Source organism: Pseudarthrobacter sp. 10T415, assembly GCF_056394175.1.
In genome coordinates this window covers 166,904-281,525 of the sequence record NZ_JBFTHJ010000001.1, presented here as the reverse complement: position 1 = coordinate 281,525, position 114,622 = coordinate 166,904, and the positions used below count along the sequence as shown (strand labels likewise).

Below are 114,622 nucleotides of genomic sequence, written 5' to 3'. Positions count from 1 at the left end.
AGCGAAAGGACGAACGGGAATGCTTCCGATACTCCGGCGAACGGCATGCAGCCCACGGTCCGGCCACGGCTGACTGCCAGCCCGGAACGGATTGGGACGCCTTCCGCCACCATCCGGCAGGCGATGCCCAGCTGGTCCAAGGCGGCGAGGGCCGGCGGATGGATGCCAATGGCCCGGGAATGATGGTTCCTCGCGATCCTCCGCTCCAGGACGCGGACGGAAACGCCTTGCCGAAGGAGGACGGCGGCGAGGTACAGGCCCACCGGTCCGCCCCCGACGATGACCACATCAGCGTTCATGGCCGTCCTTGCGCAGTGCCAGTACCTGGTGGAAGGCTGCCCCGGGTTCCACGGTCCAGCCCGGGGGAGTGAGTGCGGACAGCTCCGCTGCCGTGTAGCTGCGCCGGATCGAGGTCAGCCCGTCCTCCCGGATGAAAGAGTTCTGGAGCGGGAGCGTGGCGACGCCGAAAAGGGCGAAAGCCAAGGGGCTGCGGCGCAGGTCGTTGTGCAGGGCCTTCTTCCGGGCAAGCACATCCGAGTGGGCCAGCAGGTCGCTAAATTCTTCCGTTCCGAGGTGGTGCAGGACATGGTTGGAAATAACGACGTCGAATGCGGCACCTCCGCTGACCAGCTCGGCACTGTGCGCCTGCCGGAAGTCCACGCCACGGGTCGGCGGCCGGTTGAGGGCGAAGGCAGCCGCCCGCGGATCGGGGTCGGCGCCGGTGATCCGGACAGCGAGCCCGTCCTTGGCTGCCCAGCGGGCAAGCATGACGGCGAGATCACCGCCGCCGGAGCCGATGTCAAGGATGCTGGCCGGTCCTGCTGACAGGACAGGACGCAGTTCGTTGACGTACAGCTGCCTCCATCCGGACACGATCCTGTTGACCAGGCCGAACTGGCGGTAGGTGTTCTCCAGCTTCCGCGCATCACAGTCCGGCAGGTCCATTTGTTCCAGCTCGCCTGTCGCACGCTCGGGCCAGATGCGCACCGGGTCAGGCCACCGGGATTTCCTGCAGCAGCTGATCCTGCCCCGCCTCTGCGGTGTTTTCCGCCCCCGGCGCCTGCCGCAGCTTGGTCAGGAGCGCTGTTTCCACCGTCAGGCCGGGGCCGAACGCCATCGAACAGATCCGTTCGTCTCCCGGCTGGCTGTCCTGTTCGAGGATGTGCCGGAGGACAAACAGCACCGTGGCGCTGCTCATGTTCCCGTAGTTGCGCAGGACTTCACGGGCGGGGACCAGCTGCTCGTCGGTGAGGCCCAACCGGGTCTGGACCTTGTCAAGGATGCTGCGGCCGCCCGGGTGGATGGCCCAGTGCCTGATGCCGGTGTAGGGGAGTGCTTCGAGGTGGGGCTCGCGGGCCAGCAGCGGCTGCAGGGCGCCCACGATGTGATCGTCGATGATGTGCGGGACGTAGTTGCCCAGCACCATTTCGAAGCCGTGGTCGCCGATGTTCCAGGCCATGGAGTCCTCGCCAACCGGCGTCAGCACCGTTTCGAAGTGGTCGAGCTGCAGCAGGGCGGTTTCTTCCGCCGCCGGGTTGGCCGTGACGATGGCGGCCGCGGCTCCGTCGGCAAACAGCGCCGATCCCATGATGGTGTCCGGGTCATTGGACGTCCGGACGTGCAGGGAGCACAGTTCAGCACAGACCACGAGGACGACGGCGTTTGGGTCGGCTTCGCAGAACAGTTTGGCCGCGCGGAGGGCCGGGAAGGCCGCGTAACAGCCCATGAAGCCGAGGTGGTAGCGCTGCACCGACGGGTCGAGGCCCAGCTCACGGACGATCTTGTAGTCAGGCCCGGGGTTGAAAAAGCCGGTGCAGGAGACAGTCACCAGGTGAGTTATGTCAAGTAAATCGAGATCCGGGCAGGCTTTGACTGCGGCAGCGGACGCCTGCACAAACAACTTGGTGGCTTCCCGGGCGAAGATGTCGTTGCGGACCTTCGTGCTGGGATTCAGGAGAAGCCCCGAGTCCGGGTCATAGAACTGTGGATCTTCAGAGCGGAATGCGTTGGTGAGCTCGTCAACGGCCGTGAACCTGGTCTCAATGGCAGCGGAATCGAAACAAGTGCTCACCAGCCGTGAACCGAGCCTGCTGAGTCCCGGTTGCGCTGCGAAAACGTCACGCGCCTCCGCCTGGATCAGCTTTGTTGCCGGAACTGCAGTTTCAAGTGAACGCACGTAGACCGTCATTGACCCATTCTTAACGAGCCCATCCGCAAAGACAATGGCTCAGCGGTCTGACCTGCGGAATCGCCGCTCCTGCCCCTCTCCAAGCAGGTTAGTGAAACGCCGATAATCTACATTATGTAAAGTAACTGTAATCTGCCGCGCTGGAAGGGGCGGTCACCCGCTCCCCTTGCCCTGTGTGCGAGGCCTTTAGGCAGGCCCATCAGGCGGCGGCCTGTGGAAGCACCAGGAGGTATCCGGCGGGCAGCTGCGAACTCCATCGCCGGGGTTCCCTGACAACGAACTGGGTGGCGAGTTCCTCAGGCGTCAGCAGGCTGTTGGGTGCCGGTGAGGACCCCCATTGTTGGCTGCCGTAAGGATAGAGCGGGTCCAGGACATTGACTCCGGTAACACGGAAGTCCTGGAATTTCGCAGGATCGCCCATCGACTCAAAACCGCTCATCACCCATGCATGCCGGCCGCTCCACATCACCAGGCCCACCGGCCGGCCCGTTTCGGCGATCGCACGCGCCGCCGCCTGCAGGGCGGCCCCGTAGTCGGCGATGCTGACCACGCTGTAGGGACCCATCCCGGAAGCGGTGAGCACCTGCGCCCAGCCGTATGGGTTGGCACCGTTGAAAGAATCGGATGACTGTGCGCGGGCCAGTTCCCACAACTCCCCCTGCTGCGCACTGTCCGACCATGTTCCCCCACCTGTGTCGTCGATCAGGTTGTGGGCCATCTGGATGCTCGCCGCAACGCACCAGTCGAAGGTGTACTGCGGAACGAAGTCACCGTCCCGGTACAGATTGATGGCATAGGGTCCGGGCTCCGGCGGCGGAGTGACAGCAGGAAGGGGCGCCGGCGCTGTGGTGGAAGCACTGGGCTGTGAGGCATGCTCAGCAGTCCCGGCCGCCGGTTGTACGGTCGCCGTGGGCGAAGCGCCGCCGGCAGCTGCATCAGTGCCATTGACCGGTGTGCATGCCACAAGCAGGCTGGCCAAGGCTGCCAGCCATACGGTGTGAAGGGGGCGCGCGCCGTTCATGACCGTTCCAGTCTAGCGCCGGACGCCTATGCCAGCCCCGACCACCGCCCCCAGGCCGAGTCCAAGCGCGAAGCCCAGGAAAGGGCTGTCAAAGAATGCCAGCCCGATGGCGATGCCCAATGCAGCGCCGAGCAGGCAGCAAATCCAGAGCGGCTTGTTCACGGTTCCTCCAACGCAGTCAATCGTCCAGCGGGCAGGCGTAGAACAGAATCTACTTCATCCAGCCAAACCTCCCCGATGCCGCCTTCGGACAGGTAGCCCGCGGCCGGCAAGTCGGGTACTGCCTACGGATGCCAAACGGCTTCCGGTGCGAATATCGTCGTTCCCCTAAGGCGCCCTCAATCCGGACCAGCCTGCCGGCAGAGCCTGGTGGCGGCGTCTCCAAAAGCCGCCTGCGCCTATGAAAATGGTGCCGGTGCAATTCCTTAGCGCCAGGACGTCCGATGCCGCAGTCCCCGTATCTCGAAGACCAGAACACACCACCGTTTGTACTCCCCCAGTCCCCCGGCCGCCGGACGCGGAGTGCACTGCGGGAAGAAGCGCTGACGCACGCGCCGGGAAGGCCTGTGCTGATGCTCCGGCCGGCGCCGGTGAAAGTGCGCGCCGCGTTTGGCTCTGCCATCGCCTACACAGTCACGCACATCCTGGTTGAACAGGACGGCAACGGCCCGTACTCCGTCCGGTGGGAACCTGGCTGGCTGGTGCACCGCCTCTGAGACTGCTTCCGCGGCAGTTGCCGATGCGGGCAGCTTCGCGGCGGACAGATAGGCTCGAAACCATGAGTCTTTCAACATCCGGGCCTGCCGCCGGCCCCCGCGGCTTGGTCGTTGCCGCCGCCGTGGCGGACGTCGTCCTGATCCTGGTGTTCGCGGCGATAGGCCGCGACGCACACGCCCGGGACGGGATCATCACCGGCGTCTTCCTCACGGCGTGGCCCTTCCTCGCCGGGGCGGCCGCAGGCTGGCTCGCAACCCGCGCATGGCGCGCCCCCATGTCACTGCGCCGGGCCGGCACCGGAGCATGGCTGGGCAGCCTCATCGGCGGCATGTTGCTCAGGGCCCTCACGGGGCAGACCGTCGTGGTGCCTTTCGTCGTCGTCGCCCTTCTCAGCCTTGGCGTGCTGCTCATGGGGTACCGGGCGCTGTACCGCATCATCCGGCGCCGCCGCAGCTGAGCACCGGCGCTCCCACGGCCCAACGCGTTGGGTCCGGCCGGGGCGGGCACTGATGTAATAGGCTGGCAGGACCAAGAAACGCGCCGGTCAACGCCGCGGCGCAACAGATCCGGAGGGTTTCAACGTGATCACCGCATTCGTCCTGATCAAAACGGACGCTTCCCGCATTCCCGAGACGGCCGAGGAGATCTCAGCAATCGAAGGCATCAGCGAGGTGTACTCCGTCACCGGCGAGTGGGACCTGATCGCCGTCGCCAGGGTTTCCCGGCATGAGGATCTTGCGGACGTCATTGCCGACCGGCTTTCGAAAGTCCCGGCAGTGGTCCACACCACCACCCACATAGCCTTCCGGGCCTACTCCCAGCATGACCTTGACGCGGCTTTTTCGTTGGGGTTTGAACAGTAGGCGAGGCAACTGCCTCTACGAGGCAGTGAGTGAGACCCACTTATCAAGCACTGCCGCCGCGGATCCGCTTTCAATGGACGCAGCCGCCCGGGCGTAGGCACCGCGCATCCTGTCCAGGAATGTTCCCTCGGCTGAAAGATCGAAGGCCACCAGGCCGGCGGCAGCATTAAGCAGGACTGCGTCCCGCGCCGGGCCCTCCTTGCCCGCCAGGACTTCGCGGACAACCACCGCGTTCGCCTTCGCGTCGCCGCCACGGAGCTCTTCCACGGTAGCCGGGCTGATGCCGAGGTCCCGGGGCGAGAATTCCAATGCATCGACGCTGCCGTTACGGATCTCCCACACTGTGGAAGGGCCGGTGGTGGTGAGCTCATCAAGGCCGTCGTTACCGCGGAACACCAGGCCCCTGCTCCCCCGCCGTGCCAGGACACCGGCCACCAGGGGCGCCATCCGGGCGTTTGCGACGCCGACGGCTGATGCCTGGACCTTGGCCGGGTTGGTCAGCGGGCCGAGGAAGTTGAAGGCAGTGGGGATCGCGAGTTCTTTCCTCGGCACGGCGGTATGGCGGAACGAGGGATGGAATACCTGGGCAAAGCAAAAGGTGATTCCCGCCTCTTCTGCGTTCCTGGCGACGCGGTCGATGGACAGGTCCAGCCGCACACCGAGTGCCTCCAGCACGTCGGCAGAGCCGGACGACGACGACGCGGCCCGGTTGCCGTGCTTCACCACCCGGGCACCGGCGCCGGCCGCGACCAGCGCCGCCATCGTGGAGATGTTGACGGTGTTCAGCTGGTCACCGCCGGTACCGACGATGTCGAGTTTCTCCCCTGAGATGGTGATGGGTTTGGCGTGTGCGAGCATGGCGTCCACCAGGCCAGACAGCTCCTCGACCGTCTCCCCCTTGCCACTGAGTGCGACGAGGAAGCCGGCGATCTGCGCAGGAGTGGCTTCTCCGGACATGATGGTGTCCATGGCCCAGGACGTGTTGTCCGCGGTGAGGTCACGCCCGCTGATCAGTGCTGAGATCAGTCGGGGCCAGGTGTTGCCGGACGCTGGGGAAGCCTGTGAAGTCACCTGCTGATGCTATCGAGGGATGGCGGCGGCTGACCAATATGAACCGGTGCGGGAACTTTTCCGCGCGATTTCGCGTCTTTGTAGAAAAAGTCCTCCGAAAAGGCGGTTTGCGTTGGGCAGCACGGACTTTTACAGACATAATGTCTATGTGACATCTGCGACCCATGCCCCCAGTACCCCGGCGCACCCCACGCTGAACCGCCCCAATATGGTTTCTGTCGGAACCGTTGTGTGGCTGTCCAGCGAGTTGATGTTCTTCGCCGGTCTCTTCGCCATGTACTTCACACTGCGCTCCACGAGTGCTCAGATGTGGGCGGACGAGACAGCCAAGCTCAACTTCCCCTTTGCGCTCGTTAACACCATCGTCCTCGTGGCAAGTTCCTTTACTTGCCAGATGGGCGTCTTCGCCGCCGAACGGCTCCAGCCGCGCCGCACCGGAGGGGTGTTCTCGTTCTCCCGTTGGGGCATGAACGAATGGTTCACCCTGACGTTCATCATGGGTGCGTTCTTCGTCGCGGGCCAGACCACCGAGTACGCGATGCTGGTTTCCGAGCACGTCTCGCTGTCCTCCAACGCCTACGGTTCCGCTTTCTACATGACCACCGGCTTCCACGGCCTGCACGTCATCGGCGGCCTCGTTGCCTTCCTGCTCATCATGGGCCGGTCGTTCGCCGCGAAGAAGTTCGGTCACTTCGAAGCCACCTCGGCGATTGTCACCTCTTACTACTGGCACTTCGTTGACGTTGTGTGGATCGGCCTCTTCCTGGTCATCTACGTACTCAAGTAACCAGTTTTGAAACTTTTTCTACACGAGGCAGAATTTCAGGTCGCGGCTCCACAAGCCGTCGCAGGAACGAATAAAGGAACCACCACGTGAAGGCACTCTCACAAAAGCGGCGTCACCCACTGGCAGCAATAGCGCTGCTCCTGATGGGGCTACTCCTTACGGGTGGGCTGTACGCTGTGGCAACCACCGTCAACGAGGCCAAGGCTTCCACCACCACCTACAGTGCCAACGACACTGAAGAAGGCGGCAAGCTCTTCGCGGCGAACTGCGCCACGTGCCACGGCATGGGTGCCAGCGGTACCGCTGACGGCCCTTCACTGGTGGGCGTTGGCGCCGCTGCTGTTGACTTCCAGGTGGGCACCGGCCGCATGCCGATGCAGATGAACGGACCGCAGGCCCTCAAGAAGCCCGCCCAGTTCAACGACGAGCAGACCCACCAGCTTTCAGCCTATGTCGCTTCCCTGGGCGCCGGCCCGGCAGTTCCTGAAGAGGACCTGGTGAACGGCGGCGGTGACGCAGCCGCCGGCGGTGAACTGTTCCGCACTAACTGCGCCATGTGCCACAACGCCGCCGCTGCCGGTGGTGCCCTGACCCGAGGCAAGTTCGCACCGGCCCTCGCCGATGTTTCGGGTAAGCACATCTACGAAGCAATGGCGACCGGTCCGCAGAACATGCCGGTTTTCAGTGACTCGAACATCACCCCCGAAGGCAAGAAGGACATCATCACGTTCCTGAAGCAGATCGAAAGCACCGGTTCCCCGGGCGGAGCCGACCTCGGCTCGCTGGGTCCTGTTGCTGAAGGCCTCTTCGTATGGGTTGCAGGCCTGGGCGTCATCATTGCCTTCACCATCTGGCTGACGTCCCGCACATCCTGACGCGGTCCCCGCACCAAACTTTCTGCTGCAAAGTCCAGCAGGTTGATATTAGAAACTAACCCGGCAGCCGCCGGGACGAGAGAAGGATGAGGCGAATTATGGGCAACCATAGTGACGGCAGTCCGAACCACTCGGGCACCGTAGCTACGGCTGGTCAGAATGAGGTGGAGAAGTTCCAGGATCCTGGAATTCCCCCGCATCGTTTGCGCCTGGCTGACACGGATCCGAAGGCCGCAAAGCGGGCAGAACGGCAGGTCGCCTTACTATTTGGCATCTCTGTCGTTGGAACCCTGATCTTCCTGGTGGCGTACTTCGCCATCGACCTTGGCGAGGATTCCAACATCGCAACCATCCGGTTGCAGAATGCCCTCCTTGGTGTCGGCACGGCATTCGCCATGCTCGGTATCGGTACCGGCATCGTCCACTGGGCCAAGGCCCTGATGCCGGACCACGAAGTATCGGAAGAGCGCCACGCTATCCGATACGAAGAGGACCGCCAGGCTGCAGTCCGCATCGTTGACGACATTGTGGAAGAGACCGGCATCAAGCGCCGCCCCCTGATCCGCAACACCCTCCTCGGCGCCGTGGCCCTCGCTCCGCTGCCCGCAGTGGCAATTTTCGGCGATCTGGGTCCCCGGCCCGATAACAAGCTTGCCCACACCATGTGGGCACCGCAGGACGGCAAGCTCAAGCGCCTGGCCCGCGACCCCGACGGTACGCCGATCAAGGCGGCGGACGTCACTATCGGTTCGGCCTTCCACGTCATTCCCGAAGGCCTGAACGAACTCCACGAGGGCAAGCTCAACGAGAAGGCCAAGGCCGTTGTGCTGCTCATGCGCCTGGACCCGGCATCGCTGCATCCCTCTGAAGGCCGCGAGGACTGGGGATACAACGGCATCGTTGCGTACTCCAAGATCTGCACCCACGTTGGCTGCCCCGTTGCTCTTTACGAGCAGCAGACGCACCACCTGCTGTGCCCGTGCCACCAGTCCACCTTTGACCTCACTCAAGAGTGCAAGGTGATCTTCGGACCGGCCAGCCGCCCTCTCCCCCAGCTGCCCATCGCAGTTGATGACGAAGGCTACCTCGTCGCCACCAGCGACTTCCATGAACCTGTAGGACCGAGTTACTGGGAGCGTGATATGCATGAGCGCAGCAACAACAGCTGAGCCCGCTTTCGTCGCCAAAACCAAGGCAGGCCGGGTTACCGACTTCGTCGATTCCCGAGTTGGCGGTTCCGGAATCCTTCGGGAGTTCGGCCGAAAAGTCTTCCCCGACCACTGGTCCTTCATGTTCGGCGAGGTTGCTCTCTACTCGTTCGTAATCCTGCTGCTTTCGGGTACGTTCCTGACGTTCTTCTTCGACCCGTCCATGGCGGAGACCCACTACGACGGATCGTATGTGCCCCTCAAGGGCGTCGAAATGTCAGTGGCCTACAGCTCGTCGCTGAACATCTCCTTCGATATCCGTGGCGGCCTGTTCATGCGCCAGGTCCACCACTGGGCAGCCCTGCTGTTCGTGGCATCCATCGCCGTGCACATGCTCCGGGTGTTCTTCACCGGCGCATTCCGCCGTCCGCGTGAAATGAACTGGGTTGTGGGCTGCGTCCTGCTCATCCTGGCCATGGCTGCCGGCTTCACCGGCTACTCACTTCCTGACGACCTGCTCTCGGGCAACGGCCTGCGCATCATTGACGGCGTCATCAAGTCCATCCCGGTAGTTGGTACCTACATCTCCTTCTTCCTGTTCGGTGGAGAGTTCCCGGGAACGGCAATCATCAGCCGCCTCTACATGCTGCACATCCTGCTGGTGCCGGCGCTGATCCTCCTGATGATCGTGCTCCACCTCTTCATGGTTGTGGTTCACAAGCACACCCAGTACCCCGGCCCGGGCCGCAACGACAACAACGTTGTCGGCTACCCCCTTGGCCCCGTGTACGCAGCCAAGGCCGGCGGCTTCTTCTTCATCGTCTTCGGTGTCCTGGCACTGATGGCAGCGTTCTTCACCATCAACCCGATCTGGAACTACGGTCCCTACGATCCGTCCCCCGTTTCCGCCGGTACCCAGCCTGACTGGTACATCGGATTCGTGGACGGCGCGCTGCGCCTGATGCCCGGCACCTTTGGTGACTGGCACGTGGAGCAGACCTGGCTGGGCTTTGTCTTCACGTTCAACGTGCTGCTTCCCGCCCTGGTACCTGCTGGCATCCTGTTCACGGTGATGTTCACCTACCCGTGGATCGAACGCTGGATCACCAAGGACAACCGCGAACACCACGTCCTGGACCGTCCCCGCAACGCCCCCACCCGTACGGGCATTGGTGTTGCAGGTTTCATCTGGTACTGCGTCATGTGGGCGGCTGCCGGCTCTGACCTCATTGCCACGCACTTCCACGTGTCCCTCAACGACGTCACCTACTGGCTTCGTGCCCTGTTCTTCATCGGTCCGATCATCGGATTCATCGTTGCCAAGCGCGTCGCCCTTGCGCTCCAGCGCAAGGACCGCGAGATTGCACTGCACGGCCGGGAAACCGGACGCATCGTGCGCCTGCCCCACGGTGAGTTCATCGAGGTTCACGCTCCGCTCGATGAGTACAAGCGCTACAAGCTCGTCGGTTTCGAGTCTCCTGAGGTTCTCCCCGCTGTGCCGAACGAGCATGGTGTGGTGACCGGCAACGAGAAGCGCCGCGCCTTCCTCTCCAAGTGGTTCTTTGAGGACCGCGTAGCTCCGGCCACACCCGCAGAGCTTGAAGCAGCCCATGGCCACGGCCACGCGGCAGTGGAAGCCTCTGAGGAAGCCAAGAGCCTGTCCCACTAGGTTCACCCAGACACCAAACAGAGCAGGGCCCGGTCCATTTGGACCKGGCCCTGCTCTGTTTAATTTCACGTCCAGGTGGCCGCAGCACCGGGACTTGGTGGGGCCAGTCCCCTGCGCGGCCCGCTTAAAGGTTCCGCGCCCGGCGTGCCCCTGGTCGCTGCAGGGGCACCCAGAGCTTGTAGCGGTCTGCACGGTAGTAGGAAACGGAGTAGTCCACCATGGAGCGGGCCACAAAGGCATGCCGTTGGATCTTCAACAGCGGTGAGCCCACTTCCACGTTCAGCAGGCGCGCCGTGGACGGGGACGCTGCGGTCGCCTCGATCATGTCCTCACCCCACTCCATGACCAGGCCGAACTGTTCGCTCAGGACGTTGTACAAGGAAGTGGGCGGCTCGCCGTCGAGGAGGCCCGGGACGCGGTGGGCGGGGATGAAGTTCTCATCCACGCTCATTGGCTCCCCGTCTGCCAGCAGGAGCCTGCGGAAACGCACCAGCGGAGTGCCCTCGTCCAGCTGCAGTTCGCGGGCGAGGAACGCGCTGGCACCGATCTGCTCGAAGCTGAGGACCTTAGCCGCGGGAACCATGCCACGGCGCTGCATTTCCTCGCTGTAGGAGGTGAGCTTGACCTGGAGATCAAGCTTTGGACGGCGGACAAAGGTACCCAGGCCAACAACGCGTTCGATGACTTCCTCGCCTACCAGTGCATCGATGGCTTGGCGGACTGTCATCCGGGCAAGACCGAAGCGTTCGGCCAAGTCGCGTTCTGAAGGCAGTGCCGAGCCCGGTGGGCATGCCTCCGCGATGTAGGCGCGCAGGATCTCCCGCAATTGAATGTAGATGGCGATACCGCTGGTGCGGTCTATGTCGCCCTTGATGGTCTTGGCTGCAGCCGCCATGAGTCCGCCTTTTCCTGCTTGATGCCACCTCTAATCGTAGGTCAGGTCTAGACCAGCTGTGTTCCCGCAGCAGATTTCGTGGAGGCAGCGCCGGGCCGCCGGATATATATTTGGGCAGGAAGATTTACGCGACAGACGGACGGGTCCGTCAAGACGAAGGAGTCCCCTTTGCCATCACACAAGGCCGTGGTCACGGCTTCTGTAGGCCTTCATGCAAGGCCAGCGGCCGACTTTGTCCGGGCCGTCATGGACACGGGCCTTCCCGTGGTCATTGCCAAGGACGGCAGCCCGGGCGTCGATGCGCGGTCGCTGCTTCAGGTGATGACTGCCGATTTCCAGCACGGCTGCACAGTGGAGCTCACGGTCGGCGAGACGGCCTTGGATGGGCCTGGAAGCGCGGAAAATGCCGCGGGGGTCCTCCAGTACCTCGGAGACCTCCTCGCGGCGCAGGGAGCCCTCCAGCCCGCCGCCCGGCACTAGCCCGGCCACTGCCCGGCACCAGGCCGAACCAGCCCCGGAACCAGCCTGAATCAGTCCCGAACAAACTGGCCCAGACACAACGATGCCGGCCCCCACCAAAAGGTGGGGGCCGGCGTCGTTATTAAGTGTGTTGCCTAGTGGGCGTGGTCCCCACGGCTGTATTCGTATACCCAGCCGACAAGCGCTACGACCGCAAGGCCGGCAGCAATGAAGACAATCCAGAACCCAACAGCCAGGCCGAGGAACCCGGTGGCGCAAGCCAGGCCGAGGACCAGGGGCCACCAGCTCCAGGGGCTGAAGTGCCCCTGCTCGCCGGCGCCTTCGTGGATCTCAGCGTCGCTGCGGTCCTCGGGGCGCATACCCACGCGCTTGGCGGTGAAGCCAAGGTACGCGCCGATCATGCCGGCCAGTCCGCCCACGAGCAGGACACCGAGGGTGCCGACCCACTCGTTCCAGTGCGTCAGGAACCCGTACACGATGGAGACAGGGATGAAGAAGAAGACTCCCGATCCAAAGATCCAAGATTCGATTTTCACTGTGCGGTGTCCTTCTGGTCGGCGTTGCCGAGAACGCTGGCCGCAGGTGCCGGCGAATCGACGGTGTGGACCTGTCGCAGTTCAGGGTGGTGCAGGTCCAGGGCGGGGCGCTCGGAACGGATCCGGGGCAGCGAGGTGAAGTTGTGGCGCGGCGGCGGGCAGGACGTGGCCCATTCGAGGGAGGCACCGAAGCCCCAAGGGTCATCAACCTGCACCCTTTCGGCCTTCCGCCATGTGATGTAGACGTTCCAGAAGAACGGAATCAGCGAGGCGCCGAGGACGAAGGACGCCACAGTCGAGAACTGGTTCATCCAGGTGAAGTTATCTTCCACCAGGTAGTCGGCGTAGCGGCGGGGCATGCCCTCGACACCGAGCCAGTGCTGGATGAGGAACGTGCCGTGGAAGCCCAGGAACAGGAGCCAGAAGTGGATCTTGCCGAGGCGCTCGTTGAGCATCTTTCCGGTCCACTTGGGCCACCAGAAGTAGAAGCCGGCGAACATGGCGAACACCACGGTTCCGAAGACCACGTAGTGGAAGTGCGCCACCACGAAGTAGGAGTCCGAGACGTGGAAGTCGAGCGGAGGCGAGGCCAGGATGATGCCGGTGAGGCCACCGAAGAGGAACGTCACGAGGAACCCGATGCTCCAGAGCATGGGGGTTTCAAACGTGATGGAACCGCGCCACATGGTGCCGATCCAGTTGAAGAACTTCACGCCGGTCGGAACAGCAATCAGCATCGTCATGAAGGCGAAGAACGGCAGCAGCACCGAGCCGGTGACGTACATGTGGTGGGCCCACACCGTCACGGACAGTGCAGCGATGGCAATCGTGGCGTAAACGAGGCCCTTGTAACCGAAGATCGGCTTGCGGCTGAACACCGGGAAGATCTCAGACACGATGCCGAAGAACGGCAGCGCGATGATGTACACCTCGGGGTGGCCGAAGAACCAGAACAGGTGCTGCCAGAGGACGGCGCCGCCGTTTTCGGGATCGAAAATGTGTGCACCAAACCTGCGGTCGGCGCCCAAGGCGAACAGTGCGGCGGCCAGCGGGGGGAACGCCATCAGGACCAGGATGGCCGTGATCAGGGTGTTCCAGGTGAAGATCGGCATGCGCCACATGGTCATGCCCGGGGCGCGCATGCAGATAATGGTGGTGATGAAGTTGACCGCACCGAGGATGGTTCCGAAGCCGGAGAGCGCCAGGCCGAAGACCCACAGATCACCGCCGATGCCGGGGCTGAATGTGGTGTTCGACAGTGGTGCGTAGGCGAACCAGCCGAAAGATGCCGCACCCTGCGGGGTGATGAAGCCGGACACCGCAATGGTGGAACCGAAGAGGAAGAACCAGAAGGCCAGGGCGTTCAGACGCGGGAATGCGACGTCGGGGGCACCGATCTGGAGCGGCATGATGACGTTGGCGAAGCCCGCGAACAGCGGGGTGGCGAACATCAGGAGCATGACCGTGCCATGCATGGTGAACAGCTGGTTGTACTGTTCCTTCGTCTGCAGGATCTGCATGCCGGGCTCGAAGAGTTCGGCACGGATGAGCAGCGCCATGACGCCGCCGAGGCAGAAGAAGACGAACGAGGCGATCAGGTACATGTACCCGATGGTCTTGTGGTCAGTGGAGGTGATCCAATTGACGACGATGCGTCCCTTGGATTTGGGTACCACCGGAGCCTGCAGGGCTCCTGTGGGTGCGGATTGAGTGTACGTAGCCACGTCGCTCCCCTTACTTAATTTCGTTCAGGTTAGGGTTGCGGTCGTACTCCACGCCCAGCAGCCCGGTGTTGCCGGCTGCCTTCAGCCCGTCCATGTGGGCCTGGAATTCAGATTCCGACACCACCTTGACGCGGAACAGCATTTCGGAGTGGTACTCGCCGCAGAGTTCGGCACACTTGCCGTCGTAGGTGCCCTCTTTAGTGGGGGTGAACCTGATGTAGTTGGTCTTTCCGGGGATCATGTCGCGCTTCTGCAGGAAGGCGGGAACCCAGAACGAGTGGATAACGTCGCGGGCGTTGAGCTCGAGGTCAACGGACTTGTTCACCGGCAAGTACAGCGTGGGGAGCTGTTCCTTGTCGATGGTGTTGCCGGTCAGGTGCGCCTGGACACCGGCTTCGTGGAGGTCTTCCTGGATGACGTCGCCGGACTTGTAGTTGAAGTCCCAGGCCCACTGCTTGCCGCGGACGTCAACTACGACGTCGGCCGGCTGGGAGCGGTCATCAATGGCCTGCTGGTCACGGTCGGTGAAGTAGAAGAACACCAGGACCATGAAGATCGGGATGGTCAGGTAGAAGACCTCAAGGGGAAGGTTGAAACTGGTCTGCCGGGGGAAACCAACGGTCCCCTTGCGGCGGCGGTACGCCACCAGGCACCAGATGATGAGGCCCCAGGTAATGGTGCCCACCACCAGCGCGGCAATCCATGAGTTGACCCAGAGGTCCATGATGCGGTCGGTGTTGCTGGTGGTGCCGCGTTCAGTCGGCAGCCACCCCTTCTCTACCTCTGGCGAACATCCGGTCAAAACCAACGCGCCGGCAATTGCCAAGCCAGTGATCGTTGTGATCGTTTTGCGTCGGCTGCCGGTTCGGTTCTGCGAACTCACAGACGGCCCTTCCTACTTGTTGCTGTTGTCCGGGCAGCCATCGGCGGCCCCGGGCACACTAAAAGTTTTACTACTCGGTGTAGAGCTTACCGCTCCCCCGGACGTTTCGCCCACATGTCGGCGCCGCGCCTCCCAGCCAATCTTGTTGGCAGGAGACACGGCGCAGGCATACGGCAAAATGACCGGCTTAGTGGAAGGAATCTCCACAGGCGCAGGAGCCACCGGCGTTGGGGTTGTCGATGGTGAATCCCTGCTTGGAAATGGTGTCTTCGAAGTCGATGCTGGCGCCGCTGAGGTACGGAACGCTCATCTTGTCCACCACGACCTCGACACCGTCGTAATCACGTACGGCGTCGCCGTCGAGAATCCGCTCGTCGAAGTACAGCTGGTAGATCAGGCCGGAGCAGCCGCCGGGCTGCACGGCAACCCGAAGGCGCAAATCCGTGCGGCCTTCCTGTTCGAGAAGGCTGCGTACCTTGCCTGCGGCGACATCGGTCAGGTTGACCTCGTGGACCGGCAGTTCGCCGGATTCGCTGGTGGTTGCGGTGCTGTTCTCATTGGTTGCGGTGCTCATTGGCCTACCTTCTTGGGACGGGTCCTGGCGGCTCCGCTTCTGCGGTGCCTGCCCCTACGGATTGGGTATGGGCTATAGCTACATGCTACGTCGGACAGCCTTGTAGCTCTAACTTCTGACGTAACCATGAAAGGGCCCCCGTTGTTCCCTGGGCGGCATGGCGGCGGGAGCCCTGCCCGGCTGTCAGCTGAATCAGCCGGGCTGCACGTCCAGGCCCCCGCTGTTGAGGCGGGCAAGCATGAGCGCCTCGGCCAGGATTGCATGCCGGAAGTCGCCCAGGTGCAGTGATTCGTTGGCACTGTGCGCCCTCGAGTCCGGGTCCTCAACGCCCGTGACGAGGATCTGCACCTCCGGGTACAGCTCCAGCAGGTCTGCAATAAAGGGGATGGAACCGCCTATGCCCGTTTCGACGGCCGGGACACCCCAGGCCTCCCCCAGGGCCCACATTGCCAGGCGGCCCGCCGGTGATGCAGTGTCCGTCTGGAAGGGATTGCCGCTCTCCCCCGGTGTGAAGATGACCTTCGCACCGAACGGCGCGTTGGCTTCAACATGGCGGCCCACAGCCTCCATGGCCGCGGCGGGATCCTGGCCCGGCGCGAGGCGGAGGCTGAACTTGGCACGGGCACGCGGCAGCAGCGTGTTTGAGGCGACGTCCACGGCCGGGGCGTCAAAGCCGATGATGGACAGTGCAGGCTTGGTCCACAGGCGCGAGGCAATGCTGCCCGTTCCGGCGAGACGAACGCCGTCGAGCACTGAAGCATCGGCACGGTAGTCGGCTTCCGGGAGGTCCACGGCAGCGTTGTCCGTGGCCACTAGCCCCTCGATCGCGACGTTGCCGTCGTCGTCATGGAGTGTGGCGATCAGCCGCGATAGGAGCGTCGGGGCATCCAGCACCGGGCCGCCGTACATACCGGAGTGCACAGCGTGGTCGAGGACCTGCACTTCAATGGTGCCGTCAACGAGGCCACGCAGGCTGGTGGTCAGGGCAGGAACGCCCACTTTCCAGTTGCTGGAGTCGGCGACGACGATCACGTCGGCCCGCAACAACTCGCGGTTGGCCTCCAGGAAGGGCCGGAAGGTGGGCGATCCGGCTTCCTCTTCGCCTTCGAAGAAGAACGTCACGCCGAGTCCCAGCTCGCCTACAACTTCAGAGACGGCGGCGTAGGCGGCAATGTGGGCCATGATGCCGGCTTTGTCGTCAGCGGCGCCCCTGCCGTAGAGCCGGCCATCCTTTTCCACTGCGGTGAACGCTTGTGTTTCCCACAGGGCTTCGTCGCCGGGAGGCTGGACGTCATGGTGTGCGTACAGCAGGATGGTGGGCTTGCCGGGCGCCGCGGGACGGCGTGCGACGACGGCGGGTCCGCCGGGCGTGCCGTCCGGTTTGGGGCAGGTGAGGGTCTGCACTTCGTCCAGGCCGGCGTCACGAAGCAGTTCCGCCACCGCTTCGGCACTGCGTTCCAGCGGTGCCCGGTCAAAGCTGGGCCAGGCGATCCCGGGAATCGCCACAAGGTCTTTGAGGCGGCGCAGGGTTTGGTCGAAGGAACGGTCGACGGCGGCCCGGAGTTGGTCCGTCTGGCCGGTTGTCCCAGGGCCCGGGGATGTGGGGCCATGCGGATCGTGCGGGGTTGCCATTGGCGAGGAAGTCATGGCCAAAACATTACTCCCGTCACATCTGTTGCTTCGGCAACAGCCGCGGGCAAGGAATCCCGACACCTCCCGCAAGGTATTCTGTTCAGGTGTTCGGACGTAAAAAAGAAGCGCCCTCGGCGCAGGAGACAGTAGACCAGCAGGCGGCGGAAGCGGCGGCGCGCCAGGAGGGTGTCATCGGCAAGGGTGCCCCCACTCCAACACGGAGGGCCCAGGAAGCCGCCCGCAAGCGTCCGCTGGTGCCGGAAGACCGCAAGGCTTCCAAGGCTGCCGAGCGCCAGGTCATCCAGGACCAGCGGCAGAAGATGCGCCAGGCCCTTGATACCGGAGACGAAAAGTTCCTGCCCTTGCGGGACAAGGGACCGCAGAAGCGGTTTGCCCGCGACTTCGTCGATGCCCGTTTCAGCCTGGGCGAATTCCTCATGTTCGGCGCACTTGTTTTCGTTCTGGTCTCCCTGGTGGTGCCGGCATCCAGCGATTACATGATTTACGTCCTGGGTGGTTTCTGGGTCATGTTCCTGGCGGTGTTCGTGGACGTGTTCCTGCTGTCCCGCAAACTGCGCAAGCGGCTGGCGGAGAAGTTTGGCGAGGTTGAGCGCGGCACTGTCTGGTACGGCTCCATGCGCTCCCTCCAGTTCCGCAAGCTGCGGCTGCCCAAGCCCCAGGTCAGCCGCGGCCAGTTCCCCTCCTGATTCAGAGTTTCCGTTTAAACAGCAGTCCCCGGCAGGTCACCTGCCGGGGACTGCTGTTTAAACGGGTCAGGACCCGAAGTGTTTCAGGACCGCCGCTTGCGGGCGAGCTGCCGGTTAATGCGTGCCGCCCAGAAGGGGCCTTCGTACAGGAAGGCCGTGTAACCCTGGACCAGGGTTGCCCCTGCGTCGAGCCGGTCCTGCACGTCCTGGGCTGTTTCCACGCCCCCGACGGCGACCAGGGTCAAGGCATCGCCGGTTGCCTGCTTGAGGCGGCGGAGCACCTCCAGGGAACGCTGCTTCAGCGGTGCACCGGACAGCCCGCCAGCCCCGCACTTTTCCACTGTTTCAGCCGGGGACGCCAGCCCCGTCCTGGCAATGGTGGTGTTGGTGGCGATGATGCCGTCCAGCTTCAGGTCCAGGGCGAGCCGTGCAACGTCGTCGATGTCTGCGTCGCTGAGATCCGGAGCAATCTTCACCAGCAGCGGCACATGCCTGCCCGCTGCACGGTCGGCTTCCTCCCCAACGGCGGTAAGAAGGGGGCGCAGCGTTTCGACGTCCTGCAACAGCCGCAGTCCCGGCGTGTTGGGGGAACTGACGTTGACCACGAGGTAGTCGGCGGCAGGTGCAAGGGTGCGTGCGCTGATGCGGTAGTCCTCCACCGCGTCAGCAAGTTCAACAACTTTGGTTTTGCCGATGTTGACCCCGATGACCGGCCGCACCGCGGGGTACATCCGCTGCAGGGCAGCCCGGGCGGACTTAAGGCGGGGAGCGACGGCGGCGGCGCCGTCGTTGTTAAAACCCATCCTGTTGATGACCGCACGGTCCTGGATCAGGCGGAACAGCCGCGGCTGCTCGTTGCCCGGCTGCGCCTGGCCGGTAATGGTTCCCACTTCAACGTGGCCGAAGCCAAGCTCGGTGAGGGCTTCGATGCCGTGCCCTTCCTTGTCAAAACCCGCTGCAAGTCCGAACGGTGAGGGGAAGGTGATGCCGAAGGCAGTGGTCTGAAGGGATGGCGCCGGGGCAGTCAGCCTGCGGAGGACCTTCCCCGCCCCGGACGAGTGCGCCAGCCGGATTCCCTTGAATCCGAGGGTATGGGCGCGTTCGGCGTCCATCCAGGAAAAAGCCAGCTTGAAGAATGTGGGGTAAAGGCGCATGCAACCAGTTTTCCGCCTCGCGGGCCGTGGACCAAAACGGAGACGTCCCACAACCGGCGTGACCTAATGGGAGCGGTTCCCTCCGGGTGCCGGTTTAGCATGGGTCCATGGCATGGGAAGAGGACATCCTGGGCGCCGAATTCCAGTCCCTGACGTTCGAGGCCAAGGGACCCGACGGCGTGCAACGGACCGCCACGCTGGTGCGCTTCCGGCCGGAGCCTGACAGCGGTGCCCCGCGGCGCCGACAGCGGCCGGCAGTCCTTTTCCTGCATGGCTGGAGTGACTACTTTTTCAATGCGGACCTGGCCAGGTTCTGGAACTCGGCAGGCTATGACTTCTACGCCCTGGACATGCATAACCACGGCAGGAGCCTGCGCCCGGGTTCACCCGGAGGGTTTGTGTCGCGTCTGGCTGACTACGATGCCGAGATTGAGGCGGCCCTGGTCATTATCGGAGGCGGGGACCCGCCCGGGCCCATCACCCTGATGGGGCATTCGACCGGCGGCCTGGTGGCAGCGCTGTGGGCCGCGGATAACCCCGGTTCCGTGTCGCGGCTGGTGCTCAACAGCCCCTGGCTGGAAATGCACGGCAGCTCATTGGTCCGGCGCGCTGCCTCAGGTCTTATGGCGCCGATGGCGAGGCTGCGGCCCACGGCTGTCCTCCGGCTGCCTGAACGGGGTTACTACTGGCGGACCATCAGCAGCGCGGCCGAGGGAGAGTGGACCATCGACGACCGGTACCGGCCGCCGATGGCCTTCCCGGTACGGGCCGGCTGGTTGAGCGCAGTGCTGGCCGGCCATGCGCGCGTTGCCCGGGGGCTGCACATCCAGGTGCCCATCCTGGTGCTGTTGTCCGCCGGGAGTGCAACCGGACTGCTGTGGTCCGAAGCCATGCGCCGCACTGACGCGGTACTGGATGTGGATATCATCGGCGCCAGGGCCCTGGCATTGGGCCGGAGCGTCACGGTGGAGCGGATTGAGGGTGCCCTGCACGATGTCTTCCTCTCCCCCGCCGGGGTGCGCGCCGACGCCTACGCACGCCTGGCGCGCTGGCTGCGTGCCTACGGGGCCGGCGAGCCGCCGGGCCGGGCCGCTGCATCCACTGCGCCGCCGTAGCGCCGGTCACGCTGCGCGTATTCCTCTACCGCTGCCCACAGCGTCCGCCGATCCACGTCCGGCCACAACGTGTCCATGAACACGAACTCGGCATACGCCGACTGCCAGAGCAGGAAGTTCGACAACCGCTGTTCCCCCGAGCTGCGAAGGAAAAGATCCACATCGGGAAGGTCCGGTTCATCGAGGTACTTCTGGATGGTGCGCTCCGTAATGGCACCGGGCTTCAGCCGTCCTGCAGCGACCTCTGCAGCGATGGCAGACACAGCATCGGTGATCTCCGCCCGTCCGCCGTAATTAACACACATGGTCAACGTGCAGGTGCTGTTGCCGGCTGTGAAGGCCTCTGCCTCCTCCAACTCCCGGATTACCGAGCCCCAGAGCTTTGGCCGCCGGCCCGACCAGCGGACCCGGACGCCCCATTCGTCCAGCTGGTTGCGCTGGCGACGCAGCACGTCCTTGTTAAAACCCATGAGGAAGCGGACCTCTTCGGGGGACCTGCGCCAGTTCTCCGTGGAGAATGCGTAGACACTCACATACTCGATGCCAAGCTGGATGGCGCCGGCCATGACATCGAGCAGTGCGGGTTCGCCCGCCTTATGCCCTTCGATCCGGGGAAGTCCCCGCTGGTTTGCCCAGCGGCCGTTGCCGTCCATGACGATGGCCACGTGGCGGGGAATGAATTCGGCCGGGATGGGCGGCGGAACTGCCCCCGAGGGGTGCGGGTAGGGCGCGACCACCGGTTCGGTGCGTCGGCGGGCGGGGGTCGTCTTTTTTCCCAAGGCCACTGTCAGCTACGCTCCACATGTTTGAGTGATTTCAGCACCCGTTCGAGATGCCATTGCAGGTATGCGGCCACGAGGCCGGCGGCTTCCTTGCGGTGCAGCGGCAAGGAAGCGTCGGCCGTTGGCCAGTCTCCCGTGAGCAGGGCCGCCAGCAGCAAGACAGTCTCGGCGGCCGGCGCGGGCGAGCCCGGCGGCCTGCAGTCCGGGCACACCATGCCGCCCAGCGCAGTAGCGAAGGCCTTATGCGGACCGGGCATTCCGCACCGGGCGCAGTCGGTGAAGCTGGGGGCCCAGCCTCCGGTGGCCAGTGCCCGCAGGAGATAGGAGTCGAGGATCAGGCCGGCGGCGTGCTCGTTCCGGCTCAGGGCTGCCAGTGCACCCACCAGGAGGTTGTACTGGGCTGTGGCCGCCTCACCGTCCACGTCGGTGAGCTTCTCGGCTGTTTCGGTCATGGCGGCGGCGACGGTGTAGCGGCCGTAATCGGCGGCGATGCTGCCGCCGTAGGCGCCTTTTGCCACAGCCTGGGTCACGATGTCCAGGCTACGGCCTGAGATCAGCTGGAGGTCAGCCACCATGAACGGCTCGAGCCGCGCTCCAAAACGGCTGCTGGTGCGGCGGACGCCTTTGGCGACTGCGCGGACCTGCCCGTGGTGCTTTGTGAGGAGCGTGATGATCCTGTCGGCTTCGCCCAGCTTGTGCGTACGGAGAACCACAGCGTCATCGCGGTATGCCCGGGAGGCGAAGGATTGTTGAGCCACGCTCTATCTTCCCATCCCCGAGGGGTGGGGCAGCCCCTGCGCCGCCGCGTGGCCCCGAAATAAGGGCAACGCGGCGGCCTGCGGATCAGGACTGGGCGTCGCGGATGGCCCGGTTGACGGCGGAGATGACGGCCTTCAGAGAGGACATGCTGGTGTTGGCATCGATGCCCACGCCCCACAGGACGCGCTCGCCCACTGCGCATTCAACATACGCTGCGGCCATCGCGTTCCCGCCTTCGGACAGGGCGTGCTCGCTGTAGTCCAGCACGCGAACGTCCACACCGTCCTGGGTGAGGATGTTCAGCAGCGCGGCGATGGGACCGTTTCCGGTACCGGTACGGCTGACCTGGGCACCATCGACGGTGAGGGACGCGTGCAGCGTCATGCCGCCGTCGTCGTCGGTCTCGGTCTTGACCGAGCCCAGGGAGTAGCGGCCCCACTGGCCGTCCGTTTTGCCGGAGGGCAGGTACTCGTCCTGGAAGATCTGCCAGAGCTGGGCGCCGCTGACTTCGCCGCCCACGGTGTCCGTGCGCCGCTGGATGACGCCGGAGAACTCGATCTGGGCCCGGCGGGGCAGGTCCAGGCTGTGCTCGTTCTTGAGCAGGTAGGCCACGCCACCCTTGCCGGACTGGGAATTGACGCGGATGACGGCCTCATAGCTGCGGCCCAGGTCCTTCGGGTCCACCGGCAGGTAGGGCACCTGCCAGGTGACGTCCGCAACGTCCTTGCCGGCCGCGGCGGCATCGCGTTCCAGGGCTTCGAAGCCCTTCTTGATGGCGTCCTGGTGTGAGCCGGAGAAGGCAGTGAAGACCAGGTCGCCGCCGTACGGGGACCGCTCGGGGACGGGCAGCTGGTTGCAGTATTCAACGGTCCGGCGGACGTCGTCGATGTCGGAGAAGTCGATCATCGGGTCGATGCCCTGCACGAACAGGTTCAGGCCCAGGGTCACCAGGTCCACGTTGCCGGTACGCTCGCCGTTGCCGAACAGGCAGCCTTCGATCCTGTCAGCGCCGGCCATGTAGCCCAGCTCGGCGGCGGCCACGCCGGTGCCGCGGTCATTGTGCGGGTGCAGCGAGAGGATAATGCCTTCCCGGGGGTGCAGGTGCCGGCTCATCCATTCGATCGAATCGGCGTACACGTTGGGGGTGGCCATTTCCACGGTGGCCGGCAGGTTGATGATGACCTGCCGGTCTGCCGAGGCCTCAAAGACGTCGGCGACGGCGTTGCAGACGCGGACGGCGTATTCCAGTTCCGTTCCGGTGAAGGATTCCGGTGAGTACTCGTAGGTGATGTGGGTATCGGCCAGCGTTTCCTCGTACTTCCGGCACAGCCGCGCACCCTGGAGTGCGATGTCCAGGATGCCGTCCTCGTCCTGGTTGAAGACGACGCGCCGCTGCAGCACGGACGTGGAGTTGTACAGGTGGACGATGGCCTGCTTGGCGCCAACGAGGGATTCGTAAGTCCGCTCGATCAGGTGCTCTCGTGCCTGGGTGAGGACCTGGATGGTGACATCATCCGGGATGTGGTTGCCCTCGATCAACTGGCGGACGAAGTCAAAGTCAGTCTGCGATGCAGACGGAAAGCCGACCTCGATCTCCTTGTAGCCCATGCGGACCAGCAGGTCGAACATCTTCATTTTGCGTGCCGGGCTCATGGGATCGATCAGCGCCTGGTTGCCGTCCCGCAGGTCCACTGCACACCAGCGCGGGGCCTTGGTGATCACCTTGTCCGGCCAGGTACGGTCCGGCATCTCGACGGTGATCTGGTCCTGAAACGGCGTGTAACGGTGGAAGGGCATTCCTGAGGACTTCTGTGCGTTTCGCATTACTTGGGGCCTTTTCTATGGATCTTCAGTGAAAGGGTGGCCGGGCAACACAAACTCCGCAGCGAGGGTGGGCCTTGCGCTAGATAGCGTCTGTAGCCTCGCCGCGGCAGCTAAGGAGGAGGAACTCTGCACGCACCTTTTGAGGGTAACACGGGTGCGTAAGATGAAAGGGCACTACCGTCCGTAAAGTCCATCATGCAGACGCACCGGGTATTTGTGCCCGCAGCGGCGTCGCAGCAAAAGGAGTTTCAGTGCCCATTTCGGGGATCGACCTTTCCACCATTGATCACACGGTCCGGCCGCAGGACGACCTTTACCAGCACGTCAACGGTGCCTGGCTGAAGGCCACCGAGATCCCGGACGACCGGCCGCTGGAAGGGACCTTCACCGCGTTGCGGGACGGCTCGGAACTCGCCGTTCGGGACATCATCGAGGAAGCCGCGGCCAAGGGTGACGCGGCAAGCGGTATAGAACGCAAGATCGGCGGGCTGTACAACAGCTTCATGGATGAGGCTGCCGCCGAAGCGAAGGGCATCGATCCGATCCGCCAAAGGCTCGAGGACGTCTACGCCACGGGCTCTGTCACTGACCTCGTTGCCTTGGCCGGACGGCTCTTCCGCTCGGACGTGGGCGGGCTCTTCTACATCTACCCGGCCCCCGATGCCGGAAATCCGGACCGTGTTCTGCTGTACACCGGACAGGGCGGCCTCGGCCTTCCCGATGAGTCCTACTACCGTGACGAAAAATTCGCCCCGACCGTCGCCGCGTACCGGACCCACATAGCCACGATGCTGGCCCTGGCGGGGCGGAAGGACGCAGAGGCTGCTGCGGAACGTGTGGTGGACCTGGAAACAAAGCTGGCCTCGCACCACTGGGACAACGTCACCCTGCGGGATCCGCAAAAGACCTACAACCTCAAAACAGCAGAGCAAGCGGCGGAACTGTTCCCACTTCTTGCCACCTGGTTCGAGGCCGCGGACATCGCCGGAGACAAACGGCAGGAAATCGTGGTGAGCACCCCCGACTTCTTCTCGGGCGCGGCAGCTCTCCTGGATTCCGAACCGCTGGATGCGTGGCGGGACTGGCTGGCGATGCGCGTTATCAGCGCCGCGGCTCCCTACCTGTCGCAGGCCGTCGTCGACGCGAATTTTGCCTTTTACGGAACCACCATCAGTGGCACCCCGCGGAACAAGGACCGTTGGAAGCGCGGCGTCGCTGTAGTGGAGGCGGCCCTCGGTGAGGCAGTCGGGCAGATCTACGTGGCACGGCACTTCCCGGAATCCCACAAAGACAGGATGCAGACCCTCGTGGGCAACCTTATCGAGGCGTACCGGAGCAGCATCACCGAAGTGGGCTGGATGGGGTCGGACACCAAAGCCGAAGCCCTGCGCAAACTGGACGGGTTCCGCGCCAAGATAGGCTTCCCCGATGAGTGGATCGACTACTCTGCCGTGGAGATCGACCCCAACGACCTCCTCGGGAACGTGGAGCGCGCCCATAACGCCGACGTCGACCGGCACCTCGATGAGGTGGGCAAGCCTGTGGACCGCAACAAGTGGCTCATGACACCGCAGACCGTCAACGCCTACTACCACCCCATGATGAACGAAATTGTTTTCCCGGCAGCCATCCTGCAGCCGCCGTTCTTCACGGCCGACGCCGATGACGCCGTCAACTACGGCGGTATCGGGGCTGTGATCGGTCATGAGATCGGCCACGGCTTTGACGACCAGGGATCCCAGTTCGACGGCGGCGGCGCCCTCCGTAACTGGTGGACGGATGAGGACCGGCAGGCTTTCGAGAAGCTCACTGCCCGCCTCGTGGCGCAGTACGACGCCCTCTCCCCCGCGGCCGCCCCGGGACACCATGTCAACGGCCGGCTGACGCTGGGCGAGAACATTGGCGACCTCGCAGGTTTGGCCATCGCCCACAAGGCCTACCGAATCAGCCTGGAAGGCCAGGAACCGGAGGTCCTGGACGGCCTGACCGGCCACCAGCGCTTCTTCGCTTCGTGGGCGGCCGGCTGGCGCCAGGTCATCCGGCAGGAGGAGGCCATCCGCCGCCTGGCCACTGACCCGCACTCCCCCAACGAGTTCAGGACCAACGCCATCGCCCGCAACCTCGACGCTTTCCACGACGCCTTCGAGGTGACCGAACAGGACGAGATGTGGATGCCGCCGGCCGAGCGGGTCAGCATCTGGTAATCCATCCGAAGAACGGCAACGGCCGCGGAGCCAGCCTGATGGGCTGGCACCGCGGCCGTTTGCTAGGGGCTCCGAACCGGGGCGCGGTGCGGGCGCTACCGGACGATCAGTTCGGGGTTGGCCTGCTGGCAGCGGGCATCCCCGGCAGTCTGGTTGACAATGTCGTTCGGGAGGGCCGCGCCGGATCCACTCCCGTAGGTGGCCCCGGACGTGAAATCGCTGCCGAGGTAGACCTGCACGCCGGTTACCCCGGGAGCCGGGATCACCTGTGACGCGGGAATCCCGAGGAGCGCGGCCACGTCCGCTGCGACGTCGGCGTAATTGGCACCGTAGTAGACACCCGACTTGGCGATGGCCTGCGCTTCGAACTGGGCTGCCTGGGTAAAGCCGCCGGAGAGCAGTGCCTGGACGATCTCCTGGGAACGTCCGGGAACGCCCGAGCCGTTTGCCACCGAGACCGGTTGGAGGGCCTTGTTGTACGGCGGGAGCGGCGCTTCGGTTTCCGTCGGAGTCGCTGACGGGGACGGGCTTTCAGTGGGTGACGGCGTGGTGGGCGCCGTGGGGTCCGTCAGGTCGACGTCCTTCTGCAGCGCGGTGAAGAGCTGGGAACCTGCGGGCTCGGCAATTTCGAGGCGGTTGGGATCGGACACGGCGGGCGTGGTGGGCACGGATACAAACGCCACCTTCCCGAGGTCGATGTCCTTGAGCCGGTTGCCGATGGTCAGCAGGGTCGGCACCGAGGCCAGCCCGTCGTCCACCGTGAGGTTCTGGGTGACGACGTCGGCGATCTTCAGCATCCGGGCCGGATCCGACAACGTTCCCTCGTCCTTGATTTTCCGGGTCAGTGAGGACAGGAAACCCTGCTGTGCCTGGATTCGCCCCAGGTCTCCGCCGTCGGCGAAGGCGTGCCGCGTGCGAAGGAAGGCGAGTGCCTGCTCACCCTGCACGGCGGAGGTTCCTGCCGGCAGCCGGAGCCGGGAATCCGGATCATAGATGGCATCGCTGACGCACACGTCCACGCCGCCCACGGCGTTGGACAACTCCTTGACGGCGTTGAAGTCGGCCATCATGAAATGGTCCACTTCCAGTCCGGTCAGTTTGTTGACGGTATCCACGGCACAGCCGATTCCGGCCTCGCCCATGGCTTCGTTGATCATCACTCCACTGCGCGCGGGATATTCACGGCCGGTCTTGGAGTCCTTGCATGCGGGGATGTTGACCAGCAGGTCACGTGGGAAGCTGATGACGCTGACGCGCTTGTTGTCCTCGGAGATGTCCATCAGCATCATGACGTCGGACTTGCCGTAGCCCGTCGAGTCATCGGAGGTGCCGTATTCCGAGTTCTTGCCGTCGCGGGTGTCAGACCCGAGGATCAGGATCTGCATCCGCCCGGTGGCATTATTAACCGGCCCCTCGGTACCCGATCCGCCGGCGTTCAGTGGCGCCTTGGAGATGTTGTTCTGGAGCCGGATGAACCAGAACCCGGCAAAGGCAAGGCCGCCCACCAACGCCACAGCGACGATGGCGGTGATGATCTTCAGCCAGACGGGCATCCCCCGGATGGGTCCAAGATGCCGGGCAGCGCCCAGGCCGGCCTGGTCGGCGTGCCTGGAAACGGGGCCAGAGCCGGGTGGCGACTCAGCGCCGAACTCGTTTTTGCCACGGCCTCGCGCCACGTGTTGAACCTTCCTCTAATTACAAAATCCGGTCCATTTTAGTGGCCGAGTCTGGGAAAACGCCGGGCGGTGACCTGCGACACCCCGCCCGGAACATCAGAAACCGAGCTTGACCAGCTGTTTTGGATCCCGCTGCCAGTCTTTTGCCACCTTCACATGGAGATCCAGGTAGATGCGTGTGCCAAGCAGCGCCTCGATGCCCTTGCGCGCGTTGGTCCCCACCTCCCGCAGCCTGCTCCCGCCCTTGCCGATGATGATGGCTTTCTGGGACGGACGTTCCACGTAGAGGTTTACCCGCACGTCGAGGAGCGGGTTGTCTTCCGGCCGGTCCTCACGGGGAACGATCTCTTCCACCACCACGGCGAGTGAGTGCGGAAGTTCATCCCGGACGCCTTCCAGCGCCGCCTCGCGGATCAGTTCGGCCACCATGACAGCTTCGGGCTCGTCGGTCAGTTCGCCGTCCGGGTACAGAGGGGGCGACGGCGGCATGTGGCTGATGAGGACATCGGCCACAGTGCCCACCTGGAATCCGTCGCTCGCGGAGACGGGGACGATGTCCCTCCACCCGTCTTCGCCCAGCACTTCACGGCCGAGGGCATCGACGGCCAGCAGCTGTTCGGTGAGCGCCTGCTTGTCCACAAGGTCGGCCTTCGTCACGATGGCGATGACAGGCTTCCCGCCAATGGCGGCAAGCTGGGCCGCGATGAACTTGTCGCCGGGGCCGATCTTTTCGTTGGCGGGCAGGCAGAAGCCGATGGCATCCACCTCTGCGAGGGTGTCGGCCACAAGGTCGTTCAGGCGCTTGCCGAGCAGGGTCCGCGGCCGGTGCAGCCCCGGTGTGTCCACCAGGATCAGCTGGGCGTCCTCGCGGTGGACGATCCCCCGGATGGTGTGCCGGGTGGTCTGCGGTTTGGCAGAGGTGATGGCTATCTTCTTACCCACCAGGGCGTTGGTCAAAGTGGACTTGCCCGCGTTGGGACGCCCGACGAGGACCGAGAACCCCGCCCGGAATCCGCCGAAATCGTCCTCTGCCTGGGCCTTACTTTTCTTGCTCACGTGGAACTCCCTGCTGGGTTGCTTCCGCCTCATGGAAGAGGTCTTCAAGGTCAGTGTCTACTGTTGGCACGGGTGCCGCAATGATATGGCTGACGCGGTTGCGGCGGCCCTCGAGCCGGTCGGCCCGCAACGATACGCCCTGGACTTCAACCCGGCTGCCCACGATGGGAACGCGTCCCAGCGCTTTGGCGAGCAGTCCGCCCACGGTGTCCACTTCGTCGTCGTCAAGCTCAATGTCAAAAAGTTCTCCGAGGTCATCGATGCTCATCCTGGAGCTGACCCGGTAGGAACCGTCGCCGAGCTCTACGGCCTCGGCGCTTTCGGTGTCGTATTCGTCAACGATCTCGCCAACGATTTCCTCAATCAGGTCCTCAAGCGTGACCAGGCCGGCCGTGCCGCCGTACTCGTCGATGACGATGGCCACGTGCGTGGACTCCTTCTGCAGTTCCCGCAGCAGGTCGCTCACCGGTTTTGATTCCGGCACGTAGCGGACCTCACGGGCCATGGAGTCAACTGTGGGAGGTTCTGCGCCTGCATCCAGTTCATGCACGACGGCGGCCACGTCCTTGAGGTAGACGATCCCCAGGATGTGGTCGGTGTCTTCGCCGATGACCGGGACCCGGGAGTAGCCGGACCGGAGGAACAGGGACATTGCCTCGTGCAGGCTCGAACCGGAGTCGATGCCGACAATGTCCGTCCTGGGCACCATGACGGCACGGACCAGCGTGTCCCCAAAATCGAACACCGACTGGATCATCTCGGCTTCCGTGTCCTCGATCATGTCGGATTCGCTGGCGCGGTCCACCAGTTCACGGAATTCCTGTTCGCTGAAGAAGGCTTCGTCCCCTCCGGGTGCGCCCGGGGCGGCAGCGCTTCCCACCGCGACGAGCCATCCCGGTATGGGCCCAAGGACCCACGTCAGGAAGCGGATCATCGGCGCCGTGAAGCGCACTACCGCGGCCGAGTGGAGCCTGCCCAGCTGGCGGGGTGAGACACCCACGATCACGAACCCCAGCAGCGCCATGATGCCGGTTGCTGCAAGGCCGGCCAGCCAGATGTTGTCCAGGAGACTGTAAAGCAGCACCGAGACGGCGACAGCGGAGGCCATTTCGAACCAGACCCGCCAGAACCTCAGGGCCCGGATATGCGCAACGGGCTCGCGGAGAATACTGCGCATTGCCGTTCCGCGGCTTCGGAGCAACGCTTCTTCCGCATCGTGCCGCGGGAGGAAATTGAAGGCGGCCTCGGCCGCGGTCAGTACGGCGGCGATGGCCAGGAAGACCAGAGCCATCGCCACCAGGAGGAGGGGCGTCACAGAGTGGTCTCGGCGGGCGCTTCCTTGCCGGTGAAGCCGGTCAGGAGTTCGCGCTGGAGCCCGAACATCTCTTCCTTCTCTTCGGGCTCGGCATGGTCATAGCCCAAAAGGTGCAGGATGCCGTGGGTGGTCAGCAGCAGCATCTCATCCTGGAGGGCGTGGCCGGCGTTTTTGGCCTGGACCTGCGCCACCTGGGGGCAGATGGCGATGTCGCCGAGCATCCCCTGCGGGGTGGGTCGGTCCGGAGTTCCGGGCGTGAGTTCATCCATCGGCACCGACAACACGTCGGTTGCCCCGGGCTCGTCCATCAGTTCGATGTGGAGCTTCTCCATGGCAGGCTCATCCACCAGGAGAATGGACAGTTCTGCCTGCGGATGGATGTAAAGCTGTTCAAAAATGTACCGGGACAGGGCTACCAGCCCCGCCTCGTCCACCTGGACGCCGGATTCGTTGTTCACCTCGATGCTCATGCGTGTTCCCCCCGCTTCTCCCGGCCGGCCGTTTGTCGGGCACGGTTCCTTTGCCTGTCGTCCCAGATGCTGTAGGCATTGACAATGTCTCCCACGAGGCGGTGCCGCACCACGTCCGCGGCATCAAGGACGGAGAAGTTCACGCCTTCGATGCCGTGCAGGATCTCCTCCACGATCCGCAGCCCGGACCGCGTGCCGAAGGGCAGGTCCACCTGGGTGACGTCACCGGTGACCACCATCTTGGACCCGAAGCCCAGGCGGGTGAGGAACATCTTCATCTGTTCCGGGGTGGTGTTCTGGGCCTCATCCAGGATGATGAACGCGTCATTGAGCGTCCGGCCACGCATATAGGCCAGCGGAGCCACCTCAATGGTTCCGGCTGCCATGAGCCGTGGAATCGATTCAGGGTCCATCATGTCGTGGAGGGCATCGTAGAGCGGCCTCAGGTAGGGGTCGATCTTGTCGCTCAGGGTTCCGGGCAGGAACCCGAGGCGTTCGCCTGCTTCGACGGCCGGTCGGGTAAGGATGATGCGGCTGACTTCCTTCTGCTGAAGCGCCTGCACAGCCTTGGCCATGGCCAGGTACGTCTTGCCGGTTCCGGCGGGGCCGATGCCAAAAATGACGGTGTTGTCATCGATGGCGTCGACATAGTTCTTCTGGTTCAGCGTCTTGGGCCGGATGGTCCTGCCCCGGCTGGAAAGGATGTCGTGCGTCAGCACATCCACGGGGTTCTGGAGCGACTGGCTCCGGAGCAGTGCCACCAGCTGCTGCAGGACCGCGGGGGTGATAACGGTGCCGCGTGCCACCAGGCCACGGACTTCCTGGAGGAGCCGCATGATCCGGGGAACGTCGCCGGCCGGGCCGCTGAGGGAAAGTTCGTTGCCGCGGACGTGGAAGTTCACGTCCGGGAACTGCTCCTCGATGTACCGCAGCGCCTCATCGTGGCTGCCGAGTGACTGGACCATCTGATCGGAATTGTCGAAAAGGACTACCTCGGTCCGGACGCCGGGAAGGGTGTGGGGAAATTCCCCGGCAGTGCCCTCTCCCGTGTTGAGCCGGCGCTTTCCGTTGGCTGATTCAGTCATGGTGCTGGCCCGCAGGCCTGTGGTCCCCTCGAGGTAGTTTCTGCTGTCGTCCCGGCCCGGGAAACCAGTGCCTGGTTTCTGCGTTCCGTGATCCTTTTATCTTACGCCAGCGCACCCCGCCTGCCGGTAAAGCCGGACAACCACGGGCCCTCGGCATCCACAGGCAGCAGGGCGCAGTCACCAAAGGCGCCACGGCAGGATCGGTCATTAGGTATCAACTTCATATCGTCCTCATATCGTTCCCGTTGCAGTTGTGCCCCACGGCCGGAACCGGGCAAATCGCTTCGCCGGGCTGTGCAATGCTGGAAATCCAGCCACGGCTGTGACATCGGGCCGACCGGGGAACGGCCCTCACGACAGGAAAGGAAAGGCACAAGTGCCGGATACCGTTGCGCCCCGCCGGGCAGGTCGACACGTGGGCCGCGCCCGCGCGATCATGCTGGCCGGCGTCCTGACGGTCGTGCCGATCCTTGCCGGTTGCGTTGCGGAACCTGGCCCCTCCCCCACGGGCACCCTTCTGACCGGGCCTGCCACCACGGGAAGCCCGGAGCCGCCCTCCACCAGCGCCCCACTGGAAACCACGCAGTCCTCCAACAAGGCGCCTGTCTACTGGATCGGCCGCAGCAGCAGCAACGTCTTCCTGTACCGGGAGTTCCGGGATGTACCCGAACAGGAGAACCCGGTAACGCGCGCACTGCGTGCCATGATGTCCGATAAACCCCTTGACCCTGACTACTTCACCCCGTGGCAGAATCCCGGCAAGCTGGCCACCTCGATTTCCGGCAAGGACGTCATCACCGTCGATGTCTCCGAGGACGCTTTCAACAGCAACCTTGATGCGGACATGGCAGCCCGGGCAGTCCAGCAGCTCGTCTACACGGCCACTGCTGCCGCAGCCAGTTCCGGGTTGATCGACTCCGGCCAGCAGATCCGGGTTCGGATCCTGGTGGACGGCCACACCGACTACATGGCTTTCGGGCAGGTCCAGCTTGGCGCCCTGATGACCAGGACGGCGGGCCTGGCTGCTCCTGTCTGGATCATCGATCCCCAGCAAGGCTCCGAAGTCGCGGACGGCAGCGTCAAAATCACCGGACGCAGCACGTCGGCGGGCGGCAAGCTTCGCTGGCAGATCCTGCGGACCGGGGACAACGGCGCCAAGGCACCCTTCCTCACCGGCGAAACCACGGCGTCATCGGAACAGGGGCAGGCAGGGGTATTCACGCTGGCCTTGACCCTGCCCGCCGGAGACTACGAGCTGAGGGTGGCCCAGGCCGGGTCTGACGGCGGCCCGGACCAGTTCGAAGACAACCGGTCCTTCAAGGTCAGGTAGCGTCCCAGCGCCCCAGGATGTCGCTGGAGAGCACTACGGCGGCAGGACCGGCCGTGGACGAGCGCAGCACGTGGTGGCCCAGGAGCGCCGTGACGGCTCCGCGGTCGCAGAGGCGCGTCACCTCCCGGGGGCTGATTCCACCCTCCGGGCCCACGATAAGGAGCACTTCACGGGTTCCTGCGCCGCTGGCATCGTCCCAGCCTTCCAGGACAGAACGGAGCGGCCGCACTGCGTCTTCGTGGAGGATGACCGCCAGGTCCGCGGCTTCCACTGCTGCAGCAAGGGCAGCGGTGTCGACGGCGGGACGCACCTCAGGGATCCAGGCCCGCCGCGCCTGCTTGGCCGCAGCGCCCACCACGGACTGCCATTTGGCGTGCGCCTTGGCCGCCCGGTCACCCTTCCACCGGACGATGGAACGTTCGGACTGCCAGGGGATCACGGCGTCGATGCCCAGTTCCGTGGCGGTCTCGATGGCAAGCTCATCACGGTCACCCTTGGCGAGGGCCTGCACCAGCACCAGCCGGACACTGGGGCGGGCCTCCTCCACCAGGGAACCGCACCGCACGGTGAGGCGGGTGCCGGCGGCCTCGGACACCGTCCCGCTCATACGGGTACCGGCGCCGTCGACGATGTCCACGGCCTCACCCGCTGCGAGGCGCTTTACGGAAACCGCGTGGCGCGCCTCCGGCCCTTCCAGGACAAACTCCATGCCCTCCTCCAGCCCGTCGAGGGATCCGGCGGAGGTAAAAAAGACAGGGTTGCTCACCGCTACAGGTTCCCCAGCCGGTCCCGCAGCTTCGCGAACATCCCGCCACTGGCGGCGAGCTTGCCTTCGGTGATCTGTTCTCCGCGGAGCTTGGCAAGCTGCCGGAGGAGCTCCTCCTGGGCTGCGTCGAGCTTGGCCGGCGTTTCCACCTGCAGGTGCACCTTCAGGTCACCGCGGCCGTATCCGCGCAGGTGGGTGACACCCAGGCCGCGGAGGGTGATGATTTCACCGGACTGGGTGCCCGGCTTCACGTCGATGTCCTGGGTTCCGTCGAAGGTCTCCAGGCTGACGTCGGTGCCCAGCGCCGCGGCGGTCATGGGGATGTTCAGGGTTGCGTGCAGGTCGTCGCCGTCACGCACATACGTGGCGTCGTTGTTGACGCGGACCTCCACGTAGAGGTCGCCGGAGGGGCCGCCCGCGGGGCCGGCTTCGCCCTGCCCGGTCAGCTGGATGCGTGTTCCGGTTGCGACGCCGGCGGGAACCTTGATGGTCAGGGAGCGGCGGCTCCGGATGCGGCCCTGGCCGCTGCATTCATTGCAGGGATCTTTGATGACAGTGCCGAAGCCCTCGCAGGTGCCGCACGGTGCAGCGGTCATGACCTGGCCGAGGATGGAACGGACAGCGCGCTGGACCTGGCCGCTGCCGCCGCAGATGTCGCAGCGTTCGGGGTGCGTCCCCGGGCGGCAACATGATCCCTCACAGGTGGGGCAAGTGACTGCAGTGTCCACCTCAAGCTTTTTGTTGACGCCAAAGACGGCGTCGCGCAGTTCGATGCGGACGCTGATGAGTGCATCCTGGCCGCGGCGGACCCGTGAGGCGGGTCCGGACGATCCGCCGGCGCCGAAGAACGTGTCGAAGATGTCCTGGAAGGCAAAGCCCTGGCCGGCGTAGCTTCCTCCGCCGAATCCATTGTCAGTGCCGTTCTCGTTGCCGGTGGTGTCGTAGACCCGGCGTTTCTGCGGGTCGGAGAGGACTTCGTAGGCGTGGGTCACCGCCTTGAAGCGGTCCTGCGCATCTTCGCCCGGGTTGACGTCGGGGTGGAGTGTCCGGGCCAGCTTGCGGTAGGCCTTTTTGATTTCTTCTCCGGTGGCTTCCGGTGAAACTCCAAGGACGTCATAGTGGCTGCTCAAAGTTCGTATCTCTTCCTTGTTGTACTGCCTGCGGTGGGACTGCCGTGCGGGCCCGGCGGCTGTGGTGCCGGGGCGGGCCGGTCAGGGACCCAGGATGCGGGAAAGGTAACGGGCAACTGCCCTGACGGCCGCCATGGTGTTGGGATAGTCCATCCGGGTGGGACCCAGGATGCCGATCTTGGCCACGCTGTCCGGGCCGTAGCCGGTGGCCACGACGGACGCCTCGGCCAGGCCGTCGTAAGGGTTTTCGCGGCCGATGCTGACGGCCACGCCACGGTGGTCCTGCGCCATGTCGCTCAGCAGCCGCAGCATCACCACCTGCTCTTCCAAAGCTTCCAGCACGGGGCCGATGCTCAGCGGAAAGTCGACATTGGACCGGGCCAGGTTGGCCGTGCCGGCCATGACCATGCGGTCCTCGCGGCTGCTGTGCGCAAGGATCTCCAGGGCGTGCGCCAGCGACTGCGCCGCCTGCCGCTCCCCCGGACTGACAGAGGAGACGACGGCGGGAAGGGCCTGCGGCAGCCGGGCCAGCGGTGTTCCGGCCAGGGTTCCCAGAAACCGGGTACGCAGCGCGGACAACGCTTCGTCCGCGAGGTCCTGCCCGACGTCGATGACGCGCTGCTCCACGTTGCCGCTGTTCGCGATCAGGACCACAAGGACCTTGCGCGGGGCCAGCAGGACGAACTCGATGTGCCGGATCAGTGCCCGGCTGAGGTGGGGGTACTGGACCACCGCCACCTGGTTGGTCAGCTGGGACAACAGCCGCACGGTGCGGTCGAGGACGTCGTCGAGGTCGTCGGATCCCTCCAGGAGGGACTGGATGGCGCGCCGTTCGGCTTGCGAGAGCGGCTTCACGGCCGAAATCTGGTCCACGAACAGCCGGTAACCCTTGTCCGTGGGAATCCGGCCGGCACTGGTATGCGGCGCCGTGATGAGGCCCTCGTCCTCAAGCGCCGCCATGTCGTTCCGGATGGTGGCGCTGGAAACCCCCAGGTGATGCCGTTCCACCAGGGCCTTGGAGCCTACCGGTTCGCGGGAGTGGACGTAGTCCTCCACGATGGCCCGCAGTACTTCAAGCTTGCGCGGCTCACTCACACTCCACCTCCATCCAGTCGGGGTGGATAAGCCACCCGTTCCTTCCTGCCAGTCTGCACGCACTCGAACATGCACTCGAACTGTTAGCACTCGACATGCCTAAGTGCTAACAGTCTATTATGCCTTGGCCCGTTGTTAGCATTGGTACCGCTCCGGGCGAAATTCCGGGACAGCACCTACGGCGAGGCGGAGTGACCATGGATTACCGGAACTGGGGCCCGCGGGACATGTCCGCTCCCGCGCGTACGCAACTGCCTGAAGTGCCCGTGGAACGGGGCATGGTGCTCGAAGACGTACAGTCCGGCTGGGTGGGGGCCGTCACCCGGGTGGAAAAGTCCGGCGGCATGCATGTGGTGGCCCTTGAGGACCGGCGCGGAAAGTCGCGGACCTTCCGGCTGGGATTCGGGTTCCTCCTCGAGGGCCGTGCCATCAGGCTGATGCCACCGGCACCCCGGCCCGCAGCGGGCGGTCCGTCAGCCGGGCGCACAGCCTCAGGCTCCGTACGCGTCGCAGGCCAGCGTGCACAGGTGGCCAAGGCGAGCCGCATCTGGGTGGAAGGAAAGCACGACGCCGAACTCGTCGAGAAGGTATGGGGAGACGATCTCCGGGTGGAGGGCATCGTCGTCGAACCCCTGCATGGCATCGACGACCTCGCCGGCGCCGTGAAGGAATTCGGGCCAGGGCCGGGGCGCCGGCTGGGTGTGCTGGTGGACCACCTGGTCCCGGACTCCAAGGAATCCCGTATTGCTGAGGCTGTCATGGCCGGCCCTGGCGCTGCAGGCAACGTCCTGATTGTCGGCCACCCCTACGTGGATGTGTGGCAGGCCATCCGGCCCTCCGTGCTGGGCATTCCGCAATGGCCGTCAGTACCGCGGGGCCAGGACTGGAAAACCGGGATCCTCAAGGCGTTCGGCTGGCCGCACTCCACTAAGGAGGACATCGGGCTCGGATGGCAGAAACTGCTCGGTGCGGTCCACACTTACGCAGACCTGGAGGCGTCGCTGCTGGGCCGGGTCGAGGAAGTCATCGACTTCCTCACAGCACCCTGACGGACGCCGGACCGGCAAACACCAGTATTCTTGATACTGCGGTGGCCCCCGCGATCCGCAGCGGGCCCCGAAGCATCAACTGCATCCCCAGCATCAATTGCACTTTTCGAAGGAACAGACTGTGGCAGAAAACGCACGCGAGCACAGGGACGGCCAAAGCAGCACCGGCCGTTCCGAATACCACGGCGTCCCCGCGAATGCGCTGCCGCTCACGGCCAGCGAGGACCGGCAGTGGGCCACCCTGGCACACTTCGGCGGGATCCTGGGATGCGTCCCCGCCCTGCTGATCTTCCTCATCTTCCGCGACCGCGGGCCCTTCACGGCCCAGGAGTCGAAGGAAGCCCTGAACTTCAGCCTGCCTCCCACCATCGCAGCGGTAGTGGCGAACATCCTGGTGTTCATTCCCGTGGTCGGAAACATTTTTGCCGTGATCGCCACATTGATCTGGATTGCACTGACGTGCTTTTCGGTGGCGGCAGGCATCCACGTCAACCGCGGCCAACCGCACCGCTACCAGTTCAACCTGCGCTGGATCAAGTAGTCCCCGTCGGCTCCCAGCCGCAGCAAGCCTGACCTCGCAGGCGTGGCCGGTAAACCCGCGTTAGTCGGGCAGGATCCGGCGGACCACCGCGTCGGCCAGGAGCCGGCCCTTCAACGTCAGGACCAGCATCCCCCGGAATGCTGCGCCCGGCTCAACCAGCCCCTCGGCAATCAGCCCGGCGATCTGGTGCCGCCCCACCGTGTCCAGGCTTGCCACTTCCAGCCCGGACTGGAGGCGGGCCTCAAGCATGACCCGCTCCACGTTCCGGGTCTCCGCGTCCAGGGTTTCGCGTCCGGCGGCCGGTGAGTTTCCCTGCGCCAGCCGCCCGGCGTACGCGGTTGGGTGTTTGACGTTCCACCAGCGCACACCGCCCACATGTGAGTGCGCGCCCGGCCCGATCCCCCACCAGTCATCGCCGCGCCAGTAGGCGAGGTTGTGCCGGCAGGCCTGTTCTGGCGTGCGCGCCCAGTTGCTGACCTCGTACCACTCCAGGCCTGCAGAGGTGATCAGGCGGTCGGCGAGCTCGTACTTGTCGGCGTGATCGTCGTCGTCGATGCCCGGGACCTCGCCGCGCCGGATCTGCGCCGCCAACTTGGTGCCGTCCTCAACGATCAGCGCGTAGGCGCTGATGTGGTCCGGCTCGTACGACAACGCGGTTTCCAGGGAGTACTGCCAGTCGGCCAGCGACTCCCCCGGCGTCCCGTAGATCAGGTCGAGGCTCACTGCCAGGCCGGCGTCACGGGCCCACTGCACCACCTGGGGAACCCTGCTCGGGGTGTGGGTGCGGTCCAGGACCTTCAGGACGTGCGGAACTGCGGACTGCATCCCGAACGAGACCCGCGTAAAGCCGGCATCCCTGAGCACAGCCAGGGACTCCGGTGTCACCGAATCCGGATTTGCCTCAGTTGTCACCTCGGCGCCGTCCTCGATCCCCCATTGGTCGATGGCCGTCCGAAGAATCAATGCGAGGTCTTCGGCGGGCAACAGCGTGGGTGTGCCGCCGCCGAAGAACACAGTGCTGAGCTTTCGGTCCGGTACACCGGACGCCTTGAGCACCGTGGCCGCAAACGCCACCTCGGATGCTGCCGTACCGGCATAGGCATCCTGGGAGGCACCGCCGCCGAGTTCGGTAGCCGTGTAGGTGTTGAAGTCGCAGTACCCGCAGCGCACGGCGCAGAAAGGGATGTGGACATACAGCCCGAACGCGCGGTCCCCCGCGCCGACGGCCGCCTGCGGAGGCAGGATGCCGTCCGACGGCGCCGGGTCACCGAGGGGAAGTACGCTGGGCATCAGCGGGTACCCCGCTGCGCGGTGGTCACTTCTTCTTGGCCTTGTCCTTCGATTCGTCGGTGGTGAGGGCGGCGATGAACGCTTCCTGCGGCACCTCCACGGTGCCCACCATCTTCATGCGCTTCTTGCCTTCTTTTTGCTTCTCCAGCAGCTTGCGCTTACGTGAGATGTCACCGCCGTAGCACTTCGCCAGGACGTCCTTGCGGATGGCCCGGATGCTTTCGCGCGCGATGATCCTCGAACCGATGGCCGCCTGGATGGGCACCTCGAACTGCTGCCGCGGGATCAGTTCGCGGAGCTTTCCGGTCATCATCACGCCGTAGGCATACGCCTTTTCCCGGTGCGTGATGGCACTGAAGGCATCCACCTGTTCACCCTGGAGCATGATGTCCACCTTCACGAGGTCGGCAACCTGCTCACCGTCGGCCTTCCAGTCCAGGGAGCCGTAGCCACGGGTTTTGGACTTGAGGATGTCGAAGAAATCGAACACGATTTCCGCCAGCGGCAGGCGGTAACGGATTTCCACCCGGTCCTCGGAAAGGTAGTCCATCCCACCCATGACGCCGCGGCGTGACTGGCAGAGTTCCATGATGGCGCCCACGAACTCGTTGGGAGCCAGGATGGTGGCGGAGACCATGGGTTCGCGGACTTCGGCGATCTTGCCGGTGGGGTACTCGCTGGGGTTGGTCACGCGGACCACCTTCTTGTCCTCCAGGGTCACCTCGTACTCCACGTTCGGAGCGGTGGAAATGAGGTCGAGGTTGTATTCGCGCTCCAGGCGTTCGCGGGTGATCTCGAGGTGGAGGAGGCCCAGGAAGCCCACGCGGAAACCGAAGCCCAGCGCTGCAGAGGTTTCGGGTTCGTAGACCAGCGCAGCGTCGTTGAGCATGAGCTTCTCAAGGGCGTCACGCAGTACCGGGTAGTCGGCACCGTCCAGCGGATAGAGGCCGGAGAACACCATCGGCTTTGCGTCGGCGTAGCCAGGCAGCGATTGGGCGGCCGGCTTGGCCAGGTTGGTGACGGTGTCGCCCACCTTGGACTGGCGGACGTCCTTCACACCGGTGATCAGGTAGCCCACTTCGCCGACGCCCAGGCCCTTGGAGGGTGTGGGTTCCGGGGAGCTGACGCCGATTTCCAGGAGCTCGTGGGAGGCCCTGGTGGACATCATCTGGATGCGTTCACGCGGGTGGAGCATGCCGTCCACCACGCGGACGTAGGTCACCACGCCGCGGTAGGTGTCGTAGACCGAATCGAAGATCATGGCACGGGCGGGGGCATCGGGATTGCCCTCCGGTGCCGGCAGATCGCGGACAATCTTGTCCAGGAGGGCTTCCACGCCGACGCCGGTCTTGCCGGACACGCGCAGCACGTCTTCGGGATCGCCGCCGATAAGGCTTGCAAGCTCCGCTGCGTATTTTTCCGGCTGCGCTGCCGGAAGGTCGATCTTGTTCAGCACCGGGATGATGGCGAGGTTGTTTTCCATCGCCAGGTAAAGGTTGGCAAGCGTCTGGGCCTCAATACCCTGGGCAGCGTCCACCAGCAGGACTGCGCCCTCGCAGGCGGCAAGGGACCGTGACACCTCATAGGTGAAGTCCACGTGGCCCGGCGTGTCGATCATGTTCAGCGCGTAGCTGACGCCTTCCACTTCCCACGGCATGCGCACAGCCTGCGACTTGATGGTAATGCCGCGTTCACGCTCAATGTCCATCCGGTCCAGGTACTGGGCCTTCATGTCCCGCGCCTGGACTACTCCGGTGGACTGCAGCATCCGGTCAGCCAGGGTGGACTTGCCGTGGTCAATGTGCGCGATGATGCAAAAGTTCCGAATAATAGCCGGATCTGTCGCGGCGGGCACCGGTGCGGTGCGGGCCATGGGAGACACGCAGGGTCCTTACTGTTGGCTTTTCCGCGGCCGCCCGGCAGGCACACCACATGCTGCCCGCGGATTAGCCGCACTTCTTCAGCCACCAGTGTCCCACGTCCTGGCCACTCGCACCGCATTACCTGCACGGGACCCAGGCCGTCTGCGGGCCCGGGCTATAGGGTGGCGGCATGGCGATCAACCTCCGCAGGCTGGGTAATGCTGTCCGGGCCGGCCTAAGGCTCCTTCGGAACGTGGACAAACCGGCGGCGCATCAGCGTCCCGCCCCGCGACCTGCCAGTCAGGACACCAAAGGCGCCATGGACGGCATGCGTACTGCAGGCTATCCCGACGATTTCACCGGCCGGGCGGAAATCCGCTATTCGCCGCAGCCGGACGGTGAGCCCGATCCGGGCGAAGTCGTATGGACGTGGGTTCCCTATGAGGAAGACCATTCCCGGGGCAAGGACCGGCCCGTCCTCATCGTGGCCCGCAATGGAAAGTACCTGCTGGGACTGATGCTCACCAGCAAGGACCGGGTACCGGCAGCGTCCGCTTCCCGCGACTATGTAGACGTGGGGGCCGGCGGATGGGACCGCCAGGGACGGCCCAGCGAAGCGAAACTGGACCGCGTGCTGCAGATCCGGCCGGACAGCATCCGCAGGGAGGGTGCCCTGCTGGACCGGGCACGGTTCGACGCTGTTGCCGCCGGACTCAGGGCGCGACACGGCTGGCGGTAGTACGGAAAATGGCCAGTCACGCCACTGGCCTGCTATTCTTTATAGCTGTGTGTCCGTGCAGGTCGACGGTCACTGATGGCTGGCCGCCATAGGTATCCCCACGCCGCTCAGTCAAGGCCAGCTTGAAAGCCCTCTAGACCATTTCCGCATTACAATAGAGAGTTCACACGTGGCGAATATCAAGTCCCAGAAGAAGCGCATCCTGACCAACGAAAAGGCCCGCCTGCGTAACAACGCAGTCAAGTCTGAGCTGCGGACGGCTATCCGCGCCGTCAACACGGCCGTTGAGTCCTCCGACAAGGACGCTGCTGCTACTGCGCTCGTTTCTGCCAGCCGCAAGCTGGACAAGGCTGTCAGCAAGGGTGTTCTGCACAAGAACAACGCAGCGAACCGCAAGTCGGCGATCTCCAAGAAGGTCAACGCACTGTAAGGTTTCCAGTTCCCTGAACTGATGTTGTGGCCGGTACCCTCGGGTACCGGCCACACGCCTTTAAGCTCCGGGATGCGCATTCGGGACGCCGTGGAGTGCTGGCCCCGGAAGCGCCGCACTGGTGCCTGTCCGGCGCTGCTGCTCCTGCCGCTACCTGCCCTGGACGGACATGGAAATCACTGTCACCGCATGTTCCACGGCGTAAACGGGGTCGCGTGACAACCCCTTCACCTGCGCGTCGGCTTCGGCCGTGGCCTGGATGGACCGCACCAGTCCGTCAGGGGTCCACCGGCGGACGTCCCGCTGGGCCTGCTCCACCAGCCAGGGCTGCATTCCCAGCTCTGCAGCAATCTGGGCCGCGGATCCTGACGCCCCGGCTACCCGGGCCACGGTCCTGAGCTTCGCAGCCAGCGCGGCAACCAGCGGTACGGGGTCCGCCCCGGTGGCCAGCGCATGGCGCAGGGTGGACAGGGCAAGCGGACCGTTTCCGGCCATTGCGGCGTCGGCCACCTTGAACGCCGTGGCTTCCACACGCCCGCCGTAATATCGGTCCACGACATCCGGTGTGACAGTCCCCGTTGAGTCTGCAATGAGCTGGCTGCACGCTGCTGCAAGCTCGGAGAGGTTGGCGCCAACCGCATTCACGAGGGCCAGCACGGCCTCCTGGTCGATGCGGCGCCCGGCCTCCTTGAATTCGGCGGACACGAACGCCATCTTGTCCGTGTCCTTTTTCAGCGGTTGGCAGTCAACTACAGGCCAGCCGCCCTTACGGACAGCGTCCAGGAGTTTCTTGCCACGCGCACCCCCGGCATGACGGAGGACCAGGACGGCATCATCGGCTGGCTGGCCGAGGTAGGACAGGGCGTCGGTGAGGAAGGCCTCATTCATGGCTTCCACCGCTTCGACCTCAATGAGCTTGCTCTCCCCGAACAGCGACGGGCTGACCTGCATCAGGAGGGACCCGGGTTCGTAGGCGGCAGCGTTGATCCGGCTTACCTCGACGTCAGGTGCTGCCTGGCGGACCTGGGAGCGGACGCTGTCCATGGCCCTGATGCCCAGGTAATCCTCCGGCCCGCTCACCAGGACGATGGCCGCGGGAGTCACGTCCCGCCAGGCCGCCGGATTCGACGCCGGCGGGCGGGTTCCGCGCTTTTGCGCAGCAGCCATGGTGGGTTCCTTCCGGAATGATGTGTGGGGAATTTAAGCCTGCCACGTCTGCGCCGAACCGCAAAGCCGTGGGCGAAGGGGCCGGTGGCAGACGAGGCCGGGCAGCGCGGTCCTCTGGCGGCCCCGGGGCGTCTTTCCAACAACCACAGAAGCCTGACCACCCGGCGATGGCACCGGAGAACGAGGGCAATGACGCTGCGGGGCCGGGCGGCTGCCCAGACGGCGGCGAGGGTGAGGGCTGACAGGACCACCATTGTCAGCAGGCCCGGAACCCCCTCAGGCCACGGCAACGTGGAACCCGGAAGCCTGGCAAAGAACCAGGCCGTCGCGGCTACACCGGCGCTGAAGGTGCCTGCCACGGCGATCATCGCGACAGCCAGCCAAGGGGCAGCCACCAGCAGCGGAACGGCGGCCGTTCCCAGCAGGGTCACGGGAGCCACCAGCGGGGCCGCGGCTACATTGGCCAGCAGCGCGTAGGTGGAGAACTGCGGTTGCAGGAGCACGATGACGGGGCCGCACAGCATCTGGGCTGACAACGGCACCGCAACCGCGGCGGCCGCCCAGCGGGGCACGGCCGCAGGAGTCCAGTCCATGATGCGCCGGCCCAGCAGGATGATGCCCAGGGTGGCCAGGACGGACAGCAGGAACCCGAAACTTCCGCCCAGCGCCGGGTCCAGCAGGAGCAGGCCAATGACTGCCAGGCAAAGAAAGCTGAGCCCGCGGCCGGTCCGGCCGCCGGCGAGGGCAGCAATTCCGACAGCCCCCATCAGGGCTGCGCGCAGCACGCTGGCGTCAGGGCCTACCAGCACCACGAACAGTCCCAGTCCGGCCAACGCAGTCCCGGCGGCCGGAACCCGCGAGAGCCGGAGCCTGCGGCAGCCCGCCAACAATGCACCGAGGACCAGGCTGCAATTGGCCCCGCTGACAGCTGTCAGGTGGGTCATGCCGACGGTTTTCATCGCACTGGCCAGGCCCTCGTCCAGGGCGCTGGTGTCCCCCGTGACCATGCCGGGCAACAGCCCTGCAGCATCGGGTGGCAAGAATGCGGAAGCAGCCACAAACCGGGCACGCAGGTCCTTGGCGGCTGCTTCCAGCCCCCGCGCGCTGCCCCGCAGGTCAGGGGCGGTGGCCGCAGACATGCCGCCCGCCTCCGGCCTGCCCGGATCCGGCGGCCGAAGCTTGCCGGCAGCACGCACCGTCTGCCCCGGGACCAGCCGTTCCCAGTCCTTACCGCCGGTCACCACGAGCTGCGCCCGGGTCCGCAGCACCACGCCGCCGGTGCTGATTTCCCGAGTCCACACGGCCACGGACCACCGGGCGGATTCGCCGGACTGGCCAGGCGTGGGAAGCGGCCGCGGCGCGCCGGCCACCTCCAGCACCGCCATCACGGATTTCCCCGCCGCCACCGCCTCAGCAAGCGGACCCTCAAACCGCTGGCTGGAAGCCACCGAGGAGTGCGCCGCCCCGGCCACCGCGAGCAGAAGGCCAACCGCAGTAGTCGCCAGGAAACTCCTCCTTTCCGGACGGCGCCCCGTCCAGGAACCCCCGCCGCCAGCCCTCGTCCGGCGTGTCCCGCCGCTCCGCAGCAGGACCAGCAGCAATACAGCGGCCAGGACAAGCAAGGCGACGCACAGCCCCAGCAACGCGGCCGGCGCCAGCCAGAGACCGGCCACGGCGGCGCCCCAGACCAGGACGGCAGGTAAGGCGAGCCGGACATCGGTACGCTTCCGGGGGCCGGCACCTTCGCCTGATGGCCTGCTCTCCCCCGCCGGAGCAGTCCGGTCTTGAATACCGAGTCGGCGCCGGGCATCACTGACGGCGCGCACACGGACCGACCGCAAGGCGCCCTTGCTCTTGCCTGCCGGCGTGGAATTCTTCCCACCTGCCGGTGCGGGGCTGTTCCCGCCACCCGAAAAGGATTGGCCGGCAACCGCGGTCCGGCGTGCGTCATCTGGAGATGGCCCTTCCTTTGCGCCGCGGACCGCGGACTCGACAAACCGGTTCCAGGGGCTTGGCGGCCCTTGCCAGGGACTTGGAGCCCGGCCTTTCCCGTTATCCGCAACCGGCATGTCAGACCGTCACCAGGGGCAGCAGCGTTTCAAGCATCTTGGGGCCAACGCCGTCCACAGCGTCCAGATCCTCGATCGCACTGAAGGGCCCGTGCTCTTTTCGCCAGTCGACGATCCGCTGGGCCAAGACGGGACCGACTTTCGGCAGGGCATCCAGCTCATCGACGCCGGCAGTGTTGATGTTGATCTTGGCACCCGTGCCGGCGGCCGCGGGCGGAGCGGCACTTCCCTGACCCTGGGATCCTGCGCCGCCCCCGGATGGTTGTTCTCCCTGCCGGGGGATGTGGATTTTCTGCCCGTCTTCCGCCACGGCGGCGAGGTTGAGGACGTCCAGGTCAGCGTCGGCAGTCGCACCGCCGGCAGCCGAAATGGCCTGATGAACACGGCTTCCGGCCAGCAGGGTTACCACGCCGGGGGCCAGGACGGCTCCTGATACGTGGACCACCATGACATCCCCCGGCGCCTTGGAGGGGTCGCCCGCTCCGGCGCCTTCCCCCTCGTCCGGGGTGGGGTGACTGTCCAGTTCTGGGTCCGGCGCCGGGGTGCTTTCGCGGCTGACGGTGTTCAACGGCAGGATCTCCGGCCGTCCACCGGCGGTCTGCCACCAGAACAGGACACCGGCCGCGACGGCCAGCAGGCCGATAGCTACGGCGACCCGCAGGCCAAGCCGCCAGCGCAGCGAAGGTACCGTGCCGGCCGGAGACTGCCTGTTCCCGCCGCTCTCCGCCGGTTGCGGCTCTCCGGCGACCAAACCACCGGCCCCGGCGTCGCGGTACTCGAAGCCCCCGCCGTCGTCCTCGCCCAGGGCGTGGTCAACGGCCAGCATCCCGCCGGCTCCGCCACCGAGGGTTGCCTGCAGCCGGGCCCGGGCATGGCGAGCCCGCTGGCCTGCTGCTGGAGCATCCCGGCGTGACATAACTCAACGCTATGAAGCGTGCCGGTCCGGCAACAGACATGTCTTGGCCTATGTGGAAAGGCCCGCCGGCGCGGCGTCCTCCTGGCCGACGATCACCGCAAGGACGCCCAGACCGGCATGGGCAGCCAGGACGGCAGGCAGCGAGCTGATCTGCGGCAGCGGGCAGTGCGGCAACGCGGCAGAAAGCCGAACAGCAAGGCTTTCAGCCTCCTCCGGATTGCCGAAGTGGTGGACGGCCAACCGGACACTGCCGGCGGGACGGGCCTGGGCATCGGCGGCCACGATTTCCTCCAACCGCGCCACCGCTTTTGCCGCCGACCGCACCTTTTCCAGCGGGATGATCTTGCCTTCGTCCACCGCGAGGAGGGGCTTGATGGCCAGCATGGTTCCCCACAGCGAAGCGGCGGCGCCGATGCGGCCGCCACGGCGCAGTTGTTCCAGGCTGGGAACATAGAAGTAAACCTTGGTGCGCTCCGCCTGGGCCTGGGCCGCCGCGGCAACGCCCGCCTGCCCGGCTCCCCCGGCGGCAGCCTTCACAGCGGCCTGCACGGCCATGCCCTGTGCCATGCCCACGGTCCGTGAGTCGATGACCTGCACGGGGATGCCCACGCGTTGGGCGGCCAGCCGGGCCGAGTCTGCCGTTCCGGAAAGGTCCCCTGAGATGTGCACGGAAACCACGGACTCGTACCCCTGCTGCTGCAGCGACCGGTAAGCCTGTTCAAACTGCCCGGGCGAAGGGCGCGATGTTTTGACCTGGGTGCCCGCAGCCAACGCCAGGGCAATGGTTTCCAGGATGTCGTCCTCGCCCTCACCGTAAATCTCCGAACCCACCATGACGGGCATCGGAGTGATGGTGAGGAGGCTGTGCACCGGCAGGCTGCGGAGATAGCCAACCGGCAGCGCCGCGGCGGAATCGGTGACGACGGCGGTCCGCGCCACTGGCACGCCCGCACCGGAAACGTCTGCTCCGGGCCTGGCCGCCGGACGCAGCGCGGAAAGACGGGCCCGGACCCATGGCCAGGGGGCGGCATTACGGTCGGGCACATTGCCTCCTGGTGTCCTCGTGCAGAGTCCGGAAAAGCCGGAACCGGCCGCCCGGTTTGACGGGCGGCCGGTTCCGGCGGTGGTGCAGCAGCGGCTAGGCCGGAACGATGTTGACCAGTTTAGGTGCCCGGACAATGACCGTGCGGATGCCGCGGCCGTCCAGTGCACGCTGCACGTTCTCCGAGGCCAGCGCCAGTTCGCGCAGGCTGTCCTCGGAAATGTCCGGCGAGATTTCCAGCCGGTCCCGGACCTTGCCCTGGACCTGGACCACAGCCGTGACGGTGTCCTGAACCAGCAGGGACGGATCGTGCGCCGGCCAGCCGGCGTTGGCCACGGACGCCGGGTGGCCCAGCACGTTCCACATGTCCTCCGCCGTGTACGGGGCGAACAGGCTGAGGATCACCGCCACTGCTTCGGCCGCTTCGCGGACTGCGGGGTCGGCCCCGCCGGCTCCGGAGTCGATGGCCTTGCGGGTGGCATTGACGAGTTCCATCAGCTTGGCAACAACGACGTTGAACTTGTTGGCGTCAAGCAGTTCGGCAGCGTCGGCGATGGTGCGGTGCGTGACGGACCGCAGTCCACGGTCCCCCGTGCCCGCCTCGGTACCGGGGACACTGGTCACGTCCTGGGCCAGGCGCCATGCCCGGGCAAGGAACTTCGCGGATCCGGACGGGGAGACGTCTGCCCAGTCCACATCGTCCTCAGGCGGGGACGCGAAGACCATGGTCAGGCGGACGGCATCCACGCCGTACTTGTCCAGCTGCTCGCCGAGGTCCACCCCGTTGCCCAGGGACTTGCTCATGGCTTTGCCGCCGTTGAGCACCTGGCCCTGGTTGAGGAGGGCGCTGAAGGGCTCATTGGCTTCAATCAGGCCAAGATCGTTGATGACCTTGGTGAAGAAGCGGGCGTACAGCAGGTGGAGGATAGCGTGCTCGACGCCGCCCACGTACTGTCCCACCGGCATCCAGTCGTTGATCTTGGCCGGATCGAACGGACCCTCGGTGTAGTCCGGTGAGACAAAGCGCAGGAAGTACCAGGACGAATCCACGAACGTGTCCATGGTGTCCGTGTCGCGCTTGGCGGCACCGTGGCAGTTGGGGCATTCCACGTTGACCCATTCCTCGGCCGCGGCCAGCGGGGAGGTGCCCTTGGGCGCGAGGTCCTCGCCGCGCAGGTCCGACGGGAGGGTGACGGGCAGCTGCTCGTCCGGCACCGGAACCTCTCCACAGGAGGGGCAGTGGATGATGGGGATGGGCGTGCCCCAGAACCGCTGGCGGCTGAGGAGCCAGTCACGAAGCCGGAAGTTCACGAACTTCTCGCCGGTGCCCTGGCGTTCCAGGATGGCGATGGCTGCCGGAATGGCTTCAGCCTTGGGCAGGCCGTCCAGTTCGCCCGAATTGATCAGGGTGCCCTCGCCCGCGGTGGCGGTGCCCGTGGCGGCAGGGTCCTCCTCGCCGGTGTCCAGGACAGCACGGACCGGGAGGTCGAACGTTTTGGCGAAATCCAGGTCGCGCTGGTCGTGGGCCGGCACGGCCATGATGGCTCCGGTGCCGTAATCCGCGAGGACATAATCTGCAGCCCACACGGGCAACTTCTCGCCGTTCAGCGGGTTGACGGCGTACCGGCCGGTGAACACACCGGTCTTCTCCCGCTCGGTGGACTGCCGCTCAATCTCGGAGAGTGCCTTGACCGTCTCGCGGTACTCGTCCAGCGCTGCGGCGTGCTCATCCGTGACGAGTTCGACGGCGATCGGCGCGTCCGCGGCGACGACGAAGAACGTGGCGCCGTACAGGGTGTCCGGGCGCGTGGTGAAGACCGTGACGTCCTTGGCGGGCTTGCCGCCGTCGGCCTCAATGACGAAGTTGACGTGCGCACCTTCGGAGCGGCCGATCCAGTTCTTCTGCATCGCCAGGACCCGTTCGGGCCAGTGTCCGCGGAGCTGTTCCATGTCGTCCAGCAGGCGGTCGGCGTAGTCAGTGATCTTGAAGTACCACTGGTTCAGGGACTTTTTGGTGACGACGGTGCCGCAGCGCTCGCAGGCGCCGTTGACCACCTGTTCGTTGGCCAGGACAGTCTGGTCCTTGGGGCACCAGTTAACCGGGGAGTTCTTCCGGTAGGCCAGGCCGCGTTCGTAGAAGCGCTTGAACAGCCACTGGGTCCAGCGGTAGTACTCAGGATCGGACGTGTGCAGCCGGCGGGACCAGTCGGCGGAGATGGCGTACCGCTTGAAGGACGCCGCCTGGGTGTCGATGTTGGCGTAGGTCCACTCGCTGGGGTGGGCGTTGCGCTTGATGGCGGCGTTTTCGGCCGGGAGGCCGAAGGAGTCCCAGCCGATCGGGTGCAGCACGTCGAAACCCTGCTGCCGCAGGTAACGGGCCACCACGTCGCCCATGGCGAAGGCTTCCGCGTGGCCCATGTGCAGGTCGCCGGAAGGGTAGGGGAACATGTCCAGCACGTAGCGCCGTTCCCGTGAGCCGTCATCGGCCGGGGTAAAGACCTTGAGGTCCTCCCACACCTGCGGCCATCTGGCCTCCATTGCGGCAAAACTGTAAGTGCCCTCTTCAGGCCCATCTGCCGCCACTGCTGCTGTTCCGGTGTCTGTCTCCGGCTGAACGCCCACTGCTGCCCTCTTCTGTTCTGTTACGGCACGTGTGCTGCCATAACGGCCTGATCCCCCTGCTGCCGGCCCGGTCTGACCCGGACATACAAAAGCCCCTCAACAAAGGAGGGGCTGCCGCTCAGCTATCCGTTGTTTCGGACACCTGGCGGCTGGCTAAGCAGAAGGATCGCACGCATAGACCTACTTTAGCGCACCCGGCCCGCCCACCGTCCGGTCCTGCAGCTGCGGGGAAGGTGGGCGGGTTCCAGCGGTCGTTGCATTAGCCGGGCCCAACGCGCATGATCGTGCCAACACGTTGGAAGGTGGCACACCATGTCTGATCCAGCTCCCGCCGGCCACCCCGGAGGCGAACTCCGCTCCCTGTGGCTGGCCACCGCCGGTACCACGTCCTTCCCGCCGCTGAACGGGGTCCTCGAAGTTGATGTGGCGGTGATCGGTGGCGGGATCGCCGGGCTGACTGCGGCGCTGGCGCTGAAGCGTTCGGGCCGGTCGGTGGCGGTCCTGGAGGCGGGCAGGATCGGTACCGGCGTCACAGGCCACACCACGGGGAAGGTGACGTCCCTGCACCGGCTCGCGTACACGGCCCTCGAACAAACCCATGGCAGGTCCGTCGCCGGTGCCTACGGGCGTGCCAACGAGGCGGCGGTGGAACATATTGCCGGCGTCGTCGAGGCCGAGGGCATCGCCTGTGGTTTCCGCAGGGTGGCCAATTACACGTTCGCTGAGCGCCCGGAATCCCTTCCCGTGCTCCGGGCCGAGGCCGCCCTCGCCAGTAGCCTCGGCCTCCCGGCCACCTACACCGCAGATGTCCCGTTGCCGTTCCCGGTGGCGGGCGCAGTCCGCTTCGACCGCCAGGCCCAGATGCATGCGCTCCTGTACCTGCAGGGAATTGCCCGCAAGGTTGCCGGAGACGGCAGTTTTGTTTTCGAAGAAACGCGGGCCACAGGGCTGCGGGACGGTACCCCGGTAGAGATCGGCACTGAAGGGGGAACCGTGCTGGCAACCGATGCCATTGTGGCCACCAACATTCCCTTTGGCGACCAGGGCAGGTTTGCCGAGCTGTGCCGGCCGCATCGGTCCTACATTGTTGCCGCCCCGGTGGATTCCCCGCCGCTGGATGCCACGTTCATCAGCGTCGAGGATCCGATGAGGTCCCTGCTGACCACCAAGCTGGACGGAGTGTCCTATCTGCTGACCGGCGGCGAAGGGCATCCGGCCTCTGAGACTGTTGAGCCGGCGTCGCGGTTCGCCAACCTGGCGGACTATGCGCAGAGCCGGTTTGGCGCCGGCCCCGTCGCCTACCGGTGGTCCACCCAGGACGCCATGCCCAGGGACGGCCTCCCCTACGTGGGCCCGCTGACCCCGGACAGCCGCCACGCCTTCGTCATCACCGGATTGCGGAAATGGGGCCTGACCAACGGAACGGCAGCCGCGCTGATACTGGCCGACCTGCTTAACGGCACGCCCAACAGCTGGGCCTCCTTCTTCGACAGCAACCGTGCGGGCCGGCCCGTGGCTGGCACTGCGCTGCCGGCCCCGGACCCCGGGGAACCAGCTCCGGCGGGACCGGCGGCCGCGACGTCCCTGCCGGTTGAGGACCTTCAGCCGGGTGACGGGATGGTGGTGGAGGCCGCGGCAGGCAGCACAGCCTGCTACCGGGATGACGCCGGAACACTCCACACCGTGTCCGCGATCTGCACGCACCTTGGCTGCACAGTGGGTTTCAACCAGGCCGAAAGGACGTGGGACTGCCCGTGCCACGGTTCCCGCTTCACCGTGGACGGCCGCGTCATCCAGGGGCCAGCCACCCGGGACCTCCCGCCCGGGCCGGCGACGGCGCCGTGAAACGCCAGCGGCCACCCTGCCTAATGGCAGGGTGGCCGCTGGTGGACAACGGTGCTACTGCACGTCTTCGTCCACCCAGTCCATGGACTTGGTGACCGCCTTGCGCCAGAGCCGCATCTGGCGCTCCTGCTCAGCCTGGTCCAGCTGGGGTTCCCAGCGCTTGTCCTCGGACCAGTTGGACGAAAGCTCGCCGAGGTCCTTCCAGAACCCGACGGCCAGCCCCGCCGCGTACGCTGCACCCAGCGCCGTGGTCTCGATGACCTTCGGGCGGATCACGGGCACGCCAAGGATGTCCGCCTGGAACTGCATCAGCGCGTCATTGGCAACCATGCCGCCGTCGACCTTCAGCTCGGTCAGCGGAACACCGGAGTCCGCGTTGACCGCGTCCAGCACCTCGCGGGTCTGGAATGCCGTTGCCTCCAACGCCGCACGGGCAATGTGGTTCTTGTTGACGAACCTGGTGAGGCCAACGATCGCGCCGCGTGCGTCCGGGCGCCAGTACGGAGCGAACAGGCCCGAGAACGCCGGAACAATGTACACGCCGCCGTTGTCCTTGACGGTTGCCGCCAGTGTTTCGACCTCGGGAGCGCTGCTGATCATGCCCAGGTTGTCCCGCAGCCACTGAATGAGCGAACCCGTGACAGCGATGGAGCCTTCCAGGGCGTAGTGGGGCTTGGCGTCGCCAAGCTTGTAGCCCACCGTTGTGAGCAGCCCGTTCTTGGAGTGGACGATTTCCTCACCGGTGTTGAAGATCAGGAAGCAGCCGGTGCCGTAGGTGTTCTTGGCTTCGCCGGTTTCGAAGGCTGCCTGGCCGAAGGTTGCCGCCTGCTGGTCGCCCAGGATGCCCGCCACCGGGGTTTCACGCAGCAGCTGCGAGGTGTGGACAGTTCCGTACACCTCCGAGGACGATTTGATCTCGGGCATCATGCTGCGCGGAACACCGAAAACGCCGAGGATCTCGTCATCCCACTGCAGGGTCTCCAGGTCCATGAACAGCGTCCGGGATGCGTTGGTGACGTCGGTGACGTGCACTCCGCCGTCCACGCCGCCTGTCAGGTTCCACAAGACCCAGCAGTCGGTGTTGCCGAAGACCAGGTTGCCGGCCTCCGCTTTTTCCCGGGCGCCGTCCACGTTGTCCAGGATCCACTTGATCTTGGTGCCGGAGAAGTAGGTGGCCAGCGGCAGGCCCACCTTCTGTTTGAACCGGTCACCGCCGCCGTCCTTGGAGAGCTCGTCCACGATGTCCTGCGTCCGGGTGTCCTGCCACACGATGGCGTTGTACACGGGCTCACCGGTGGTCTTGTCCCACACCACAGCGGTTTCGCGCTGGTTGGTGATGCCGACGGCGGCGATATCGTGCCGTGTCAGGTTCGCCTTGGAGAGGGCAGAGGCGATGACCTCGCGGGTGTTGTTCCAGATTTCCGCGGCATTGTGTTCCACCCATCCTGCTTTGGGGAAGATCTGCTCGTGTTCCATCTGGCCCGAGGAGACAATGGCGCCGCTGTGGTCAAAAATGATGGCGCGCGTACTGGTGGTGCCCTGGTCAATGGCGATTACGTACTGGTTCATGGTGACGTCCTTGTCTGGTTGGTGGATGGGTTGAATCAGCTGTTCAGGAAGCGGCAGTGATGATGATGGGGGCGATCCGTGCCACGATGCCACCGAGGGCACCGCCTACCAGGGGACCGACCACCGGAATCCAGGAGTAGCCCCAGTCGCTGGAACCCTTGCCCCGGATGGGAAGCAGGGCGTGGGCGATGCGGGGACCAAGGTCACGGGCGGGGTTGATGGCGTAGCCGGTGGGTCCACCCAGCGAGACGCCGATGCCTACGACGAGCAGTGCGACAGCCAGCGGCCCGAGGCCCGAGGGGGTGCCACCCAGGGTAAGGATGACGAACACGAGCACGAATGTGCCGATGATCTCGGTGACCAGGTTCCAGGGGGTGGAGCGAAGGGCGGGGCCGGTGGAGAAAACGCCGAGTTTGCTGGCAGCGGCCTCTTCCGTGTCGAAGTGCTGCTTGTAGGCGAGCCAGCAGACCACAGCACCAAGGAAGGCGCCCAGCATTTCACCGGCGAAGTAGGTCAGTGTCGACGCTACGTCCACGGCGACGCCGGGAGCGTACTCGGCCTTCCCGTTAATGAGCAGGCCCACGGTCACGGCCGGGTTCAGGTGCGCCCCCGACTTTGCGGCGACGAACACGCCGCAGAATACGGCGATACCCCATCCCCAGGTGACCATCAGGAACCCGCCGCTGTTGCCTTTCGTTCCCCGCAGGGCGACGTTGGCAACAACGCCGCAGCCCAGCAGGGTGAGCATTGCCGTTCCGAACACCTCGGATAAGAACACAATTCCAAGAGACATCTTTGACTCCTCTTTATTTTGTTGTTGGCCCTTCGCGGGTTGAAGGGCCGTCGGGCCGGGACGGTGTTTCGTCCCGGCTGGCAGCCCGGCCTAAGCGACCAGGCTGTGTGTTTCCACTCTGTGCAGCCGCTGCAGGACTTCCTGGGCGTGGCTGATCTCGGCGCTCCGGGCGGCAGCGTCCCACTGCAGCGGAACGGACAGGATGTCTGCCACCTCGTTCAGGAGTTCGCCGGTCACCAGTCCCCGGAAAGCAAGGGAGGTGCGCCTGATCAGCACATCCACCAGGTGCCCCACCTGTTCGTGGGCTGCCATGAACTCCAGTTCGCGGACGCTCAGTTCGCGGGTCGAGTGCAGGAGCCGGTCCGGACCGGCGTCGAGGTATTCGATCACCGCTTCTGCGCGGGTGCCGTACCTGGTCAGGAGACCTGCGGTGCGGTCCGCGTCCCGGCCGTGGCCCATATGGGCCTTGAGCCACCGCTGCACTCCGGCGTCGTCCGCCGGGAACCCGGCGCCGCCGCCAATGGGCAGCTGCGCTGTCGAGACTTTGCGGTGCATGCCGAGCTCTGCCAGGACATCGTTGGTGAGGTGTTCGGCAAGGGCACGGAAGGTGGTCCATTTGCCGCCTACCAGGCTGAGTACGACGGCGCCGGTCCCCGTGGGTGCCGGGCGGCGCGCTTCGATGCGGTAGTCACGGGAGACGAAGCCCGGCTGGGTGGCATCATGCCTGGGCAGCGGACGCACACCCGAGAAGGTGTAGACAATCTGGTTGCGCGTGACCGGGATCCTCGGGAACACATGCCCCACGAGGTCGAAGAAGTAGTCGATTTCCTCATCGGTGCAGACGGCGTCCTGTGACATGTCGGCGTCAACGTCGGTGGTGCCGACCAGGACCCGGTCCCCCATCGGGTAGATGAGGACGATCCGGCCGTCAGTGTGTTCGAAGAAGATTTCCCGGCCCCGGCATGCGGCGAGCAGTTCGGGAGAGTCGAGCACAATGTGGGAACCCTTGGTGCCGCCCATGAACGACGAGGTGGTCCCCATGGCTTCGTTGGTCAGATCCACCCAGGCGCCGGTGGTGTTCACGATGACGTCGGCGGTGAAGTCGAACTCCTCCCCCGTCAGCTCGTCACGCAGCCGGACGGTGCCGCCCTTGCCGGTACCGGGATTGGGGCGGGAGGTCACGGACTGCAGGGAAAGGTAGTTGCTGGCGCGTGCAGTGCTTCCCTGGCCGGCGGCTCCCCCCGGCTTCGCCTGGCCGGCCTTCTCGCCGTCCTGCAGGACGTCCAGCGTGAGGCGCTCGGGGTTGTGCACCGAAGCGTCAAAGTAGGTGGCTGCGTATTTGATGTCGGGCCGAAGGTCCGGCAGTTCCGTGAGGGCGCGCTTGTGTCCACGGAACTGGTGCCGCGGGACACTGCCGCCGTCCCTGGAGAAGGAATCGTAGAGGCTGAGTCCAACCTTGATGAGGAAGGCACCGCGCTCTTTGGGCTTGCCCTGCTGCTTGTGCGTCAGGAACCGCAACGGAGCCGAAAGGATGCCGGAAAACGTGCTGAAGATGGGAATAGTGGTCTGCAGCGGCTTGACGTAGTGGGGTGCGATCCGCAGCAGCCTGTTGCGTTCTACCACTGATTCGCGGACCAGCCGGAACTCGCCGTTTTCCAGGTAGCGGATGCCGCCGTGGATCATGTGGGACGACGCTCCGCTGGCGCCCTGGCAGTAGTCGCCGCGTTCCACGAGGGCTACGTCAACGCCCTGCAGTGCGAGGTCCCGGAAGGTTCCGACGCCGTTGATGCCTCCGCCGACCACCAGCACTTTCGCGTGCGGCCGGAGCCTGAGGTTGTGGACGGAATTGCGCTCCGCTGCCGGCTTTGGCGCGGGTGCTGCGGATGGTTGGACAGTTGGTTCCTTGGGTCCCAAAACGACTCCCTTGGGCGTTGCGTGCATGGTGCGTCCGCGCCGTGGATGCGGCGCTGTATGCACCATTCTTTGGAGTAATGGAAAATGGAGTCAAGCACTATGCACAAATGTGCAGATAGGACCTGAAATGGCCGCCTCCCGGCACGCAGACGCGCTCCGCGCTGCACAAATGTATTACCTGCAGGACCTCACCATGGATGCGATTGCGCGCGAACTCCGGACGTCCCGTTCCACGGTTTCGCGACTGCTTTCGGCTGCCCGTGACTCCGGCCTGGTGCAGGTGCAGATCCGTAACCCGCTCGATACCGGTCCTGAGCTTGAGGGCATGATCCGCAGGCGGTTCAACGTGGACGTTCACGTGGTCCCTGTCCTGGAGACCCTGAATGAAGCGGAAACCCTTGACCGGGTGGCCATGCAGGCTGCGCGCACCATCGGGCCGCTGGTGGACTCCAACGCCATCATCGGAGTGGCCTGGGGCTCCACCCTGAGCGCCGTCAGCCGGCACCTGACCAGGAAGATCACCCACGACAGCGTCATCGTGCAACTGAACGGCGCGGGCAACATGCACACCACAGGCATCACCTACGCCAGCGACATCATGCGCAGGTTCGGCAGCGCCTACGGTGCCCGCGTGGAACAGTTCCCCGTACCCGCCTTCTTCGACCATGCCGCCACCAAAACCGCCATGTGGAATGAACGCAGCGTGCAGCGCATCCTCGAGCTGCAGGCCAAGATGAGCATCGCCATCTTCGGTGTTGGCTCCGTCAACGCCGACTACCCCAGCCACGTCTATGCAGGCGGCTACCTCGATGAAACCGACCTCAACATCCTGGCCACCTCTGATGTGGTGGGTGACGTTGCCACGGTGTTCTTCCGCAGCGACGGCTCCTCCGACGGGATCATCCTGAACGAACGCTCAACGGGCCCTGCCCTGGCCGAGCTCAGGCAGGTCCGCAGAAGGATCTGCGTGGTGTCAGGCGTGTCCAAGATCAACGGCCTGCGCGGCGCCCTGGCAGCAAACCTCGCCACCGACCTGATCCTGGACGAGGCCACCGCGCGCCGCCTGGTGGATTTCGAAAGCCTGGCCCCACGCAATGGGTAGAGTCGGAACCATGAAAACCTCACCGCGGCTGAGCCTGAACAACGGCGTGCTGATCAACCAGCTCGGGTTCGGGCTTTACAAGGTGCCCCCTGCCGACGCCGCAGGGCTGGTGCAGGCAGCGCTCGCCGCCGGCTACCGCCACTTTGACACAGCTGCCATGTATGGGAACGAAACGGGCGTGGCACGGGGCCTCAGCGCCCAGCTCAGCTCCCCGTCCGCGGGAATCAGCGGAGGATCCGGGGAACTGTTTCCGGGGATCTCCCGGGAAGACATCTTCGTCACCACGAAACTCTGGAACGATCACCACGGCTACGACGCAGCGCTGCGCGCCTTCGATGACTCCATGGTCAACCTGGGGCTGGACTACGTGGACCTCTACCTCATCCACTGGCCCTGCCCGCGCAAGGGTCTGTTCCCGGAAACCTACCGTGCCCTCGAAACGCTGTACCGGGAGGGAAGGGTGCGGGCCATTGGCGTCAGCAACTTCCAGCCGGTCCACCTGGACCGGCTCCTGCAGACTGCCGAAGTGGTGCCGGCCGTCAACCAGATCGAACTCCACCCCTGGCTCCAGCAGGAGGAGCTCCGCCACAAGCACCAGGAACTCGGCATCCTGACCGAGGCGTGGAGCCCCCTGGGGCGCGGCCAGGTCCTGGCCGACCCCGTCATCCAGGCCTGCGCTGCCGAACACCGGCGGACACCCGCGCAGGTCATTCTCCGCTGGCACATGCAGCTGGGCCACGTCGCCATCCCGAAGGCCAGCTCAGAAGCACGCATCAGAGAGAACCTTGATGTCTTCGGGTTCGAGCTGTCATCCCGGGACATGGCGGCGCTCGCAGGCCTGGACCGCGGTCACCGCACCGGCTCCCACCCGGACAACGTCAACTAGGACCCCGCATGAACACAACACACCCGGGCGGCTCCGGCACGCCCAGCTTCTTCAGTGCGGACCTGGCGGCCCGCACCACCGCTTCGACGCTGGACCTTGACGGCGCGGCAGTTGCCTACTGGACCTACGAGCCGGTGCAGGTGCAGCCAAAAACACGGACCATCCTGGTCATCCACGGATTCCGCGGTGACCACCACGGACTCCTGCGGGTTGCCGACGAGCTCCCCGACATGAGGATCATCATGCCGGACCTGCCCGGCTTCGGAAGTTCCGCGGCTTTCCCGTCCGGTGCCCACTCGGTGGAACAGTACGGCCGGTTCATCACGGCGTTCATGGAGGCCCTGTCCCTCGGGCCGGACACGGTTCTGCTGGGGCATTCATTCGGGTCCATCGTCGCCTCGCACTTTGTAGCCCGCCACCCGGGGGCCGTGAACCCGCTTATCCTGGTCAATCCCATCGCCGCCCCGGCCCTTGAGGGCCCCAAGGGAATCATGACCAGGCTGGCGGTCCTCTACTACCGCCTCGCCGCCCGGCTCCCCAACAAGGCCGGCCAGGCGCTGCTCCGCAACCCGCTGATTGTCCGGATCATGAGTGAAACCATGGCAAAGACCGGAGACAGGGCGCTCCGCGCCTTCATCCATGGCCAGCACCACGCCTACTTCAGTTCCTTCGCTGACAGGGACAGCCTGCTGGAGTCCTTCACGGCCTCGGTCAGCCACCACGTCAGCGAAGTGGCGGCCGGCCTCAAACTTCCCGTGCTGCTGATCGCCGGGGAGAAAGACGAGATCGCCACTCTGCCGGACCAGCACAAACTCCTGGCGCTCCTGCCTGCCGCCGAACTCAAAGTGATCCCCGGCGTCGGGCACCTGATCCACTACGAGACGCCGGAACCGGCCGCCCGCCATATCCGAACCTTCCTGAAGGACCACCCCGCGTGAAGATCGTCATCGACGCCCGTTTTACCCGGACCGACCACCACGACGGCATCAGCCGCTACGGTGCCAGCCTGATCGCGGCCACGGCGAAGATCGCGGACGTCAGCATGCTGATCTCGGACAAACGGCAACTGGCCTTGCTGCCTGACGTTCCCTACACCCTCATCAACAGTCCGCTCTCACCGCTGGAACTGTTCGTTGCGCGCAAGGTGAACCCCCTGAACGCCGATGTGGTGGTCTGTCCCATGCAGACCATGGGAACCTGGGGACGCAAGTACGGGCTGGTACTGACGCTGCACGACCTGATCTACTACGAACACCCCGCCCCGCCCGGGTTCCTCCCCCCGCCCGTGCGGTTGCTGTGGCGGCTGTACCACAAGGCCTACTGGCCCCAGCGGCTGCTCCTCAACCGGGCCGACACCGTGGCCACCATCAGCCGGACCACTGAGGCGCTGATCGCCAAGTACCGCCTGACCCGGCGTCCGGTGCGGATCATCAGCAACGCGCCCCAGCCTGCGCAGCAACCGCGCCGTCCCGGCGACGGCGCCGACAAGACCATCGTCTACATGGGCTCGTTCATGCCCTACAAGAACGTGGAAACGATGCTGGCGGGGATGGCCGGCCTGCCCGGCTACACCCTGCACCTGCTGAGCCGGATCACGCCCGGGCGGCGCGCAGAGCTGGAGCTGCTGGTCCCGGCCGGAGCCTCAGTGGTCTTCCACAACGGGGTGACGGACGCGGAGTACGACTCCTACCTGCGTACGGCCACTGCCCTGGTGAGCCTGTCCCGCGCCGAAGGTTATGGCCTTCCGCTCGTGGAAGCCATGGCCTTGGGGACGCCCGTGATCGCCAGCGACATTCCGATCTTCCGCGAAGTGGGTGGGGACGCAGCCACCTACGTCGACCCCGCCTCGCCCTCCCAGTTCTCGGAGGCCGTGGCCCGGTTGCAGGATGACGGGCACTGGCAGGAGATCTCCCGGCTGTCCGTTATCCGCGCCAAAGAATTCACCTGGGATGAATCAGCACGCCAGCTGATGGACACGGCCCGGGAAATCGTGGCGAAACGGCGCCGGTAGCAACCGTCCGCCGCGGAGCCGCCTCCGTTAGAGGACGTCCACGCCGTCCAGGCGGAGCTGGAAGGGATCGAAGGCCCGTTTGGCAGCCACCGCAGAACGGGTAGCGCGCAGGACGCGGACGACGACGGCGGCCTGGCCGTAGGGGAAGAACAGCAGGGTCCGGACGTCCTCGCCGGAGCGGCCGGCTGCCGGCGGTCCGGCCGGCAGCACCGGGGCTGGACCTGCCATGCGCAGAAGGATGCCGGAGCCGGCCAGGTCTGCCGAGACTGCCCCGGTGAAGTGTTCGACGGCGGCCCGCGGGCCTGTAACGGAGGCAATCCGGACGGCGGGGGGAAGCTGGAGTTCTACCCGCAGCGACAGTTCCCGCTGGGCGTAGCCCGCCGGATCCCAGCGCAGCAGCGCACCCACCGCAGCTGTGTCCCCGGCAGTGATGACGGCCAGCCCGCCCTCGGAAGCGGGACGGACCAGGGCTGCAGCGTTGAACCACCGCCGGACGGTGTCCTCGCCGGCGCGCAGGGTTTCGCGGCGCAACAACGAATCGCCGTCCAGCAGCAGTGCTGCGGCGTAGCCTCCCTCGGCCACCGGTTCAGCTCCCACCGTGGCCACCACGAGAGCCTTGCCATGGCCTACTGCGGCCTTCACATGATCACCGGAAGATGTCACCACGGTGGTGCCGGGGAAGGCGCGCCCCAGTTCCTCCGCCGTCCGCAGCACGCCCGTGGCGCCCTTGCGAAGCCGCCGCCCGGTGCAGTGCACGCACCGCCAGTCCGGTGCCGGCGTCGAACACCAGCGGCACTGCGGTATGGCTGAGCTTCCGCCGAGGGCCAGCGGCCCCTGGCAGTTGCCGCACCGGGCAGGTTCGCGGCAGGATTCGCATACCAGTGACGGCGCGTAGCCTGCCCGCGCCACCTGGATGAGGACAGGCCCGCGTTCGAGCCCTCCCTTGGCGGCCCGCCACGCGGCACCGGGCAGGCGTGCGATCCGGGCGAGGGGGTCGCGTTCCTGTTCGAAGCTGTCTGCGGTATTGAGGACCCGCGGTACCGTGCGCCTGATGGTCTGCCGGTCCGGTTCAACGGGCAGGGCCCAGCCGGCGTCAACCAGTCTCTGGACCTCGGTACTCCGGGCATGGCCGGCAAGGAGGCAGGCCGTACCTTCCTGTTCGGCGCGCAGGAGCAGGACCTCGCGGGTGTGGGCGTAGGGGGCGCGCTGGTCAATGTGGAGATCGTCACCGTCGTCCCAGCAAGCCACCAGGCCCAGGTTGGCCACTGGCGCGAACGCAGCCGACCTGGTGCCGATGGCAACCCGGGCAGTGCCGGCCAGGAGCCGCAGGAAACTGCGGTACCGCGGTGTGGGCCCGTCGTCGGCGGTGAGCCTGGCCACCGCCTCCACCGGAATCAGTGCCCTGAGAGCCTGCTCCAGCCGGTCAAGGTCGCGGTAGTCCGGTACCACCACCACGGCTCCGCGCCCGGCGGCGTAGGTGGCGGCGACGGCCTCGGCCAGCAGTTGGGGCCAGCCGGACGGGCCATAGCCTTGCAGCGGGTTGATGACGGCGCGGGGGGATCCGCCGGCGGAGAGGTGGCGGAGGAAGGCCATGCCGTTGCGGTAGCCGGCCCACGCGCCGAAGGACGGGCTGCCCTCGGCTTCACGGCTGGCCGGCACGGACACTGCTTCTTCGGGACCGGAAAGATATTCCTTTTCCAGCCTGGCCATGCGTGGCGGCACTGCGAGCCGAAGGACGTCGCTGACGGTGCCCGCATACCGGGCTGCAACGGCGTTGGCGAGTTCTGCCACCGCCGGGATGAGGACAGGCACCGGGGAGACCACCTTCGCCAACGGCACAAGCGTGTGGCCGGCGTCGGAAACGGAAAGCCTGTCCATCAGGAAGCCGTTGAGCTGTTGGCCGTTGAAGGGGACTTTGACGCGGACCCCGGGCTTGGCGTCGGCGTCCATGGCTGCGGGGACGGCGTAGTCGAAGGGGCGGTCGAGGTGCGGCAGGGATGATTCCACCATGACCCGCGCCACCGGCAGGTGTTCGGCAAGGGGTATGCCGACTGGTTGGGTGCTGGCAGGGAAGCCCTGCAGCAGCGTGGGCTGGACGGGCCCGCCGCCCTGGACGGAAAGATCCAGGGCGGGCTGTGCGGAGTCTTCGGCCATGGCGGCTACCTCCGTTCAGCTCCCGGGCGGAAAAGGCCAGCCAACCACGGGGCACCGACATCCGCGCGGCCCGTGAACGGCGGCGCGGTCCCCCGCAGCCTGGAGGCTAGGCGTTGAAGTAGGCCTTCAGGTCCTCAACGCGGTCAAGGCGTTCCCAGGTGAAGTCGGGATCGTCCCGGCCGAAGTGTCCGTGCGCTGCCGTCTTGGCGTAGATGGGGCGCTTCAGGTCCAGGGCGTCGATGATGGCCCGCGGGCGGAGATCGAAGATCTCGGCGATGGCCGCACTGATCTGTGCAGGGTCAACCGTCTCGGTGCCGAACGTTTCAACGTAGGTGCCTACGGGGCGGGCCTGGCCGATCGCGTACGCGATCTGGATCTCGGCGCGCTTGGCCAGTCCGGCGGCCACGACGTTCTTGGCGACCCATCGCATGGCGTACGCGGCAGAACGGTCCACCTTTGACGGGTCCTTGCCGGAGAATGCGCCGCCGCCGTGGCGGGCCATGCCGCCATAGGTGTCGACGATGATCTTGCGGCCGGTCAGGCCGGCGTCACCCACGGGACCGCCGATGACGAATTCGCCGGCGGGGTTGAGGATGTTGGCCGCCCGGGAAATGTCGAGGTTCGCTGCGGCGAGGACTGGTTTGATGACGACGGAAGCGAGGTCGGCCCGGAGCTGCTCCAGGCTGGCGCCCTCAGCGTGCTGGCTCGAGATCACCACGGTTTCAACAGACACAGGCCTGTCGTGGTCGTAACCTACCGTGACCTGGGTCTTGCCATCGGGGCGCAGGTAAGCAAGTTCGCCGGATTTGCGGACTTCCGTGAGGCGTTCGGACAGCCGGTGCGCCAGCCAGATGGGGGTGGGCATGTAGGACGGCGTTTCGTCGCTCGCATACCCGAACATCAGGCCCTGGTCGCCGGCGCCCTGGAGGTCGTAGTCGTCCTCCTGGCGTCCTTCACGGGCCTCGAGGGAATTGAACACTCCGCCGGCGATGTCATTGGACTGCTGCCCGATGGACACCGACACTCCACAGCGTGCGCCGTCGAAGCCGTTGGCGGACGAGTCGTAGCCGATGCCAAGGATGGTCTCCCGGACAATCTGCGGGATCTCCACGTAGGCGTCTGTGGTGACTTCGCCGGCCACGTGCACCAGCCCGGTGGTGGCCATGGTTTCCACGGCTACGCGCGACTCCGGATCGGCCGCAAGGAGGGCGTCCAGGATGGCGTCACTGATCTGGTCGCAGATCTTGTCCGGGTGGCCTTCGGTGACGGACTCCGAGGTGAAGAGCCGAAGGGACGAGGGCGTAGCCCCGGAGGTCTGGTGAAGGTGCAGCGGTAAAGTCACTCAACTACCTTACTGGTTGGATCACGCGCGGCCGTCGGGAGACGTCGCGGGATGTCACGGTACTAAGCAAACGTGGTACTAAACACGTCACGCCCGGGGCGACACCTGGTTCAGTTCGAAGCCGATGCGGCTGATGATGGCCGCGGAAACGTCTGCCTTGGTGCCGGACGCCTCTTGGGGTTCGGAGCCGGAACGGGCCAGGATGACCACCGAATTGGTGTCCTTGCCGAAGACCTTGTCCGAGCCGACATGGTTGACCACCAGCAGGTCGCAGCCCTTGCGCTGGAGTTTGGCCTCCGCGTAGGCACGGACGTCCCCGTGCTGGTCGCCCGTTTCGGCAGCGAAGCCCACAATGAGCTGGCCGTCCGCTGCAAGACCGGTGACGCCCTGGTTGCGGCGCTCGACGAGCTCTTGCAGGATGTCCGGGTTGCGGACCAGGGTGATGACGGGATCTGCAGTGTCGTCGCGTTTCTTGATTTTTGTGTCCGAGATTTCCGCAGGGCGGAAGTCTGCCACGGCGGCGGACATGATGACGACGTCGGAATCAGCGGCGGCTGCCAGCGCGGCCTCGCGCAACTGCAGGGCAGTTTCGACGTTGACCACCTCGACGCCGGGGGGCGGCGGAACTTCCATGTGCGCTGCCAAAAGCCGGACGGTTGCCCCGGCGTTCCGGGCGGCGACGGCCAGGGCGACGCCCTGCTTGCCGGAGGACCGGTTGCCCAGGAAGCGGACGGGATCCAGTGGTTCGCGTGTTCCGCCGGCGCTGATGGTGACGGTCTTGCCGGCCAGCGGAAGCTGGAAATCGGTTTGCCCGTGGACCAGTGCCATGGCGGCGTCGAAGATGGCGTCAGGTTCGGGCAGCCGTCCCGGCCCGGAATCCGAGCCTGTGAGCCTGCCGGAGGCCGGTTCCAGTACCGCCGCACCGCGGCCGCGGAGTGTTTCCACGTTGGCCCGGGTTGCGGGGTGCTGCCACATCTCGGTGTGCATGGCGGGCGCGAAAAGAACAGGCCCGTGGGCCATCAGCAGCGTGTTGGTGAGGAGGTCGCCTGCCTGGCCCGTGGCTGCTTTGGCCAGGAGGTCGGCCGTGGCCGGGGCGATGACCACGAGGTCTGCCTCGTGGCCCAGCCGGACGTGGTTGACCTGGTGGACGTCGTCGAAGACGCTGTTGCTCACGGGGTTGCCGGAGAGGGCCTCCCAGGTGGCGGTCCCGACGAAGCGGGTTGCCGCCTCCGTGGGGATGACCGTGACATGGTGGCCGGCTTCAGTAAAAAGCCGGAGGAGCGATGCCACCTTGTAGGCGGCTATCCCTCCCCCGACTCCGAGGACTATGCGCACGTGACCTCCGTCAGCAGCACGTCATGCGGCAGATTGTTACTCTGCGGCTTCGATCGGTGTGGATACCAGCTTGCCCTCGTTGATCTCGCGGAGGGCGATCGAAAGGGACTTCTCGTTCAGCTTGGTGTCTACCAGCGGGCCGACGTACTCGAAGAGTCCCTCGTGCAGCTGAGCGTAGTAGGCGTTGATCTGCCGAGCGCGCTTGGCACCGAAGATCACCAGGCCGTACTTGGAGTCGGCTGCTTCGAGCAGCGAGTCGATCGGCGGGTTGATGATGCCTTCAAGGTTCGTGGACACGAATTCTCCAAAATTCTAGCGGGCTGACGGTTCCTGCAGGTGTGCATGAGGGGTCAGCCCCATGAGTGAAACAAGCTCGTCCGCTGCCCGGCGGACGTCGTCATTGATGACGGTGTGGTCGAACTCCGGTTCAGCAGCAAGTTCCAGTTTAGCGGTTTCCAGTCGGCGCTGCTGTTCTTCGGGGGTTTCTGTGCCGCGGCCCACGAGCCGGCGCACCATTTCGTCCCAGGTGGGCGGGGCGAGGAACACGAATTTGGCGTCCGGAACGGCTTCCTTGACCTGGCGCGCACCCTGGAGGTCGATTTCCAGAAGGACGGAACGCCCATCCTCAATGGCCTCGTTGACGGTGCTCTTCAACGTGCCGTAGGTGTTTTGGCCGTGCACTACTGCCCACTCCAGGAGTTCACCCTCCGCGATGAGCCGTTCAAACTCCTCCGTGGACTTGAAGAAGTAGTGCACGCCGTCCACCTCACCCGGGCGGGGGGCGCGGGTGGTGGCTGAGACGGAGAGCCAGACCTCGGGGTAGTTGTCGCGGATGTAGGTGGATACGGTGCCTTTGCCAACAGCTGTCGGACCTGCGAGGACTGTCAGTCCGGGTTTCTTGCTCACGTATTCCTTTGCCGAGGTTTGGGGGTTTCGGGTGGGCCGGCGCCGGCCGGCCCTAATGTTCGTCTATAAAATCTACCAGCGCCCGCCGCTGGTGAACGCCGAGGCCCCGGACCCGGCGGGACGCGGCAATGCCCAGTTGTTCCATGATGGCGGCCGCCCGCACCTTGCCAATGCCCGGCAACGCTTCGAGGAGTTCGGACACCCGCATCCTCGCCAGGGCGTCGTCGGCGGCGGCCGAGTCGATGATGTCGGCTGCGGACCGTTTGCCGTTCTTGAGGCTTTCCTTGGCGGCAGCCCGGGCTGCCCGTGCGGCTGCCGCCTTGCCCAGGGCCTCGGCCCGTTCCGACGCGGACAACGGTCGCAGTACCATGGCGCATACCCCCGGAATCGGCGGAATTTATCCAAGGGCGGCCGCCCTTGGACCTGTCCTGAAACTACCCTCTGGTGCTGGATGAATCAATGGATGGGTGCAAACCGGGAACTATTCCCCGGTTCAACCCTGGCGCAGGCCTGCCAGGGTCCGCTGCGCGGCTTCCTGCAGTCCCCGGTGTTCCGGGCCCGCAGCCAGGATGTCCCGGCTGGAGGTGCCCAGGACCAGCGGATAGGCATCCCCGAAGGTGGCCCGCAGGTCAGCCGGCGTTGCCCCCTGGGCGCCCAGCCCGGGAGCCAGGATGGGGCCCCGGACGGCTGCGAGGTCAAGGTCAAGGTCCACCAGGGCGCTGCCGACGGTGGCCCCCACCACCAGGCCTACCGAGCCCAGGCTTCCTTGGTACCGCTCGTTCTCGCGGGCTGCTGCGGACGTGATCCGGCGTGCCACCGAGTCCGCTCCCCCGACGTGCTGCACGGAGGCACCCTCCGGGTTGGAGGTCAGCGCCAGGACGAAGACGCCGCGCCCGGTCTCGGCCGCGAGGTCCAGCGCCGGGCGCAGGGACTCGAAGCCGAGGTAGGGGCTGAGGGTGACAGAGTCTGCAGCCAGCGGGGATTCGTCGCGCAGCCAGGCGTCAGCGTAGGCGGCCATGGTGGAGCCGATGTCGCCGCGCTTGGCGTCTGCGATGGTCAGGACGGACTGGTCCCGCGCCTCAGCCAGGACTTCCTCCAGCACTGCCATGCCGGCGGAGCCATGGCGCTCGAAGAGCGCCACCTGCGGCTTGACCGCGGCAGCGAGCGACGCCACCGCCTCCACCACGGTGAGCGAGAAGCGGCGCAGGCCCGCGACGTCGTCGGCCAATCCCCAGCTCTTCAGCAGTGCCGGGTGCGGGTCGATGCCCACGCACAGGGGGCCGCGGGAGGCCATGGCGGCGCCGAGCCGGAAGCCGAACGACTCCCGGCCCCGCGCTTCAGCTTGCGCTGGTACCTGCTCAGGCATGCTGCAGGTCTGCCTTCGCGGCTGCCGTCTTCTGGGCTTCGCCCAGGGCTGCGGCGTGTTCCTGGAGGCTGGTGACGGACCATTCGTACGTGCGCATGGCCTCGATCGCCTGCACGGCCGCGTTGAACTCGGCCACCGTGGTGATGCAGGGAATGCCGATGGACGTTGCGGCTGCGCGGAGTTCGTAGCCGTCGCTGCGGGCTTCTCCGCCCGAGGGGGTGTTGAAGACCATGTCGATCTCGCCGGCGATCACCAGATCCGCGATGGTGCCTTCACCCTCGGCGCTGGAGCCTTCTGCAACCTTGCGCACGGGGGTGGCCTGGATGCCGTTACGGCGCAGGACGTCCGCGGTGCCGCCGGTGGACACGATCTCGAAGCCGAGGTCGGAGAGCCGCTTCACTCCCATGATCACCGAGCGCTTGTCGCGGTTGGCCACCGAAACAAAAATCTTTCCTTCGGTTGGCAGGGCGTTGTTCGCGGCGGCCTGGCTCTTGGCAAAGGCCGTGTCGAAATGCTTGTCGATGCCCATGACCTCCCCGGTGGACCGCATTTCGGGGCCGAGCAGGGAGTCAACCACTTTGCCTTCCACGGTGCGGAAGCGGCTGAACGGCAGCACCGCTTCCTTGACCGCCACGGGCGCGTCAAGGGGCAGGGTGGAACCGTCACCCGTTTCCGGCAGCATCTTGTAGGCGGTGCGAAGCTGGTTGATGGTGACTCCGGTCCCGATCAGGGCGGCCGCCTTGGCCATCTGGACGCCGGTGGCCTTGGAGACGAACGGCACCGTGCGGGAGGCCCGCGGGTTGGCCTCGAGGACGTACAGGACGTCGGAGGCCAACGCGAACTGGATGTTGATCAGGCCGCGGACACCGACTCCCTCGGCGATGGCACGGGTGGCGGTCCGGACGCGATCAAGCACGTTGGTGCCAAGGGTGATGGGCGGCAGAACGCAGGCGGAGTCCCCGGAGTGGATTCCGGCTTCCTCGATGTGCTCCATGATCCCGCCCAGGTACATGTCGGTGCCGTCAAAGAGGGCGTCGACGTCGATTTCGACGGCGTCTTCCAGGAAGCGGTCGATCAGGACCGGGTGGTCCGGGGTGATCTCGGTGGCGTTGGCGATGTAGCGGGACAGGTTGGGCTCGTCGTAGACGATCTCCATGCCGCGGCCGCCGAGGACGTAGGACGGGCGGACCAGCACCGGGTAGCCGATTTCGTCGGCGATCTTCTTGGCGTCCTCGAAGGACACGGCGGTGCCGTTTTTCGGGGATACCAGGCCGGCCTTGTCCAGCACGCGGGAGAAGGCGCCGCGGTGTTCGGCAAGGTCGATGGCCTCCGGGGAGGTGCCGAGGATGGGCACGCCGGCGTCGGCCAGCTGCTGGGCCAGCTTCAGCGGGGTCTGGCCGCCGAGCTGCACGAAGACACCCATGACGCCGCCGGTGCGTTCCTCAGCTGCAATGACCTCCAGCACGTCTTCAAGCGTCAGCGGCTCGAAGTACAGGCGGGTGGAGACGTCGTAGTCCGTGGAAACGGTTTCCGGGTTGCAGTTGACCATGACGGTCTCGTAGCCGGCCTTGCGCAGCGCCATGGACGCGTGGACGCAGGAGTAGTCGAACTCGATGCCCTGGCCGATGCGGTTGGGGCCCGAGCCGAGGATCAGGATGGACGGCTTGGAGTGCAGCGCAACCTCATCCTCCTCGTCGTAAGCCGAGTAGTGGTACGGCGTGTACGCGGCGAACTCGGCGGCGCAGGTGTCAACGGTCTTGTAGACGGGGCGGATGCCCAGGGCCTGGCGGACACCGCGGACCACTGCCTCGGAGTTGTGCGTCAGGGCACCGATCTGCTCGTCGGAGAAGCCGTGGCGCTTGGCGCGCTGCAGCATGTCCGTGGTGAGGGCGCCTGCCTGGCGGATCTCCCGGGATACCTCGTTGAGGAGTTCGAGCTGGTCGAGGAACCAGGGATCGATCTTGGTGGCCTCGAAGAGCTGTTCCACGGTGGCGCCGCCCAGCAGGGCGCGCTGCACCTGGTACAGGCGGTCCGTGGTGGGGCGCTTGGCCTTTTCGATGAGCTCGGCGACCTCGTACTCCGGGACGGAGCTGAAGTCCAGCTGCGAGCCCGTCTGCTCCAGGGAGCGGAGGGCTTTCTGCAGGGCTTCGGTGAAGTTGCGGCCCATGGCCATGGCTTCGCCTACCGACTTCATGGTGGTGGTGAGGGTGTTGTCCGCAGCCGGGAACTTCTCGAACGCGAAGCGGGGAACCTTGACCACCACGTAGTCGAGCGTCGGTTCGAAGGACGCCGGGGTCTTCTGGGTGATGTCGTTGGGGATCTCGTCGAGCGTGTAGCCCAGGGACAGCTTGGTGGCGATCTTGGCGATCGCGAACCCGGTGGCCTTTGACGCCAGGGCCGAGGAACGGGAAACGCGGGGGTTCATTTCGATGACCACCACGCGGCCAGTGGCGGGGTCGATGGCGAACTGGATGTTGCAGCCGCCGGTGTCCACGCCCACTTCACGGATCACTGCGATGGAGACGTCACGGAGCTTCTGGTACTCGCGGTCGGTCAGGGTCAGGGCCGGCGCCACGGTGATGGAGTCGCCGGTGTGCACGCCCACGGGGTCGAAGTTCTCGATGGAGCAGACGACAACCACGTTGTCGTTCTTGTCCCGCATCATCTCGAGCTCGTATTCCTTCCAGCCGAGGATGCTCTCTTCGAGCAGGACCTCGCTGGTGGGGCTGTACTGGAGGCCCTGGCCGACGATGCGGCGGAGGTCGTCCTCGTTGTAGGCCAGGCCGGAACCCAGCCCGCCCATGGTGAAGGAGGGGCGGACCACCATCGGGTAGCCAAGGTCCTTGGCTGCCTCAAGGGCTTCGTCCATGGAGTGGATGATGTGGCTGCGGGCGGATTCGGCACCGCAGCGCTCCACCACGCCCTTGAACTTTTCGCGGTCTTCGCCGAGCTCAATGGCGGCGATGTTCGCGCCGATCAGTTCCACGTTGTACTTCTCGAGCACACCGTTCTTGTCCAGCGCGATAGCCGTGTTGAGCGCCGTCTGGCCGCCCAGGGTGGGCAGCACAGCGTCCGGGCGTTCCTTGGCGATGATCTTCTCCACCACCTCGGGGGTTATGGGCTCGATGTAGGTGGCGTCGGCGAACTCGGGGTCGGTCATGATGGTGGCGGGGTTGGAGTTCACGAGGATGACGCGGAGGCCTTCCTCCTTGAGGACACGCAGTGCCTGGGTACCGGAGTAGTCGAATTCGGCGGCCTGGCCGATGACGATCGGGCCGGAACCGATGACCAGGACGCTCTTAAGGTCAGTTCTCTTGGGCATTACTTCTTGTCCTCAGTCTTGGTGTCAGAGTTTTTCGGCGCGGCGGATTTTGCGCTGCCCGCTGCTGCTTTGTCAGCCGCAGTGTTGTCCGCGTTCGCGGGGTGGGCGGAGTCCACGGGATCCTTGGACTCGTTGGCGGTCTTCCCGTCCCGGGTGCCTTCCATCAGGTCGATGAAGCGGTCGAACAGGTACGCGGCGTCGTGCGGGCCGGCCGCGGCCTCGGGGTGGTACTGCACCGAGAAAGCCGGGATGTCGAGGCAGGCGAGGCCTTCCACGACGTCGTCGTTCAAGCTGACGTGGCTGACCTCCACCCGGCCGTAGCGCTCCTCCGGGGCCTGGGTGGCGCCGTCGAGCGGTGCGTCCACGGCAAAGCCGTGGTTCTGGGAGGTAATTTCCACCTTGCCGGTGCGGCGGTCCATGACGGGCTGGTTGATGCCGCGGTGGCCGTAGCGGAGCTTGTAGGTGCCGAATCCGAGGGCACGGCCCAGGATCTGGTTGCCGAAGCAGATGCCGAAGTACGGCAGTTTCTCGTCCAGGACGGAGCGGAGCAGCTTGACCTGGGCGTCGGCGGTGGCGGGGTCGCCGGGTCCGTTGGACATGAAGAAGCCGTCGGGGTTGACCGCCTTGACGTCCTCCAGTGTGGCGGTGGCGGGCAGGACGTGGACGCGAACACCGCGCTCGGCGAACCGGACGGGGGTCATGGCCTTGATGCCGAGGTCAATGGCGGCGATGCTGAACCGGGGTTCGGCGTCCCAGCCGTGGTCCTTGGGTTCCACCACGTAGGCTTCGTCAACGCTGACTTCCTCGGCCAGGCGGGCGCCTTCCATGGGGGCGCTGGCGAGGACGGCGTCCACCAGTTCCTTGTCGGTTGCCAGGGCGGCGTCGCCGGAGAAGATGCCGGCCCGCATGGTCTTGTGTTCGCGGAGGTGGCGGGTGATGGCGCGGGTGTCCACGCCCTGGATACCCACGATGCCCTGCTCGACGAGTTCTTCGTCCAGGGACCGTTCGGAGCGCCAGTTGGAGGGACGGCGGGCGGCGTCGCGGACGATGTAACCGGCCACCCAGATGCGGCGCGATTCGGCGTCTTCGCTGTTGACGCCGGTGTTGCCGATGTGCGGTGCGGTCTGGACCACCAGCTGCCGGGCGTAGGAGGGATCCGTGATGGTCTCCTGGTAGCCGGTCATGCCCGTGGCGAAGACGGCTTCGCCCAGGGCGGTTCCGGTGGCGCCGTAGCTGGTGCCGCGGAAGATGCGTCCGTCTTCGAGGACGAGCGCAGCGGGGGCTGCCGGGGTGGCGGTGGTTGAAGTCACTGTATTCGCTTTCACTGTCTTACTTTCCACTGGTGGCGTCAGCCGCCGGGGCTGAGGAGATCAATTCCTGGAGTGCTGTGTACAGGGTGTCCTTGTCCGCCGCGCGGCGGGTCCGGAATCCGGTGTCCAGTTCGTGGGAGCCATGCAGCCAGGTCAGGACGAGCAGGCCGTCCTTCTCCACGAACTTGCCGGCCATCCCGCTTTCCTGCCGTACGCCGGTGAGCGATGCGGCGGGGATGTAGAGGGCGGGGGCGCCGGCGCGGTCGAACAGCACACCGTCCGGGTATACGGCCAGGGTTGCGTTGGTGCGGATGCCGAGGCTGTGGACGGCCACACGGTCAAGCCAGTCGCCGCCGGTGGTGGTGGCAACGTACTGTCCCTCCGCTTCGGCGGACGGCTCACCCGGTTCCGCGGGCGCCTGGGGCAGGGGCCCGACGTCGGACTGGCGCTTCAGGCGGTTGCGCCAGCCTATGCCGAGGAGGACAAAGACGACGGCGATAATCGCCAGCATCGCCAGTCCCGGAAGGATTTTTTCCATCAGGCGGCGCCTGCCTCGACTGCGGCGTGCGGGTAGGGAGTGTTGAGTTCGCCGTCCAGGACGGTGGGGTGGCCCTTGAAGAACGTGGCCACCACCTTGCCCGGGAGCTCGCGTCCCTTGAAGGGCGAGTTCCGGCCCATGGTGGCCATCTTGAACGGGTCCACGGTCCAGCGGGCGGCGGGGTCCACCAGGATGACGTTGGCGGGTTCACCGGCTTCGAGCGGACGGCCCTGGTCTTCCAGCCGGCCGATCTGCGCAGCCGCCGCGGAGGTGACGCGGGCGAAGTCGGCCCAGGTCATCAGGCCTGTCTCGATCATGGTGTGCTGGACCACGGACAACGCGGTTTCCAGGCCGGTCATGCCCATGGCCGCCTGTGCCCATTCGCATTCCTTGTGCTCGCTGGGGTGCGGCGCATGGTCGGTTCCCACAACGTCGATGGTGCCGTCTGCCAGCCCGGCGCGCAATGCCTGGACGTCGGCGTCGGTGCGCAGCGGCGGGTTGACCTTGAAGACGGGGTCATAGCTGCGGACCAGGTCGTCGGTGAGGAGCAGGTGGTGCGGGGTGACCTCGGCGGTCACATTGATGCCGCGTTCCTTGGCCCAGCGGATGATCTCCACAGAACCGGCGGTGGACACGTGGCAGACGTGCAGCCGGGAGCCGACGTGCTGGGCGAGGAGCACGTCGCGGGCGATAATGCTTTCCTCGGCAACGGCGGGCCAGCCGGTCAGGCCCAGGACGGCGGACACCTCGCCTTCGTTCATCTGTGCCCCGGCGGTCAGGCGCGGTTCCTGCGCGTGCTGGGCCACCACGCCGTCGAACGCCTTGACGTACTCCAGCGCCCGGCGCATCAGGACGGGGTCGTGGACGCAGATGCCGTCGTCGGAGAACATCCTGACCCGGGCCCGGGAATCGGCCATGGCACCCAGTTCTGCCAGTTGCTCCCCCGCAAGGCCCACCGTGACGGCCCCCACCGGGCGGACGTCAACCCAGCCTGCGGCGCGTCCCAGGGTGTAGACCTGCTCCACCACACCGGCGGTATCGGCAACGGGAGTGCTGTTGGCCATGGCGTGGACGGCCGTGTAACCGCCGAGGGCGGCTGCGCGGGTTCCGGTTTCCACGGTTTCCGCGTCCTCCCGCCCGGGCTCACGGAGGTGGGTGTGGACGTCCACCATGCCGGGAAGGGCCACCAGGCCCGCGGCCTCGATAACCGTGATGTCCCCGGCCTGTCCTTCCGGCGAAAGGCCCGTGCCCACTTCGGCGATGATGCCGTCACGGATCAGCAGGTCCGCCGGCGCGCCGCCCAGGATGGAGGCGCCTTGGATCAAGTACGTTCCGGTGTTGCCGGCCATCAGATGCTCTCCTTGGTGGAATGGGCGGTTCCGGCAGCGGCCAGGACCGGGGTTGCGGCTGTTTCCCGGGTGTCCCCGGAGAGCAGCAGGTACAGCGCAGCCATCCGCACGGACACGCCGTTGCGGACCTGCGCGAGGACGGTGGAACGGGGAGAGTCTGCTGCGGCTGCGCTGATTTCGAGCCCCCGGTTCATGGGGCCCGGGTGCATGATGATGGTGTCCTTCATGCCCAGGTTGTCGAGGGCGCGCAGGCGGTTGTCATCGAAGCCCCAGCGGCGTGAGTATTCGCGGGTGCTGGGGAAGAACGAAGCGTTCATGCGTTCGCCCTGGACACGGAGCATCATCACGGCGTCAACGCCCAGGGCGAGTGTCTCGTCGAGGTTGTAGCTGACGCTGCAGGGCCACTTTTCGACGCCGATGGGCAGCAGGGTGGGGGGAGCTACGAGGGTGACTTCCGCACCCAGCGTGCGCAGGAGCCAGACATTGGAACGGGCCACGCGTGAGTGCAGGACATCGCCGGCGATCGCCACGCGCATCCCATTCAGGTCCGCGCCTTCGGACGGGGTACCCGACAGTTTCGCCCAGTGCCGGCGCATGGTGAAGGCGTCCAGCAGTGCCTGGGTGGGGTGTTCGTGGGTGCCGTCGCCGGCGTTGATCACCCCGGCATCGATCCAGTCCGTCGCGGCCAGCCGGTGCGGCGCACCGGAAGCCCAGTGGCGGATGACGACGGCGTCCGCCCCCATCGCGGACAGCGTCTGGGCGGTGTCCTTGAGGGATTCACCCTTGGAGACCGATGATCCCTTGGCGGCGAAGTTGATGACGTCCGCGGACAACCGCTTGGCCGCCGCTTCAAAGGAAATCCTGGTGCGGGTGGAATCTTCGAAGAAAAGGTTCACCACGGTGCGGCCGCGCAGGGCGGGCAGCTTCTTGACTTCGCGGTCGCCTACAGCCGACATCTCCTCGGCGGTATCGAGGATGCGGATGGCGTTGTGCAGGCTGAGGTCCTGGGTGGAGAGCAGGTGCTTCACAGTCCACCCTCAATCACGACTTCGTTGACGGGGGCTCCGCCGGCGGGGGTGTCGGTCTCTTCGAGCCGGACCCGGACTTTTTCCACTGAAGATGTGGGCAGGTTCTTGCCCACATGGTCGGCGCGGATGGGCAGCTCGCGGTGTCCGCGGTCGATCAGGACGGCGAGGCGGACGATGCGCGGGCGGCCCAGGTCCACGAGGGCGTCCAGCGCTGCCCGGATGGTCCGGCCGGAGTACAGGACGTCGTCGATCAGGACCACGACTTTGTTGTCGATGCCGGTACGGGGCAGTTTGGTGGGGTACGGCGGGCGGGTTCCCTGGTGCGAAAGGTCATCCCGGAACATGGTGACGTCCAGTTGGCCGACGATGGCGGCGGCATCAACGGTGTTGTCCGCGGCGGCGATCTTCTCGGCCAGCCGGACTGCCAGCGGATATCCGCGGCGGGGAATGCCCAACAGGACCAGGTCCCGGGATCCCTTGTTGGCTTCGAGGATCTCATGGGCGATACGAGTGAGGGCACGGTCTATGTCAGCCTGGCTGAGTACTACCCTGGCTGGAACCGGTGCGCTGGTGACAGATGTCAACGCTCGTCTCCCCTTTCCCCGCCTCACAGGACGGAATTAAAAAAGGAACATGTGCGTTTCAAAATTACCATAGGCCCGCGGCCCGGCGGCGCCGGATCAACGCGTTGATCGTCACATTGGAACGCGGCGTGCAGACGGTCCTTGGAGCGGGCCAACCCGCCACCTAGGCTTGCGGATATGTCAATGCATCCCCACCAGCCGCCGTCGGGCCCGCCCTACGGTCCCCACCCGGGCGCCTCCAGTCCCCTGCCCGGCGCAGCGAATCCCAGCTGGATGGGCCAGGTGGCACCGCAGCATTACCTCGCTGCCCCGGACCACCGCGGCCGTCCCGTCAGCAGCGTCCTGCCTCCCCCGGACCAGGGAGCGGCACTCAGGCCGGGAAGGCTCAACGGCGGACTGGTGGGCCTCACGGTGGCGGGCGGCGTCCTCGCGTTCCTCAGCCTGTTCCTGGTGGTGCCGTTCCTGCTGGCCAACACGGGGACTGCCGGCTTCGTGGGTGGCTTCGTCGCGTCCCTGATACCGCTGTCCCTGGTACTGCTGGCCGTTGTGGTCATCGATAGGTGGGAGCCGGAGCCGAAGCGGCTGCTGTTCTTCGCCTTCACGTGGGGCGCGGCGGTGTCGATTGCCGTGACTTTGCTGGTGCAGCCACTGTTTGTGCTGACGTTCCAGTTCTCGGATGAACCGGACCTGCGGACGTACATGGCAACGGTGCAGGCACCCATCGTCGAGGAGTTCGCGAAGTCCCTTGGCCTGCTGGTCCTCCTGCTGCTGGCCAGGAAACATTTCGACGGCCCGGTGGACGGCGTGGTTTTCGCCTTCACGATTGCCGGCGGCTTCGCGTTCACCGAAAACATCCTCTACTTTGGCCGCGCCATCGCCGAGGCGCCGGGTCCGGGCGGAGATTTTGCCCAGGTGTTCTTCCTCCGCGGCGTGATGTCCCCGTTCGCCCACGCCATCTTCACCGGGACCACCGGGCTGGTCATGGGCTTCGCGGCCCGGCGATGGCACACCGGAGCTTCCATCCTGGCCTTCTTTGTGGGGCTGCTGCCGGCGATGTTCCTGCACAACCGGTGGAACAGCATGGGCAGCGGCTTCCTGGTGGACTACATCGTGGTGCAGGTGCCCATTTTCTGCCTCGCAGTTGCCGGGATCGTTGCGCTGCGGGTGGCGGAAAAACGGCTGACCCGGCAGCGGCTGCTGGAGTACTCCGCCGCCGGCTGGTTTACCCCGGCGGAGGTCGAATTGCTGGGAACCATTGGCGGCCGGCGGACCGTGCTGAACTGGGCAGCCGGCTACGGCCGGAAACAACAGATGAAGGATTTCCTCAGGGCGGCCACTCTGCTGGCCAATATCCGCCAGCGGATCCTCAGCGGCCGCGATGTGCAGCTCCACCAGGCTGAAGAGCGTAAGCAGCTGCAGCGGGTATTGGCGCTCCGGGCAGCAATCGTCGCGTAGCCCGCACCTGGTGCGCTGGATTCCTTCGTCCCGTCCCGGGCTTGTTCGCGGAACCGGACCTTGCAGGTTCTGGCCCGCGAACAGGACAGGGTTCGACGGCGGCCGGCCGCCTTAACGCCGGAAGGCCGCACCCCTGGGGGTGCGGCCTTCATGGCTGGTTCGTGGGTCAGGCCAGCAGCGACGGCTTCAGCTGCTGCAGGCGTCCCAGGAGCCCGTTGATGAACTGGGGCGACTCGTCCGTGGACAGGGTCTTGGCCAGGGTCACGGCCTCGCTGACGGCAACGCCATCGGGGACGTCGTCGTTGTACAGCAGTTCCCAGGTGCCGATGCGCAGGATGATCCGGTCCACCGAAGGCATGCGCTCCAGGCTCCAGCCCTGCGAATAGGTCTCCAGGAACTCGTCGATGGCTGGCTGGCGGGACACCACGCCCTCGACGATTTCCAGGGTGTAGGGGTTGACGATCTGGTCGGTCTTTTCGCGCCGTGCACGCAGGACGTCAAAGGCGGAGACGGAGCGCTGCTCCGCTTCGAAAAGAACATCCAGTGCCCTGCTGCGGGCTTTACCGCGTGCGCTCACTACTCAGAGACCCGGCCGAGGTAGCTGCCGTCACGGGTATCCACCTTGACCTTGGTGTTGTTTTCGACGAACAGCGGAACCTGGATCTCGTAGCCGGTTTCCAGCGTGGCAGGCTTGGTGCCCGCGGAGGAGCGGTCGCCCTGCAGGCCGGGCTCGGTGTAGGTGATTTCCAGGACAACGCTCGGCGGCAGTTCGATGTACAGCGGGTTGCCCTCGTGGATGGCGATGTTGACCATCTGGTTCTCGAGCATGAAGTTGGTGGCGTCGCCCACGGTGGCGCCGGAGACGGTGATCTGGTCGTAATCCGAGGTGTCCATGAACACGAAGTCGGCGCCGTCCTGGTACAGGTACTGGTAGTCCCGGCGGTCAACCGTGGCAGTTTCGATCTTGAGGCCGGCGTTGAACGTCTTGTCCACAACCTTGCCGGACATCACGTTGCGCATCTTCGTACGCACGAAAGCGCCACCCTTGCCGGGCTTGACGTGCTGGAACTCGATGATGTTCCAGAGCTGGCCCTCGAGCTTCAGGACCGTTCCGTTCTTAATGTCGTTCGTGGTTGCCACTGGGTTTCCTTAGGTTTCTCAGTCTGGCGCGTGGTCAGACGTTCTATGCCGGGCAGTCCGCCGCATGGCGTGCCTGCACGTTTTTGTCAAAGATCCGGGGAGCTGGGAAAAAATTCAAAAACTATTCTACCGGCAAATGGACGCGGACTTCCCCGGCGGCCCGAAGCGGGGTATCAGCAGGCCAGGTCCAGTACGTCCCGCGCGCGCTGCAGGGCCACTGTTGACGAGTAGATCAGCGCCGCATCAGCGGACTGTGCTACTCGCAGGTCCAAGGCGCGGGCAAAGGATTCAACGGCAGCGGAGGTCTGCCCGGCCGTGTACTGGGTCTTGCCGAGGAACTGCAGTGCCAGGGCTTCCTTGGGGGTCCCCTGGACCTCGTGCAGCAGTTGGCGGAACAGCTCCACGGCCCTGTCCAACCGGTTCGAAACCCGCAGGACCTCTGCTTCGAACGCACGCAGCCGGAAGGATTCAGGGTCCTTGAACCGGGCTTCGGCCAGCAGTTCGGCAGCTTCTGCCCCGTGGCCCTCGACCAGCAGGACGAAGACGTGGTCGGCGGGATCGGTGGAGGCTGCCAGCGCTTCCCTGCACGCATCGTCGTTGACGATTTGCGGCAGCAGGGTTTCAGGGTTGATCCGGATTCCCGGGAAGCCGGCCTCGGGCCACTCGGCCGTGCCTTCCATGTCGCCCTGCATCAGGAAGCGACTTCCTGGTAGGCGGCGAACAGGAGGGACGTGTCGGGGACATCCAGGATGCCCGGCTTGGCCACACCGTCCAGCACCACGAACCGCAGGAGGTCGCCGCGGGACTTCTTGTCCCGCCGCATACCGTCCAGCAGGCCCTGCCACCGGTCCCGCCGGTAGGTGACCGGAAGCCCAAGTCCTTCGAGGATGCTTCGGTGCCTGTCGGCGTCGGCGTCGCTCAGGCGGCCTACGCTGCGGGCGAGTTCCGCGGCGAACATCATGCCGACGGAGACGGCAGCGCCGTGCCGCCACGAGTAGCGTTCCACCAGTTCGATGGCGTGGCCCAGGGTGTGGCCGTAGTTGAGGATTTCGCGCAGCCCGGATTCCTTGAGGTCTTCGGAGACCACTTTGGCTTTGACGGCGATGGCACGTTCGATGAGCTCGCGGAGCGTCTCGGACCGCGGATCGGTGACCGCAGCAAAGTCCTTCTCCACGAGTTCGAGGATGGCGGGGTCCGCGATGAAGCCGCACTTGACTACCTCGGCCATGCCGGAAATGAGTTCGTTCTTAGGCAAGGTGTCCAGCGTGTCCAGGTCCGCCAGAACGGCTGCGGGCGGGTGGAACGCGCCCACCAGGTTCTTGCCTTCCGCGGTGTTGATGCCGGTCTTGCCACCTACGGAGGCGTCCACCATCCCCAGCAGGCTGGTGGGCATGTGGATGACTTTGACGCCGCGGAGCCAGGTGGCGGCCACGAAGCCGGCCAGGTCGGTGACCGCTCCCCCGCCAACGGCGACGATGGCGTCTGAGCGGGTGAAGTCGTTCTGTCCCAGGACCTGCCAGCAGAAGGCGGCAACCTGGATGTGCTTGCCTTCTTCGGCGTCGGGGATTTCTGCGGTCAGCGCGGTGAAGCCTGCGGATTCAAGGTCATCACGGACGGTGTCGCCGGTGAGGCGCAGGGCCCGGGGGTGGATGACCAGCACGCGCCGCACCCGCTCCCCCAGGATTTCCGGAAGGGTTCCCAGCAGGCCCCGCCCCACCACAACGTCGTAGTTGTTGGCGGCCGATTCACCGGTGACCTTGATGACTGTTGATGAGGTGTTCACTTTTCAACTTCCTGTTTGGCAGCTGCGTAGTTGTGCAGTGCTGCTTCCAGCCGGTTGCCGAGCTCGGATATGGAGCCCTGGCGCACGTCCAGGGTGATGTCTGCAAGCCTCTCGTAGACCGGCTTGCGGGTGGCGAACATTTCTGTCCAGCGTCCCATGGCGTCCCCTGCCAGCAGGGGACGTCCGGAGTTGCGGGCAATGCGGGCAGCAACGGTGTTCGCATCGCATTCGAGGTAGACCACTGTGCAGCGGCCGATCAGCTGCTGCGTTCCGGAATCCAGAACAGCACCCCCGCCGAGCGAGATCACCGTGGCCGTGCCTTCGGCCGCTTCAACGGCGGAGGCAACAGCACGGGCCTCGATCTCGCGGAAGGCGCGTTCGCCCCGGCCTGCGAAAATGTCGGCGATGGAGCCATGGCCCGCCACGATCACGGCATCCGTGTCGACGAACGGTGCACCGAGTTGCTGGGCCAGTTGCTGTCCGATGGCGGATTTGCCCACGGCCATGGGGCCGATCAGGACGATCGGCCGGATACCGACGGGCCCGGTACTGCTCTGGGCGGGCACTACTGGCCGATCGAGTCCAGGGACGCCGGAATGTTGTCCAGGTAACCCTTGATGTTGCGGGCGGTCTCCGCCACGGAGTCCCCGCCGAATTTCTCTGTAACGGCTTCAGCCAGGACCAAAGCCACCATGGCCTCGGCCACCACGCCTGCGGCCGGAACGGCACAGACGTCGGAGCGCTGGTGATGGGCCTTGGCCGGTTCGCCGGTGCTGACGTCGATCGTTTTCAGGGCGCGGGGCACCGTGGCGATCGGCTTCATCGCGGCGCGGACACGCAGGACGTCCCCGATGCTCATGCCGCCTTCGATGCCGCCTGCGCGGTTGCTGGCACGCACGATCCGGCCGTCTTCATCGCGCACGATTTCATCGTGGGCCGCAGAGCCGCGGCGTGCAGCGGTCCGGAATCCGTCGCCCACTTCGACGCCCTTGATGGCCTGGATGCCCATGAGGGCAGCAGCCAGGCGGGAATCCAGCCGGCGGTCCCAGTGGACGTAACTGCCCAGTCCGGGCGGCAGGCCGTACGCCAGGACCTCCACCACGCCGCCCAGGGTTTCGCCTTCCTTGTGGGCGGCGTCAACCTCGGCAACCATGGCGTCGGAGGTTTCCCTGTCGAAGCAGCGCAGTGGATCGGCGTCCAAAGCGATGACATCTGCCGGTTCGGGGAGCGGCCGGCCGTCGGGTACGGAAACGCTGGCGATGGACACCGTGTGGCTGACGAGCTCGATGCCGAGGTGCTTGAGGAACTGGGCGGCGACAGTACCCATGGCCACCCGGGTGGCGGTCTCGCGGGCGCTGGCACGTTCCAGCACGGGACGGGCTTCATCGAAGCCGTACTTCTGCATGCCGGTGAAGTCCGCGTGGCCGGGACGCGGGCGGGTCAGGGGCGCGTTGCGCGCCTGGTCGGCGAGGAGTTCCGGATCCACCGGATCCGGCGCCATGATCTGCTCCCACTTGGGCCATTCGGTGTTTCCCACCTGGACGGCCACGGGGCCGCCCTGGGTCACACCGTGCCGGACGCCGCCCAGGATGGTGACAACGTCCTGTTCGAACTTCATCCGGGCGCCTCGGCCGTATCCGAGCCGGCGGCGGGCCAGGGAGTCTGCGATGTGCCCGCTGGTGATCTCAACACCGGCGGGGACGCCTTCAATAATTCCCATCAGAGCCGGACCATGGGATTCACCGGCAGTCAACCAACGCAACATATCTTCCATCCTGCCACGTAGGGCGGTTACAAAGCCCGTCGGGGAAGGCCGACTGAGGCGCACATCACATCTATGACAGCTGCATTAACGTCATCCCCGCGGCCCGTGAAAAGGCGCACCTGTTCCACTGCCTGGTACAGCAGCATCTCCAGTCCGGGGACCACGGCACCGCCGCCCGTCTGCCACACCGAGGCGATCAGGCTGGGCCAGGGGTCGTAGGCAACGTCCAGAAGGACGCCCGGGGTTTCCGTCTTCAGGGCGGCTATCTCGGCGGCCAGGCCGTCCGCCGCCCGGGGCGGCAACGTGGAAATGACGACGTCGGCAGCAGCCGTGGGCAGCACGGCTTCTGCCAGCGTCAGCACGTCCAGGTCGATGCCGGCACCTGCGGCCGCTGCACGGACGTCTGCCGTGCGGGCAGGGTCCCGTACGAAAATCTGCACACGGCGGGTTCCGAGTTCCCGCAGTGCGGCGACAGCGGACGCCGCGGTGCCGCCGCCGCCGAGGATGACCGCGGAGGGTGCGGTATCCGCTCCCGCGTGCCGGAGGGCGTTAACGATTCCAGCCACGTCGGTGTTGGAGCCGATGGCACGTGGTCCGTGTCCGTCGTCCTCAAAGGAGACGGTGTTGACCACGCCGAGGGTCCGGGCGATGCCGCGGACCTCGTCCACGTGGCCCAGCATGGTGGTCTTTAACGGCATGGTGACCGAAAGTCCGCACCATCCCGGCTGGTGGCGCACCTGCCCCATCAGGCCCGGGAGGAGCTGCTCCGTGACGTCGATAGCTGTGTAACTGATGTCTGCACCCAACTGCCGGTAGGCAGCAAGATGCAGGGCCGGGGACTTTGAATGACTGATCGGGTGCCCCAGCACTGCTGCCCGCAGGGTCATGTGCAGCGGCCCACGTTCGCCTGGCACCAGGAGTTGTACTGCTCAACGTAGACGTTGTGTTCGGCCAGGGTTTTGGCGAACTTGGTCTCCTTGGTGTCCAGGTTGACCGTTACCCAGAAGAGGTAATCGTTGGTCTTGGGCCTGGCGGCGGCGTCGATGGCAGTCTTGCCCGGCGAGCCAATGGGTCCCGGAGGCAGCCCGGGGTTCGCATACGTGTTGTACGGGTTGGACTTGTCCTGGCGCTGCTCGTCCGTGAAGTTGTAGCTCTTCGTCCCAAGCCCGTACGTCACGGCCGAGTCGACCTGCAGGAAGCCGCCGGTCTGGTCGTTGGGTTTGAGCCGGTTGTAGATGGCTCCGGCGACATCGCCGTATTCGGCCTGGCCGCCTTCGGCCTGGACGATGCTGGCCACGATCACGGACTGGTACTGCTTGGCAGGATCGGTGATGCCCTGGGACACCAGCTCGTCCACGGTCACCTTGACCAGGGCTTGCAGGATGTCCTTGGCGGACGTGCCCAGCGGGAAGCGGTGCTCGCCCGGTGCAAGGTAGCCCTCCAGGTTCTTGGCGTTTGCCGGCAAGCCGAACTGCGCCGGATCGTTGCTGAGCGCCTGGAGTTGCTGGATCGATACGCCGGACCCTTCGGAGATGGCCTGGAGGGATTCGTTGACCCGCAGGCCCGCACTGAGGGCGAAGTAGATCACCTTCCCCTTGTCCTGGCCCAGGAGGACATCTACTGCGTCCTTGTTCTTCATTTCAGACTTGAAGGTATAGTCACCCGGGGCCAGCGTGCCGCCCGAAGCGCTGAAGGCCTGAAGGAACGTGTCAGCGTTGGCCACGACGCCTTTGCTTTCGAGGTCCATGGCCACGGAACGGGTGCCTTCCCCCTTGTCCACCGTTACCTCGACCTGGCCGGAGCCGGGGCCCGGGAAGTCGCTGGCTTTGGTGCTGCCGAGGAGGGGCTTGAGGAACTGCGCGCCAACGGCCACTGCAGTAACGAAAACAGCGAGGGTGAGGAAGAGGGCCAGCAGCCTGCGGCGGCGGCGCACTTTCTTGGAGGGCCTGCCCACTACCTGGGTTGCCGGTGCACCTGCGATGAGGCTGTGCGCTGCGGTATCGGCATGGTGTGCGTCTTCCGGGTGGCCGGCGTGGTGGCCGGCCTCATCGGCGTGCAGGTCGTGGTGATAGTCGGCGTCGCCGTGGGCCTGACCGTAATGGGCGTTGTCGTGGTACTCGTGACCGTCCGGGTACTGGGCCGGGTCCGCATAGTGGGGGTCGCCCGCGTACTCATGAACGTCCATCGCCGGGTGTTCCCCGGCCGCATGCAGGTCCTGGTGGTCGTCGGCGGCGAACACGTCGCCGTGCCCGTGGTCGGGTTCGTGGGGGCCACTCACGTTGTCCGCGATGGGTTCAGGTTGCTCAGGCGCACCGTGCGCGGCCGGGTCCTGCGGTGCGGCACCATGGTGACCTCCGTCGTCGTGCGTTCCGTTGTCCACGGTCCCGTTGTCAGGCGCCCCGTTGTCAGGCTCCCTGTTGTCAGGGGTTGCCTCCTGGATGGAAGGGGGCGCGGCCGGTGCAGCCGGCAACGGCCCTGCAGCAGTGGGGCCGGTGGCCGGCTGCGCAGGGACGGCGGGGGGATCTGCGGGCTGCGGGGGCACGTCGGCACCGGTCTCGTAGGCCTGCTCAGGGACAGCGCCCTGGCCACCGGTGTCGAGGCTCTTCTCCCGTGCCCGGATCTCCTTGCGCGTCAGCGGCCTCCCTCCCCCGGCGTTCAGGGGCCCTGAGGCGTCGTCAATGTTGGCAGGGCTCACTGTTGCCTTCCATTATCTGAAAATCGGGCCGTATCCGGGGTGGCGCGGACGGACTCATCCGCCCCGCTGACCCCCAGGTCCACGGACGGGGATGGCGCTGTCACGCGTGAGCCGACATCCGCTCCCCGGGATTTCTGCATGTCGATGGCGTGCTGCAGGATGCCTGCGGCCGCGACCTGATCAACTACTTTACGGTGGTTCCTGCTGCTCATGCCAGCTTCATGCAGGTTGCGGTGCGCCGTGACGCTGCTGAGCCGCTCGTCAACCATGTTGACCGGCACGTGCAGGCCGCGGGCTGCGAGCTCGGCCGCCAGCAGGCCGGCATAGTCGGAAGCCATCCTGGCCGACGCGTGTTCCTCGCCTTTCATGGTCCGGGGCATTCCCACGATGACCTGCACAGCACCCAGCTCCTCCGCCAGCTTCGCGATCAGGCGGACGTCTGAGTTCTTTTTGGTGTTCCGGTCCAGGGTCTTGTATGGCGTGGCCAGAATGGAGTCACGGTCGCAGATGGCCACCCCCACCCGGACCGTGCCAACGTCTACCCCCAGTTTGACGCCCTGGGGGTAGCCGCCGGCGGTTGCGGGATCGGCCATGTCAGGACTGGCGCCGTTCGACGGCGTCCAGGATGGCTGCCAGCGCGGCGCCCACCTTGCCTGCATCGGTGCCGCCGCCCTGGGCGACATCGTCCTTGCCGCCGCCGCCGCCGCCGAGGACTCCGGCAGCCAGGCGAACCAGGGCTCCGGCCTTCACTCCGGCGTTCCGGGCGGCTTCGTTGGTGGCCACCAGGACGAGCGGACGGTCGTTGGCCACGCCTGCAACAGCCACCGCGGCAGGGGCCGAACCCAGCCGGTTGCGGAGGTCCAGGGCCAGGCCGCGGATGTCGTCGGCGCCGCTGACGGAACCGGCGTCATGGGCAATGAGGCTGACGCCCGCAGCGTCCCTTGCGCTGTTGACCAGCTGGGCTGCTGAAGCTGCCAGCTGTTCCTTGCGGAGCCGGTCCAGTTCCTTTTCCGTGGCCTTGAGCTTGGCAAGCGTTGCGGAGATCCGGTCGGCCAGCTGCCCCGACGGCACCTTCAGCAGGTCGGTCAGCTCGGTGACGAGTGCACGTTCGGCCGCCAGGTGCCGGAAGGCCTCCATGCCCACGAAGGCCTCCACGCGGCGGTTTCCCGACCCCACGGACTGCTCGCCCAGGAGGGAGAGGCTGCCGATCAACGAGGTGTTGGCTACGTGGGTTCCGCCGCACAGCTCACGGGACCAGGCGCCGTCGATCTCGACGACGCGGACCTCGCTGCCGTAGTTCTCGCCGAACAGGGCCATGGCACCCAGGGCCTTCGCCTCCGCAAGGCCCATGACCTTCGTGTCCACCGCGTAGTTGTTGCGGATGGCCAGGTTTGAAACCTCTTCGATTTCTGACCGAGTGGCAGTGCTCAGGCCCTCGCCCCAGGCGAAGTCGAACCGGAGGTAGCCGGCTTTGTTGAAGGATCCGCGCTGGGTGGCTTCCGGGCCGAGGATCTGGTGCAGGGCGGCGTGCACGATGTGCGTGCCCGTGTGCGCCTGCTCGGCGGCATGGCGGCGTTCGCGGTCGACGGCGGCGCGCACCAGCGAGTCGGCGCCGATTTCACCTTCACGGACAATCGCCTTGTGCACGCTCAGGCCCTTGACGGGGCGCTGCACGTCCAGGACCTCGACCACGAAGCCGTCACCGGTGATGAGGCCGGTATCGGCGGCCTGGCCGCCGGCCTCGGCGTAGAACGGTGTTTCCGACAGGACAAGTTCGATCTCGTCGCCGGTGGCTGCCTGCTGGACCGGACGGCCGCCGGTGAGCAGGCCGCGGACGCGGGATTCGCCGTCGAGCTCGGTGTACCCGGTGAAGACCGTCTCGCCCTGGGCCAGGATCTCCTGGAAGGCGCTGAGGTCCGCATGGCCGCCCTTCTTGCCCTTGGCGTCGGCCTGGGCACGCTGGCGCTGCTCCTGCATCAGGCTGCGGAAGGCGGCCTCGTCAACCTTCAGCCCGGCTTCCTCGGCCATTTCCAGGGTGAGGTCAATGGGGAAACCGTAGGTGTCGTGGAGGGCGAAGGCGTCTTCACCGGAAAGCTGCTTGTTGGCGGCCTTGGACTCCTTGACCGCGTCCTCGAGCCTCGCCGTGCCGGACGCAATGGTCCGCAGGAAGGCCTTTTCTTCGGCGTAGGCAATCCGGCTGATCCTGGCGAAGTCCGTGTCGACTACGGGGTAGACGCCCTTCATGGCGTCGCGCGAAGCCGGCAGCAGGTCCGGGAGGCAGGCCTGTTCGACGCCGAGGAGGCGCATGGAGCGCACGGCACGGCGGATGAGGCGGCGCAGGACGTAGCCACGTCCCTCGTTCGAGGGGGTCACGCCGTCGGAAATCAGCATCAGGGCGGACCGGATGTGGTCACCCACAACGCGCATCCGGACATCGTCCGTGTGGTGGGGGTCATCCGGGGTTTCGGCGGAGGTGTATTCCTTGCCGGAGAGTTCGGCGGCTTTGTCGATGACGGGACGGACCTGGTCCGTCTCGTACATGTTCTCGACACCCTGGAGGATCATGGCCAGACGCTCCATGCCCAGGCCGGTGTCGATGTTCTTCTTGGGCAGCTCACCCACGATGTCGAAGTCGTCCTTGGAGCGGACGTTGTCGATCTGGTACTGCATGAACACGAGGTTCCAGATTTCGATGTACCGGGTCTCGTCAGCGAGCGGGCCGCCTTCGATGCCGTAGGCGGGACCGCGGTCGTAGTAGATCTCGGAGCAGGGGCCGGCCGGGCCGGGCTGGCCGGTGTTCCAGTAGTTGTCGGCTTTGCCCATCTTCTGGATGCGCTCCGCGGGGACGCCGGTATTCTTCAGCCACAGTTCCTTGGCCTCATCGTCTTCCTCGTAGACCGTCACCCACAGGAGCTCGGGCGGCAGGCCGTACCCGCCGTCGTCAACGCTGGTGGTGAGCAGCTCCCAGGCGAACTTGATGGCGTCTTCCTTGAAGTAGTCGCCAAAGGAGAAGTTGCCGCACATCTGGAAGAAGGTGCCGTGCCGGGCGGTCTTGCCCACTTCCTCGATGTCGCCGGTGCGGATGCACTTTTGGACGCTCGTGGCCCGGGTGTAGGGCGCCTCTTCGCGGGCTGTGAGGTAGGGGATGAAAGGCACCATGCCGGCCACAGTGAACAGCAGCGACGGGTCGCTGGACACCAGCGATGCGGAGGGAACCGCCGTGTGGCCCTTGCTGACAAAAAAGTCCACCCAGCGCTTGGTGATCTCCTGCGATTTCATGAGCTGTTTCATACCCTTCTTGGTCCGCGGTTGACGACGCGGAAAGTTCGTTCAGGCGGCAGGGCCTGGTCGGGTTCCCTGCCGGGTTGTTGCGGGCTGATGGCCCGGGGCGTCAGCTGCGGACCAGGTCCGCGGTTTCGACGCCGAGCGCACTGCGCAGGTCGGTTTCGCGTTCCTGCATTCCGGCTCGGACGGCGTCGGCGAAGTCGTAGACGCCGTCGGCCAGCCTGCCTACAGCCCTGTTGAGGCCTTCCGGGCCCAGGGCGGACTGGGCCTCAGTGACCTTGCGGAAGGCGATAACGCCGATGGCCACGCCGATTCCCATCCAGACAAGTCGTTTCATGGTGTTCTTTCGGGGCTTAGCGGCTGCGGCGGCCGGTGGCGGGCTTCTTGCGGTTGGAGAGCGCACTGCGGACGCCGTAGCTGAACGCGGCCACCTTGATCAGCGGTGAACCGACGGTGGCGGCCACCAGGGACGACAACGCGGAAAGGTTGGCCGAAGCGTCAGAGACGTTGGACGAAATGCCGTCCACCTTCTTCAGCTGCTGGTTGGTGGTGGTCACGGTGGCCGTGACCTCATCCATCAGGGGCGTCGCGCCGTCGCTCAGTGACCGGATGGACGTCCGCACCTCGTCCAGCACCTTGCCCAGCTTGAGGATGGGCACGGCGAGCAGCAGTACCAGGAGTGCAAACACTCCGGCAGCGACCAGGCCGGCGATATCGCCACCAGTCATAGACGTTCATCTCCTTGAAATTCTGTGGTCCGGAACCATCCTGCGCACCCCGCGAACCGCGTTGGGCAGATGTCCCCCAAGTACCTTACATACAAAGAAGCCCGTGGCGCTTGCCACGGGCTTCTTTGGATACGCTGCTGGGATTTAGCGTGCGTAGAATTCGACGACGAGCTGCTCTTCGCAGGTCACCGGGATTTCGGAGCGCTTGGGGCGGCGGACCAAGCGGGCCTGCAGTGCCTCAAGCTTGACGTCCAGGTAGGCCGGGACAGCAGGCAGGACATCGCGGTGCGCGCCGGCTGCTGCAACCTGGAGCGGAACCATGGTCTCGCTGCGGCTGTGGACGTGGACCAACTGGCCCTCGCCGACGCGGAACGACGGACGGTCAACGCGGATGCCGTCAACCAGGATGTGGCGGTGCACAACCAGCTGGCGGGCCTGGGCGATGGTGCGGGCGAAGCCGGCACGCAGGACCAGGGCGTCAAGGCGCATTTCGAGCAGTTCGATGAGGTTCTCACCGGTCAGGCCCTTGGTGCGGCGGGCTTCCTCGAAGGCACGGGTCATCTGTGCTTCGCGGATGCCGTACTGGGCGCGCAGGCGCTGCTTTTCGCGCAGACGTACGGCGTAGTCGGAGTCCTGCTTCTTGCGGGCACGGCCATGCTCACCGGGGCCGTACGGGCGGCGCTCCATGTACTTGGCGGCCTTGGGGGTAAGAGCAATGCCGAGGGACCGCGAGAGGCGGGCCTGACGGCGAGCACGAGTGTTGTTAGCCACTTGTGTCCTTCCAATATCTGCGGTGTGTCAGTGTTACTGGCCTCCTTGATGGAGAGCATCGGCCAACCGCTGCCTTTTGCTACTGGGCGCAGGGCGCAGCTCCATCAAACGAAAATTCGGTGGATTGTGCGCCTGTGCCTTGCCAGACAAACATCTACCTTAGCACGGCGGCTACTGGCCCCTGACAATCTTCCGCAGCCGCTCCAGCCTGGCGGCGATGTCGCGTTCAGCGCCGTTGCCGGTGGGCTGGTAGTAGTCCCGGCCCACCAGGTCGTCCGGCGGATACTGTTGTGCAGCCACGGCGTGCGGGGCGTCGTGGGCGTATTTGTAGCCTTTCCCGTGCCCCAGTTGTTTGGAGCCCGGGTAGTGCGAGTCCCTCAGGTGGGGCGGGATGCCGTTGCCCATGCCGGCGCGCACATCGGCGATGGCCTTGTTGATGCCCATGTAGGCGGCGTTCGATTTTGGCGCCGTGGCCAGGTGGACCACCGCCTCGGCCAGGATGATCCGGCCCTCCGGCATTCCGATGAGCTGCACTGCCTGGGCTGCGGCCACGGCTGTCTGCAATGCCGTGGGATCGGCCATGCCCACGTCCTCGGCGGCTGAGATGACGATGCGGCGGGCCACGAACCTCGGGTCCTCGCCGGCCTCGAGCATGCGCGCCAGGTAGTGGAGGGCGGCGTCAACGTCGGAGCCGCGGATGGATTTGATGAACGCGCTGGCGACGTCGTAGTGCTGGTCTCCCGCCCGGTCGTAGCGGACGGCTGCGACGTCGAGGGCCCGTTCGGTGTGCTTGAGTTCCACGGTTACCGGCCCGGTTCCGGCGTCGTCGGCATCACCGAACGCCACGCCGGCCGCGGCTTCCAGGGCGGTGAGGGCACGGCGGGCGTCGCCGCCGGACAGCCGGACCAGATGGGCCAGGGCTTCGGGGTCCAGTTCCGCTTTGCCGTCAAGTCCCCGGGGGTCCGCTACGGCACGGCTGAGCAGCCCTTCGATGTCGGCGTCCGTGAGCGGCTTGAGGGTCAACAGCAGGGAACGGGAAAGGAGCGGCGACACCACCGAGAAGGACGGGTTTTCGGTGGTGGCGGCCACCAGCACCACCCAGCGGTTTTCGACGCCGGGAAGGAGTGCGTCCTGCTGGGCCTTGTTGAATCGGTGGATCTCGTCCAGGAACAGCACGGTGGTGGTCTTGTACAGGTCACGCGCAGTCAGGGCGTCGTCCATGACGCGGCGGACGTCCTTGACGCCGGCGGTGATGGCTGAGAGCTCCACGAACTTGCGGCCCGGCCCCCGGGCGATCACATGCGCCAGTGTGGTTTTGCCGGTCCCTGGCGGCCCCCACAGGATCAGCGAACTTGGCCCGGCCGGCCCGGCGGCGTCGGCTCCGGCCGCCAGCTGGCGCAGCGGCGATCCCTGGCCCAGCAGGTGCTGCTGGCCCACCACGTCGTCGAGGGTGCGCGGCCGCATGCGGACAGCCAGCGGACTGCGTGGTGAGGAGCTGGCGGCTGCGCTGCCCGCGGCGGCCGAATCGCCGTCGTCGTCATTGCCCTGCCCCGGCCCAAAGAGATCATCCACATAGATAGGCTACTTCCAGTCGCCCGGCGATCCCGCCACAGCTATCCGGAAGGAACCCGAACCTGCCATGACCACCCATGACGCCGGCAGCGGCCGCTCCCCCTCGGTCCGGACGGCGTTTGTTTCCGGTTCCCGGCTGGCCGGCTGGACCGGGCGGTTCGCCGGCAGCCATGACGGTTTCGCAATACGGGAAGACGACGACGGCGTGCGGCTATTGGCAGGTGACGGCGCCGAAGCGCTCCTCGAAGCTCCCTGGCCCGCCCATGGGCGGCCCGGACGGGGAGCCGACCCGCTGGAACGCCTGGCGTCGCTGGCCGCACAGCCGCGCCGGTGCGGCCTGCTCCTGGTGCGGCGCGGCGGCTATGGTGTCGGCATTGCTGCCGAGGGCCTCTTGCTGGCTTCCAAAGCGGGCACCCGGTATGTCCAGTCCCGCACCGCGGCCGGCGGCCAGTCACAGCAGCGGTTTGCCCGGCGCCGCTCCAACCAGGCCGACGCCCTGGTGGATGCCGTGGCGTTGCAGGCCGCCCAGGTGTTTGCGGCCGAACCCTTCGAATATGTCGTCCCGGGTGGGGACAGGGCCCTCTCCGAAGCAGTCCTGGGGCACCCAGCGCTGGCCAAGTGGGCCGGACTGCACCGCCTGGCATACCTGGATGTGCCGGAGCCCCGGGCCGCCGTCGTGAAGAAAGCCGCCTCCGACGCTTGCTCCATCCGGATCACAGTCAGTGATGCGCCGGGGAAGTAGACCCTGGAGCCTGCTCAGCAGCCGGTCAGGTGCCGCTTGGGCCGTTCCTGGCGGTAGGCGTAGCGGCCGGTTTCCCGGAATCCAGCGTTGGCGTACAGCGCCTGGGCTCCGTGGTTCGCTGCGGTGACGAGCAGCCAGTAGCCTGCAAGGTCCCGCTCTGCCCCCTCCGTGAGCAGCGCGTCCAGGACGGCGGTCCCGTAACCGCGTCGGCGTGCCTCGGGGCTCGTCGCCATGGAGTAAAGTCCGCCCCTCGCCTCGGGCCCGGTGTCCGGAAGGGCAAGGCGTCCGACGGCGGCGGGCCGGCCCGCGCTGTCCCGGGCCATGGCATACACGGCGGGGCAGCCCTCGAGGATGGTGCGCGCGATGGCCAGGGCGTCGTCACCGCCGCGTCCGTCCACCGCCCACCACACGGCAAGCCACTCGGCAGAGGGAGCAGATGCGAGATCGACGGCGGGTCGCGACTCCGTAACCCGGGCGTGGCGCGCCGGCCCCCGGGTCATGATCAGGGTTTCGGACTGCGTGGTAAAGCCCTCCGCATCCAAAAAGGAATTGAGGGCAGCCGCTTCGGCGGTGGCGGTGACCTGGAAGATCAGGGGAAGCCGGCGGCTGCGGTACCAGGACCGGGCATCCCGCAGCAGCCCGGCCAGCTCCGGCTCCCCCGCACCGCTGGCGGGGCTCGGCCAGATCGAGTTGGCCCGCTGGGTCACTCCCCCGGCGGCACGAAGAACCCACGGACCCAGGTCGTGGTGTTCCGGCGCAGGCCATGCCGCGTCCATGGCGGCTTCGAGGCCAGGGAATCCGGCCAGGTGGTCGTCAACTTCGGTGGTGGACACGGCATTCTCCTCCAGGGTGGGTTAAGCAGGGGCAGGAGGCGCCCCGACGAATCGGGGAGCCTCCTGCCGCTCAGCAAGGTGCGTTACTTGACCGCTTCGGACTTCCTGGCCTCGACGGGCTTGACCGCCTCAGGCTTGAAATCGACACCGGCTTCCTTGCGCTGCTGCGCAGTGATGGGTGCCGGGGCAGCGGTCAGCGGATCGAAACCGCCACCTGACTTCGGGAAGGCGATGACGTCGCGGATCGACTCGACACCGGCCAGCAGCGAAACCACGCGGTCCCAGCCGAACGCGATGCCGCCGTGCGGGGGCGCTCCGTACTTGAAGCCCTCGAGGAGGAACCCGAACTTGGTCTGCGCGTCTTCCTTGTCCAGACCCATCAGTTCGAAGACGCGTTCCTGCACGTCCCGCTGGTGGATACGGATGGAACCGCCGCCGATCTCGTTGCCGTTGCAGACGATGTCGTAGGCGTAGGACAGCGCGGACTCGGGGTCCTTGTCGAACGTGTCGAGGAACTCCGGCTTGGGCGAGGTGAAGGCGTGGTGCACAGCGGTCCACTGGCCTGCACCCACGGCGACGTCGCCGGAAGCCACAGCAGCGGCAGCCGGTTCGAACATCGGCGCGTCGACAACCCAGCAGAAAGCCCAGTCCGTGGGATCGATCAGGCCGGTGCGGTGGCCGATTTCGACGCGGGCGGCACCCAGCAGGGCGCGGGACGGGGTCTTTTCGCCGGCGGCGAAGAAGATGCAGTCACCGGGCTTGGCGCCGACGGCGTCGGCCAGGCCGGCGCGTTCGGTGTCGGTAAGGTTCTTGGCGACCGGACCGGCGAGCTCGCCGTCTTCCTTGTACAGGACGTACGCCAGACCCTTGGCGCCGCGCTGCTTGGCCCATTCCTGCCAGGCATCAAGGGCACGGCGCGCCTGCGACGCTCCGCCGGGCATGACCACGGCGCCAACGTAGGGAGCTTTGAAGACGCCGAAGTTGGTGTCCTTGAAGAACTCCGTGAGCTCCGTCAGTTCCTGGCCGAAGCGAAGATCGGGCTTGTCCGAACCGTAGCGGGCCATGGCGTCCGCGTAGGTGATGCGCTGGATGGGCGTGGGGATTTCCACGTCGATGAGCTTCCAGACAGCCTTGACGATGTTCTCGCCGAGGCGGATGACGTCGTCCTGGTCCACGAAGCTGGCCTCAATGTCCAGCTGGGTGAATTCCGGCTGGCGGTCGGCGCGGAAGTCCTCGTCTCGGTAGCAACGGGCGATCTGGTAGTACTTCTCGAAACCGCCCACCTGCAGCAACTGCTTGAACAGCTGCGGGGACTGCGGCAGGGCATACCAGGAGCCAGGTGCCAGGCGGGCCGGAACCAGGAAGTCGCGGGCGCCTTCGGGCGTGGAACGGGTCAGCGTGGGCGTCTCGATCTCCACGTAACCTTCGCCGTGCAGCAGGTCGCGGGCCACCCGGTTGGCTTCGGAGCGCAGCCGGAGGTTGCGGCTGGGGCCGGGGCGGCGGAGATCGAGGTAGCGGTGCTTGAGGCGCGCTTCCTCGCCGACTTCCACATGCTCGTCGATCTGGAACGGCAGCGGGTCGGAGGTGTTGAGCACCGTCACGTCCTCGGCGATGACTTCGATCTCACCTGTCCCGAGCGCGGGGTTTTCGTTGCCCTCGGGACGCTTGGAGACGGTGCCGGTGACCTGCAGGACGTACTCGTTCCGCAGCCCGTGGAACACTTCCTCCTCGCGAACCACAATCTGTGCCACGCCGGACGCATCACGCAGGTCCACGAAGGCCACACCACCGTGGTCACGGCGGCGGCCTACCCAGCCGGCCAGGGTTACGGTTTGTCCAATGTGCTCGGAACGAAGGGATCCGAGGTCATGTGTGCGGAGCACAGCACACCTTTCTAGAGGAAACAGCGGGAAAACTTAGGGAATAGGTCCCGATGATGCCGGGACCGGTCCCGTCCGAGTTTACCCGTAGGACCGAAGCCGGCATCCACGGGCAAAGCTCCGACAGAACGGAAGGAGCGGAAAGGCCTGTTCAGGAGACCTGGGCAGGAACCGCGCCGGCGGTGGCTACCTGCACCACGAGGTCGGCGGCCGGCGGCATCCACGTCTCCGGGGCGGCGACTACCTGTTCACCGGACCGGATGTCCTTGACCTGGTGGGTGCCGTCGTCGTCCGTGAACCAGACGAACGGGATGCCCCGGCGGTCGGCGAACTTGATCTGCTTGCCGAACTTTTCCGCCTTGGCGGCAACCTCGGTGGGAATCCCCCGGCTGCGCAGCTGGGCGGCGACGTCCTGCGCAGCGCCCCAGTTGTCGTCGTTCGCGAGGGCCACCAGCACCGCCGTGGGAACCGAACGGGAGGCCTTGGCCAGGTCCTGGCTGAGGATGCGCGAAACCAGCCGGGTCACGCCGATGGACAGGCCGACGCCGGGGAACTTCCGGTTGCCCTTGGAGGCCAGGGCGTCGTACCTGCCGCCGGAGCAGATGGAACCCAGCTGTTCGTGTCCCACCAGGACGGTCTCCACCACGGTGCCCGTGTAGTAGTCGAGGCCGCGGGCAATACTGAGGTCCGCCAGCACCTTGCCGGGTGCGCGCTGGACGGCGGCGTCGATGACCTGCTCCAGCTCGTTAAGGCCCTCTTCGAGCAGGTCATTGCTGACGCCGAGGGCACGGACCTGGGCCACGAAGGACAGGTCCCCGGTGCGGATGCCGGCAAGCTGCAGGGCCTTCTGCGCCTGCTCGTCGGTGGCGCCAAGTTCGGATTTCAGGAGTTCGGCAACCTTGGCAGGACCGATTTTTTCCAGCTTGTCGATGCTGCGCAGGACCCCGGCCGTGTCCGTCAGGCCGATGCCGCGGTAGAAGCCCTCCGCCAGTTTGCGGTTGTTGACCCGGAGCTGGAAGTCCGGGATGGGAAGCGCACTGAGTGCCTCGGCGATGACCAGGGCGATTTCAACGTCATAGCGGAACGGCAGCTCACCATCGCCCACGACGTCGATGTCCGCCTGGGTGAATTCCCGGGCGCGGCCTTCCTGGGGGCGTTCGCCGCGCCAGACCTTCTGGATCTGGTAGCGCCGGAAGGGGAAGGCCAGGTAGCCGGCGTTTTCGACGACGTAGCGGGCGAAGGGCACCGTCAGGTCGAAGTGCAGCGCCAGCGCGTGCTGGTCGGCTTTGCCGCCCCGGTCCGGGGTCCCGCCCTCATCGTCCTGGAGCCGGCTGAGCCCGTACACTTCCTTGTCGATCTCACCCTTGCGCAGAAGCTGTCCCACGGTCTCCACTGACCGCGTCTCTATCGAGGCGAAGCCGTGCAGCTCAAAGACGCGGCGCAAGGTATCCAGGACGTGTTGCTCCACCAGCCGCTCCTCGGGAAGCCACTCGGGGAATCCGGACAGGGAGGCGGTGCGTGCCATGGAAGTTCTCTCCTCTTAAGGGTGCCGGACGGCGGCCGCGTCCCGCCCGTCGGGGGCGCCCTGCGGCGGCTGTCCAGCCAGTCATGCATAAACTATGTGCGGCAGTCAGTTTATGCGTCATCGGTGTGCATCTCTAATACGCCGGACCTGCAGGGCCTGGCAGTCAGGGGACTGTACCCGGTGCCATCAAGGCCCCTGGCGCAACCAGGCAGTACAGAGACATCACAGCCACACATGAGGAGGAGCCTTGGCGGCCAGTTCACGCAGTGCCCGCGAAGCAAAACGGCGTATCCAGCAGATGGAGGCCAAACGCGAGCTGAGGCGGGACCAGGAACAGCGTCGCAAACGCGACAACCTGATCGCCGCCGGTGCCGGAACCGCCGCCGTGGTGCTCGCCGTCGTGCTTCAGCTGACGGCCTTCGCCGGCAACCCCACCGAGGATGAGTTCGCTGCCACCGAGGCGGGCCTCACCAACCCGTCGGCGTCGGCCACTCCGTCAGCCCCGGCAACGAACGGGCCCAACATCCCGGCCGCCGACACCGCGGCGGGAAAGACGTTCACCGGGGACCTCGTGCTGAACGGCAAGCCGCTGGGCGTTGAACTCAACGGAACAACGGCACCGCAGGCCGCGGCGGTCTTTAAGTCCCTCAGCGACGAAGGCTTCTACAACGGCAAGAGCTGCCACCGCCTCACCACCTCCGATGCCTTCGGGGTACTGCAGTGCGGCTCCGCGAACGGCGACGGGCAGGGCGATCCCAACTACACGTGGGGTCCCCTGGAAAACACCCCGGCGGACAACTCCTACCCGGCCGGAACCATAGCCGTGGCACGGAGCGGCAACAACGCCTACGGCAACGGAACGCAGTTCTTCATCGTCTACAAAGACACGAACATTCCGGCTGATTCCGCCGGCGGCTACACAGTGGTGGGCAAGGTGACCTCGGGCCTGGACGTGGTGACCGGCATCGCTGCCGCAGGGATCACCCCGGGCAGCAGCGACACAGACGGCGCGCCCGTTCAAGCAGTCACGATAGACTCGTTTTCTCTGAAGTAGGAAGCCCGGCCATGGCGGCCGCGGTGCAGGACGTGAGCAGTTCCCTCCAAGCGAAAGACTTTTAGCGGTGACAGACAGTCAGAAATCCGACGAAACAGCAGCAGACGTGACCGAAGCGGCGGCCCCCGCCACGGACGCAGAACCTGCAGCAACCAGCGCAACGGCCCCGGAGGCCGCCACCGAAGGCGTGGAGGAGGCCGGCGCACAGCCGGAACAGCACGCCTTGGCTCCTGCCCCGGACGCAGAAGCGGCAGCCCCTGCCCCGTCCCCGGCGCCCGGACCCCGGCCTTCGGCCCCGTCCCCCGCAGCTTTCGCGTCACGCCCCAAGCCGGCTGCGGCCGCTCCGGCCGCTGCCGTGGCACCCGCCGCCCCCGCCACCTCTCCCGCCGAAGCAGCCAAGTGGGGACGCGTGGAAGGCGATGGCCACGTCTTCCTGACGATCGACGGCGGAGAACACGCCGTCGGGCAGTACCCGGGCGTCAGCGATGACGAAGCACTGGCTTACTTCGCGCGGAAGTACGACGACGTCGTGGCCCAGATCGTGCTCCTGGAACAGCGCGTAAGCTCCAAGGCCCCCAGCACGGACATGCAGAAGACCGTCACCCACCTGCACGAACAGCTTGCCGAACGCAACATGGTGGGCGATCTCCGGGCGGCAGAAGCCCGGTTGGACACCCTGGCAACCCACATCGCCGAGCTTGAAAAGACGGAAAAGGCAGAGCACGACGCCGTCCGGGCCGCCGAACTTGCAGCCCGCGAAGCGATCGTGGCCGAGGCAGAGGAGATCTCCGGGCAGGACCCGGCTCAGACCCAGTGGAAGACCTCCAGCGCCCGGATGAACGAGCTGTTCGAAAACTGGAAGGCCGCACAGAAGAGCGGCGTCCGGCTGGGCCGCAGCAACGAGGACGCCCTCTGGAAGCGCTTCAGGGCCGCCCGCACCGTTTTTGACCGGCACCGCCGGGCCTACTTCTCCCAGCTGGACAGCAACAATTCCGCTGCGAAGACCGCCAAGGAAAAGCTGATTTCCGAGGCAGAGGCCCTCTCCAGCTCCACAGACTGGGGCTACGCCGCAGGCGAATACCGCCGCCTCATGGACCAGTGGAAGGCATCTCCGCGCGCCAGCCGCAAGGACGATGACGCGCTCTGGGCACGTTTCCGTGCCGCGCAGGATGTCTTCTTCACGTCCCGGCAGGCTGCCAACGACGAGATCGACCAGGAGTACGCCGCAAACCTGACGGTCAAGGAAGCCCTCCTGGCCGAAGCCACCACGATTCTCCCCATCAAGGACCTGGCGGCTGCCAAGAAGTCGCTGCAGTCCGTCCGGGACAGGTGGGAAGAGGCCGGAAAGGTCCCCCGCGCCGACATGGGCAGGATCGAAGCCGGCCTTCGCAAGGTCGAAGACGCTGTCCGGCAGGCCGAAGAAGAGCAGTGGCAGCGTTCAAACCCCGAACGCAAGGCGCGTACCAACAGCGCCCTGTCACAGCTCGAGAGTGCCATTGCCGGCCTGCAGGATGACCTTGCCAAGGCGGAACAGAGCGGCGACGAGCGCAAGATCAAGGCAGCCAGGGAAGCCCTCGAGGCACGCCAGGCCTGGCTGGACCAGATCCAGCGGTCAGCCAGCGAACTGAGCTGACGCCACTTTCCTGTTTGACGACGCCGCAGGCCCGGTTCCGGTTATCCACATAACCCGAACCGGGCCTGCGTGTTTCAGGACCTCCTTGGCAGGATGGAGGAATGGCCTCACCATCTGATTCCACGCCGGCCGGAGCGGGGATGGAGCATCTGCCGCCGCACCCCACGGCTCCGGCGCGGTTCCCGGAACTTTATGCACCCGGGCGGCCTTTCGCCGGGCCGGAACTGCAGTCACTGGCTGCCGACGGGATCCTGGCCCGCTTCCACCAGCATGGCTACACCCTCCCGGGATCTGCCGCCTCTGCCCAGTTGCGCGCCCGTGCTGCCGCCGGCTCCGTGCCGCCCCAGGTCCGGCAGCGGGTCGTGGCGGGACGGATGACTGCAGCCTGGATCTACGGCTGCGCTGACGAGCCGGACCGCCTTGCGCTCCTGGTGGACGCCAAGCGCCGCGTTTCGAGCCTGCGGAATACCCGGGGCTGCACGCTGCACGAGGTGAAGCTGGGTCCCTTCGATGTGGTCAGCCTGGGCGGACTCATGGTGTCCAGCCCGCTGCGGACCGCCCTCGATATCGCCCTGCACGTAGACGCAGAACGCGCCGTTCCCACGCTCGCAAACCTCCTGGCCCGCCCCGAAAAGGACGTGCGGTTGCGGCTGCTGGTGCTCGCTATCGAGGCTACCCCGCGCGTCCCGCATAAAAAGGCGGCACTGGAAAAGCTTTCCCGGCTAGCTCCGGCGCTTGTTCCCCGTGGTGCGGTAAACGTCAAAGACCCCGTCGATCCGGCGGACGGCGCTGAGGACGTGGCTGAGGTACTTGGGGTCCCCCATCTCGAAAGCAAACTTTGAAATGGCAACCCTGTCGGTGGAGGTGTGAACGCTGGCAGCCAGGATGTTCACATGGTTTTCCGACAGGATCCGCGTCACGTCCGAGAGCAGCGACTTGCGGTCGAGCGCCTCAACCTGGATCTCCACCAGGAACACGCTGGACTGGGTGGGTGCCCAATCCACGTCAACAATCCTGTCCGGCTGATCCTTGAGGTCCGAGATGTTGGTGCAGTCTGTGCGGTGCACAGACACCCCTGATCCACGTGTGACGAAGCCGAGGATGGGGTCCGGCGGCACGGGAGTACAGCAACGCGCCAGCTTGACCCACACATCTCCCACACCGCGGACCACAACACCGGAATCCGAGAAACGGGCCTTGGTGACCTGCGTGGGAATGCTGACTTCGCTGATGTCGTCGTCGGCGTTTTCGGTGCCGCCGAGGCTTTCGACGAGCTTCTCCATGACGGACTGCGCGGACGTGTGGCCGTCTCCCACCCCGGCGTACAGGCCGGAAATGTCCACGTATTTGAATTCCTCGGCGACGGCGGCCAGGGCCTCGTGCGTCATCAGCCGCTGCAGCGGAAGGTTCTGCTTCCGCATGGCACGGGTCAGCAGTTCCTTGCCGCGGTCAATCGCTTCTTCGCGGCGTTCCTTGCTGAACCACTGGCGGATCTTGTTCCGTGCCCGGGCGCTCTTGACGAAGTGTTGCCAGTCCTGGCTGGGCCCCGCGCCCTCAGCCTTGGAGGTGAAGATTTCCACCCAGTCGCCGTGGTTGAGTTCACTGTTGAGGGGAACCAGTTTGCCGTTGACGCGGGCACCGATGGTGCGGTGTCCCACCTCGGTATGGACCGCGTAGGCGAAGTCCACCGGTGTGGACCCGGCCGGCAGCGCCATGACCTCGCCCTTGGGCGTGAAGACGAAGACTTCGCGGGCGTTGATCTCGAATCGGAGCGAATCGAGGAATTCGCCCGGATCGGAGGTCTCCTGCTGCCAGTCAACGAGGGAACGCAGCCACCCCATGTCGCCGTCCCGGGGGCTCCCCGGGCCCACCGCCGTGCGGTTGGGCTGGTCCTTGTACTTCCAGTGTGCCGCCACGCCGTACTCTGCGCGGCGGTGCATTTCGTGGGTGCGGATCTGGATTTCCACGGGCTTGCCGCCGGGGCCGATGACAGTGGTGTGCAGGGACTGGTACATGTTGAACTTGGGCATCGCAATGTAGTCCTTGAACCTGCCGGGCAGCGGGTTCCAGCGCGAGTGCATGGTGCCAAGTGCGGCGTAACAGTCCCGGACGGAGTCAACGAGGACCCGGACGCCCATGAGGTCGTTGATGTCGTCGAAGTCCTTGTCCCTGACGATCATCTTCTGGTAGATCGAGTAATAGTGCTTCGGACGGCCCGTAATGGTCGCCTTGATCTTCGCTGTACGGAGGTCGTCGGTGATCTGGTCGCGGATGACGCCGAGGCTCTTCTCACGCTCCGGGGTCCTGTCACCCACCATCCGGACAATTTCTTCGTAGACCTTCGGGTACAGCGCCGCGAAGGACAGGTCTTCGAGTTCCCACTTGATGGTGTTCATGCCCAGGCGGTGTGCCAGTGGCGCGAAGATTTCGAGTGTCTCGCGGGCCTTGCGGGCGGACGATTCGGCGGAGACGAACCGCCACGTCCTGGCGTTATGAAGCCGGTCCGCGAGCTTGATCATGAGCACCCGGATGTCCTTGGCCATGGCGACAACCATTTTGCGGACGGTCTCGGACTGTGCCGCTTCGCCGAAGCTGACCTTGTCCAGCTTGGTCACACCGTCCACCAGCATGGCCACTTCGGGACCGAAATCACGCTTCAGGTCCGCCAGGGTGTAAGGGGTGTCCTCAACAGTGTCGTGCAGGAGTGCTGCGGCGAGGGTGGTCCCGCTCAAACCGAGTTCGGCAAGAATGGTGGCCACCGCCACCGGGTGGGTGATGTAGGGGTCGCCACTCTTGCGTTTCTGGCCCCGGTGGCTGCGTTCAGCAACGTCGAACGCGCGCTGGATGAGGTCGAAGTCCTCTTTGGGGTTATTTGCCCGGACGGTGCGCAGCAGCGGCTCAAGGATGGGTGAATAGGTGGCGGCGCCGCGGCCGGTCAGGCGGGCCAGCCTCGAACGGGTGCGCTCCCTGCGGCCGGGGAACGTGGCGCGGGTGCCGGAGTTGTCCACCGGCACCAAGGAACCGGGGCGCGCAGATGCAGCCACCCCGGTATGGCCACCGGTGGAATTGTTTTCTCCCTGAGCCGTTGGCGCCGACGCCGAACGTTCTTCCAATGAAGCACCCCTCACCACCGTCTTAATTACCTCAGTCTATTCCTCACGAGGCAGAGATTTATAACCGGGACACTTAAACGACCACGGGCCGGACAGCGTGATTTCCACACTGTCCGGCCCGTGGACGGGAACACCGGCACGACCGGCGCACATTACCTCAATCAGGCCTGGGCAGGCTCCGCTGAAGCATTGCGTTCGGCGGTGCTGCTGCGGCGCTGCTCCACGCGCCGGGCCTGCTTGACCAGGTCCGGTTCGTTCTGCCGCAGCCAGGCGTACATCGGCGCCGCCACGAAGATGGTGGCCGCCGTACCGATCAGGATTCCCACGAACAGTGCCAGCGACAGGTCACGCAGGGTTCCCGCGCCCAGCAGGCCGGCACCGATGAACAGGATGGCGCCCACCGGGAGGATCGCCACCATCATGGTGTTGATGGAACGCACCAGCGTCTGGTTCACGGCAAGGTTGACTTCCTCAGCGAACGTGCGGCGGGTTGAGGAGTCAATCTCCGCTGTGTTCTCACGGATCTTGTCGAAGACCACCACGGTGTCGTAGAGGGAGTAGCTGAGCACCGTCAGGAACCCGATGATGGCGGACGGTGTCACTTCAAAGTCGCTGAGGGCATAGACCCCGGCGGTGATGAACATGGTGACCAGCATGCCGGCGAGGGCCGAAACGGACATCTTCCATGTGCGGAAGTACAGGGCCATCAGCACCGCGGCCAGGAGGACGAACACCACCAGGCCGATCAGGGCCTGCTTGGTGACATCGGCACCCCAGGTGGGTCCCACGAAGGTGGAGGTAACCTCGTTCTCGGTCACTCCGTAGGCGGTGTGCAGGCCTTCCTTGATGCGGAGCGTCTCGTCGTCCGTGAGCTTGTCCGTCTGGATGCGCATGGTGGTTCCGGCCACGTTGGCCACACGCGGGATGCTGCCGGCCACAACGTCCGTGACGGCCTTCTCCCCCACGGTTGCGTCCGTCGTCTTGACGTTGGAGACGGTGAATTCGGAGCCGCCCCGGAACTCGATGCCCAGGTTGAACCCGCCCTTGGCCACCGGGATGATGATGGACAGCGCTACAGCCGCCAGCGCGATCAGGAACCAGATCTTCTTGGATCCCACGAACTCGTAGGAGCGCTTCCCGGTGTAGAGCTCATTGCCGAAATTGGCGAAGCCTGACATTACTTGTTCTCCTTCGCAGCGGTCTTCGAGGAACCGGCCAGCTGTTCCTGCTTCTCCGCCAGCCGCCGTTCGGCAATAGTCATCCGGCGTTCCGCTTCCGCGGCGGCTCCCGCGTTCTTGGCACGGACGTTGGCCGGACGGTCTTCGGGGGTCCGGATACGGCCGGCACCGCGGTACAGCGGTACGGCGCCGAGGCGCTTGGGGTCGAGCCCGGAGAACCGGTGGCCTTCGCCGAAGAAGCGCGTCCGCGCCAGCAGCTGCAGCGTCGGGTGGGTGAACATGAAGACCACAATGAGGTCGGCGATGGCGGTCAGGCCGAGCGTGAAGGCGAAGCCCCGCACGTTGCCCACCGCCACGAAGTAGAGGACCAGCGCCGCCAGCAGGTTAACCGCCTTGGAGGCGAGCACGGTGCGCTTGGCCCGCTTCCAGCCGTTCTCGACAGCCGAGACCAGGCCGCGTCCTTCGCGCAGCTCATCGCGGATACGTTCGAAGTAGACGATGAACGAGTCAGCCGTCTGGCCGATGGCCACGATGATGCCCGCGACACCTGCCAGGGACAGGCGGTAGTTTTCCGTCCAGCCCAGGATTGCGATGGCCAGGTACGTCAGGACGCCTGCCACCACCAGCGAGGCGATGGTGACGAAGCCCAGTGCCCGGTACTGGAAGAGCGAATAGACCACCACCAGGAGCAGCCCGATGAGGCCGGCCAGCAGGCCCATACGCAACTGCTCGCCACCGAGGGTCGCCGAGATCTGCTGTTCGCTCTGGATCTCGAAGCTGATGGGCAGGGCGCCGAAGCGCAGCTGGTCAGACAGTGCCTTGGCCGTCTGCTCGGTGAAGCCGCCCGTGATCTGCGGACGGCCGTCCGTGATGACAGCCAGTGAACGCGGAGCGGAAATGACCTGGTCGTCGAGGACGATGGCGAACTGTGCCTTGGGGTCGTTGCCCGATTCGCCGCCGGCAGCCACGTAGAACTGGTTGAGGCGCTCGGTGACCTCCTTGAACTTCGCGGTACCTTCCTCGTTGAACTGGATGTTGACGGCCCAGTCGTTGGTGACGGCTCCCTGGGCGCCCTGCTGCAGCTGGAACGAGGAAGTGACGATGTTGCTGCCCTTCACCTCGACCGGCCCGAGGATGTATTTGATGGCCGGGCTCTTGTCCGTTGCCGGTTCACAGGTGACCAGCGGCTTGGTCGGATCAGAACGCTCTGCCTTCTCGGCTGAGGCGTTGTCACAGTCCAGGGCCTCGAACTCGCGGTAGATTTCCGGCGTGATCCAGTTGATGTCGCTGCTGTTGGCGGGCGCCGCCGTCGGCTTGGGCAGCTGGTCCTCGGGAGCCCGCGACTCCTCGGGAACAGCAGCTCCGGCTCCGTTCAGGAGCACGGGCCGGAAGTTCATGTCCGCGGATGCCTGGATCAGGTCGCGGGTGGCAGTGGACGGCGTGCCCGGGAGGCTCACCACCACGTTGCGGCCCGACTGCGTGCTGATTTCGGCTTCGGCTACGCCGGAACCGTCAACGCGCTGGCGGATGATCGCCACGGCCTGGTTCAGCTGTTCTTCATTGATGTCAGAACCGCCCTCAACCTTCGGCGCCAGGATCATCTGGGTACCGCCTTCGAGGTCAAGTGCCAGCTTGGGCGACCAGCTTGCCTGCCCGGCGACGGTGCCGGCGGCCAGGACGGCTGTCAACGCGGCGATGATTACGCCCAGCCAGACCAGGACCCTGAGGCCGGGCTTCTTGGGGCCAGTTCGTGCCATTGTCGATCTTTCTCTTATTCACGGAGGAACCGCCGGTGCGCATGGGCACCGACGGTTGTCCGCAGCGGTAGAGGGGTTAAGGTGCCGGAAGGACTAGCTGTCCTTCTTGCCCTCATCGTTGAGGCGCTTCAGGGTCTCGTCCGGGGTCTCAGCCGGGAACGCGGTGGTCTCAGCGGCAGTGGCAGGCGCAGCCGTGGTGCCGGCCGTGGTGCCCGCCGCCTCCGGAGCGGTCAGGGACGAAGCATCGTCCGGTACGGCGGGGGCAGCGGCTTCCGGCGCAACCGCCGGTTCCATCACCTTGGTGACGGACTGCCGGTGCACGGTGGCAAGGTTGCCCGGGGAGAGTTCCAGGGTGACCTTGTTCTCGGCCTCATCGATGTCCACGATCCGGCCGTAGAGGCCGAAGCTGGTCATGACGTCGACGCCCGGGCCGAACTTCGACTGGAGCTCCGCCTGCTGCTGCTGCGTCTTCTTGTTCCGGCGGAACATCATGAAGATGAATACGCCGAGCATGACGAACAGGAGAATTGACATTGGATCCAAGGGGAATTCCGTCCTTTGTGGTACCTGGCTGGTTTTCCGGCAGCGCCGGACTTTGTCTGTGCCGGGCGGAACAGTCATGGAAGCCGATCCCTGACGGACCTCCTGCACCGGCGGCGCGGCCGATAGGCCATGCGCACAACAAAGACCCGAACGTGCCGAGCGTCATACCAGTCTAAGGGGAAAAGCTGGAGGGAGCCTGTTATTGGCTCTCCGGGGCCCAGTCCCCCGTGACCTCGGCACCCGTTTCGCGGTCAAAAAGATCCAGCTGTTCCTGGCCGAACACGCCTGCAGGGATGGCATAGCCCAGATGTGTCCAGGCCGGCGCCATGGCGATGCGGCCGCGTGGGGTGCGGCCCAGGAGCCCTTCGCGGACGAGGAAGGGCTCCGCGACAGTCTCCACTGTTTCGGTTTCTTCGCCGACGGCGATCGCAAGCGTGGAGAGCCCCACGGGCCCTCCGCCGAACTTGGTGATGAGCGCCTCGAGGACGGAACGGTCCAGCCGGTCGAGCCCCTTCTTGTCCACTTCGTACATGTCGAGCGCCGCCGACGCGGACCGGGCATCGATCTGCTCTACGCCATGGACCAAAGCCCAGTCGCGCACGCGGCGCAGCAGCCGGTTGGCAATTCGGGGCGTTCCGCGGGACCGGCCGGCGATCTCGCTGAAGCCGGCGGAATTGACCTTCAGGTCCAGCAGGCCGGCGGAGCGCCGCAGCACAAGTTCGAGTTCCGGAACCGAGTAGAACTCCAGATGGCCTGTGAAACCGAAGCGGTCCCGCAGCGGACCGGGAAGCAGCCCGGCCCGGGTGGTGGCGCCCACCAGTGTGAAGGGGGGAAGTTCCAGCGGGATGGCAGTGGCACCCGCGCCCTTACCCACCACAATGTCCACACGGAAATCCTCCATGGCCATGTAGAGCATTTCTTCAGCCGGCCTGGACATGCGGTGGATTTCGTCGAGGAAGAGGACTTCGCCCTCGGACAGCGATGACAGGATGGCGGCGAGGTCGCCGGCATGCTGGATCGCAGGGCCGCTGCTGATGCGCAGCGGAGCGTTCATTTCCGCCGCCACGATCATGGCAAGGGTGGTCTTGCCGAGACCCGGAGGACCCGAAAAGAGCACATGGTCGGCGCTGCGGCCGCGCATGCGGGATGCCTTCAGGACCAGGGACAGCTGCTTCCGCACGCGGTGCTGGCCCACGAAGTCGTCCAGGTTCTTGGGGCGGAGTGCGGCTTCGATGGCGCGTTCCTCAGGCTCCTCCCCTGCTGCCACCAGTGACGGTTCAGCCACGGCTGCCTACGCGGTTGCCCGCCCGCGCGCCGTCCTGGCCGAGCCAGCGGAGGGTGGTCCGGAGGATCTCCGGGACGTTGCCGCGGAAGGAAACTTCGGGCTCGTCCGCCAGTGCCTTGTCGATGCTCGACGACGCGTCCTTTTCGGACCAGCCCAGGCTGGTCATGGCGGCGACCACCTGCGGCTTCCAGCTGGCCTCCGCCGCGGTGGTGGCCGCAGCGGGAGCCGTACCGTGCGGAACAAGCTTGCCGGCCAGCTCAAGGACAATCCGCCCCGCCACCTTCGGACCGATCCCGGGAACCTTGGTGAAAGTCTTGTTGTCGCCGGTGTGCGCGGCAACGCGGATCGCTTCAGGATCGTGGACGGCCAAAACGGCCAGTGCGAGGCGCGGACCCACGCCGCTCACACTCAGCAGGACCTCGAAAACTTCACGTTCGTCGTCGTCCGCAAAACCAAACAGCGTCATCGAGTCTTCGCGGACGATCAGGGAGGTGAAGACCTTTCCCTCTTCGCCCACGTGGAGCCCGCTGAGGGTCTGGGGGGTGGCGTAGACGTTCATGCCCGCACCGTTCAAGTCGATGACGGCCGTGGACAGGCCTACGTGCGCTACGGTTCCGCGGAGGAAACTGATCAAGGCCTGGCTCCTGCTTGTGCTGCCGGGCCGCCGCCTGGCAAGAGGCGGAGCCCGGTTATCCGAACATATTTACGAATACCCTAGCAAGCTGCGGGGACATTCAGCGTGCGCGGCGCGCCTTCGCTTCGGCCTCGGCCCACGCCCGCTGGGCCGGTGTCAGCGCCGAACTGCCCGGACCGGTAGTGGCAACCGAGGCACCGCTTCCGGCGCGCCAGGCGTGCGTGATGGCCAGTGCCAGGGCGTCCGCGGCATCGGCCGGACGGGGCGGCGCGTCGAGGCGAAGGATCTTGGTGACCAGCTTGGTCACAGCGTCCTTGTTCGACGTGCCGCTGCCCGTAACGGCGGCCTTGACCTCCGACGGCGTATGGAGCGCCACCGGGATCCCGCGCCGCGCTGCCGCTGCAATCACCACGCCGGACGCCTGCGCCACACCCATCACGGTGCTGACGTTCAGCTGCGAGAAGACGCGTTCGACGGCGAGCACCTGGGGCTCGTAGCGGTCCAGCCATTCGTCGATGGCCAGCGCAATCACGAGCAGACGCTGGTCCAGGGATTCGTCGGGCGAGGTTCCGACGACGCCGACGGCCACCATGGTGGCCCGCCGGTTCCGCTCGACGTCCACCACCCCGATGCCGCAGCGGGTCAGGCCGGGGTCCACTCCCAGGACACGGAGCGTCATGGAGATGGACTGTGTCGCGATGGGGTGTGCTGCGACGGGCGCAGGTCAGCAGGCAAAGCCGCCGGTCACTCTGATTCCAGGGCGGCCTGGACCTCGTCGCTGAAATCGGCGTTGCTGTAGACGTTCTGGACGTCGTCGAGCTCCTCGAGGGCGTCGGCCAGCTTCATGAACTTCCGCGCTCCGTCGACGTCCAGCCCCACCTGCATGGACGGAACGAATTCCACTTCATCGGTGTCGTACTCGATGCCGGCGTCCTTGAGGGCGTCGCGGATGGCCGGAAGATCGCCCGGTTCGGAGTGGATCTCGAAGGATTCGCCGTTGTCCTTGACCTCTTCGGCGCCGGCGTCCAGGACGGCCATGAGGACGTCGTCTTCGGCCAGGCCGTTCTTGGGCAGGTTCACCACGCCCTTGCGGTTGAACAGGTAGCTGACGGAGCCGGGATCGGCGATGGTGCCGCCGTTGCGGGAGATGGCGAGGCGGACCTCGGATGCCGCGCGGTTCTTGTTGTCGGTGAGGCACTCGATCAGCAGGGCGGAACCCTGCGGGCCGCGGGCTTCGTACATGATTTCGGTGTAGTCAACCACTTCGCCGGTGAGCCCGGCGCCGCGCTTGATGGCGCGGTCGATGTTGTCGTTGGGGACCGAAGTCTTCTTCGCCTTGGTGACCGCCAGTTCGAGGCCGGGGTTGCCGGCCAGGTCCGGTCCGCCCATGCGGGCAGCAACTTCGATGTTCTTGATCAGCTTGGCGAAGGACTTTGCACGGCGGCTGTCAATGATCGCCTTTTTGTGCTTAGTCGTCGCCCATTTGGAGTGGCCTGACATGCTTTACGCTTCTCCTCTGATCATGCGGATAAAAAGTTCGTGTACGCGTTTCTCCCCGGTCACTTCCGGATGGAAGGAGGTGGCCAGCAGCCGGCCGGAACGCACTGCGACAATTCTAGCGGCCCCGGGCAGCCCGGCGGTGTGGGACGCATGTTCCGGATCGGCCGGTTCAACCTGGGCCAGGATTTCCACGCCGGGGCCTACGCGCTCCACCCACGGTCCGCGGATGAAGACGGCATGGACCGGAGCCACACCGGCGTCGGTGGCGCTGAACTCCAGGCCCTTAAAATCCAGGTCCGTCTCGAAGGACTCGCGCTGGCGTCCGAAAGCGTTGCGGCGGACGGTCATGTCCAGCCCGCCGAACGTCTGCTGGGGGGCACCCGAAAGGTCCGTGGCGGGGTCGGCAATGTCCGAGGCCAGCAGGATCATGCCCGCGCAGGAACCGTAGACCGGCAGCCCGCCGGCAATGCGTTCACGCAGCGGCCCGGCCAGCCCGAAAGCCCTCGCGAGCTTGTCAATGGCCGTGGACTCGCCGCCGGGGATGATGAGCCCGTCCAGGCCGTCGAGTTCCTGCGGACGCCGGACGCTGACCCCCTCGGCGCCGGATTCAGCGGCGGCACGGAGGTGCTCGCGGAAGTCGCCCTGGAGCGCCAGGACGCCGATCCGGAGGCCCGAGCCCACGCGTGCGGGATCGGCGGAAAGGGAGTTTGTCATCGTCCCAGCATACGGGCACCGGTGCTGCCCGCCCGGCCGGGCGGGTCATACTCCGGCAGTTCCATGCCGCGGCTGGGATATATTCGGACAATGCCCTTTTACACTGTTCCGCTTGGCAAACTGGTGCGCCGGATATCCCGGCTCCGAGGCGGCGGGTCCGCGCTTCCAGGGCTCGTCGTCGAAAAAATCGACCCCGGTTTCATGCGGCGGACACTCACCACGCTGCCGCACGGCGTGGCAGTTGTCAGCGGCACGAACGGGAAGACCACCACCACCAAAATGGTGGTGGAGCTGCTCGAAAGCCAAGGCCTGAAAGTCTTCACGAACCGCACCGGCAGCAACTTCACCCGCGGCGTCGCCGCGGCCCTGCTGGGCGAGGTTGACTGGCGCGGGCGGCTGGACGCCGACGTCGCGGTCCTGGAACTCGACGAGGCACATGCCGTGCACTTCGTAAACAGCGTGCCGCCGAAATACTGCCTGCTCCTGAACGTCCTGCGGGACCAGCTGGACCGTTTCGGCGAGATCGACAAGACAGCCCAGCTCCTCCAGCACATCGCCGCCAAAACCACCGGGACCGTGGTGCTGAACCGTGAAGACCCCAGGGTGGCCAGGATCGCGGAAACCCTCACGGGCCAGGAGGTCCGGTATTTCGGGCTGGACGACTCGCTGCTGGGCACGTTCCCCAACGACGACGATATGCGCGCCGCTCCCGGCAGCCCCGCACCGGCGGGCCTCCCGGAGAAGCCCGCGGCCGACGTCGTGCTCCGCAAGGTGGGCGCGGACACCGCCGAATTTGAGTACGACGGCGGGACCGTCAGTACCGCGATGAAGCTCCGCGGGGTGTACAACATCTTCAACGCGGCCGCGGCGCTGACCCTGGCGCGGGCCATTTGCGGCGGAGCCGCGGCGGACACCAACCACGAAACCCTGCTGGAGGCGCTGTCCCAGGTGGCGCCCGCCTTCGGCCGCGGTGAGAGCCTCACGGTGGAAGGCCAGCCCCTTGACCTGGTGCTGGTGAAGAACCCCAGCGGTTTCCGCCTCGGCCTGAAGTCCTTTCCTGCAGGCGGTTACGCCACCATGATCGCCATCAACGACAACTATGCCGACGGCCGGGATATGTCCTGGCTGTGGGACGTGGAGTTCGATTCCCTCCGGGCCGAAGGCGTGGACCAGCTGACCGGTTCCCGCGCCTACGACATGGCATTGCGCCTGCAGTATGACGATGTCCGCATCGGTGCCGTGGATCCTGATATCGCGCCGGCCCTCGCAGCGTTCATCCGGGGGGCGAAGGGCCAGCCCAAGCGCATTTTCTGTACGTATACGGCCATGCTTGCCATCCGCCGCGAACTGTCGAAGATCACCACTGTGGAGGTTGTCTCTTGAGCCAGGAAACTCCGGGCACGTCCGATCCGTCAACCGCCGGCGGCAAGGGCATCCTCAGGGTGGTCCAGCTCTACCCGCGGGACATGAACATCTACGGCGACTGGGGCAACGCCCTGGTGCTGCAGCAGCGGATCCGGTGGCACGGGTACACACCCGAACTGCTGGAATACAACGTGGGTGACCCCTTCCCTGACGATGTGGACATCATTGTGGGCGGCGGCGGCCAGGACAGCGGGCAGCTGGTCATCCAGGACGACCTGCAGTCCCGGGCGGATTCCCTCAAGGAGCTCGCCGAAGACGGCACGCCCATGCTGGTGATCTGCGGCCTGTACCAGCTCTTTGGCCGGTTCTTCAAGACCAGGACCGGCTCGGTGATTCCGGGAATCGGCATCCTCGACGTCGAAACGCATGGCACGGATGAGCGCCTGATCGGCAACGTCAAGGTAACCACGTCCGAATTCGGCGAAGTGCTGGGCTACGAGAACCACAGCGGCCAGACCACCCTGGGAGGCGGGGTCCGCCCCCTCGGCACCGTGGCGAAGGGAACCGGTAACAACAGCAGCGACGGCCACGAGGGCGCCCGCTACCGCAACATTGTGGCCAGCTACCTGCATGGCTCGCTGCTTCCGAAGAACCCGGCCCTCGCGGATTTCCTGATCCGCACAGCTGCTGAACGCAAGTTTGGAACCTTCGAACCCGGCCTCCCGGATGACCGGTACGCGGTACTCGCTCGGGACCACGCGGCACGCAGGCCGCGCTGATCCGTCGGGTTTAGGGGCTTTTCTCTTGGCGTCGTGGCGGCCGCCGCTTCTTAACGGCCGTCAGGGTTCGAGGGTGATGAGGAGTTCATGCGCGCCGGCAGCTGCGGCGCCCATGGAGTTCACCACTTCAATGGTCCGTTGCCGTGTGGTGTCGTCGGCCGGCGCCCCGGCGCAGGGTCCCTGCGGCGCATCAGCGGCCACCGCACACCACCGGTAGGGCTTCGCGAGCATGACGGTCGGCGTCCACGCCAGGTCCGTGACGGTCCAGGTTCCGGCGGCGTCCTGGCCGAACTGCGCGCGGACCAGCAGGCCCTCGCTCTTGGCTGGATGGGCAGGGGAAACGTCCGTCATCCCGTTGCCCAGTCCGTAGGCGATCCAGGTGCCCTTGTAGTTCTCGATGGGCAGCACTGATGGGGAGTGGCCGTAGACCAGGTTGAACTGCCCGCTGTCCGCCAGCGCACGGGCTGCGTCCGTTTGTTGGGCGGTCGGGGTACCGGTGTTCCCGCCGTTGCCGTCCCCTGCGTGCATGGCACCAATCACGACGTCGGCGCCCAGCATCCGCGCCTTCCTGGCCTTGGCAATCATGGTGCTGGAGTCCAACACGTCCACCTGCCACGGGTATTCCGGGGTCTTCCCGTTGAGGCCGAAAGTTGCCTCGATGACAGCCACCTTCGCCGCAGGGGTCTGCAGGATGAGGATCTGTTGGGACTCCGTGGCGGTGCGGTAGGAACCGGTGTGTTTCAGGCCGGCCGCGTCCAGGGCATCCACGGTCCGCAGGAGTCCGTCGGTACTGCGGTCAAGAATGTGGTCGCCCGCGGTGGTGCAGGCCTGGTAGCCCACGTCCTTCGCAGCGGTGACGATCTGCGGCGGCACATTGAACGAGGGGTGGCCGGCAAACGGCCCGTCCGATTTCGCCACAGGGCTCCCCTGGTGGCAGATGGCGAGGTCAGACCTCTCCAGGTAGCGCCGTTGTCCCTCCAGCATCGGCAGGAAATCCAGGCCCGGCTTCCCGGCCTCAGCGGCATCCTGCTGTGCCTCCTGCCAGATGCTGCTATGGACCGGCATGCCGCCGGTGACCACCACCGACGCGCAGCGCAGCACCGGGCACCGCGGGCCCTTGCCCGGTGTGGGCGAAGGTGCCGGGGTTGGCGGGGTACTCGAAGCCGAGGCTGTACCGGACGGCATTCCGGGGTGTGGGCTCTTGGTGGACCCGGCGGCGGACTCACCGCTGCCAGCCCCTTGCGCCACAAGACCGCACCCGGCGAGCGGCCCGGCCACGAGCAGCAGGCCTGCCACCGACACAGCGCGCATCCACTGCTGCAGCCCGGCACCCGCGCGGGAGCGCGCAGGAGCCCTCCCGGTACTTTTCCCCATACCGCCAAGTCTAGAAATGGCCAGCCTTCGGCACGGGTATTTGGCCGCATTGAGAAGCGTGCCCTCATGTGAAAGGTTTTCATCATGACGAACCCCCTGCTGGCTCCCAGCTCCCTGCCGTATGGTCTCCCGCCCTTCGCCCGCATCGAGGCCGCCCATTACGCCGAGGCCATCGAAGCAGGCCTGGCTGAGCACCTCGCTGAAATTGACCGCATTGTGCAGAATCCGGAGGCACCCACCTTCGAGAACACCGCGGTGGCGATGGAGCAGTCGGGGCGGTTGCTGGACCGCGCAGCCGCCTCCTTCTTTACCCTTGTTTCGGCGGATGCTTCACCGGAGATCAGGGAACTGGAAACGAAGTTCTCGCCCCGGTTTTCGGCCCACCAGGATGAGCTCTTCCTGAACCCTGACCTGTATGAGCGTTTCCGGGGCATCGATACCTCTGCATGTGATCCCGAGTCGGTCCGGCTGGTGGAGGAGTACCTGAAGGAGTTCCGGCAAACCGGTATCCAGCTCGATCCCGCCGGACAGGACCGGCTCAGGGCCGTTAACGCAGAGCTCTCCCGGCTGGGCACGGAGTTCGGCCAGCGGGTCAAGGAAGGGATGAAGTCCGCTGCGCTCCTCGTCGAGGATGCGGAAGAACTTGACGGCCTGCCCGCCGACGACGTCGCCGCCGCAGCTGAAGCGGCCCGGGCAGCAGGACATGAGGGGCAGTTCCTGCTGGGGCTTATCCAGCCAAGCAACCAGCCTGCCCTTGCCTCACTTTCGGACCGGGCCGTCCGCCGTCGGCTGTTCGAAGCGTCCGTTGCGCGCGGCAGCAGCGGCGGCCCCCTGGACGTCCTGGACCTGGCCAGGTCCATGGCCCGGCTGCGTGCAGAGAAGGCCACGCTGCTGGGTTTTGCGAATTACGCTGAACTGGTGGCAGACCGCCAGACGGCGCCTGACTTCGGGGCGGTGCAGTCCATGCTGAACCGCATGGCCCCCGCCGCCGTCCGCAACGCGGACCGTGAAGCGTCCGCCCTTGCCGAGTCCGCCGGGCACGCCCTGGAACCGTGGGACTGGGCCTACTACTCGGCGAAAGTCCGCCGGGAGAAGTACAGCGTGGACGAGCAGGCCCTCCGCCCCTACTTCGAGCTGGAGCGCGTGCTGCGGGACGGCGTCTTTTTCGCGGCCGGGTCCCTGTACGGCATCAGCTTCCATGAGCGGGAAGACTTGGCTGGTTACCACCCTGACGTGCGGGTCTGGGAGATCAGGGATTCCGACGGCGGCGGGCTGGGGCTGTTCCTCGGTGACTACTATTCCCGCGAATCCAAGCGGGGCGGCGCATGGATGAACTCGCTGGTGGACCAGAACGCCTTGCTGGGTACCAGGCCCGTGGTGATGAACACGCTCAACATCACTAAGCCCGCGCCCGGTGAACCGACCCTCCTGACACTTGACGAGGTGCGGACGGTCTTCCACGAGTTCGGCCACGCGCTGCACGGGCTCTTTTCCGATGTCACCTACCCGCGGTTCTCCGGTACTGCTGTCCCCCGCGATTTCGTGGAATTCCCTTCGCAGGTCAACGAAATGTGGATCATGTGGCCGGAGGTCCTCGCGAACTACGCCCGCCACCACGCCACGGGCGAACCGCTGCCGCAGGATGTTGTGGACCGGCTGGACGAATCCAGGCTCTGGGGCGAAGGGTTTGCCACCACCGAGTATCTGGGCGCCGCCTTGCTGGACCTGGCGTGGCACGTGCTGGAGCAGGATGCCGTCCCGGATGACGCCCTCGCGTTTGAGGCGAAGTCCCTCGCCGCGGCGGGCATCACGCACGCGCTCATCCCGCCGCGGTATCGGACCGGCTACTTCCAGCACATTTTTGCCGGCGCGGGCTACGCCGCCGGCTACTACTCCTACATCTGGAGTGAGGTCCTGGATGCCGAGACGGTGGACTGGTTCACGGAGAACGGCGGGCTTACCAGGGCCAACGGCGACCGGTTCCGGCAGGAACTGCTCTCGCGGGGCAACAGCCGCGACCCCCTGGAGTCCTTCCGGATCCTCCGCGGCCGGGACGCCAAACTCGAGCCCCTGCTAAAGCGCCGCGGCCTGGAGTAGACCACACCCCCCCACACCTTAAAAAACGACGGCGGCGGGTCCCACACAAGGTGACCCGCCGCCGTCGTGCTTACCAATGCAAGGCGACCAGAAGCGTCGGACGGCGTTATCCGGCAGCGCGCGTAAAAGGGCCCCCGCGCCCCAACCAGCTACGTAGCTGCAGACAATGCGCGGGGAATAGCGCGCCGAGGATGGCGCCGTCCGGCGCACCCAAGGCGACCAAGGCGGGAGTTACCAGCCGCGCTCGGCGAGGCGGTGCGGCTGGGGGATTTCGTCGACGTTGATGCCCACCATGGCTTCGCCGAGGCCGCGGGAGGCCTTGGCGATGACGTCGGGGTCATCGAAGAAGGTGGTGGCCTTCACGACGGCGGCCGCGCGCTGGGCGGGGTTGCCGGACTTGAAGATGCCGGAGCCAACGAACACGCCGTCGGCGCCGAGCTGCATCATCATGGCGGCGTCGGCCGGGGTGGCGATGCCGCCGGCGGTGAACAGCACCACGGGGAGCTTGCCGGCAGCGGCAACTTCCTTGACCAGTTCGTACGGGGCCTGCAGTTCCTTGGCCGCGACGTACAGTTCGTCCTCGGGAAGGGCTGCGAGCTTGGCGATCTCGGCGCGGATCTGGCGCATGTGGCCGGTGGCGTTGGAAACATCGCCGGTGCCGGCTTCACCCTTAGACCGGATCATCGCCGCGCCTTCGTTGATGCGGCGCAGGGCCTCACCAAGGTTGGTGGCGCCACAGACGAAGGGAACCTTGAAGTTCCACTTGTCGATGTGGTTGACGTAGTCGGCCGGGGTGAGGACCTCGGACTC

At 65.8% G+C, this 114,622-nt stretch carries 104 protein-coding genes (2 of these 104 cut by a window edge); 29 read left to right on the top strand and 75 right to left on the bottom strand.

Annotated features, from left to right (window positions below; genetic code table 11):
* The 5 genes from AC1DBN_RS01335 to AC1DBN_RS01315 form a co-directional block, all read right to left on the bottom strand.
* A protein-coding gene (locus tag AC1DBN_RS01335) for an FAD-dependent oxidoreductase (RefSeq protein ID WP_477722463.1) crosses the window boundary here: on the bottom strand, window positions 1-299 show its beginning. Its footprint begins 904 nt before the window's first position; 299 of the gene's 1,203 nt are visible here — the first part of the coding sequence; it begins with the start codon at window positions 297-299; its stop codon lies beyond the left edge, outside the window.
* A complete protein-coding gene (locus AC1DBN_RS01330; RefSeq protein ID WP_477722462.1) occupies window positions 289-987 on the bottom strand; it encodes a class I SAM-dependent methyltransferase in 699 nt (232 codons plus the stop codon). The genes AC1DBN_RS01335 and AC1DBN_RS01330 overlap by 11 nt, the downstream gene beginning before the upstream one ends.
* 4 nt (window positions 988-991) lie before the next feature.
* The gene (locus AC1DBN_RS01325) at window positions 992-2,188 is read right to left on the bottom strand and encodes a type III polyketide synthase (RefSeq protein ID WP_091720301.1); all 1,197 of its coding nucleotides are present in this window, start codon (window positions 2,186-2,188) and stop codon (window positions 992-994) included.
* A gap of 199 nt (window positions 2,189-2,387) precedes the next feature.
* Window positions 2,388-3,209 carry a hypothetical protein gene (locus tag AC1DBN_RS01320; protein WP_477722461.1) on the bottom strand — a complete coding sequence of 274 codons (822 nt, stop codon included), beginning with the start codon at window positions 3,207-3,209 and terminating at the stop codon, window positions 2,388-2,390.
* A 12-nt stretch (window positions 3,210-3,221) separates the two neighbouring features.
* Window positions 3,222-3,371: a hypothetical protein gene (locus tag AC1DBN_RS01315; protein ID WP_172829960.1), complete on the bottom strand. Its 150-nt coding sequence runs from the start codon at window positions 3,369-3,371 to the stop codon at window positions 3,222-3,224.
* Between the two features lie 281 nt (window positions 3,372-3,652).
* Here AC1DBN_RS01315 and AC1DBN_RS01310 point away from each other — a divergent pair, with 281 nt between their 5' ends.
* The 3 genes from AC1DBN_RS01310 (at window position 3,653) to AC1DBN_RS01300 (ending at window position 4,789) form a co-directional block, all read left to right on the top strand.
* Window positions 3,653-3,925 (top strand): hypothetical protein, encoded by a 273-nt coding sequence (locus AC1DBN_RS01310; RefSeq protein WP_314214534.1) that lies wholly within the window; start codon window positions 3,653-3,655, stop codon window positions 3,923-3,925.
* A gap of 62 nt (window positions 3,926-3,987) precedes the next feature.
* The gene (locus AC1DBN_RS01305) at window positions 3,988-4,383 is read left to right on the top strand and encodes a DUF3054 domain-containing protein (RefSeq protein WP_477722460.1); all 396 of its coding nucleotides are present in this window, start codon (window positions 3,988-3,990) and stop codon (window positions 4,381-4,383) included.
* A 124-nt stretch (window positions 4,384-4,507) separates the two neighbouring features.
* The gene (locus tag AC1DBN_RS01300; protein ID WP_045731394.1) at window positions 4,508-4,789 is read left to right on the top strand and encodes an Lrp/AsnC family transcriptional regulator; all 282 of its coding nucleotides are present in this window, start codon (window positions 4,508-4,510) and stop codon (window positions 4,787-4,789) included.
* Window positions 4,790-4,804: 15 nt separating this feature from the next.
* On the opposite strand, the gene trpD is transcribed toward AC1DBN_RS01300, so the two are convergent.
* Window positions 4,805-5,860, bottom strand: coding sequence for an anthranilate phosphoribosyltransferase (gene trpD, locus AC1DBN_RS01295; RefSeq protein ID WP_091720314.1), 1,056 nt, complete (start codon window positions 5,858-5,860; stop codon window positions 4,805-4,807).
* A 148-nt stretch (window positions 5,861-6,008) separates the two neighbouring features.
* On the opposite strand from trpD, the gene ctaE reads away from it, so the two are divergent.
* The 4 genes from ctaE (at window position 6,009) to qcrB (ending at window position 10,339) form a co-directional block, all read left to right on the top strand.
* Entirely contained in the window at window positions 6,009-6,647 is a 639-nt protein-coding gene (ctaE, locus tag AC1DBN_RS01290) for an aa3-type cytochrome oxidase subunit III (protein ID WP_172829962.1), read from the top strand.
* Between the two features lie 86 nt (window positions 6,648-6,733).
* Entirely contained in the window at window positions 6,734-7,522 is a 789-nt protein-coding gene (gene qcrC / locus AC1DBN_RS01285) for a cytochrome bc1 complex diheme cytochrome c subunit (protein ID WP_091720317.1), read from the top strand.
* Window positions 7,523-7,620: 98 nt separating this feature from the next.
* Window positions 7,621-8,691, top strand: a complete 1,071-nt coding sequence (qcrA, locus tag AC1DBN_RS01280) for a cytochrome bc1 complex Rieske iron-sulfur subunit (protein ID WP_314214542.1) — start codon at window positions 7,621-7,623, stop codon at window positions 8,689-8,691.
* Window positions 8,669-10,339, top strand: coding sequence for a cytochrome bc1 complex cytochrome b subunit (gene qcrB / locus AC1DBN_RS01275; protein WP_091720322.1), 1,671 nt, complete (start codon window positions 8,669-8,671; stop codon window positions 10,337-10,339). The genes qcrA and qcrB overlap by 23 nt, the downstream gene beginning before the upstream one ends.
* Window positions 10,340-10,463: 124 nt before the next feature.
* Here qcrB and AC1DBN_RS01270 read toward each other — a convergent pair whose 3' ends face one another.
* Window positions 10,464-11,234: a GntR family transcriptional regulator gene (locus tag AC1DBN_RS01270; protein ID WP_091720325.1), complete on the bottom strand. Its 771-nt coding sequence runs from the start codon at window positions 11,232-11,234 to the stop codon at window positions 10,464-10,466.
* A gap of 168 nt (window positions 11,235-11,402) precedes the next feature.
* Here AC1DBN_RS01270 and AC1DBN_RS01265 point away from each other — a divergent pair, with 168 nt between their 5' ends.
* Window positions 11,403-11,714 carry an HPr family phosphocarrier protein gene (locus tag AC1DBN_RS01265; protein ID WP_477722459.1) on the top strand — a complete coding sequence of 104 codons (312 nt, stop codon included), beginning with the start codon at window positions 11,403-11,405 and terminating at the stop codon, window positions 11,712-11,714.
* 134 nt (window positions 11,715-11,848) lie between these two features.
* Here AC1DBN_RS01265 and AC1DBN_RS01260 read toward each other — a convergent pair whose 3' ends face one another.
* The 5 genes from AC1DBN_RS01260 to AC1DBN_RS01240 form a co-directional block, all read right to left on the bottom strand.
* A complete protein-coding gene (locus AC1DBN_RS01260) occupies window positions 11,849-12,250 on the bottom strand; it encodes a cytochrome c oxidase subunit 4 (protein WP_056079276.1) in 402 nt (133 codons plus the stop codon).
* Window positions 12,247-13,974 (bottom strand): aa3-type cytochrome oxidase subunit I, encoded by a 1,728-nt coding sequence (ctaD, locus tag AC1DBN_RS01255; RefSeq protein WP_091720331.1) that lies wholly within the window; start codon window positions 13,972-13,974, stop codon window positions 12,247-12,249. The genes AC1DBN_RS01260 and ctaD overlap by 4 nt, the downstream gene beginning before the upstream one ends.
* 10 nt (window positions 13,975-13,984) lie before the next feature.
* The gene (gene ctaC, locus AC1DBN_RS01250; protein WP_015937147.1) at window positions 13,985-14,857 is read right to left on the bottom strand and encodes an aa3-type cytochrome oxidase subunit II; all 873 of its coding nucleotides are present in this window, start codon (window positions 14,855-14,857) and stop codon (window positions 13,985-13,987) included.
* 187 nt (window positions 14,858-15,044) lie between these two features.
* Window positions 15,045-15,431: a HesB/IscA family protein gene (locus AC1DBN_RS01245; RefSeq protein WP_015937148.1), complete on the bottom strand. Its 387-nt coding sequence runs from the start codon at window positions 15,429-15,431 to the stop codon at window positions 15,045-15,047.
* A 192-nt stretch (window positions 15,432-15,623) separates the two neighbouring features.
* Window positions 15,624-17,078: a M20/M25/M40 family metallo-hydrolase gene (locus AC1DBN_RS01240; RefSeq protein WP_477722458.1), complete on the bottom strand. Its 1,455-nt coding sequence runs from the start codon at window positions 17,076-17,078 to the stop codon at window positions 15,624-15,626.
* Window positions 17,079-17,167: 89 nt separating this feature from the next.
* On the opposite strand from AC1DBN_RS01240, the gene AC1DBN_RS01235 reads away from it, so the two are divergent.
* Complete coding sequence (locus AC1DBN_RS01235; protein WP_091720336.1) at window positions 17,168-17,770, top strand: DUF3043 domain-containing protein; 603 nt, start codon at window positions 17,168-17,170, stop codon at window positions 17,768-17,770.
* An 83-nt stretch (window positions 17,771-17,853) separates the two neighbouring features.
* Here the strand turns inward: AC1DBN_RS01235 and AC1DBN_RS01230 are convergent, their stop codons facing one another.
* Entirely contained in the window at window positions 17,854-18,924 is a 1,071-nt protein-coding gene (locus AC1DBN_RS01230; RefSeq protein ID WP_477722457.1) for a quinone-dependent dihydroorotate dehydrogenase, read from the bottom strand.
* Between the two features lie 107 nt (window positions 18,925-19,031).
* Here AC1DBN_RS01230 and AC1DBN_RS01225 point away from each other — a divergent pair, with 107 nt between their 5' ends.
* Complete coding sequence (locus AC1DBN_RS01225; protein ID WP_477722456.1) at window positions 19,032-20,039, top strand: alpha/beta hydrolase; 1,008 nt, start codon at window positions 19,032-19,034, stop codon at window positions 20,037-20,039.
* On the opposite strand, the gene AC1DBN_RS01220 is transcribed toward AC1DBN_RS01225, so the two are convergent.
* From AC1DBN_RS01220 to leuA, 3 genes are all read right to left on the bottom strand, one after another.
* Window positions 19,985-20,824, bottom strand: coding sequence for an isoprenyl transferase (locus tag AC1DBN_RS01220; RefSeq protein WP_477722455.1), 840 nt, complete (start codon window positions 20,822-20,824; stop codon window positions 19,985-19,987). The two genes, AC1DBN_RS01225 and AC1DBN_RS01220, sit on opposite strands and share 55 nt — an antisense overlap.
* 2 nt (window positions 20,825-20,826) lie before the next feature.
* Window positions 20,827-21,579, bottom strand: coding sequence for a DNA repair protein RecO (gene recO / locus AC1DBN_RS01215; protein WP_477722454.1), 753 nt, complete (start codon window positions 21,577-21,579; stop codon window positions 20,827-20,829).
* An 85-nt stretch (window positions 21,580-21,664) separates the two neighbouring features.
* Entirely contained in the window at window positions 21,665-23,404 is a 1,740-nt protein-coding gene (gene leuA, locus AC1DBN_RS01210) for a 2-isopropylmalate synthase (RefSeq protein ID WP_045731408.1), read from the bottom strand.
* Window positions 23,405-23,655: 251 nt separating this feature from the next.
* Here leuA and AC1DBN_RS01205 point away from each other — a divergent pair, with 251 nt between their 5' ends.
* Window positions 23,656-25,608, top strand: coding sequence for a M13 family metallopeptidase (locus AC1DBN_RS01205; protein WP_091720350.1), 1,953 nt, complete (start codon window positions 23,656-23,658; stop codon window positions 25,606-25,608).
* Window positions 25,609-25,703: 95 nt separating this feature from the next.
* Here the strand turns inward: AC1DBN_RS01205 and AC1DBN_RS01200 are convergent, their stop codons facing one another.
* From AC1DBN_RS01200 to AC1DBN_RS01180, 5 genes are all read right to left on the bottom strand, one after another.
* Window positions 25,704-27,161, bottom strand: coding sequence for an LCP family protein (locus AC1DBN_RS01200; RefSeq protein WP_477722532.1), 1,458 nt, complete (start codon window positions 27,159-27,161; stop codon window positions 25,704-25,706).
* A gap of 219 nt (window positions 27,162-27,380) precedes the next feature.
* Window positions 27,381-28,340: a GTPase Era gene (gene era / locus AC1DBN_RS01195; RefSeq protein ID WP_091720356.1), complete on the bottom strand. Its 960-nt coding sequence runs from the start codon at window positions 28,338-28,340 to the stop codon at window positions 27,381-27,383.
* Window positions 28,324-29,655, bottom strand: coding sequence for a hemolysin family protein (locus AC1DBN_RS01190; RefSeq protein ID WP_091720359.1), 1,332 nt, complete (start codon window positions 29,653-29,655; stop codon window positions 28,324-28,326). Before AC1DBN_RS01190 ends, era begins: the two co-directional genes overlap by 17 nt.
* Window positions 29,652-30,125, bottom strand: a complete 474-nt coding sequence (gene ybeY, locus AC1DBN_RS01185) for an rRNA maturation RNase YbeY (RefSeq protein WP_091720362.1) — start codon at window positions 30,123-30,125, stop codon at window positions 29,652-29,654. The genes AC1DBN_RS01190 and ybeY overlap by 4 nt, the downstream gene beginning before the upstream one ends.
* Entirely contained in the window at window positions 30,122-31,210 is a 1,089-nt protein-coding gene (locus AC1DBN_RS01180) for a PhoH family protein (RefSeq protein WP_015937162.1), read from the bottom strand. The genes ybeY and AC1DBN_RS01180 overlap by 4 nt, the downstream gene beginning before the upstream one ends.
* Before the next feature lie 376 nt (window positions 31,211-31,586).
* On the opposite strand from AC1DBN_RS01180, the gene AC1DBN_RS01175 reads away from it, so the two are divergent.
* Window positions 31,587-32,540 carry a GerMN domain-containing protein gene (locus AC1DBN_RS01175; RefSeq protein ID WP_231994276.1) on the top strand — a complete coding sequence of 318 codons (954 nt, stop codon included), beginning with the start codon at window positions 31,587-31,589 and terminating at the stop codon, window positions 32,538-32,540.
* On the opposite strand, the gene AC1DBN_RS01170 is transcribed toward AC1DBN_RS01175, so the two are convergent.
* From AC1DBN_RS01170 to hrcA, 3 genes are all read right to left on the bottom strand, one after another.
* Window positions 32,533-33,306: a 16S rRNA (uracil(1498)-N(3))-methyltransferase gene (locus AC1DBN_RS01170; RefSeq protein ID WP_091720368.1), complete on the bottom strand. Its 774-nt coding sequence runs from the start codon at window positions 33,304-33,306 to the stop codon at window positions 32,533-32,535. The genes AC1DBN_RS01175 and AC1DBN_RS01170 overlap by 8 nt on opposite strands.
* Before the next feature lie 2 nt (window positions 33,307-33,308).
* Complete coding sequence (dnaJ, locus tag AC1DBN_RS01165) at window positions 33,309-34,436, bottom strand: molecular chaperone DnaJ (protein ID WP_091720371.1); 1,128 nt, start codon at window positions 34,434-34,436, stop codon at window positions 33,309-33,311.
* Between the two features lie 81 nt (window positions 34,437-34,517).
* Complete coding sequence (hrcA, locus tag AC1DBN_RS01160; RefSeq protein ID WP_091720374.1) at window positions 34,518-35,531, bottom strand: heat-inducible transcriptional repressor HrcA; 1,014 nt, start codon at window positions 35,529-35,531, stop codon at window positions 34,518-34,520.
* Window positions 35,532-35,728: 197 nt separating this feature from the next.
* On the opposite strand from hrcA, the gene AC1DBN_RS01155 reads away from it, so the two are divergent.
* Together AC1DBN_RS01155 and AC1DBN_RS01150 are read left to right on the top strand one after the other, a co-directional pair.
* On the top strand, window positions 35,729-36,580 hold the full coding sequence (locus tag AC1DBN_RS01155; RefSeq protein ID WP_091723983.1) for a DUF3097 domain-containing protein: 852 nt from the start codon (window positions 35,729-35,731) through the stop codon (window positions 36,578-36,580).
* A gap of 121 nt (window positions 36,581-36,701) precedes the next feature.
* The gene (locus AC1DBN_RS01150) at window positions 36,702-37,121 is read left to right on the top strand and encodes a DUF4870 domain-containing protein (protein ID WP_045731418.1); all 420 of its coding nucleotides are present in this window, start codon (window positions 36,702-36,704) and stop codon (window positions 37,119-37,121) included.
* Between the two features lie 60 nt (window positions 37,122-37,181).
* Here AC1DBN_RS01150 and hemW read toward each other — a convergent pair whose 3' ends face one another.
* Both hemW and lepA read right to left on the bottom strand, forming a co-directional pair.
* Window positions 37,182-38,411 carry a radical SAM family heme chaperone HemW gene (gene hemW / locus AC1DBN_RS01145; RefSeq protein WP_477722453.1) on the bottom strand — a complete coding sequence of 410 codons (1,230 nt, stop codon included), beginning with the start codon at window positions 38,409-38,411 and terminating at the stop codon, window positions 37,182-37,184.
* A gap of 25 nt (window positions 38,412-38,436) precedes the next feature.
* The gene (lepA, locus tag AC1DBN_RS01140; protein WP_172829963.1) at window positions 38,437-40,293 is read right to left on the bottom strand and encodes a translation elongation factor 4; all 1,857 of its coding nucleotides are present in this window, start codon (window positions 40,291-40,293) and stop codon (window positions 38,437-38,439) included.
* Between the two features lie 170 nt (window positions 40,294-40,463).
* On the opposite strand from lepA, the gene AC1DBN_RS01135 reads away from it, so the two are divergent.
* Both AC1DBN_RS01135 and rpsT read left to right on the top strand, forming a co-directional pair.
* On the top strand, window positions 40,464-41,012 hold the full coding sequence (locus AC1DBN_RS01135; RefSeq protein WP_477722452.1) for a type II toxin-antitoxin system PemK/MazF family toxin: 549 nt from the start codon (window positions 40,464-40,466) through the stop codon (window positions 41,010-41,012).
* 169 nt (window positions 41,013-41,181) lie between these two features.
* Window positions 41,182-41,442 carry a 30S ribosomal protein S20 gene (gene rpsT, locus AC1DBN_RS01130; RefSeq protein ID WP_056079344.1) on the top strand — a complete coding sequence of 87 codons (261 nt, stop codon included), beginning with the start codon at window positions 41,182-41,184 and terminating at the stop codon, window positions 41,440-41,442.
* Between the two features lie 150 nt (window positions 41,443-41,592).
* On the opposite strand, the gene holA is transcribed toward rpsT, so the two are convergent.
* The 5 genes from holA to leuS all read right to left on the bottom strand — a co-directional run bounded on the left by holA (window position 41,593) and on the right by leuS (window position 49,258).
* Window positions 41,593-42,609 carry a DNA polymerase III subunit delta gene (holA, locus tag AC1DBN_RS01125; protein ID WP_091720383.1) on the bottom strand — a complete coding sequence of 339 codons (1,017 nt, stop codon included), beginning with the start codon at window positions 42,607-42,609 and terminating at the stop codon, window positions 41,593-41,595.
* Window positions 42,543-44,435: a ComEC/Rec2 family competence protein gene (locus AC1DBN_RS01120; protein WP_477722451.1), complete on the bottom strand. Its 1,893-nt coding sequence runs from the start codon at window positions 44,433-44,435 to the stop codon at window positions 42,543-42,545. Before AC1DBN_RS01120 ends, holA begins: the two co-directional genes overlap by 67 nt.
* A 244-nt stretch (window positions 44,436-44,679) precedes the next feature.
* Window positions 44,680-45,594 (bottom strand): ComEA family DNA-binding protein, encoded by a 915-nt coding sequence (locus AC1DBN_RS01115; protein ID WP_477722450.1) that lies wholly within the window; start codon window positions 45,592-45,594, stop codon window positions 44,680-44,682.
* Window positions 45,595-45,642: 48 nt separating this feature from the next.
* Complete coding sequence (locus tag AC1DBN_RS01110; protein WP_314214573.1) at window positions 45,643-46,638, bottom strand: DegV family protein; 996 nt, start codon at window positions 46,636-46,638, stop codon at window positions 45,643-45,645.
* 94 nt (window positions 46,639-46,732) lie between these two features.
* Window positions 46,733-49,258, bottom strand: coding sequence for a leucine--tRNA ligase (leuS, locus tag AC1DBN_RS01105; protein WP_477722449.1), 2,526 nt, complete (start codon window positions 49,256-49,258; stop codon window positions 46,733-46,735).
* 312 nt (window positions 49,259-49,570) lie between these two features.
* Here leuS and AC1DBN_RS01100 point away from each other — a divergent pair, with 312 nt between their 5' ends.
* Window positions 49,571-51,103: an FAD-dependent oxidoreductase gene (locus AC1DBN_RS01100; RefSeq protein ID WP_477722448.1), complete on the top strand. Its 1,533-nt coding sequence runs from the start codon at window positions 49,571-49,573 to the stop codon at window positions 51,101-51,103.
* Between the two features lie 54 nt (window positions 51,104-51,157).
* Here AC1DBN_RS01100 and glpK read toward each other — a convergent pair whose 3' ends face one another.
* The 3 genes from glpK to AC1DBN_RS01085 form a co-directional block, all read right to left on the bottom strand.
* Window positions 51,158-52,672 (bottom strand): glycerol kinase GlpK, encoded by a 1,515-nt coding sequence (glpK, locus tag AC1DBN_RS01095; protein WP_091720399.1) that lies wholly within the window; start codon window positions 52,670-52,672, stop codon window positions 51,158-51,160.
* A gap of 43 nt (window positions 52,673-52,715) precedes the next feature.
* Window positions 52,716-53,465: an MIP/aquaporin family protein gene (locus tag AC1DBN_RS01090; RefSeq protein ID WP_091720402.1), complete on the bottom strand. Its 750-nt coding sequence runs from the start codon at window positions 53,463-53,465 to the stop codon at window positions 52,716-52,718.
* 90 nt (window positions 53,466-53,555) lie between these two features.
* Window positions 53,556-55,406, bottom strand: coding sequence for a glycerol-3-phosphate dehydrogenase/oxidase (locus tag AC1DBN_RS01085; RefSeq protein ID WP_477722447.1), 1,851 nt, complete (start codon window positions 55,404-55,406; stop codon window positions 53,556-53,558).
* A gap of 100 nt (window positions 55,407-55,506) precedes the next feature.
* Between AC1DBN_RS01085 and AC1DBN_RS01080 the strand changes: the two genes are divergently transcribed.
* Genes AC1DBN_RS01080 through AC1DBN_RS01065 form a run of 4 tightly spaced genes read left to right on the top strand, consistent with a single transcriptional unit; the run spans window position 55,507 to window position 59,378 of the window.
* Window positions 55,507-56,481, top strand: a complete 975-nt coding sequence (locus AC1DBN_RS01080) for a sugar-binding transcriptional regulator (RefSeq protein ID WP_056079935.1) — start codon at window positions 55,507-55,509, stop codon at window positions 56,479-56,481.
* A 10-nt stretch (window positions 56,482-56,491) separates the two neighbouring features.
* Entirely contained in the window at window positions 56,492-57,367 is an 876-nt protein-coding gene (locus AC1DBN_RS01075; protein WP_091720407.1) for an aldo/keto reductase, read from the top strand.
* 8 nt (window positions 57,368-57,375) lie between these two features.
* A complete protein-coding gene (locus AC1DBN_RS01070) occupies window positions 57,376-58,305 on the top strand; it encodes an alpha/beta fold hydrolase (protein ID WP_477722446.1) in 930 nt (309 codons plus the stop codon).
* Entirely contained in the window at window positions 58,302-59,378 is a 1,077-nt protein-coding gene (locus AC1DBN_RS01065) for a glycosyltransferase family 4 protein (protein ID WP_091720411.1), read from the top strand. Before AC1DBN_RS01070 ends, AC1DBN_RS01065 begins: the two co-directional genes overlap by 4 nt.
* Before the next feature lie 27 nt (window positions 59,379-59,405).
* Here AC1DBN_RS01065 and AC1DBN_RS01060 read toward each other — a convergent pair whose 3' ends face one another.
* The 13 genes from AC1DBN_RS01060 to pyrR all read right to left on the bottom strand — a co-directional run bounded on the left by AC1DBN_RS01060 (window position 59,406) and on the right by pyrR (window position 74,612).
* Window positions 59,406-61,532, bottom strand: coding sequence for a primosomal protein N' (locus AC1DBN_RS01060; RefSeq protein WP_091720413.1), 2,127 nt, complete (start codon window positions 61,530-61,532; stop codon window positions 59,406-59,408).
* A gap of 106 nt (window positions 61,533-61,638) precedes the next feature.
* Window positions 61,639-62,874 (bottom strand): methionine adenosyltransferase, encoded by a 1,236-nt coding sequence (gene metK / locus AC1DBN_RS01055; protein WP_091720416.1) that lies wholly within the window; start codon window positions 62,872-62,874, stop codon window positions 61,639-61,641.
* Between the two features lie 87 nt (window positions 62,875-62,961).
* Window positions 62,962-64,209: a bifunctional phosphopantothenoylcysteine decarboxylase/phosphopantothenate--cysteine ligase CoaBC gene (gene coaBC, locus AC1DBN_RS01050; protein ID WP_091720419.1), complete on the bottom strand. Its 1,248-nt coding sequence runs from the start codon at window positions 64,207-64,209 to the stop codon at window positions 62,962-62,964.
* 36 nt (window positions 64,210-64,245) lie between these two features.
* On the bottom strand, window positions 64,246-64,506 hold the full coding sequence (rpoZ, locus tag AC1DBN_RS01045) for a DNA-directed RNA polymerase subunit omega (protein ID WP_003800778.1): 261 nt from the start codon (window positions 64,504-64,506) through the stop codon (window positions 64,246-64,248).
* A gap of 15 nt (window positions 64,507-64,521) precedes the next feature.
* On the bottom strand, window positions 64,522-65,115 hold the full coding sequence (gmk, locus tag AC1DBN_RS01040; RefSeq protein ID WP_426762915.1) for a guanylate kinase: 594 nt from the start codon (window positions 65,113-65,115) through the stop codon (window positions 64,522-64,524).
* A gap of 52 nt (window positions 65,116-65,167) precedes the next feature.
* On the bottom strand, window positions 65,168-65,485 hold the full coding sequence (gene mihF / locus AC1DBN_RS01035; protein WP_015937189.1) for an integration host factor, actinobacterial type: 318 nt from the start codon (window positions 65,483-65,485) through the stop codon (window positions 65,168-65,170).
* A gap of 123 nt (window positions 65,486-65,608) precedes the next feature.
* Window positions 65,609-66,481, bottom strand: coding sequence for an orotidine-5'-phosphate decarboxylase (gene pyrF, locus AC1DBN_RS01030; RefSeq protein ID WP_477722445.1), 873 nt, complete (start codon window positions 66,479-66,481; stop codon window positions 65,609-65,611).
* Window positions 66,474-69,803 (bottom strand): carbamoyl-phosphate synthase large subunit, encoded by a 3,330-nt coding sequence (gene carB, locus AC1DBN_RS01025; RefSeq protein WP_477722444.1) that lies wholly within the window; start codon window positions 69,801-69,803, stop codon window positions 66,474-66,476. Before carB ends, pyrF begins: the two co-directional genes overlap by 8 nt.
* Window positions 69,803-71,113 carry a glutamine-hydrolyzing carbamoyl-phosphate synthase small subunit gene (gene carA, locus AC1DBN_RS01020; RefSeq protein ID WP_231994280.1) on the bottom strand — a complete coding sequence of 437 codons (1,311 nt, stop codon included), beginning with the start codon at window positions 71,111-71,113 and terminating at the stop codon, window positions 69,803-69,805. Before carA ends, carB begins: the two co-directional genes overlap by 1 nt.
* 19 nt (window positions 71,114-71,132) lie before the next feature.
* Window positions 71,133-71,651 carry a PH-like domain-containing protein gene (locus tag AC1DBN_RS01015; RefSeq protein WP_091720434.1) on the bottom strand — a complete coding sequence of 173 codons (519 nt, stop codon included), beginning with the start codon at window positions 71,649-71,651 and terminating at the stop codon, window positions 71,133-71,135.
* Window positions 71,651-73,000, bottom strand: a complete 1,350-nt coding sequence (locus tag AC1DBN_RS01010) for a dihydroorotase (protein ID WP_477722443.1) — start codon at window positions 72,998-73,000, stop codon at window positions 71,651-71,653. The genes AC1DBN_RS01015 and AC1DBN_RS01010 overlap by 1 nt, the downstream gene beginning before the upstream one ends.
* On the bottom strand, window positions 73,000-74,028 hold the full coding sequence (locus AC1DBN_RS01005) for an aspartate carbamoyltransferase catalytic subunit (RefSeq protein ID WP_091720439.1): 1,029 nt from the start codon (window positions 74,026-74,028) through the stop codon (window positions 73,000-73,002). Before AC1DBN_RS01005 ends, AC1DBN_RS01010 begins: the two co-directional genes overlap by 1 nt.
* Window positions 74,025-74,612: a bifunctional pyr operon transcriptional regulator/uracil phosphoribosyltransferase PyrR gene (gene pyrR / locus AC1DBN_RS01000; protein ID WP_091720442.1), complete on the bottom strand. Its 588-nt coding sequence runs from the start codon at window positions 74,610-74,612 to the stop codon at window positions 74,025-74,027. Before pyrR ends, AC1DBN_RS01005 begins: the two co-directional genes overlap by 4 nt.
* Window positions 74,613-74,789: 177 nt before the next feature.
* On the opposite strand from pyrR, the gene AC1DBN_RS00995 reads away from it, so the two are divergent.
* A complete protein-coding gene (locus AC1DBN_RS00995; protein ID WP_091720445.1) occupies window positions 74,790-76,067 on the top strand; it encodes a PrsW family intramembrane metalloprotease in 1,278 nt (425 codons plus the stop codon).
* Between the two features lie 166 nt (window positions 76,068-76,233).
* On the opposite strand, the gene nusB is transcribed toward AC1DBN_RS00995, so the two are convergent.
* The 14 genes from nusB to AC1DBN_RS00925 form a co-directional block, all read right to left on the bottom strand.
* A complete protein-coding gene (gene nusB, locus AC1DBN_RS00990) occupies window positions 76,234-76,644 on the bottom strand; it encodes a transcription antitermination factor NusB (RefSeq protein ID WP_091720448.1) in 411 nt (136 codons plus the stop codon).
* Window positions 76,644-77,207, bottom strand: a complete 564-nt coding sequence (efp, locus tag AC1DBN_RS00985; protein ID WP_056079419.1) for an elongation factor P — start codon at window positions 77,205-77,207, stop codon at window positions 76,644-76,646. Before efp ends, nusB begins: the two co-directional genes overlap by 1 nt.
* 173 nt (window positions 77,208-77,380) lie before the next feature.
* Window positions 77,381-77,899 (bottom strand): tetratricopeptide repeat protein, encoded by a 519-nt coding sequence (locus AC1DBN_RS00980; RefSeq protein WP_056079424.1) that lies wholly within the window; start codon window positions 77,897-77,899, stop codon window positions 77,381-77,383.
* Window positions 77,899-78,990, bottom strand: coding sequence for a 3-dehydroquinate synthase (gene aroB, locus AC1DBN_RS00975; protein WP_091720449.1), 1,092 nt, complete (start codon window positions 78,988-78,990; stop codon window positions 77,899-77,901). The genes AC1DBN_RS00980 and aroB overlap by 1 nt, the downstream gene beginning before the upstream one ends.
* Window positions 78,987-79,496: a shikimate kinase gene (locus tag AC1DBN_RS00970; protein ID WP_390896682.1), complete on the bottom strand. Its 510-nt coding sequence runs from the start codon at window positions 79,494-79,496 to the stop codon at window positions 78,987-78,989. The genes aroB and AC1DBN_RS00970 overlap by 4 nt, the downstream gene beginning before the upstream one ends.
* Before the next feature lie 59 nt (window positions 79,497-79,555).
* On the bottom strand, window positions 79,556-80,755 hold the full coding sequence (gene aroC, locus AC1DBN_RS00965; RefSeq protein ID WP_015937203.1) for a chorismate synthase: 1,200 nt from the start codon (window positions 80,753-80,755) through the stop codon (window positions 79,556-79,558).
* A gap of 26 nt (window positions 80,756-80,781) precedes the next feature.
* A complete protein-coding gene (locus AC1DBN_RS00960) occupies window positions 80,782-81,642 on the bottom strand; it encodes a shikimate dehydrogenase (protein WP_091720454.1) in 861 nt (286 codons plus the stop codon).
* Entirely contained in the window at window positions 81,639-83,450 is a 1,812-nt protein-coding gene (gene mltG, locus AC1DBN_RS00955; protein ID WP_091720457.1) for an endolytic transglycosylase MltG, read from the bottom strand. Before mltG ends, AC1DBN_RS00960 begins: the two co-directional genes overlap by 4 nt.
* On the bottom strand, window positions 83,447-84,043 hold the full coding sequence (gene ruvX / locus AC1DBN_RS00950; protein WP_091720459.1) for a Holliday junction resolvase RuvX: 597 nt from the start codon (window positions 84,041-84,043) through the stop codon (window positions 83,447-83,449). The genes mltG and ruvX overlap by 4 nt, the downstream gene beginning before the upstream one ends.
* 1 nt (window position 84,044) lies before the next feature.
* Window positions 84,045-86,729: an alanine--tRNA ligase gene (alaS, locus tag AC1DBN_RS00945; protein ID WP_091723984.1), complete on the bottom strand. Its 2,685-nt coding sequence runs from the start codon at window positions 86,727-86,729 to the stop codon at window positions 84,045-84,047.
* Between the two features lie 112 nt (window positions 86,730-86,841).
* The gene (locus tag AC1DBN_RS00940) at window positions 86,842-87,072 is read right to left on the bottom strand and encodes a DUF6167 family protein (protein ID WP_015937208.1); all 231 of its coding nucleotides are present in this window, start codon (window positions 87,070-87,072) and stop codon (window positions 86,842-86,844) included.
* A 16-nt stretch (window positions 87,073-87,088) separates the two neighbouring features.
* On the bottom strand, window positions 87,089-87,463 hold the full coding sequence (locus AC1DBN_RS00935; RefSeq protein ID WP_091720462.1) for a DUF948 domain-containing protein: 375 nt from the start codon (window positions 87,461-87,463) through the stop codon (window positions 87,089-87,091).
* Between the two features lie 144 nt (window positions 87,464-87,607).
* Window positions 87,608-88,234: a 30S ribosomal protein S4 gene (gene rpsD, locus AC1DBN_RS00930; protein WP_015937210.1), complete on the bottom strand. Its 627-nt coding sequence runs from the start codon at window positions 88,232-88,234 to the stop codon at window positions 87,608-87,610.
* Window positions 88,235-88,405: 171 nt separating this feature from the next.
* Window positions 88,406-89,806: a replication-associated recombination protein A gene (locus AC1DBN_RS00925; RefSeq protein ID WP_477722442.1), complete on the bottom strand. Its 1,401-nt coding sequence runs from the start codon at window positions 89,804-89,806 to the stop codon at window positions 88,406-88,408.
* A 67-nt stretch (window positions 89,807-89,873) separates the two neighbouring features.
* On the opposite strand from AC1DBN_RS00925, the gene AC1DBN_RS00920 reads away from it, so the two are divergent.
* Window positions 89,874-90,548, top strand: coding sequence for an acVLRF1 family peptidyl-tRNA hydrolase (locus AC1DBN_RS00920; RefSeq protein ID WP_477722441.1), 675 nt, complete (start codon window positions 89,874-89,876; stop codon window positions 90,546-90,548).
* Window positions 90,549-90,562: 14 nt separating this feature from the next.
* On the opposite strand, the gene AC1DBN_RS00915 is transcribed toward AC1DBN_RS00920, so the two are convergent.
* The 3 genes from AC1DBN_RS00915 to hisS form a co-directional block, all read right to left on the bottom strand.
* Window positions 90,563-91,324, bottom strand: coding sequence for a GNAT family N-acetyltransferase (locus AC1DBN_RS00915; RefSeq protein ID WP_477722531.1), 762 nt, complete (start codon window positions 91,322-91,324; stop codon window positions 90,563-90,565).
* Window positions 91,325-91,464: 140 nt separating this feature from the next.
* A complete protein-coding gene (gene aspS / locus AC1DBN_RS00910) occupies window positions 91,465-93,264 on the bottom strand; it encodes an aspartate--tRNA ligase (RefSeq protein WP_091720470.1) in 1,800 nt (599 codons plus the stop codon).
* A gap of 148 nt (window positions 93,265-93,412) precedes the next feature.
* Window positions 93,413-94,786 (bottom strand): histidine--tRNA ligase, encoded by a 1,374-nt coding sequence (gene hisS / locus AC1DBN_RS00905; protein ID WP_477722440.1) that lies wholly within the window; start codon window positions 94,784-94,786, stop codon window positions 93,413-93,415.
* A gap of 247 nt (window positions 94,787-95,033) precedes the next feature.
* Here hisS and AC1DBN_RS00900 point away from each other — a divergent pair, with 247 nt between their 5' ends.
* The 3 genes from AC1DBN_RS00900 (at window position 95,034) to AC1DBN_RS00890 (ending at window position 98,315) form a co-directional block, all read left to right on the top strand.
* The gene (locus AC1DBN_RS00900) at window positions 95,034-95,840 is read left to right on the top strand and encodes a peptidylprolyl isomerase (RefSeq protein WP_477722439.1); all 807 of its coding nucleotides are present in this window, start codon (window positions 95,034-95,036) and stop codon (window positions 95,838-95,840) included.
* Between the two features lie 67 nt (window positions 95,841-95,907).
* Entirely contained in the window at window positions 95,908-97,473 is a 1,566-nt protein-coding gene (locus AC1DBN_RS00895) for a DUF349 domain-containing protein (protein WP_477722438.1), read from the top strand.
* Window positions 97,474-97,574: 101 nt separating this feature from the next.
* Window positions 97,575-98,315 (top strand): type IV toxin-antitoxin system AbiEi family antitoxin, encoded by a 741-nt coding sequence (locus tag AC1DBN_RS00890; protein ID WP_314214620.1) that lies wholly within the window; start codon window positions 97,575-97,577, stop codon window positions 98,313-98,315.
* On the opposite strand, the gene AC1DBN_RS00885 is transcribed toward AC1DBN_RS00890, so the two are convergent.
* The 9 genes from AC1DBN_RS00885 to pdxT all read right to left on the bottom strand — a co-directional run bounded on the left by AC1DBN_RS00885 (window position 98,196) and on the right by pdxT (window position 108,197).
* A complete protein-coding gene (locus AC1DBN_RS00885; protein WP_091720481.1) occupies window positions 98,196-100,586 on the bottom strand; it encodes a RelA/SpoT family protein in 2,391 nt (796 codons plus the stop codon). The two genes, AC1DBN_RS00890 and AC1DBN_RS00885, sit on opposite strands and share 120 nt — an antisense overlap.
* 161 nt (window positions 100,587-100,747) lie before the next feature.
* Window positions 100,748-101,764, bottom strand: coding sequence for a protein translocase subunit SecF (gene secF, locus AC1DBN_RS00880; protein WP_091720484.1), 1,017 nt, complete (start codon window positions 101,762-101,764; stop codon window positions 100,748-100,750).
* Window positions 101,764-103,521 carry a protein translocase subunit SecD gene (gene secD / locus AC1DBN_RS00875; RefSeq protein ID WP_091720487.1) on the bottom strand — a complete coding sequence of 586 codons (1,758 nt, stop codon included), beginning with the start codon at window positions 103,519-103,521 and terminating at the stop codon, window positions 101,764-101,766. The genes secF and secD overlap by 1 nt, the downstream gene beginning before the upstream one ends.
* 93 nt (window positions 103,522-103,614) lie before the next feature.
* Window positions 103,615-104,055, bottom strand: coding sequence for a preprotein translocase subunit YajC (gene yajC / locus AC1DBN_RS00870; protein ID WP_091720490.1), 441 nt, complete (start codon window positions 104,053-104,055; stop codon window positions 103,615-103,617).
* A 208-nt stretch (window positions 104,056-104,263) separates the two neighbouring features.
* A complete protein-coding gene (ruvB, locus tag AC1DBN_RS00865; RefSeq protein WP_314214625.1) occupies window positions 104,264-105,349 on the bottom strand; it encodes a Holliday junction branch migration DNA helicase RuvB in 1,086 nt (361 codons plus the stop codon).
* Window positions 105,342-105,983 (bottom strand): Holliday junction branch migration protein RuvA, encoded by a 642-nt coding sequence (gene ruvA, locus AC1DBN_RS00860; RefSeq protein WP_091720494.1) that lies wholly within the window; start codon window positions 105,981-105,983, stop codon window positions 105,342-105,344. The genes ruvB and ruvA overlap by 8 nt, the downstream gene beginning before the upstream one ends.
* Before the next feature lie 100 nt (window positions 105,984-106,083).
* Entirely contained in the window at window positions 106,084-106,662 is a 579-nt protein-coding gene (gene ruvC / locus AC1DBN_RS00855; RefSeq protein WP_091720497.1) for a crossover junction endodeoxyribonuclease RuvC, read from the bottom strand.
* A 65-nt stretch (window positions 106,663-106,727) separates the two neighbouring features.
* Complete coding sequence (locus AC1DBN_RS00850; RefSeq protein ID WP_477722437.1) at window positions 106,728-107,483, bottom strand: YebC/PmpR family DNA-binding transcriptional regulator; 756 nt, start codon at window positions 107,481-107,483, stop codon at window positions 106,728-106,730.
* 3 nt (window positions 107,484-107,486) lie between these two features.
* Entirely contained in the window at window positions 107,487-108,197 is a 711-nt protein-coding gene (gene pdxT / locus AC1DBN_RS00845) for a pyridoxal 5'-phosphate synthase glutaminase subunit PdxT (protein ID WP_314214628.1), read from the bottom strand.
* A gap of 90 nt (window positions 108,198-108,287) precedes the next feature.
* Here pdxT and AC1DBN_RS00840 point away from each other — a divergent pair, with 90 nt between their 5' ends.
* A complete protein-coding gene (locus AC1DBN_RS00840) occupies window positions 108,288-109,580 on the top strand; it encodes a Mur ligase family protein (protein WP_172829964.1) in 1,293 nt (430 codons plus the stop codon).
* Window positions 109,577-110,341 carry a type 1 glutamine amidotransferase gene (locus AC1DBN_RS00835; protein WP_477722436.1) on the top strand — a complete coding sequence of 255 codons (765 nt, stop codon included), beginning with the start codon at window positions 109,577-109,579 and terminating at the stop codon, window positions 110,339-110,341. The genes AC1DBN_RS00840 and AC1DBN_RS00835 overlap by 4 nt, the downstream gene beginning before the upstream one ends.
* A 60-nt stretch (window positions 110,342-110,401) precedes the next feature.
* Here the strand turns inward: AC1DBN_RS00835 and AC1DBN_RS00830 are convergent, their stop codons facing one another.
* Complete coding sequence (locus AC1DBN_RS00830; RefSeq protein WP_477722530.1) at window positions 110,402-111,652, bottom strand: CapA family protein; 1,251 nt, start codon at window positions 111,650-111,652, stop codon at window positions 110,402-110,404.
* 147 nt (window positions 111,653-111,799) lie between these two features.
* Between AC1DBN_RS00830 and AC1DBN_RS00825 the strand changes: the two genes are divergently transcribed.
* A complete protein-coding gene (locus AC1DBN_RS00825) occupies window positions 111,800-113,812 on the top strand; it encodes a M3 family metallopeptidase (protein ID WP_477722435.1) in 2,013 nt (670 codons plus the stop codon).
* A gap of 231 nt (window positions 113,813-114,043) precedes the next feature.
* Here AC1DBN_RS00825 and pdxS read toward each other — a convergent pair whose 3' ends face one another.
* Window positions 114,044-114,622: the 3' portion of a pyridoxal 5'-phosphate synthase lyase subunit PdxS gene (gene pdxS, locus AC1DBN_RS00820; protein ID WP_477722434.1), read on the bottom strand. Its footprint extends 348 nt past the window's final position; 579 of the gene's 927 nt are visible here — the last part of the coding sequence; the start codon falls outside the window, past its right edge; it ends in the stop codon at window positions 114,044-114,046.

Excerpts from the sequence above, each read along its gene's own strand:
- AC1DBN_RS00980 (WP_056079424.1), bottom strand. The coding sequence starts at position 77,899 with ATGCAGGGCGACATGGAAGGCACGGCCGAGTGGCCCGAGGCCGGCTTC.
- qcrB (WP_091720322.1), top strand. The coding sequence starts at position 8,669 with ATGAGCGCAGCAACAACAGCTGAGCCCGCTTTCGTCGCCAAAACCAAG.
- AC1DBN_RS01060 (WP_091720413.1), bottom strand. The coding sequence starts at position 61,532 with ATGGCCGAAGACTCCGCACAGCCCGCCCTGGATCTTTCCGTCCAGGGC.
- AC1DBN_RS00850 (WP_477722437.1), bottom strand. The coding sequence starts at position 107,483 with ATGTCAGGCCACTCCAAATGGGCGACGACTAAGCACAAAAAGGCGATC.
- leuA (WP_045731408.1), bottom strand. The coding sequence starts at position 23,404 with ATGCGAAACGCACAGAAGTCCTCAGGAATGCCCTTCCACCGTTACACG.
- secF (WP_091720484.1), bottom strand. The coding sequence starts at position 101,764 with ATGTCAGGCTTCGCCAATTTCGGCAATGAGCTCTACACCGGGAAGCGC.
- holA (WP_091720383.1), bottom strand. The coding sequence starts at position 42,609 with ATGGCTGCTGCGCAAAAGCGCGGAACCCGCCCGCCGGCGTCGAATCCG.
- aroC (WP_015937203.1), bottom strand. The coding sequence starts at position 80,755 with ATGTTGCGTTGGTTGACTGCCGGTGAATCCCATGGTCCGGCTCTGATG.
- AC1DBN_RS00940 (WP_015937208.1), bottom strand. The coding sequence starts at position 87,072 with ATGAAACGACTTGTCTGGATGGGAATCGGCGTGGCCATCGGCGTTATC.
- mihF (WP_015937189.1), bottom strand. The coding sequence starts at position 65,485 with ATGGTACTGCGACCGTTGTCCGCGTCGGAACGGGCCGAGGCCCTGGGC.
- AC1DBN_RS00935 (WP_091720462.1), bottom strand. The coding sequence starts at position 87,463 with ATGACTGGTGGCGATATCGCCGGCCTGGTCGCTGCCGGAGTGTTTGCA.
- yajC (WP_091720490.1), bottom strand. The coding sequence starts at position 104,055 with ATGTCAATTCTCCTGTTCGTCATGCTCGGCGTATTCATCTTCATGATG.
- AC1DBN_RS01010 (WP_477722443.1), bottom strand. The coding sequence starts at position 73,000 with ATGGCCGGCAACACCGGAACGTACTTGATCCAAGGCGCCTCCATCCTG.
- AC1DBN_RS00825 (WP_477722435.1), top strand. The coding sequence starts at position 111,800 with ATGACGAACCCCCTGCTGGCTCCCAGCTCCCTGCCGTATGGTCTCCCG.
- AC1DBN_RS01325 (WP_091720301.1), bottom strand. The coding sequence starts at position 2,188 with ATGACGGTCTACGTGCGTTCACTTGAAACTGCAGTTCCGGCAACAAAG.
- qcrA (WP_314214542.1), top strand. The coding sequence starts at position 7,621 with ATGGGCAACCATAGTGACGGCAGTCCGAACCACTCGGGCACCGTAGCT.
- AC1DBN_RS00840 (WP_172829964.1), top strand. The coding sequence starts at position 108,288 with ATGCCCTTTTACACTGTTCCGCTTGGCAAACTGGTGCGCCGGATATCC.
- AC1DBN_RS01075 (WP_091720407.1), top strand. The coding sequence starts at position 56,492 with ATGAAAACCTCACCGCGGCTGAGCCTGAACAACGGCGTGCTGATCAAC.
- AC1DBN_RS01080 (WP_056079935.1), top strand. The coding sequence starts at position 55,507 with ATGGCCGCCTCCCGGCACGCAGACGCGCTCCGCGCTGCACAAATGTAT.
- AC1DBN_RS01135 (WP_477722452.1), top strand. The coding sequence starts at position 40,464 with ATGGCGATCAACCTCCGCAGGCTGGGTAATGCTGTCCGGGCCGGCCTA.
- AC1DBN_RS01245 (WP_015937148.1), bottom strand. The coding sequence starts at position 15,431 with ATGAGCACCGCAACCAATGAGAACAGCACCGCAACCACCAGCGAATCC.
- AC1DBN_RS00915 (WP_477722531.1), bottom strand. The coding sequence starts at position 91,324 with ATGGACGCGGCATGGCCTGCGCCGGAACACCACGACCTGGGTCCGTGG.
- AC1DBN_RS01320 (WP_477722461.1), bottom strand. The coding sequence starts at position 3,209 with ATGAACGGCGCGCGCCCCCTTCACACCGTATGGCTGGCAGCCTTGGCC.
- AC1DBN_RS01070 (WP_477722446.1), top strand. The coding sequence starts at position 57,376 with ATGAACACAACACACCCGGGCGGCTCCGGCACGCCCAGCTTCTTCAGT.
- glpK (WP_091720399.1), bottom strand. The coding sequence starts at position 52,672 with ATGAACCAGTACGTAATCGCCATTGACCAGGGCACCACCAGTACGCGC.
- hemW (WP_477722453.1), bottom strand. The coding sequence starts at position 38,411 with ATGCCCAGCGTACTTCCCCTCGGTGACCCGGCGCCGTCGGACGGCATC.
- AC1DBN_RS00920 (WP_477722441.1), top strand. The coding sequence starts at position 89,874 with ATGACCACCCATGACGCCGGCAGCGGCCGCTCCCCCTCGGTCCGGACG.
- pyrF (WP_477722445.1), bottom strand. The coding sequence starts at position 66,481 with ATGCCTGAGCAGGTACCAGCGCAAGCTGAAGCGCGGGGCCGGGAGTCG.
- ruvX (WP_091720459.1), bottom strand. The coding sequence starts at position 84,043 with ATGGCCGATCCCGCAACCGCCGGCGGCTACCCCCAGGGCGTCAAACTG.
- AC1DBN_RS01240 (WP_477722458.1), bottom strand. The coding sequence starts at position 17,078 with ATGACTTCCTCGCCAATGGCAACCCCGCACGATCCGCATGGCCCCACA.
- alaS (WP_091723984.1), bottom strand. The coding sequence starts at position 86,729 with ATGAAATCGCAGGAGATCACCAAGCGCTGGGTGGACTTTTTTGTCAGC.
- AC1DBN_RS01270 (WP_091720325.1), bottom strand. The coding sequence starts at position 11,234 with ATGGCGGCTGCAGCCAAGACCATCAAGGGCGACATAGACCGCACCAGC.
- AC1DBN_RS01015 (WP_091720434.1), bottom strand. The coding sequence starts at position 71,651 with ATGGAAAAAATCCTTCCGGGACTGGCGATGCTGGCGATTATCGCCGTC.
- ybeY (WP_091720362.1), bottom strand. The coding sequence starts at position 30,125 with ATGAGCATCGAGGTGAACAACGAATCCGGCGTCCAGGTGGACGAGGCG.
- AC1DBN_RS00960 (WP_091720454.1), bottom strand. The coding sequence starts at position 81,642 with ATGACCCTGCGGGCAGCAGTGCTGGGGCACCCGATCAGTCATTCAAAG.
- carB (WP_477722444.1), bottom strand. The coding sequence starts at position 69,803 with ATGCCCAAGAGAACTGACCTTAAGAGCGTCCTGGTCATCGGTTCCGGC.
- AC1DBN_RS01115 (WP_477722450.1), bottom strand. The coding sequence starts at position 45,594 with ATGTCACGCCGGGATGCTCCAGCAGCAGGCCAGCGGGCTCGCCATGCC.
- AC1DBN_RS01090 (WP_091720402.1), bottom strand. The coding sequence starts at position 53,465 with ATGTCTCTTGGAATTGTGTTCTTATCCGAGGTGTTCGGAACGGCAATG.
- pdxT (WP_314214628.1), bottom strand. The coding sequence starts at position 108,197 with ATGACAAACTCCCTTTCCGCCGATCCCGCACGCGTGGGCTCGGGCCTC.
- ruvC (WP_091720497.1), bottom strand. The coding sequence starts at position 106,662 with ATGACGCTCCGTGTCCTGGGAGTGGACCCCGGCCTGACCCGCTGCGGC.
- hisS (WP_477722440.1), bottom strand. The coding sequence starts at position 94,786 with ATGGCACGCACCGCCTCCCTGTCCGGATTCCCCGAGTGGCTTCCCGAG.
- AC1DBN_RS00970 (WP_390896682.1), bottom strand. The coding sequence starts at position 79,496 with ATGGCCGTGGGCAAATCCGCCATCGGACAGCAACTGGCCCAGCAACTC.
- AC1DBN_RS00890 (WP_314214620.1), top strand. The coding sequence starts at position 97,575 with ATGGCCTCACCATCTGATTCCACGCCGGCCGGAGCGGGGATGGAGCAT.
- AC1DBN_RS01180 (WP_015937162.1), bottom strand. The coding sequence starts at position 31,210 with ATGACTGAATCAGCCAACGGAAAGCGCCGGCTCAACACGGGAGAGGGC.
- AC1DBN_RS01100 (WP_477722448.1), top strand. The coding sequence starts at position 49,571 with ATGTCTGATCCAGCTCCCGCCGGCCACCCCGGAGGCGAACTCCGCTCC.
- AC1DBN_RS01085 (WP_477722447.1), bottom strand. The coding sequence starts at position 55,406 with ATGCACGCAACGCCCAAGGGAGTCGTTTTGGGACCCAAGGAACCAACT.
- AC1DBN_RS00995 (WP_091720445.1), top strand. The coding sequence starts at position 74,790 with ATGTCAATGCATCCCCACCAGCCGCCGTCGGGCCCGCCCTACGGTCCC.
- AC1DBN_RS00830 (WP_477722530.1), bottom strand. The coding sequence starts at position 111,652 with ATGCGCGCTGTGTCGGTGGCAGGCCTGCTGCTCGTGGCCGGGCCGCTC.
- AC1DBN_RS01305 (WP_477722460.1), top strand. The coding sequence starts at position 3,988 with ATGAGTCTTTCAACATCCGGGCCTGCCGCCGGCCCCCGCGGCTTGGTC.
- AC1DBN_RS01225 (WP_477722456.1), top strand. The coding sequence starts at position 19,032 with ATGGCATGGGAAGAGGACATCCTGGGCGCCGAATTCCAGTCCCTGACG.
- AC1DBN_RS01200 (WP_477722532.1), bottom strand. The coding sequence starts at position 27,161 with ATGCCCGTCTGGCTGAAGATCATCACCGCCATCGTCGCTGTGGCGTTG.
- AC1DBN_RS01155 (WP_091723983.1), top strand. The coding sequence starts at position 35,729 with ATGGATTACCGGAACTGGGGCCCGCGGGACATGTCCGCTCCCGCGCGT.
- secD (WP_091720487.1), bottom strand. The coding sequence starts at position 103,521 with ATGGCACGAACTGGCCCCAAGAAGCCCGGCCTCAGGGTCCTGGTCTGG.
- AC1DBN_RS01230 (WP_477722457.1), bottom strand. The coding sequence starts at position 18,924 with ATGCGCCTTTACCCCACATTCTTCAAGCTGGCTTTTTCCTGGATGGAC.
- AC1DBN_RS01310 (WP_314214534.1), top strand. The coding sequence starts at position 3,653 with ATGCCGCAGTCCCCGTATCTCGAAGACCAGAACACACCACCGTTTGTA.